Origin of the sequence: Nocardiopsis mangrovi, from assembly GCF_042653925.1 — a bacterium.
Taxonomy (GTDB): Bacteria; Actinomycetota; Actinomycetes; order Streptosporangiales; family Streptosporangiaceae; genus Nocardiopsis_B; species Nocardiopsis_B mangrovi.
This window is the reverse complement of record NZ_JBHSFQ010000017.1, coordinates 1-114,029: the sequence shown is the minus strand read 5'-3', so window position 1 is coordinate 114,029 and position 114,029 is coordinate 1. Positions and strand designations below refer to the sequence as shown.

At 72.3% G+C, this 114,029-nt stretch carries 97 protein-coding genes, 2 tRNA genes, 4 pseudogenes and 1 riboswitch (1 of these 104 running past the window's edge); of the genes and pseudogenes, 54 read left to right on the top strand and 49 right to left on the bottom strand.

Annotated elements, in window-relative coordinates:
* Both ACFO4E_RS17850 and ACFO4E_RS17845 read left to right on the top strand, forming a co-directional pair.
* A protein-coding gene (locus ACFO4E_RS17850) for a L,D-transpeptidase (RefSeq protein WP_378576248.1) crosses the window boundary here: on the top strand, positions 1 to 417 show its 3' portion. The gene continues 348 nt to the left of window position 1, outside the view; the window shows 417 of its 765 coding nt (coding positions 349-765); the start codon falls outside the window, past its left edge; the stop codon is at positions 415 to 417.
* Between the two features lie 157 nt (positions 418 to 574).
* Positions 575 to 889 (top strand): hypothetical protein, encoded by a 315-nt coding sequence (locus ACFO4E_RS17845; RefSeq protein WP_378576247.1) that lies wholly within the window; start codon positions 575 to 577, stop codon positions 887 to 889.
* 281 nt (positions 890 to 1,170) lie between these two features.
* Here the strand turns inward: ACFO4E_RS17845 and ACFO4E_RS17840 are convergent, their stop codons facing one another.
* From ACFO4E_RS17840 to ACFO4E_RS17825, 4 genes are read right to left on the bottom strand one after another with little or no spacing between them, the layout of a single operon-like run.
* On the bottom strand, positions 1,171 to 2,283 hold the full coding sequence (locus ACFO4E_RS17840; protein WP_378576245.1) for a serine hydrolase domain-containing protein: 1,113 nt from the start codon (positions 2,281 to 2,283) through the stop codon (positions 1,171 to 1,173).
* The gene (locus ACFO4E_RS17835) at positions 2,280 to 3,209 is read right to left on the bottom strand and encodes a DUF6895 family protein (protein WP_378576243.1); all 930 of its coding nucleotides are present in this window, start codon (positions 3,207 to 3,209) and stop codon (positions 2,280 to 2,282) included. Before ACFO4E_RS17835 ends, ACFO4E_RS17840 begins: the two co-directional genes overlap by 4 nt.
* On the bottom strand, positions 3,209 to 3,934 hold the full coding sequence (locus ACFO4E_RS17830) for a hypothetical protein (RefSeq protein WP_378576242.1): 726 nt from the start codon (positions 3,932 to 3,934) through the stop codon (positions 3,209 to 3,211). The genes ACFO4E_RS17835 and ACFO4E_RS17830 overlap by 1 nt, the downstream gene beginning before the upstream one ends.
* Positions 3,935 to 3,945: 11 nt before the next feature.
* On the bottom strand, positions 3,946 to 4,134 hold the full coding sequence (locus ACFO4E_RS17825) for a hypothetical protein (RefSeq protein ID WP_378576240.1): 189 nt from the start codon (positions 4,132 to 4,134) through the stop codon (positions 3,946 to 3,948).
* Positions 4,135 to 4,665: 531 nt separating this feature from the next.
* Between ACFO4E_RS17825 and ACFO4E_RS17820 the strand changes: the two genes are divergently transcribed.
* On the top strand, positions 4,666 to 5,433 hold the full coding sequence (locus ACFO4E_RS17820; RefSeq protein ID WP_378576238.1) for a helical backbone metal receptor: 768 nt from the start codon (positions 4,666 to 4,668) through the stop codon (positions 5,431 to 5,433).
* A gap of 206 nt (positions 5,434 to 5,639) precedes the next feature.
* A complete protein-coding gene (locus ACFO4E_RS17815) occupies positions 5,640 to 7,385 on the top strand; it encodes an L-lactate permease (protein WP_378576237.1) in 1,746 nt (581 codons plus the stop codon).
* A gap of 101 nt (positions 7,386 to 7,486) precedes the next feature.
* On the opposite strand, the gene ACFO4E_RS17810 is transcribed toward ACFO4E_RS17815, so the two are convergent.
* Both ACFO4E_RS17810 and ACFO4E_RS17805 read right to left on the bottom strand, forming a co-directional pair.
* Positions 7,487 to 8,842 (bottom strand): MFS transporter, encoded by a 1,356-nt coding sequence (locus tag ACFO4E_RS17810; protein ID WP_378576235.1) that lies wholly within the window; start codon positions 8,840 to 8,842, stop codon positions 7,487 to 7,489.
* Between the two features lie 249 nt (positions 8,843 to 9,091).
* The gene (locus ACFO4E_RS17805) at positions 9,092 to 9,688 is read right to left on the bottom strand and encodes a dihydrofolate reductase family protein (RefSeq protein WP_378576234.1); all 597 of its coding nucleotides are present in this window, start codon (positions 9,686 to 9,688) and stop codon (positions 9,092 to 9,094) included.
* 112 nt (positions 9,689 to 9,800) lie between these two features.
* Here ACFO4E_RS17805 and ACFO4E_RS17800 point away from each other — a divergent pair, with 112 nt between their 5' ends.
* The 3 genes and pseudogenes from ACFO4E_RS17800 to ACFO4E_RS17790 form a co-directional block, all read left to right on the top strand.
* Entirely contained in the window at positions 9,801 to 10,421 is a 621-nt protein-coding gene (locus ACFO4E_RS17800) for a TetR/AcrR family transcriptional regulator (RefSeq protein ID WP_378576232.1), read from the top strand.
* Between the two features lie 335 nt (positions 10,422 to 10,756).
* Complete coding sequence (locus tag ACFO4E_RS17795; protein WP_378576230.1) at positions 10,757 to 11,095, top strand: histone-like nucleoid-structuring protein Lsr2; 339 nt, start codon at positions 10,757 to 10,759, stop codon at positions 11,093 to 11,095.
* 518 nt (positions 11,096 to 11,613) lie between these two features.
* A pseudogene (locus tag ACFO4E_RS17790) lies at positions 11,614 to 12,813 on the top strand (MinD/ParA family ATP-binding protein); the annotation flags it as partial.
* Between the two features lie 109 nt (positions 12,814 to 12,922).
* Here ACFO4E_RS17790 and ACFO4E_RS17785 read toward each other — a convergent pair.
* From ACFO4E_RS17785 to ACFO4E_RS17770, 4 genes and pseudogenes are all read right to left on the bottom strand, one after another.
* Entirely contained in the window at positions 12,923 to 14,155 is a 1,233-nt protein-coding gene (locus ACFO4E_RS17785) for a kynureninase (protein WP_378576229.1), read from the bottom strand.
* A gap of 49 nt (positions 14,156 to 14,204) precedes the next feature.
* Entirely contained in the window at positions 14,205 to 15,059 is an 855-nt protein-coding gene (locus ACFO4E_RS17780) for a tryptophan 2,3-dioxygenase (RefSeq protein WP_378576227.1), read from the bottom strand.
* A 257-nt stretch (positions 15,060 to 15,316) separates the two neighbouring features.
* A pseudogene (locus tag ACFO4E_RS17775) lies at positions 15,317 to 15,601 on the bottom strand (MFS transporter); the annotation flags it as partial.
* Between the two features lie 179 nt (positions 15,602 to 15,780).
* Complete coding sequence (locus ACFO4E_RS17770; RefSeq protein ID WP_378576225.1) at positions 15,781 to 17,175, bottom strand: M20 family metallopeptidase; 1,395 nt, start codon at positions 17,173 to 17,175, stop codon at positions 15,781 to 15,783.
* 378 nt (positions 17,176 to 17,553) lie between these two features.
* Here ACFO4E_RS17770 and ACFO4E_RS17765 point away from each other — a divergent pair, with 378 nt between their 5' ends.
* Positions 17,554 to 18,504, top strand: a complete 951-nt coding sequence (locus ACFO4E_RS17765) for a LysR family transcriptional regulator (protein WP_378576223.1) — start codon at positions 17,554 to 17,556, stop codon at positions 18,502 to 18,504.
* Positions 18,501 to 19,889, top strand: a complete 1,389-nt coding sequence (locus ACFO4E_RS17760; protein WP_378576221.1) for an alpha/beta fold hydrolase — start codon at positions 18,501 to 18,503, stop codon at positions 19,887 to 19,889. The genes ACFO4E_RS17765 and ACFO4E_RS17760 overlap by 4 nt, the downstream gene beginning before the upstream one ends.
* 32 nt (positions 19,890 to 19,921) lie before the next feature.
* Here the strand turns inward: ACFO4E_RS17760 and ACFO4E_RS17755 are convergent, their stop codons facing one another.
* The 5 genes from ACFO4E_RS17755 to ACFO4E_RS17735 form a co-directional block, all read right to left on the bottom strand.
* Positions 19,922 to 20,173 (bottom strand): PLDc N-terminal domain-containing protein, encoded by a 252-nt coding sequence (locus ACFO4E_RS17755; RefSeq protein WP_378576220.1) that lies wholly within the window; start codon positions 20,171 to 20,173, stop codon positions 19,922 to 19,924.
* A gap of 348 nt (positions 20,174 to 20,521) precedes the next feature.
* A complete protein-coding gene (locus ACFO4E_RS17750; RefSeq protein WP_378576218.1) occupies positions 20,522 to 21,181 on the bottom strand; it encodes a response regulator in 660 nt (219 codons plus the stop codon).
* On the bottom strand, positions 21,178 to 22,332 hold the full coding sequence (locus tag ACFO4E_RS17745) for a sensor histidine kinase (RefSeq protein ID WP_378576216.1): 1,155 nt from the start codon (positions 22,330 to 22,332) through the stop codon (positions 21,178 to 21,180). Before ACFO4E_RS17745 ends, ACFO4E_RS17750 begins: the two co-directional genes overlap by 4 nt.
* 235 nt (positions 22,333 to 22,567) lie before the next feature.
* Positions 22,568 to 22,656 (bottom strand) — tRNA-Ser (locus tag ACFO4E_RS17740).
* 62 nt (positions 22,657 to 22,718) lie between these two features.
* Positions 22,719 to 23,237 carry a SigE family RNA polymerase sigma factor gene (locus tag ACFO4E_RS17735; RefSeq protein ID WP_378576215.1) on the bottom strand — a complete coding sequence of 173 codons (519 nt, stop codon included), beginning with the start codon at positions 23,235 to 23,237 and terminating at the stop codon, positions 22,719 to 22,721.
* Positions 23,238 to 23,654: 417 nt separating this feature from the next.
* On the opposite strand from ACFO4E_RS17735, the gene ACFO4E_RS17730 reads away from it, so the two are divergent.
* The gene (locus tag ACFO4E_RS17730) at positions 23,655 to 24,863 is read left to right on the top strand and encodes a hypothetical protein (protein ID WP_378576213.1); all 1,209 of its coding nucleotides are present in this window, start codon (positions 23,655 to 23,657) and stop codon (positions 24,861 to 24,863) included.
* 3 nt (positions 24,864 to 24,866) lie between these two features.
* The gene (locus ACFO4E_RS17725) at positions 24,867 to 25,892 is read left to right on the top strand and encodes a MauE/DoxX family redox-associated membrane protein (RefSeq protein WP_378576212.1); all 1,026 of its coding nucleotides are present in this window, start codon (positions 24,867 to 24,869) and stop codon (positions 25,890 to 25,892) included.
* 172 nt (positions 25,893 to 26,064) lie between these two features.
* Here ACFO4E_RS17725 and ACFO4E_RS17720 read toward each other — a convergent pair whose 3' ends face one another.
* Positions 26,065 to 27,444 (bottom strand): AAA family ATPase, encoded by a 1,380-nt coding sequence (locus ACFO4E_RS17720; RefSeq protein ID WP_378576210.1) that lies wholly within the window; start codon positions 27,442 to 27,444, stop codon positions 26,065 to 26,067.
* A gap of 482 nt (positions 27,445 to 27,926) precedes the next feature.
* Positions 27,927 to 28,655 (bottom strand): hypothetical protein, encoded by a 729-nt coding sequence (locus ACFO4E_RS17715; RefSeq protein ID WP_378576208.1) that lies wholly within the window; start codon positions 28,653 to 28,655, stop codon positions 27,927 to 27,929.
* A gap of 109 nt (positions 28,656 to 28,764) precedes the next feature.
* Between ACFO4E_RS17715 and hisC the strand changes: the two genes are divergently transcribed.
* Entirely contained in the window at positions 28,765 to 29,853 is a 1,089-nt protein-coding gene (gene hisC / locus ACFO4E_RS17710) for a histidinol-phosphate transaminase (protein WP_378576207.1), read from the top strand.
* A 189-nt stretch (positions 29,854 to 30,042) separates the two neighbouring features.
* Here hisC and ACFO4E_RS17705 read toward each other — a convergent pair whose 3' ends face one another.
* The 12 genes from ACFO4E_RS17705 to fbaA all read right to left on the bottom strand — a co-directional run bounded on the left by ACFO4E_RS17705 (position 30,043) and on the right by fbaA (position 44,454).
* Complete coding sequence (locus tag ACFO4E_RS17705; protein WP_378535910.1) at positions 30,043 to 31,308, bottom strand: transcriptional regulator; 1,266 nt, start codon at positions 31,306 to 31,308, stop codon at positions 30,043 to 30,045.
* Between the two features lie 250 nt (positions 31,309 to 31,558).
* Positions 31,559 to 32,866 (bottom strand): UDP-N-acetylglucosamine 1-carboxyvinyltransferase, encoded by a 1,308-nt coding sequence (murA, locus tag ACFO4E_RS17700; protein WP_378576205.1) that lies wholly within the window; start codon positions 32,864 to 32,866, stop codon positions 31,559 to 31,561.
* Between the two features lie 397 nt (positions 32,867 to 33,263).
* Positions 33,264 to 34,157, bottom strand: coding sequence for a phosphoribosylaminoimidazolesuccinocarboxamide synthase (locus ACFO4E_RS17695; RefSeq protein WP_378576204.1), 894 nt, complete (start codon positions 34,155 to 34,157; stop codon positions 33,264 to 33,266).
* A 67-nt stretch (positions 34,158 to 34,224) separates the two neighbouring features.
* The gene (locus tag ACFO4E_RS17690; RefSeq protein ID WP_378576202.1) at positions 34,225 to 34,917 is read right to left on the bottom strand and encodes a hypothetical protein; all 693 of its coding nucleotides are present in this window, start codon (positions 34,915 to 34,917) and stop codon (positions 34,225 to 34,227) included.
* Between the two features lie 22 nt (positions 34,918 to 34,939).
* Positions 34,940 to 36,247 (bottom strand): adenylosuccinate lyase, encoded by a 1,308-nt coding sequence (purB, locus tag ACFO4E_RS17685; RefSeq protein WP_378576200.1) that lies wholly within the window; start codon positions 36,245 to 36,247, stop codon positions 34,940 to 34,942.
* A gap of 162 nt (positions 36,248 to 36,409) precedes the next feature.
* Positions 36,410 to 38,809: an ATP-binding protein gene (locus tag ACFO4E_RS17680; RefSeq protein ID WP_378576198.1), complete on the bottom strand. Its 2,400-nt coding sequence runs from the start codon at positions 38,807 to 38,809 to the stop codon at positions 36,410 to 36,412.
* 89 nt (positions 38,810 to 38,898) lie between these two features.
* Positions 38,899 to 39,528: a DUF6879 family protein gene (locus ACFO4E_RS17675; RefSeq protein WP_378576196.1), complete on the bottom strand. Its 630-nt coding sequence runs from the start codon at positions 39,526 to 39,528 to the stop codon at positions 38,899 to 38,901.
* The gene (locus tag ACFO4E_RS17670; protein WP_378576195.1) at positions 39,521 to 39,790 is read right to left on the bottom strand and encodes a hypothetical protein; all 270 of its coding nucleotides are present in this window, start codon (positions 39,788 to 39,790) and stop codon (positions 39,521 to 39,523) included. The genes ACFO4E_RS17675 and ACFO4E_RS17670 overlap by 8 nt, the downstream gene beginning before the upstream one ends.
* A 254-nt stretch (positions 39,791 to 40,044) precedes the next feature.
* The gene (gene purD, locus ACFO4E_RS17665; protein ID WP_378576193.1) at positions 40,045 to 41,307 is read right to left on the bottom strand and encodes a phosphoribosylamine--glycine ligase; all 1,263 of its coding nucleotides are present in this window, start codon (positions 41,305 to 41,307) and stop codon (positions 40,045 to 40,047) included.
* Positions 41,308 to 41,362: 55 nt separating this feature from the next.
* Entirely contained in the window at positions 41,363 to 42,646 is a 1,284-nt protein-coding gene (locus tag ACFO4E_RS17660; protein ID WP_378576191.1) for an adenylosuccinate synthase, read from the bottom strand.
* 224 nt (positions 42,647 to 42,870) lie between these two features.
* On the bottom strand, positions 42,871 to 43,287 hold the full coding sequence (locus ACFO4E_RS17655) for a DUF3151 domain-containing protein (protein ID WP_378576189.1): 417 nt from the start codon (positions 43,285 to 43,287) through the stop codon (positions 42,871 to 42,873).
* A gap of 144 nt (positions 43,288 to 43,431) precedes the next feature.
* On the bottom strand, positions 43,432 to 44,454 hold the full coding sequence (gene fbaA / locus ACFO4E_RS17650; protein ID WP_378576187.1) for a class II fructose-bisphosphate aldolase: 1,023 nt from the start codon (positions 44,452 to 44,454) through the stop codon (positions 43,432 to 43,434).
* A 452-nt stretch (positions 44,455 to 44,906) separates the two neighbouring features.
* Between fbaA and ACFO4E_RS17645 the strand changes: the two genes are divergently transcribed.
* The gene (locus ACFO4E_RS17645; RefSeq protein ID WP_378576308.1) at positions 44,907 to 45,299 is read left to right on the top strand and encodes a RodZ domain-containing protein; all 393 of its coding nucleotides are present in this window, start codon (positions 44,907 to 44,909) and stop codon (positions 45,297 to 45,299) included.
* 518 nt (positions 45,300 to 45,817) lie between these two features.
* Here ACFO4E_RS17645 and pyrE read toward each other — a convergent pair.
* A complete protein-coding gene (pyrE, locus tag ACFO4E_RS17640; protein WP_378576186.1) occupies positions 45,818 to 46,351 on the bottom strand; it encodes an orotate phosphoribosyltransferase in 534 nt (177 codons plus the stop codon).
* Between the two features lie 54 nt (positions 46,352 to 46,405).
* On the opposite strand from pyrE, the gene cutA reads away from it, so the two are divergent.
* Both cutA and ACFO4E_RS17630 read left to right on the top strand, forming a co-directional pair.
* A complete protein-coding gene (gene cutA, locus ACFO4E_RS17635) occupies positions 46,406 to 46,750 on the top strand; it encodes a divalent-cation tolerance protein CutA (RefSeq protein ID WP_378576184.1) in 345 nt (114 codons plus the stop codon).
* Positions 46,747 to 47,511 (top strand): hypothetical protein, encoded by a 765-nt coding sequence (locus ACFO4E_RS17630; protein ID WP_378576182.1) that lies wholly within the window; start codon positions 46,747 to 46,749, stop codon positions 47,509 to 47,511. The genes cutA and ACFO4E_RS17630 overlap by 4 nt, the downstream gene beginning before the upstream one ends.
* Before the next feature lie 351 nt (positions 47,512 to 47,862).
* On the opposite strand, the gene ACFO4E_RS17625 is transcribed toward ACFO4E_RS17630, so the two are convergent.
* A complete protein-coding gene (locus tag ACFO4E_RS17625; RefSeq protein ID WP_378576180.1) occupies positions 47,863 to 48,615 on the bottom strand; it encodes a hypothetical protein in 753 nt (250 codons plus the stop codon).
* 257 nt (positions 48,616 to 48,872) lie between these two features.
* On the opposite strand from ACFO4E_RS17625, the gene ACFO4E_RS17620 reads away from it, so the two are divergent.
* From ACFO4E_RS17620 to nadE, 9 genes are all read left to right on the top strand, one after another.
* Positions 48,873 to 51,638 (top strand): sigma-70 family RNA polymerase sigma factor, encoded by a 2,766-nt coding sequence (locus ACFO4E_RS17620; protein ID WP_378576178.1) that lies wholly within the window; start codon positions 48,873 to 48,875, stop codon positions 51,636 to 51,638.
* A gap of 351 nt (positions 51,639 to 51,989) precedes the next feature.
* Positions 51,990 to 53,648, top strand: coding sequence for an NYN domain-containing protein (locus ACFO4E_RS17615; RefSeq protein WP_378576176.1), 1,659 nt, complete (start codon positions 51,990 to 51,992; stop codon positions 53,646 to 53,648).
* A gap of 43 nt (positions 53,649 to 53,691) precedes the next feature.
* The gene (locus tag ACFO4E_RS17610) at positions 53,692 to 54,246 is read left to right on the top strand and encodes a hypothetical protein (protein ID WP_378576174.1); all 555 of its coding nucleotides are present in this window, start codon (positions 53,692 to 53,694) and stop codon (positions 54,244 to 54,246) included.
* A gap of 188 nt (positions 54,247 to 54,434) precedes the next feature.
* Positions 54,435 to 54,651, top strand: a riboswitch (cobalamin riboswitch).
* A 141-nt stretch (positions 54,652 to 54,792) separates the two neighbouring features.
* Complete coding sequence (locus ACFO4E_RS17605) at positions 54,793 to 57,261, top strand: ribonucleoside-diphosphate reductase subunit alpha (RefSeq protein WP_378576173.1); 2,469 nt, start codon at positions 54,793 to 54,795, stop codon at positions 57,259 to 57,261.
* A gap of 204 nt (positions 57,262 to 57,465) precedes the next feature.
* Complete coding sequence (locus ACFO4E_RS17600) at positions 57,466 to 58,539, top strand: ribonucleotide-diphosphate reductase subunit beta (RefSeq protein ID WP_378576171.1); 1,074 nt, start codon at positions 57,466 to 57,468, stop codon at positions 58,537 to 58,539.
* Between the two features lie 338 nt (positions 58,540 to 58,877).
* Positions 58,878 to 60,767 carry a S9 family peptidase gene (locus ACFO4E_RS17595; RefSeq protein ID WP_378576169.1) on the top strand — a complete coding sequence of 630 codons (1,890 nt, stop codon included), beginning with the start codon at positions 58,878 to 58,880 and terminating at the stop codon, positions 60,765 to 60,767.
* Complete coding sequence (locus ACFO4E_RS17590; RefSeq protein ID WP_378576167.1) at positions 60,760 to 61,452, top strand: DUF3159 domain-containing protein; 693 nt, start codon at positions 60,760 to 60,762, stop codon at positions 61,450 to 61,452. The genes ACFO4E_RS17595 and ACFO4E_RS17590 overlap by 8 nt, the downstream gene beginning before the upstream one ends.
* Positions 61,453 to 61,683: 231 nt before the next feature.
* Positions 61,684 to 62,256, top strand: a complete 573-nt coding sequence (locus ACFO4E_RS17585) for a putative glycolipid-binding domain-containing protein (protein ID WP_378576166.1) — start codon at positions 61,684 to 61,686, stop codon at positions 62,254 to 62,256.
* An 85-nt stretch (positions 62,257 to 62,341) separates the two neighbouring features.
* On the top strand, positions 62,342 to 63,172 hold the full coding sequence (gene nadE / locus ACFO4E_RS17580; protein WP_378576164.1) for an ammonia-dependent NAD(+) synthetase: 831 nt from the start codon (positions 62,342 to 62,344) through the stop codon (positions 63,170 to 63,172).
* Positions 63,173 to 63,264: 92 nt separating this feature from the next.
* Here the strand turns inward: nadE and ACFO4E_RS17575 are convergent, their stop codons facing one another.
* From ACFO4E_RS17575 to ACFO4E_RS17565, 3 genes are all read right to left on the bottom strand, one after another.
* Complete coding sequence (locus tag ACFO4E_RS17575) at positions 63,265 to 64,251, bottom strand: nucleoside hydrolase (RefSeq protein ID WP_378576162.1); 987 nt, start codon at positions 64,249 to 64,251, stop codon at positions 63,265 to 63,267.
* A 263-nt stretch (positions 64,252 to 64,514) separates the two neighbouring features.
* On the bottom strand, positions 64,515 to 65,279 hold the full coding sequence (locus ACFO4E_RS17570; RefSeq protein WP_378576160.1) for an SGNH/GDSL hydrolase family protein: 765 nt from the start codon (positions 65,277 to 65,279) through the stop codon (positions 64,515 to 64,517).
* Between the two features lie 138 nt (positions 65,280 to 65,417).
* Positions 65,418 to 65,990, bottom strand: coding sequence for a hypothetical protein (locus ACFO4E_RS17565; protein WP_378576158.1), 573 nt, complete (start codon positions 65,988 to 65,990; stop codon positions 65,418 to 65,420).
* Positions 65,991 to 66,913: 923 nt separating this feature from the next.
* Between ACFO4E_RS17565 and ACFO4E_RS17560 the strand changes: the two genes are divergently transcribed.
* Positions 66,914 to 67,462: an ATP-binding protein gene (locus ACFO4E_RS17560; protein WP_378576156.1), complete on the top strand. Its 549-nt coding sequence runs from the start codon at positions 66,914 to 66,916 to the stop codon at positions 67,460 to 67,462.
* Between the two features lie 202 nt (positions 67,463 to 67,664).
* Here ACFO4E_RS17560 and ACFO4E_RS17555 read toward each other — a convergent pair whose 3' ends face one another.
* Positions 67,665 to 68,627: a MerR family transcriptional regulator gene (locus ACFO4E_RS17555; protein WP_378576155.1), complete on the bottom strand. Its 963-nt coding sequence runs from the start codon at positions 68,625 to 68,627 to the stop codon at positions 67,665 to 67,667.
* 202 nt (positions 68,628 to 68,829) lie between these two features.
* On the opposite strand from ACFO4E_RS17555, the pseudogene ACFO4E_RS17550 reads away from it, so the two are divergent.
* From ACFO4E_RS17550 to ACFO4E_RS17540, 3 genes and pseudogenes are all read left to right on the top strand, one after another.
* Positions 68,830 to 69,969, top strand: a pseudogene (locus ACFO4E_RS17550) (family 43 glycosylhydrolase).
* Positions 69,970 to 70,311: 342 nt separating this feature from the next.
* Complete coding sequence (gene rsgA / locus ACFO4E_RS17545) at positions 70,312 to 71,637, top strand: ribosome small subunit-dependent GTPase A (protein WP_378576153.1); 1,326 nt, start codon at positions 70,312 to 70,314, stop codon at positions 71,635 to 71,637.
* A 70-nt stretch (positions 71,638 to 71,707) separates the two neighbouring features.
* Positions 71,708 to 72,502: a class I SAM-dependent methyltransferase gene (locus tag ACFO4E_RS17540; protein WP_378576151.1), complete on the top strand. Its 795-nt coding sequence runs from the start codon at positions 71,708 to 71,710 to the stop codon at positions 72,500 to 72,502.
* Between the two features lie 475 nt (positions 72,503 to 72,977).
* Here ACFO4E_RS17540 and ACFO4E_RS17535 read toward each other — a convergent pair whose 3' ends face one another.
* Complete coding sequence (locus ACFO4E_RS17535; RefSeq protein WP_378576149.1) at positions 72,978 to 73,565, bottom strand: HD domain-containing protein; 588 nt, start codon at positions 73,563 to 73,565, stop codon at positions 72,978 to 72,980.
* Between the two features lie 11 nt (positions 73,566 to 73,576).
* Positions 73,577 to 74,623: a helix-turn-helix domain-containing protein gene (locus ACFO4E_RS17530; RefSeq protein ID WP_378576147.1), complete on the bottom strand. Its 1,047-nt coding sequence runs from the start codon at positions 74,621 to 74,623 to the stop codon at positions 73,577 to 73,579.
* Between the two features lie 336 nt (positions 74,624 to 74,959).
* Here ACFO4E_RS17530 and ACFO4E_RS17525 point away from each other — a divergent pair, with 336 nt between their 5' ends.
* The 10 genes and pseudogenes from ACFO4E_RS17525 to ACFO4E_RS17480 form a co-directional block, all read left to right on the top strand.
* Positions 74,960 to 75,139 (top strand): hypothetical protein, encoded by a 180-nt coding sequence (locus ACFO4E_RS17525; RefSeq protein WP_378576146.1) that lies wholly within the window; start codon positions 74,960 to 74,962, stop codon positions 75,137 to 75,139.
* Between the two features lie 456 nt (positions 75,140 to 75,595).
* A complete protein-coding gene (locus tag ACFO4E_RS17520) occupies positions 75,596 to 75,766 on the top strand; it encodes a lasso RiPP family leader peptide-containing protein (RefSeq protein ID WP_378576144.1) in 171 nt (56 codons plus the stop codon).
* Complete coding sequence (locus ACFO4E_RS17515) at positions 75,760 to 77,547, top strand: asparagine synthase-related protein (protein WP_378576142.1); 1,788 nt, start codon at positions 75,760 to 75,762, stop codon at positions 77,545 to 77,547. Before ACFO4E_RS17520 ends, ACFO4E_RS17515 begins: the two co-directional genes overlap by 7 nt.
* On the top strand, positions 77,544 to 77,807 hold the full coding sequence (locus ACFO4E_RS17510; RefSeq protein WP_378576140.1) for a PqqD family peptide modification chaperone: 264 nt from the start codon (positions 77,544 to 77,546) through the stop codon (positions 77,805 to 77,807). The genes ACFO4E_RS17515 and ACFO4E_RS17510 overlap by 4 nt, the downstream gene beginning before the upstream one ends.
* The gene (locus ACFO4E_RS17505) at positions 77,804 to 78,223 is read left to right on the top strand and encodes a lasso peptide biosynthesis B2 protein (protein ID WP_378576138.1); all 420 of its coding nucleotides are present in this window, start codon (positions 77,804 to 77,806) and stop codon (positions 78,221 to 78,223) included. The genes ACFO4E_RS17510 and ACFO4E_RS17505 overlap by 4 nt, the downstream gene beginning before the upstream one ends.
* 11 nt (positions 78,224 to 78,234) lie before the next feature.
* A complete protein-coding gene (locus ACFO4E_RS17500; protein ID WP_378576136.1) occupies positions 78,235 to 79,347 on the top strand; it encodes a protein-L-isoaspartate O-methyltransferase family protein in 1,113 nt (370 codons plus the stop codon).
* 325 nt (positions 79,348 to 79,672) lie between these two features.
* The gene (locus ACFO4E_RS17495) at positions 79,673 to 80,701 is read left to right on the top strand and encodes an HNH endonuclease signature motif containing protein (RefSeq protein WP_378576135.1); all 1,029 of its coding nucleotides are present in this window, start codon (positions 79,673 to 79,675) and stop codon (positions 80,699 to 80,701) included.
* Positions 80,702 to 80,840: 139 nt separating this feature from the next.
* Positions 80,841 to 81,092: a hypothetical protein gene (locus tag ACFO4E_RS17490; protein ID WP_378576133.1), complete on the top strand. Its 252-nt coding sequence runs from the start codon at positions 80,841 to 80,843 to the stop codon at positions 81,090 to 81,092.
* A 43-nt stretch (positions 81,093 to 81,135) separates the two neighbouring features.
* A complete protein-coding gene (locus ACFO4E_RS17485) occupies positions 81,136 to 81,831 on the top strand; it encodes a protein phosphatase 2C domain-containing protein (RefSeq protein WP_378576131.1) in 696 nt (231 codons plus the stop codon).
* A 126-nt stretch (positions 81,832 to 81,957) separates the two neighbouring features.
* A pseudogene (locus ACFO4E_RS17480) lies at positions 81,958 to 82,320 on the top strand (tyrosine-type recombinase/integrase); the annotation flags it as partial.
* 98 nt (positions 82,321 to 82,418) lie between these two features.
* On the opposite strand, the gene ACFO4E_RS17475 reads toward ACFO4E_RS17480, so the two are convergent.
* Positions 82,419 to 82,492 (bottom strand) — tRNA-Gly (locus ACFO4E_RS17475).
* A gap of 142 nt (positions 82,493 to 82,634) precedes the next feature.
* Between ACFO4E_RS17475 and dcd the strand changes: the two genes are divergently transcribed.
* Positions 82,635 to 83,210 (top strand): dCTP deaminase, encoded by a 576-nt coding sequence (dcd, locus tag ACFO4E_RS17470; protein ID WP_378576130.1) that lies wholly within the window; start codon positions 82,635 to 82,637, stop codon positions 83,208 to 83,210.
* A gap of 239 nt (positions 83,211 to 83,449) precedes the next feature.
* Here the strand turns inward: dcd and ACFO4E_RS17465 are convergent, their stop codons facing one another.
* Positions 83,450 to 84,001 carry a rhomboid family intramembrane serine protease gene (locus ACFO4E_RS17465; protein WP_378576306.1) on the bottom strand — a complete coding sequence of 184 codons (552 nt, stop codon included), beginning with the start codon at positions 83,999 to 84,001 and terminating at the stop codon, positions 83,450 to 83,452.
* Positions 84,002 to 84,553: 552 nt separating this feature from the next.
* On the opposite strand from ACFO4E_RS17465, the gene ACFO4E_RS17460 reads away from it, so the two are divergent.
* From ACFO4E_RS17460 to ACFO4E_RS17450, 3 genes are all read left to right on the top strand, one after another.
* Complete coding sequence (locus ACFO4E_RS17460) at positions 84,554 to 85,915, top strand: quaternary amine ABC transporter ATP-binding protein (protein WP_465263133.1); 1,362 nt, start codon at positions 84,554 to 84,556, stop codon at positions 85,913 to 85,915.
* Complete coding sequence (locus ACFO4E_RS17455; protein ID WP_378576128.1) at positions 85,912 to 87,153, top strand: ABC transporter permease; 1,242 nt, start codon at positions 85,912 to 85,914, stop codon at positions 87,151 to 87,153. Before ACFO4E_RS17460 ends, ACFO4E_RS17455 begins: the two co-directional genes overlap by 4 nt.
* A 111-nt stretch (positions 87,154 to 87,264) precedes the next feature.
* Entirely contained in the window at positions 87,265 to 88,197 is a 933-nt protein-coding gene (locus ACFO4E_RS17450; protein ID WP_378576302.1) for a glycine betaine ABC transporter substrate-binding protein, read from the top strand.
* 128 nt (positions 88,198 to 88,325) lie between these two features.
* Here ACFO4E_RS17450 and ACFO4E_RS17445 read toward each other — a convergent pair whose 3' ends face one another.
* Entirely contained in the window at positions 88,326 to 88,814 is a 489-nt protein-coding gene (locus ACFO4E_RS17445; protein ID WP_378576127.1) for a hypothetical protein, read from the bottom strand.
* A gap of 524 nt (positions 88,815 to 89,338) precedes the next feature.
* Between ACFO4E_RS17445 and corA the strand changes: the two genes are divergently transcribed.
* Positions 89,339 to 90,310: a magnesium/cobalt transporter CorA gene (gene corA / locus ACFO4E_RS17440; protein ID WP_378576126.1), complete on the top strand. Its 972-nt coding sequence runs from the start codon at positions 89,339 to 89,341 to the stop codon at positions 90,308 to 90,310.
* 190 nt (positions 90,311 to 90,500) lie between these two features.
* The gene (locus tag ACFO4E_RS17435; protein ID WP_378576124.1) at positions 90,501 to 90,800 is read left to right on the top strand and encodes a hypothetical protein; all 300 of its coding nucleotides are present in this window, start codon (positions 90,501 to 90,503) and stop codon (positions 90,798 to 90,800) included.
* Positions 90,801 to 90,897: 97 nt separating this feature from the next.
* Here ACFO4E_RS17435 and ACFO4E_RS17430 read toward each other — a convergent pair whose 3' ends face one another.
* Positions 90,898 to 91,371 (bottom strand): hypothetical protein, encoded by a 474-nt coding sequence (locus tag ACFO4E_RS17430; RefSeq protein WP_378576123.1) that lies wholly within the window; start codon positions 91,369 to 91,371, stop codon positions 90,898 to 90,900.
* Positions 91,372 to 91,534: 163 nt separating this feature from the next.
* Between ACFO4E_RS17430 and lysX the strand changes: the two genes are divergently transcribed.
* Positions 91,535 to 95,020, top strand: coding sequence for a bifunctional lysylphosphatidylglycerol synthetase/lysine--tRNA ligase LysX (gene lysX, locus ACFO4E_RS17425; RefSeq protein WP_378576121.1), 3,486 nt, complete (start codon positions 91,535 to 91,537; stop codon positions 95,018 to 95,020).
* A gap of 43 nt (positions 95,021 to 95,063) precedes the next feature.
* Here the strand turns inward: lysX and ACFO4E_RS17420 are convergent, their stop codons facing one another.
* Complete coding sequence (locus ACFO4E_RS17420; protein WP_378576120.1) at positions 95,064 to 95,312, bottom strand: ferredoxin; 249 nt, start codon at positions 95,310 to 95,312, stop codon at positions 95,064 to 95,066.
* On the bottom strand, positions 95,309 to 96,571 hold the full coding sequence (locus ACFO4E_RS17415; protein WP_378576118.1) for a cytochrome P450: 1,263 nt from the start codon (positions 96,569 to 96,571) through the stop codon (positions 95,309 to 95,311). Before ACFO4E_RS17415 ends, ACFO4E_RS17420 begins: the two co-directional genes overlap by 4 nt.
* Positions 96,572 to 97,281: 710 nt before the next feature.
* On the opposite strand from ACFO4E_RS17415, the gene ACFO4E_RS17410 reads away from it, so the two are divergent.
* The 4 genes from ACFO4E_RS17410 (at position 97,282) to ACFO4E_RS17395 (ending at position 102,346) form a co-directional block, all read left to right on the top strand.
* A complete protein-coding gene (locus tag ACFO4E_RS17410; RefSeq protein ID WP_378576116.1) occupies positions 97,282 to 97,890 on the top strand; it encodes a hypothetical protein in 609 nt (202 codons plus the stop codon).
* A 282-nt stretch (positions 97,891 to 98,172) separates the two neighbouring features.
* Positions 98,173 to 98,337, top strand: a complete 165-nt coding sequence (locus tag ACFO4E_RS17405) for a hypothetical protein (RefSeq protein WP_378576115.1) — start codon at positions 98,173 to 98,175, stop codon at positions 98,335 to 98,337.
* A 155-nt stretch (positions 98,338 to 98,492) separates the two neighbouring features.
* Entirely contained in the window at positions 98,493 to 100,097 is a 1,605-nt protein-coding gene (locus tag ACFO4E_RS17400; RefSeq protein ID WP_378576113.1) for a DHA2 family efflux MFS transporter permease subunit, read from the top strand.
* Positions 100,098 to 100,219: 122 nt separating this feature from the next.
* Positions 100,220 to 102,346 carry an SMI1/KNR4 family protein gene (locus ACFO4E_RS17395; protein ID WP_378576112.1) on the top strand — a complete coding sequence of 709 codons (2,127 nt, stop codon included), beginning with the start codon at positions 100,220 to 100,222 and terminating at the stop codon, positions 102,344 to 102,346.
* 214 nt (positions 102,347 to 102,560) lie between these two features.
* Here the strand turns inward: ACFO4E_RS17395 and ACFO4E_RS17390 are convergent, their stop codons facing one another.
* The 3 genes from ACFO4E_RS17390 to ACFO4E_RS17380 form a co-directional block, all read right to left on the bottom strand.
* Positions 102,561 to 103,535, bottom strand: coding sequence for an SRPBCC family protein (locus ACFO4E_RS17390; protein ID WP_378576110.1), 975 nt, complete (start codon positions 103,533 to 103,535; stop codon positions 102,561 to 102,563).
* On the bottom strand, positions 103,535 to 103,777 hold the full coding sequence (locus ACFO4E_RS17385) for a hypothetical protein (protein ID WP_378576109.1): 243 nt from the start codon (positions 103,775 to 103,777) through the stop codon (positions 103,535 to 103,537). The genes ACFO4E_RS17390 and ACFO4E_RS17385 overlap by 1 nt, the downstream gene beginning before the upstream one ends.
* Positions 103,778 to 103,871: 94 nt before the next feature.
* Complete coding sequence (locus tag ACFO4E_RS17380) at positions 103,872 to 104,726, bottom strand: NmrA family NAD(P)-binding protein (protein WP_378576107.1); 855 nt, start codon at positions 104,724 to 104,726, stop codon at positions 103,872 to 103,874.
* Positions 104,727 to 105,050: 324 nt separating this feature from the next.
* Here ACFO4E_RS17380 and ACFO4E_RS17375 point away from each other — a divergent pair, with 324 nt between their 5' ends.
* Positions 105,051 to 105,569: a hypothetical protein gene (locus tag ACFO4E_RS17375; protein WP_378576106.1), complete on the top strand. Its 519-nt coding sequence runs from the start codon at positions 105,051 to 105,053 to the stop codon at positions 105,567 to 105,569.
* A gap of 400 nt (positions 105,570 to 105,969) precedes the next feature.
* Positions 105,970 to 107,175, top strand: a complete 1,206-nt coding sequence (locus ACFO4E_RS17370) for a cytochrome P450 (protein ID WP_378576104.1) — start codon at positions 105,970 to 105,972, stop codon at positions 107,173 to 107,175.
* A 70-nt stretch (positions 107,176 to 107,245) separates the two neighbouring features.
* Here the strand turns inward: ACFO4E_RS17370 and ACFO4E_RS17365 are convergent, their stop codons facing one another.
* Complete coding sequence (locus ACFO4E_RS17365; protein WP_378576103.1) at positions 107,246 to 107,884, bottom strand: hemerythrin domain-containing protein; 639 nt, start codon at positions 107,882 to 107,884, stop codon at positions 107,246 to 107,248.
* Between the two features lie 127 nt (positions 107,885 to 108,011).
* Between ACFO4E_RS17365 and ACFO4E_RS17360 the strand changes: the two genes are divergently transcribed.
* On the top strand, positions 108,012 to 108,359 hold the full coding sequence (locus ACFO4E_RS17360) for a hypothetical protein (RefSeq protein WP_378576101.1): 348 nt from the start codon (positions 108,012 to 108,014) through the stop codon (positions 108,357 to 108,359).
* A 96-nt stretch (positions 108,360 to 108,455) separates the two neighbouring features.
* On the opposite strand, the gene ACFO4E_RS17355 is transcribed toward ACFO4E_RS17360, so the two are convergent.
* Positions 108,456 to 109,118, bottom strand: coding sequence for a hypothetical protein (locus tag ACFO4E_RS17355; RefSeq protein WP_378576100.1), 663 nt, complete (start codon positions 109,116 to 109,118; stop codon positions 108,456 to 108,458).
* Positions 109,119 to 109,368: 250 nt separating this feature from the next.
* Positions 109,369 to 110,880 carry an alpha/beta hydrolase gene (locus ACFO4E_RS17350; protein ID WP_378576301.1) on the bottom strand — a complete coding sequence of 504 codons (1,512 nt, stop codon included), beginning with the start codon at positions 110,878 to 110,880 and terminating at the stop codon, positions 109,369 to 109,371.
* Positions 110,881 to 111,292: 412 nt separating this feature from the next.
* Between ACFO4E_RS17350 and ACFO4E_RS17345 the strand changes: the two genes are divergently transcribed.
* The gene (locus tag ACFO4E_RS17345; RefSeq protein ID WP_378576098.1) at positions 111,293 to 111,592 is read left to right on the top strand and encodes a hypothetical protein; all 300 of its coding nucleotides are present in this window, start codon (positions 111,293 to 111,295) and stop codon (positions 111,590 to 111,592) included.
* 479 nt (positions 111,593 to 112,071) lie between these two features.
* Positions 112,072 to 113,643 carry an alpha/beta hydrolase gene (locus ACFO4E_RS17340; RefSeq protein ID WP_378576097.1) on the top strand — a complete coding sequence of 524 codons (1,572 nt, stop codon included), beginning with the start codon at positions 112,072 to 112,074 and terminating at the stop codon, positions 113,641 to 113,643.
* Positions 113,644 to 114,029: the final 386 nt, after the last annotated feature.

Genomic DNA, 114,029 nt, shown 5'->3' with positions numbered 1-114,029 from the left:
ACCGGCTGGGTGCGCAGCGACGAGGTGGAGCTGTCCACCACCACCCTGGAGGTCCGGATCGACCTGGCGGAGTTCACCTACGCCGTCCACGACGGAGAGGAGGAGGTACGCAGCGGCGAGATCGGCACGGGGGAGAACGAGACGCCCACCCCGCCCGGCCGCTACTACTTCACCGAACTGCTCCGGCCCCCGGACCCCGATGGCGACTACGGCGTCTACGCCTTCGGGCTGAGCGGGTTCTCCGAGACGCTGGAGACGTTCGCCGGGGGACCGGGCCAGCTCGCGGTGCACGGCACCAACGACGAGGACGCGCTGGGCCGCGAGGTCAGCCACGGCTGCATCCGCGTCGCCAACGACGACATCACCTGGATGGCGGAGAACCTGCCGATCGGCACGCCGGTCGAGATCGCCGGCTGACGAACGGCTCCCGGCGGGCGGTGCCGCCCGCCGCAGCGGAGCGGCCACAGCCCTCCGCCGACCCGGCCGCGCCGGCGGCCGCAACGGCACGACGACACACCTTCATCACCGGCACCTACCACGTCCTACGGGACGCCGACCCTCCGAAAGGTCCACCATGCGACTGAAGTCCGCCCTGCTCATCACGGGCATCGCCGCCGCCGCTCTGTTCGGCGCGTCCCCCGTGCTCGCCGACGCCGCCGCTCCCTTGCCGCAAGGGCCGGCGGAGGACGTCGCGACGCCTCCGTTCCCGGAGCCCGACGACCCGTCCGAGGCGCCGGGCGACCCCCAGGCGCCGGGTGATGACGTCCCCCGTCCCGAGCCCACCGAGGACGCCGAAGCCCCGGCCCCGGCTCCCTCCGACGACCCGGCGGCGCCCCCGCAGGCCGTGCCCGCCGACCCGGTGGAGCGCGACCCCGACTACACCGGCTGAGCGGTCGTGCAGCCGTACAGCCGCGTAGCCGCCGGCCGCGAAGGCCGCGGTGCCCCCGGGTGATACGTGGGTGCCGCGGTCCGGCACCCGATGGCGGTCCGGGCCGTGGACGGCGGCCCGGCGGCGTCCGCCGGCGGCGTGCGGAATGTAATCCGGCCTTCCGGAACCGGGTCCGCCGACGGCACCCCCGCCCGCATCGCCCCGCCCGCGTCCAGCGGGCGGGGCGGCCGTGCTCCGCCGGCCGCGGAGGCCGGTCGTCGGCCGGCGGTGGCGGAACGCGCTCACGCGTCGGGGAACACGGCCGCCCGGAACAGCCGCCGCGCCGCCCGCAGGACGGGCTGGCCGCGGACCGGCGTGGCGTTGGCGAGGAGCGCGACGCCCGCGCCGGCGGTCGGGCTGAAGCCCGCGAACGCGGTGAATCCGCCGGTGGCGCCGGTGTGCCAGTACAGGGTGTGCCCGCGGGTGGTCCGCTGGTTCCAGGCCAGGCCGATCGCGGTGCCTTTCGCGCCCGCCTTTCCGCCCAGTGGGTGGTAGGACCGGCGGACGGCGGCGACCGCGTCGGGCAGGACCCCGCCGATGGCGCCGGGGTCGAGGTGGGCGCGCAGGTAGAGAAGCATGTCGGCGGGGGTGCAGCGCACGGCGCCCGCCCCCGCGAGGGCGTCGAAGTGCCACGCCCCCACCGGCCGCCCGCGCCGGTGGCCGGTCGCCTCATCGCGCCCGGAGCCGTCGTGCTCCGCCGGGCGGGAACCGGCCGCGGCGCCGCGTGGTGGTCCAGCGTCGCTGTCGCACATGCCCAAGGGCTCGAAGACGCGTTCGGCCACCAGCGCCGGATAGCCGGTGCCGGCGGAGTCGGCGAGGACCTGGCCGAGCAGGCCGGTGCCGAACGTCGAATACCGCGGCACGGGCGGATCGGACCTCGCCAGCCTGGCGCGCCCGGTGGCGCGGTAGAGGTCGTCGCGGCCGTAGCCGGCGTAGGGATCGGAGATCCAGCGGGCGGCGGCGCGCGGGAACAGGTTCCGGGGCAGCCGCGGGAGCCCGCTGGTGTGCGTGGCGAGGTCGGCCAGTGTGGCCGGCGGGCCGCTCCGGCGCGGTGCCGCGCCGGGCGGCAGGCGGGTGTCGAGCGGGTCCGCGAGCGCGACGTCGCCCTGCGCGGCCATGACCGCGAGCAGCAGCGCCGTGAACGTCTTGGACAGCGAGCCGACCTCGAACACGGTCCGTTCGCCGGCCGGCGGCCCGCCGTCGTCCCCTCCGCACCGGCCGATCGCCAGCACCGCTTCGTCGTCGCCGCGGATCAGGGCGGCGCCGACGGCGGGTGCGACCCCCTCGGTGACGAGGGGGCGCGCGTGCACGTCGATCAGGTCCGACAGGCGATCGGCCGCGGGCGGAGTGGTCACACGGCCTCCGCGGGCACGAGCACCGGCCGGAGCGCGCGCGACACGGTCATGGTGGCGGCGATGACCGCCACCAGGGTCGGGTGGTGGTGGTTGACGAAGGCGCGCTCGACGTCCTCGGACGGCCGGGTGACGCCGTTGGGCACCATGCCGTTGTCCAGCTGGGCCTCCGCCAGGTGCTCCCAGACCTTAGGGAAGAAGATCGGGGTGCGCAGGCAGACGCCCACCAGCAGGAACTCGGCGAGCAGGTCCCAGAACCGGGTCTCGTCGAAGACGTCGACCCACACCGGCAGCCACAGGTGCAGGTAGTCCTCCAGCTCCTGCGGCAGGCCCTCGGGGTCGGCACCCCAGTCGGTCAGGTGGAAGACCGTGTGGGTGACCCCGTAGGCGTTGTTGGCGTCGAGCATCCACGGTTCGGGCGTGCCGCCCAGCCAGGTCTGGCGGGTGATGTCCGCGACGTCCTCGTGCACCGGCAGCCCCGCCCGCCGGGCGGCGGCGACGACCGCCAGCCGCCGGTTGGGGACGTGCTCGGGCACCTGCCAGGAGCGGAGTCCGCTCAAGTGGTGCAGCAGGAGCTCCAGCCGCGGGTGGTGGTAGTCGGCGTCGACGAAGGGCGAGTAGATCTCCAGCGGGTGGGTAGCCGCCGGGGTGTGCTGCTGGAGCCGGTACAGCAGGTCGCCCTCGCGGAACTCCCGCCAGGTGAAATCGAACATGGTGTCGGCGATTTCCGAGGTGCGCGGCCCCGATACCCGTTCGCGCCGGATGAGGCCCAGCGCGAGGGACAGCTCGCTCAGTGACTTGAGCGCGTTGCCGTCGATCTCGTGGTCGGGAGTGTCGCGGTCGAGCGCGAACAGGGAGCGCACACTGCCCAGCCAGTCGAGCGCGGCATCGCTGACCTTGTGGGCCAGCCGGATCGTGCGCGTGTCCATCAGGACTCCCTCTGCATCATGTGGCGCGCGATGGCGAGTTCCAGGCGCGTCCGCGGTTCGTCCATGGCGAGCAGGTCGAGCTGGTCGACCGCCGGCGCGAGCAGAGGCTCGGGCAGCTGTGCGGCGTCCATGGCCAGCCACCGGGCGAGCCGGGCGGCGGTGAGGTGGTCGCGGCGCAGCATCGACCGGCTCAGGCCGCGGACGAGGTCCGTGCGCCGGTTCAGCGCGGTATCGCGCGCGGCGCCGTCGAGGCCGGGCAGGGCCAGCGAGGACAACCGTGCGAGGGTGAGCGCCCACGGCTGCCACGGCTCGGCCGGGCCGAGCGCGGGCAGGCCCGTGACGGGGTCGCCGTCGATGGCGGCGAGGCCGTCCCAGGAAGACGTGTCGACGCCGAAGCGGGCCAGCACGCGGCTGAGCGCCCAGTCGCGCGCCGACCACACGGGGTCGGCGCCCGCGGCGGGCGCCGGCGCGGGGAACACCCGCACCGACGCCTGCACTACGGCGACATCATCGTCGTCGGGAACCCGGCCGGACAGCAGAAAAGGGGCCAGGACGTCCGCGCCGGTGACCCGGACCGCCCCCTGGCCGCTGCCATTGTCGTCGATTTCGGCGACACGTCGCGCCAGCGGAAGCGCGCAGCCGGTTTCTCCCACGGCTCGGGCCAGATCGGCCGCCAGAATTTCGGTGGCCGTTTCGACCCTGGTCGGTGGCGATGAGGTCAGCATTGATGAACTTTCTAGAAGGTCCGTGCAATTGCGAGGCTCTGGACCACGCCACCGTGGGCGTCCTCGATGGGCTCGCCGCCATCGGGGTCGGTGGAGAGCAGCGCGAGAAGGGCGAGGAGGAGCTTGGCCTCACCCCGGGGCGCCGCGTGCGACGGCATTTGCAGCAATTCGTCGCCCGCCACGAGACGGTCGATCGTCATGCGGTCGGTTTCGGTCGCGAGCGCAGTGGCTGACATGGCCATACGGATCACCCCTTGTGATCGGGAATGTGTACTTCCAGGGACAACCATGCGCCAGGCCGGCGAGGTGAGACAAGCCTCCACGGACCCATATATCAAGTTTTGGGTTTCACTTAACGCGAATGCGGAGTGACCGCGATATCCCTTATGTTCGCGCGTTGCCGCGTGGGGCTGGGTTTCCGCAGGCCGCGAGGGGGTGTGTGGAGTGTCCAAGTATACGCAAAAATCCCCTTAAAACATCTTGAATGTACGTCTCGATTCCCCTCCTGCGTCTCTTCTTTTTTCGGCCTGAATACAAGTGTGTATGCCCGTCAGAGTGATTGCCGACACGGAATTCCTTCCCCGGGCGGCCCTCCGGGAATCGGCGCCGTGCCATTGCGGCGGGGCCCGCCCGCTGGCATCGTGGGGCGGTCCGCAACGGTGCCGGCCCGTCCCGCTCGCCCGGCAGCGCCGGGCGGGACGGGCCGCTGCTACGCGTGGGAGGTCCCCGCCATGACCCGACGCAGCCACCCCGACGACCTCGGCCACCCGGTACGCCTTCCGGCGCGCGTCGAACGCGTGGTCTCGCTCGTCCCCTCGCTCACCGAGGCGCTGGCCGCCACGGATCCCGCCCTCGTCGCCGGCTGCACCCGGTGGTGCACCCACCCGCCGGGCTTGCGCGCCGAACGTGTCCGCGGCACCAAGAACCCGCACGTGCGGCGCATCATCGAGATGGCGCCGGACCTCGTCGTCGCCAACCAGGAGGAGAACCGGGAGCGGCACGTCCGGGAGCTGCGCGCGGCGGGGATCCCCGTCTGGGTCACCGTGGTGCGCGACCTGGCGGAGGCGTTCGCGTCGATGCGCAGGCTGATCACCGTCGCCTGCGCCCGCCCCGAACCCGCGTGGCTCGCCGAGGCGGAGGCCGCCTGGCGCGAGCCCGCCCCGTTGCGCGGCGTGCGCGTGGCCGTGCCGATCTGGCGCGACCCGTGGCTGGCGGTCGGCCGCGACACCTTCGCGGGCGACCTCCTCGCCCGGCTCGGCGCGGTCAACGTCTACGCCGATGCCGCCGACCGCTACCCGGCGGCCGACCCGCGGGACATCGCGGCCCGCGCCCCCGACGCCGTCCTGCTGCCGGACGAGCCCTACGCGTTCTCCGCGTCCGACGGTCCAGAGGCGTTCCCCCGGACGCGCACGGTCCTCATCGAGGGCCGCGACCTCACCTGGTACGGTCCATCGCTCGCGGCGGCCCGGGAGCGCCTGGCCGCCGCGTTGCCGGGGTGACCCCGTTCCGCCCGGCGCCGTGGTGCCCCCTCTGGGCCCGATGTGCGCGGGTTGACGTGATCGCGGTCACGTTCTTTAATGTCTTTCGTTGATCGGACCGCATATTCCGCTTTACGGAATGCGGGCTGAGCTCGGGTGCGCAGCCCGCTGACGACGCGCGCCGTCCGGCCGCGCCGCGGTCCGGTGGCCGCGACGAAGGGAACCGCGTGGTGCCCCCAGACCAGCTCGCCGCCTACCGCCCCCAAATCGACCCCGTCGCCGACTCCCTCGCCTGGTCGGCCCTGGTGGCCTCCCTCCCCCTGCTCGTCCTGTTCCTACTGCTCGGGGTCCTGCGGCTGCGTGCTCAATGGGCCGGACTCGGGGCCCTGGCGTGCGCGGTCCTGGTCGCGGTCCTCGCCTACGGGATGCCCGTCCCGCAGGCCGCGCTCGCCGCCACAGAGGGGGCGGCCTTCGGGCTCTTCCCCATCATGTGGATCGTGGTCAACGCGATCTGGGTCTACAACATGACCGTCGCCACCGGCCACTTCACGATCCTGCGCAGGTCGGTCAGCTCCATCTCGCCCGACCTGCGCATCCAGGCCATGATCATCGCCTTCTGCTTCGGCGGCCTGCTCGAAGCGCTCGCCGGTTTCGGCACGCCGGTGGCCATCACCGCGGTCATGCTCATCGGCCTCGGCTTCCGGCCGATGAAGGCGGCGGTGGTGACCCTCGTCGCCAACACCGCGCCGGTCGCCTTCGGGGCGCTGGCCACCCCGATCATCACGCTGTCCAACATCGCCGCGCTGCCCCTCCAGGAGCTGAGCGCGGTGGTGGGCCGGCAGACCCCGATCCTGGCGTGCTTCGTGCCGCTGGTGCTCGTCTACATCGTCGACGGCCGGCGGGGCCTGAAACAGACCTGGCTGCCCGCCGTCGTTGTCGGCGTCGCCTTCGCCGTGGGGCAGTTCGCCGCGGCCAACTACATGTCGGTGCAGCTCACCGACATCGTGGCCGCGTTCGCCGGGACCGGCGCCGCGGTCCTCCTGCTGCGCTGGTGGCGCCCTGCCATGGTGCTCACCGGGGAGCGCGCCGCGCAGGAGGCGCCCGAGGAGGAGCCCGTGCCCGCCGCCGGCGCGTCCGGCCGCGCACCGGCCGCCGGAGCCCCGGCGGCCGCCGGCTCCGGTGCCCCGTCCGGTGCGGGCGCCTCAGGGGATCCCGCCGACGAGGGCCCGCTGCGCCGCGGCGACGTCCTCCTCGCCTACGCGCCCTACGCGGTGATCATCGCCGTGTTCTCGATCGCGCAGTTCGGACCGCTGCGGGACCTGCTGTCCGCCACGACCGTCGTCTTCCCGTGGCCCGGGCTCGACGTCCTGTCACTGAGCGGCGAGCCCGCGACGGCCGCGACGTTCCGGTTCGACTGGCTGGCGTCCGGAGGGACGCTGCTCCTCCTGTCGGGCCTGGTCAGCGCGGCGATCCTGCGGCTCCGCCCGGCGGCGGCACTGCGCGCCTACGCCGACACCCTCCGCCAGCTCTCGGCCCCGATCGTGACCGTGGCGGCGGTCCTGGCGCTCGCCTACGTCATGAACCTCTCCGGCCAGACGATCACGATCGGGCACTGGATCGCGGGGGCGGGAACGCTGTTCGCCTTCTTCTCGCCGATCCTCGGCTGGATCGGCGTCGCGGTGACGGGCTCCGACACCTCGGCCAACGCCCTGTTCGGGACCCTTCAGGTGGCGGCGGCGGAGAACATCGGCCTCGACCCCGTTCTGATGGCCGCCGCCAACTCCTCCGGCGGCGTCCTCGGCAAGATGATCTCGCCGCAGAACCTGGCGATCGCCGCGGCGGCCACCGGCCTGGCCGGCCGTGAAGGAGACCTCTTCCGCAAGGTCTTCGGGTGGGGCCTGATCATGCTCTTGGGCATGTGCCTGCTCGTGTACCTGCAGTCGACCGACGTCCTGGGCTGGATGCTGCCCTGACACCGCCCGGCTCGGGCCCGCGCAGCGGGCGCGGCGGCCGGGGCCGTCCCCGGCCGCCGGGAGGCGCGTCCTCCCAGCGGGCGGGGACGCCGCGCGTTCCCTCAGGGCGGGGTCGGCTTGATCGGCTTGACGGGGCTGACGCCCTTCGCGGGCTTCTCCTTGAGGAGCGGACGCCCCGCGGTCTCCGGCGACAGCAGCACCGGGCCCAGCGAGATCACGGCGGCCGCCATCAGGTAGTAGGCCGGCCACATCTCGTTGCCGGTGCCGGTCACCAGCGCCTGGATGATGAAGGGCGCGGTGCCGCCGAACAGCGCCGTCGAGATGTTGTAGCCGATCGAGAACGCGCCATAGCGCACCGGTGTCGGGAAGAGCGCCGGGAGGGCCGAGGGGATGGTTCCCAGGAGCTGCACCTGGCACAGGGCGAGGAGGGCCAGGCCCGCGATGGTGAACGCCCACGTGCCCTGCTGGATCAGCAGGAACGCGGGCACCGCGAGCACGATGTAGGAGAGGCACGCCGATGCCAGCAGCGGCTTCCGCCCGATGCGGTCGGACAGCGCACCCACCGGCAGGACGATCCCCATCATGGCGAGCATCACCACGACCATCGACATCAGCGCCACGGTCCGCGGTAGCGAGAGCACCTCGGCGAGGTAGGTCTCCATGTAGGTGAGCAGCACGTAGTTGCCGACGTTGAGCACGATCACGATGCCGACGAGCATGAGCAGCATCCGCCAGTGGTGCCGGACCAGCGAGCGCAGGGGCGAATGGACGATCTTCCGCTCGTCGCTGATCTCGCGGAACGCCGGGGTGTCCTCCAGCCTCTTCCGCAGGTACAGACCGATGGCACCGAGAGGGCCGGCGATCAGGAAGGGGATCCGCCAGCCCCACGCGTTCATGGCGTCCTCACCGAGGGTGAGCGTCAGCACGGTGGGGATGCTCGCGCCGAGCGCGAACCCGGCCAGGGTGCCGAACTCCAGCCAGCTGCCGAGGAAACCGCGTCGGCGGTCGGGGGAGTACTCGGCGATGAAGGTCGCGGCGCCGCCGTACTCACCGCCGGTGGCGAACCCCTGGGTCATGCGGGCGATCAGGAAGAGGATCGGCGCCGCGACGCCGATCTGCGCGTAGGTCGGCAGGCAGCCGATGACGAACGTGGCCCCGGCCATCAGGAAGATCGTGACGGCGAGGACACGCTGCCGGCCGATCCGGTCGCCGAGGGGGCCGAAGAACAGGCTGCCGAGGGGGCGCAGCAGGAAGGAGACGGCGAAGACCCCGAACGCCGAAAGGGTCTGGATCGCGGGGTCTCCGGCGGGGAAGAACGCCGCCCCCACCATGGTGGCGACATAGGCGTAGACCCCGAAATCGAACCACTCCGTACAGTTACCGATGGCGGCCGCGGCGATCGCCCGTCTGACCGCCGATCGATTGGGTTCGGGATCTTGCCGGTCAACAGCGGCCATGGGCACCCCTTCCGCTATCGGGTCGATCACTTCCACATCCCATAAGCGGGGTGGAACTACCCGAAAGCAGACATGTGTAATCGGATCCACAGCCAGCAATTATGACTCTGGGTAGTTAGATCCTCATAACAGGTGATAACCGATCTACCACGGGTTATGCGTAAATCCTTGGCCTGTGAGCCTGGTGGGGCCGCCGCCGCGGGGCCCCACTGGCGGCCGCCGGTCCCATGGCGACCGGCGCGGGCGCGCTCACCGGCGCCGGTAGATGCTGACCACGGCCCCGCTGTCGAAGGCCCGGTGCTCGGCCGCCTCGAAGGTGTGCGGCCCGAACCCGCCCGCGATCATCGGGATGCCCGAGCCGATCGCCACCGGGTAGCGCTTCATGGCGATCTCGTCGATCTCGGGGAGCAGCCGGCCCGCGAGGGTGCCGCCGCCGACCAGCCAGATGTCGCCGCCCTCCTCGGCCTTGAGCCGCCGCACCAGGCCGAGCGGGTCGTCGGCGACCAGCTCCACCCCGGGATCGGCGATCGGTGGGAGGGTCGACGACACGACGTATTGGCGCAGGTGCGCGTAGGGGCTGCCGACCCCGATGTCCAGAGCGGGCTGGTAGGTGCCGCGTCCCATCACCGCGGTGTCGAAGCGCTGCCTGGGCGGGTCGATGCCCAGGCGGGCGCGGACGTGTGTGGGGATGGTGTCGGCGAAGCGGGCGTCGGCGAAGTCCCTGAGGCCGTCGCCGGGGGTGTCGTCGCCGGGGGTGTCGTCGCCGGGGAAGAAGTCGAAGGACCCCTCCGGGCCGGCGATGAAGCCGTCGAGGGTGGTCGCGATGTAGTAGACGAGTTCTCGCACCGGTGTTCCTCCTGGCGGCGCCGCCTTCCGGCGCGCATAGTACTCTGTGTGAAGTGATTTGAACGTAGTACTTCATATGTAGTGATGTCAATCGGATGATCAGGAGACCGGCATGCGGCAGAACCCGGAACGGCGAGCGGCGCTCCTCGACGCGGCCATCGAAGTCCTCGCGCGCGAAGGCGCGCGCGGCCTGACCTTCCGCGCCGTCGACGTCGAGGCGGCCGTCCCCAAGGGCACGGCATCGAACTACTTCGCCAACCGCGACGAGCTGTTCACCCAGGTCGGCGGGCGCTTCTACGAGCGGCTCGCCGCGGACCCCGGGGCCGCCCCGCCCGGCCCCGAAGGGCCCCGCGACCGGCGCCGGATGGCCGCTGTCATGCGCGCCATGGTCGACCGGATCACCGAGTTCCGCTCGGGCTACCTCGCGCTGCTCGAACTCCGCCTGGAGGCCGTCCGCCGCCCCGAACTGCGCGCCGTCCTCACCCGCGCGATCCGCGCGGACATCGACGCCAACGTCGACTCCCACCTGGCGTCCGGGTTCCCGGGCGACGCCACGACGGTGGTCTCCCTCCACCTCGCCCTGAACTGGCTGATCACCGAGCGGCTCACCCTGCCCGGTGTCTTCTCCCAGGAGCAGGCCGACGCGATCGTGGACGAGCTCGTCGACCGCCTCGTCCCGCCGGCCGCCGCCGACGGCACGGGCCCCGCCCCCGGCGCCGTCCCGCCCGCCTAACCCGAATGCGCCGCCCGCGGGGTCTTCGCGCACTCCGCCGGGGCGACTCCGCGCGGCTGCGCGAATTCCCCGCCGGATCCGTCTCCCGAATGAACGGATGCCCCTCGCCGCGTTACCGGACGGCGGCAGGCGGCGGGATTCTCCGGTGCGTTGGACGGTGCAATGCGGAGAACACGGGTAGGGCCTTACCTGAACGGCGCCGCCGACACGCATCGACGCGCATCAGTGAGATGAAACACCGCCGCCGGGCCGTGTGTGCACCGTGCCATCACCAAAGTGTTATGGATTAATGTGCATCTGCATGGCATTCTCGTGAGGAGAAGGAGGTCCGCATTATGGCGCAAAAAGTTCAGGTGCTACTCGTCGACGATGTCGACGGTGGCGAGGCCGAGGAAACCGTGTCGTTCTCGGTCGATGGAATCAACTATGAGATCGACTTGAGCGGGGTGCACGCCAAGCAGTTGCGCGAGGCGGTCGCGCCTTTCCTTCAGGCCGCGCGCAAGGCCCCGTCGAGGCCGGGGCGCGGGACCCGGGGCCCGAAGCAGCGCACCGCCCCCAACCGCGAGCGCAGCGCCGAGATCCGCGCGTGGGCGAAGGAACACGGTAAGGACGTCAGCGAGCGCGGGCGTATCCCGCAGGCGATCGTCGACGAGTTCTACGCCCGCAAGGGCTGACGGCCCGCTGGATCCGGCCGAGAGAGGCAGCGGCCTTCGGGCCACTGCCTCCTCGTATTCTTTTCGGCGCGGTGACCGATAGTGCCGCTAATGCGGCGGATACCCGGCCGCGGCCCCTGCGCCCGCGCCACCCCTATGCCGTATGCGGCCCCCAATCGCGAACCGCGGTCCCGGTCCCGCTCCCGTTTTCCCGGAAAACGCGGACATTGCCGCATGGCGCCCGGGGCGGCAATCCCCCGGTGCCCCGGGGCATTACCGGGGGCCTCCGCCCGCGCCTCGCCGAGGCCGCGGACACGCGCGGCGCTGCTGTGGAAAACGGGTCGCACCGTGGAGCGCCGCGTGCCGGAGATGTACGTTTGGGGAAACGCACACGCGTGCGGGCGATACGGCCCGTGTGGCGCGGGCTCCGGGCTCAGCGGCGGCCATGGATCCGGGGCTCACCGGGCGACGCTCCGTTACCCCCTGAGTGAAAGTGGACGTCAATGGCTGAAGGCGCAACGCGGGCAAGGGACGACGACCGGCCGGAGCCGTCCGCGGCCGACACCGCAGGCGCGGCCGACCTGACCGCGACCTTCGAACGGGCCATGAGCGCCGACCCCGCCCCGCGGCAGGTGGAGCCGCTGGACGAACCCGGCGAACCCGAGCCGCTGCCCGACCTCGTGCCGCCCCACGCGGCCGGGGCCCTCCCGCAGCCCGGGCCCGCGCCGGGCGGTCCGGTCGGGCCGGGCGGCGGCCATCCGCACCCGCAGCCCCCGCTGCCCCTGGGGGCCGACGCCTTGGTGCGGTCGAAGCGCAAGCCGCCCTCGGGCGGGTGGCGGCGGGCGGTGCACGCCGCCACGTTCGGACTGGTGCACCCGGGGGAGTCTCCCGCGGAGCTGCGCCGCCGCGACCTCGTGGCCACGGTGAAGATGCCGCTGGCCGGCGGGCACCACCGGGTGGCGGTGCTCAGCCTCAAGGGCGGGGTCGGCAAGACCACCACCACCGTCGCGCTGGGCGCCACCCTGGCGTCGCTGCGGGGCGACCGCGTACTGGCGGTCGACGCCAACCCCGACCGCGGCACGCTCTCCGACAAGGTCCACCAGGAGACCGCGGCCACCATCCGCGACCTCCTCAACGAGAAGGACCTCATCCGGCGCTACGCCGACATCCGCGGCTTCACCTCCCAGGCCGCGTCGCGGCTGGAGGTGCTGGCCTCCGACCGCGACCCCGCGGTGTCCGAGGCGTTCAGCGAGACCGACTACCGCGAGGTCGCGCGGCTGCTGGAGCACTTCTACTCCATCACCCTCACCGACTGCGGTACCGGCATGCTGCACTCGGCCATGAACGGCGTGCTCGGCCTGGCCGACCAGATCGTGCTGGTGTCCACCCCCTCGGTCGACGGCGCCCGCAGCGCCTCGGCCACCCTGGACTGGCTGGAGGCCCACGACTTCGGGCACCTCGCGCGGCGCGCGGTGGTGGTGCTGTCTATGGTCCAGACCAAGGGCAAGAGCGCGGTCAACGTCGAGCGCCTGGAGCAGCACTTCGCGGGCCGCTGCCGCGCCGTGGTGCGGGTCCCGTGGGACCCGCACCTGGAAGAGGGCGCCGAGGTCGAACTCGACCAACTGGCCCCCGCGACCCGCCAGGCCTACCTGGAACTCGCCGCCACGGTCGCCGGCGCCTTCGCCGACCCCCGCCGGCCGGCCCCGCGGCCGTCGGAGCAGGGGGAGGCGCACGCCTGATCCGTCCGCCGCTCGCGGGCCGGGGCGGGGGAGCGACCACGCGTCCCCGGCCGGCTCCGGCCCCCGGCCGCCGGAGACCGCGTCCTGCGGCTCCGGGCGGCCCTGGCGGTCAGAGGCCGCGCAGTTCGTCGCGGATCGCCGCGACGCCGATGCGGACCTCGTCGAAGGAGGTGCTCAACGGGCTCAGGCCCAGGCGCAGGCCCTCCGGGGGGCGGAAGTCGGGGATGACCCCGCGCGCCCACAGGCGCTGCGTCATGTCCCGGAACGCCGGGTGGTCGATCGTGACATGGCCGCCGCGGCGCTCGGCCTCCGCCGGCGAGCCGAGCACCACCCCGTGCCTCAGCAGCCACGCGTCGGCCAGCTCGACGGCGAACCCGGTGAGCGCCACCGACTTCGCCCGGATCGCCGCCATCCCCACCTGCTCGATGAGCGCGACGGTGTCCTGCACCGCGGCCATCCCCAGCACCGTGGGCGTACCGCTGATCAGCCGGCGGACGCCCCGCGCGGGCGTGAACCCCTGGGCCATCGCGAACGCGTCGTCGCCGCCCATCCACCCCCAGATGGGCTGGCGGAAGGCGCCCAGGTGCCGGGCGCCCACGTACCCGAACGCCGGCGAGCCGGGGCCGCCGTTGAGGTACTTGTAGGTGCATCCGGCCGCGAGGTCGACGCCCCACCCGTCGAGGTCGACCGGCACCGCCCCGGCCGAGTGGCAGAGGTCGAGCAGCAGCAGCGCGTCCGCCTCGTGCACCGCCGCCGCGATCGCGGGCGCGTCGAGCAGGTGCCCGGACCGGTAGGCCACATGGCTCAGCACCACGACCGCTGTGCGCTCCGACACCGCCGCGCGCACGTCGTCCGCAGTGACGCCGCCGCGGGGGGCGGCCTCGATCCAGCGCAGGGTCAGTCCCAGTTCGGCGGCGACGCCCTCGACCACATAGCGGTCCGTCGGGAAGTTGTCGCGGTCGATGACGATCTCGGTCCGCCCGGGGCGCAGCGCGGCCGCGCCGCGCACGAGCTTGTACAGCAGCACGGTCGTGGAGTCGCCGATGACCGTCTGGCCGGGCGCCGCGCCCAGCGCGGCGGCGCCCAGCCGGTCGCCGATGGTGAGCGGGAGGTCGAACCACCCCTCGTCCCAGGAGCGGATGAGGCGCGATCCCCAGGCGTCGCGGACGAGTCCGCCGATGCGCTCGGCGCTCGCCTTGAGGGGGCGCCCGAGGGAGTTGCCGTCGAGGTAGGCGACCACGCCGGGGTCGTCCGCCCCGATGAACAGGTCGCGGTGGGCGCGCAGGGGATCGGCGCGGTCCAGCTCGGCGGCGCGGGCGGCGAACTCTGCGTCGGACGTCATGATGCCGGTGCCCCTTCCTCCGGGGTGCGCGCCGGGACCGTGTGGGCCGTCATGTGCCGATCACCGTGCGGACCTCCAGGAGCTCGGGGAAGAACGTCAGGTCGAGGGCGCGGCGCAGGAACCCGACCCCGCTGGAGCCGCCGGTCCCCGTCTTCGCACCGATCGTACGGGCGACGGTGCGCATGTGCCGGAACCGCCAGAACCGGAAGTTCTCCTCCAGGTCGACGAGCTCCTCGAACGCCTCGTAGGCGGCCCAGTTCTCCGCGGAGTTGCGGTAGACGTGGGCGATGAGGCCGATGAGCTCCGGGTTGGCCGCGTAGGCCCGGGTGACGTCGCGCTCCAGCGCCGAAGCCGGCACGTCGTAGCCGCGGCGCGCCAGGCAGCGCCAGAACGCGTCGTACAGGCTCGGCTCGCCGAGCAGCGTCCCCAGGAGGTCCCGCGCCGCGGGGTCGGCGTCGAAGACCCGCAGCATGTCCGCGTTCTTGTTGCCGAGCAGGAACTCCACCGCCCGGTACTGGTAGGACTGGAACCCCGAGGAGTTGCCGAGGAACCCGCGGAACTCCGCGTACTCGGCGGGGGTCAGCGTCGCCAGAACGGACCACTGCTCGGTCAGGGTCTTCTGGATGTGCTTGACGCGCGCGAGGCACTTGAGCGCCTTGCCCATGTCGTCGTCGGCGAAGGCGGCGCGGGCGGCGAGGGTCTCGTGCAGGACCAGCTTGAGCCAGAGCTCCGTGGTCTGGTGCTGGACGATGAACAGCATCTCGTCGTGGTGCTCCGGGCTGCTGACGGGCTTCTGGCACTCCAGTAGCGCGTCCAGCTCCAGGTAGGAGCCGTAGCTCTGGCGCGAGCGGAAGTCGGTGACGATCTCCTTCTCCAGCGGCCGGCTGTTCGCCTCCACGTCCATGGGCGTCTCCTCTCCTGCGGTCGTGTCCGTTGGCGGGGGGTGGTCGGGTGAGCGAACGCCACCGCACGGCGCCCAGCAGCGCGGCGATGCTCACGAACGAGACGGCGAACAGGTAGTAGCCCGGCGAGACCTGCTGCCCGGTCGAGGCGACGAGTGCGGCGGCGATCGTCGGGGTGAATCCGCCGAAGAGCGCCACCGTCGTGTTGTGGCTGAACGACAGGCCGGTGGCCCGCGAGGCCGATGGTGTCGTAGCCGGGCATGAAGGCGATCATGGCCGGGCCGGCCACCATCAGCCGGACCGTCAGGACCAGCCCGTTCTTGCGCCCCTTGCGGTCGGCGTAGGAGCCCAGCACCAGCCCGCCGAGCGGGCGGATGAGGTAGGAGACGCCGAAGACGCCGAAGGCCTGCACCAGTTCCACGCCGGGGTCGTCGGCGGGGAAGAAGGCGTGCCCGATGTAGATGGCGAACAGCGCGTAGATCGCGATGTCGAACCATTCCAGGGTGTTGCCGATGGTGGCCGCAACGATGAGCCGTGCGCGCATCGCCTTCGGGGCACCGGGGGCCGGGCCGCCGGGCGGCGGCGCGGAATCGGTGTGCGGGGTGGCCGGCATGGGGTTCTCCGGTCTGGCGGTCCGTACGCGTCGGCGACGGGGCGGTGGGCACCCGGGTGGCGCGGCCCGGGTCGGGCGGCCGCTCTCGGAGCGGGCCGCGGCGGCGGGCGTCAGCGCAACGGGTGCGGGTGGGTGTCGGGGGAGCCCAGGTCGTGGAAGAGGCCGGCGGCGATCTCCAGGCCCTGCCGGGCGACCCCCGCGTGCAGGTGCTCATCGGGGGCGTGCTGGAGGCAGCCGGGGTAGGAGTGCGGCAGCCAGACGGTGGGCAGGCCGAGGACGCCGGTGAAGACGTGGTTGGGCAGCGAGCCCCCGATGTTGGGGAGCACGGCGATCCCGTCGCCGACGGTGCGTTTCAGGGAGGTGGTCGCCCAGCCGACCCACGGGTGGTCCGGGTCGGTGCGGCTCGCCGGGAAGGACTGGGTGATCCGCGCGTCGACCATGGGGTACCCGGCGGCGTCGAGGTGGGCGCGCAGGGCGCCGGCGAGCCCGCCGAGGTCCGTGCCGACGACGAACCGCAGCTGCACGACCGCGCGGGCGCGGCCCGGGATCGCGTTGACCGGGTTGTCGGCGTCGCCGGCGTCCAGCGCGAGGACCTCCAGCGTGTTCCAGCCGAATACGCGCTCGGCCGCGCTGAGGGTGGTGTCGCCCCAGCCGGCGTCGGGTACGGGATCGCCCGCCGACCCGGCGACGCGCACGTCCGCGAGGGCGGCGCGGACGGGGCCGGGCAGCTCCGCGGGCAGCAGAGCGGGGCAGGTGATGGCGCCGTGACCGTCGACGAGGGTGCCGATGGCGCCGGCCAGGGTGGTGGCGGGGTTGCGCAGCAGCCCGCCCCAGTTGCCCGAGTGGTAGGCGGAGGGGCGGAGGTCTGCCTCCAGTTCGATGGTGGCGCCGCCGCGTGCGCCGAGGAACAGCGTGGGCGTCGACGCGTCGAGCCGCGGGCCGTCGGACGCGATGAGCACGTCGGCGCGCAGCTCCTCGCGGTGCGCGCGGGCGAACTCCGCGAGCCCGGGGGAGCCGGTCTCCTCGCCCGTCTCGATCAGGACCTTCAGGTTGAAGCCGAGCCGTCCGCGTTCGGCGAGGACGATGCGCAGCGCGGCGAGGTTCACGAGGTGCTGGCCCTTGTTGTCGGCCGCGCCCCGCCCGTACCAGCGGTCGCCGTCGGCCGTCAGCTTCCAGGGACCGCGCCCCTCGCTCCACCGGCCCTCGTGGCCGTCGACGACGTCGGCGTGGCCGTAGAGCAGGACGGTCGGCAGATCCGCCCCCTCGGTCCGGGTGGCGAGGAGGAACGGGCCGCCCCCGGCGACCGGGTTCGGGGTGATCGCGACCGAGCAGCCGAGCTCGTCGAGCACGGGGGCGAGCGCGTCGGTCAGATATGCCGTGAGCGCAACGCTCCGCTCCGGCCGTTGACTCTCGGTCGGGTGAGCGACTAGCTCCGACAGCTCCGCGAAGAACCGGCCCGAATCGAAGAATTCCCTGGCCTTGGCGATGACGCTGCTGCGATCCATGGGGGCTGCTCTCGGTTGCGGCTACATTTGCCGCATGAGACTAACCCCGTGGGCCTCTCGGGTACCAATGCCGATTTTCGTCGATGGCGTTGCCGAAAAGGCATGTCGACCTCGTGTGTCGTTTGGCGGGTATCGGCCATGCGGGGCCGGGCCCGCATCGGTGCCGTCATCCGGGGGGTGCCGATCGGGCCGGGGACGGCCCGAGCCCGCGCCGTCATCCGGGGGCCGTCGGGCATGCGGGGTCGGGCCGGCGTCCGTGCCGACGTCCGGGGGCCGTCGGCCATGCGGCGGCCGGGTCGCCTCCGGGCCGTCGCGCGAGGGACGCCGATCGGGCCGGGCCGGGCCCGCACCCGCGGCGCCGCAGAAGAGGTGTCGTCCATGCCGCTGACGCCTCCGGCCCTGACCTACTTCCGGGAGGTCGCCCGCACCGGGTCGATCACCGAGGCCGCCGCCGCCCACCTCATCGCCCCCTCCGCCATCAGCCGGCAGATCGCGAAGCTGGAGGCCGAGATCGGCGTCGCCCTGTTCGAGCGGCACACCCGCGGCATGACGCTCACCGAGGCGGGCCACCGGCTGCTCGTGCACGTCCGGCGCAACGAGATGGAGACGTCGGTGCTGCTCGCCGAGATGCGCGGCATCGACACCGCGGAACCGCGCACCATCACCGTTGCGTGCACCGAGGGGTTCGCCTACCGCGTGGTCCCGCACGCGATGGCCAAGCTGCGCGGGACGCACAGCACGATCGGCTTCCGGCTGGACGTGGTGGGCCGCGAGGAGGCGACGCGCCGCGTGGCCGAGGGGTCGGCCGACATCGGCGCCACCTACGCGATCGGCGACCAGTCGACGGTCCGGGTCGAGTATTCGGCGGTCATGCCGGTGTACGCGGTGGTGCCGCCCGGGCACCCGCTGGCGGAGCGTCCGCACGTCGGCCTCGCCGAACTCTGCGGGTACCCGCTCGCGCTCTCCGCCGAGGGGGCGAGCCAGCGCGAGCTGTTCGACGCCGCCACGCGGATCGAGCGGCTCGACTTCCACACCGTCCTCGAATGCGACCGCGCCGCGGCGGTCTACGAGTTCGCCAGGTCCGGCGGCGGGGTCGCGATCACCAGCGAGCTCGGTGCCCGCAACCGGCCGATCGAGGGCGTCGTGCACGTCCGGCTGGACCACCCCATCTTCGAGCAGCGCCGCGCCCAGATCCAGACCATGATCGGCCGCCGCCACGATCCGCGGATCCCCGATTTCGTCAACGCCCTCATCGCCGAGCTGCCCCCGGCCCACAGCCCGTCCACCGCGTCCACCCCGCGCCTTCAAAGACAGGAGCCCCGGCCGTGAACCCCACCCCTGAGTGCGGCCGCGGGCCGCTCATCGTCATCGCACCGGGCGCGCTCACGCACGAGCAGACCGCGCGTGAGATCACCGAACGCGCCCTGCGCGCCAGGGGCCTGGCCGGTGAGCCGGTCTTCCCCGCCTCCGCCGACGAGATGCACCGCCTCATCCGGTCGGCCGGGGCCGCCACGGGATCGGGTGCGCACACGGAGGCGGCCCCGGCCGCGACCGCGGAGACTGGCGCGAACACGACCGCGGGGGCGAAGCCGGGAACGGACGCGGGAACGCGCGCGGAGGTGGAAGCGGCAACGGGCGCGGCAGTGGAACAGGACGCGAACGCGGTGGCCATGGTGGCCATCGTGGTTCCCGGACCGGAAGGCGCGCCCCCGCACTGGGGAGCCGGTGTGATCCGGGTCGACTTCGGCCCGTGCCCGCCCGATCCGTCCCCCGAGGTCGTGGCGCACATTCGCGGGCGCGGGCTCGACGGCCTGCGCTTCGCCGTCGAGAGCTGGTACCACCGCCGCTTCCACCCCGCTGCGACGCACGCCTACGGCGACCACCCGGAGCAACGCGCGGAGCTGCGCATGCCGGAGGGCGACGGACCGTTCCCCGTCGCGGTGCTCGTCCACGGCGGGTACTGGCGTTCGCGGTGGGCGGCCGACCTCATGGACGCCGCGGCGACCGACCTCACGGCCCGGGGCCATGCGACGTGGAACATCGAGTACCGCCGACCCGACGAGCACGGGTGGGCCGCCACGACGGCCGACGTCGCCACGGCGCTGTCCGCCGTCGCGACGATCCCGGAGGTACGCCGGCTCGACCTGGAGCGCGTGGTCGTCCTCGGCCATTCGGCAGGCGCCCAACTGGCCCTCCGCGCGGCAGCGGACGCGGCGACCGACCCGCGCGCAGGCGCCGCACCGGCCCCCGGCCCCGCCCTCACGGCCGCGCCGCACCCCGGATCCCCGGCTGTGGCGCCGACCCCTACACCGGCACCGGCACGGGCTCGGGCGGCGGCACGGGTGCGTCCGGCGCTCGCCGTCGCTCTCGCCGGCGTCCTCGATCTGCCACTGGGCGACCGGCGGTGGCTCAGCGAGGGCGCGGTGTCGAGCGCACTCGGCGGCCGTCACGACGCCCTCCCGGACGTCTACGCCGCCGCCTCACCCACCCACCGGCTGCCGCTCGGCGTCCCGCAGCTGGTGGTCTGCTGCACGGGCGACGACCCCGACCTCTTGGAGATGAGCCGGGCCCACGCCGCACGCGCATCGGCCACGGCCGACCACGTGACCGTCATCGAAGGCCCCGGAGACCACTTCGACGTGATCGACCCGGCCACCCCCGTCTGGCGACGGATCTGCGCCTCCATCACCCTGCCCCCGGCGCCGGCTCGGTGACGGTTCCGGGCGGCCGAGCCGCTCGGGCGGCGTCACCACCGCGCCGTGACGGCCGCGTTCCTCTTTCCGATCAGGAACCAGCACAGGGCGCCGAGGAACGGCGCGCAGATGATGAACAGCGCCCACACCAGCTTCATACCGAACTCGAGTTCGGAGGTCAGGCTGCTGATGAACGCGGCGATGATGAAGATGAAGTACGCGACGACGAACAGGCCGGCCGTGATCAGTGCGGCCCCGCCCAGGAACATGCCGGGGTCGTCGAGCAGGGATTCGAAGGCGATCATGGTGTGGAGTTCCCTCCGTTCGGGTTCAGCGTCGCTTTCAACGCTAGGGAATCGCCCCTGCTCGGCGCGTCGGCCCGCGGAACCACTTCCCACTACGACGGAAGTCGGTGGTCCGGCCCTGAACGCATCCGATCGTCGGCGCGTGCGCAGGCGGAGGAGCGGTGGGGCCGACCGCGGCACCCGGCACCGGCACCGGGGTCGGGCCGTGCCGACGCCGGCGCCGGCGGCCGGGCGGCCGAACCACGTTGCCCGCGAAGCGAACGGCGATTTCCGCGGCCGGCCCGAGCGGCGGGCCGGCCGCCCCCGGGAGCCCGCCTCCCGTGGGCCGGTCCCCGCGGTCGTCGCGGGTCAGGTCACCAGGCCCCGGCGGTAGGCGTAGACGACCGCCTGGACGCGGTCGCGGAGGCCCAGCTTGGTCAGGATGCGCGACACGAAGGTCTTGACGGTCTCCTGGCTGATCACGAGGGAGGCGGCGATCTCGCTGTTGGACCGGCCGTCCGCGATGAGGCGCAGGACCTCGAGTTCCCGGGGGGTCAGCGGGCTCTCGTGCGGGGCGTCCTCGGTGGGCCGGATCCGGGCGGCGTACTTGCCGACGAGCTGACGCGTGACCTCGGGGTCCAGCAGCGCCGCGCCCGTGGACACCGTCCGGATGCCGTGCAGCAGCTGGGCCGGCGGCGCGTCCTTCAGCAGGAACCCGCTCGCCCCCGCGCGCAGCGCCTCGTAGACGTACTCGTCCAGGTTGAACGTCGTCACCACGAGCACCTTGACCGGCTGCTCCACCCCGGCACCGGCCAGCAGGCGGGTGGCCTCAAGGCCGTCGAGCACCGGCATGCGGATGTCCATCACCACGACGTCCGGGTGCAGCCGGCCGGCGAGGTCGACCGCGGTCCGCCCGTCACCGCACTCGCCCGCGACCTCCAGGTCGGGCTGGGCATCGATGATCGTCACCAGCCCGGTGCGGATCAGCACCTGGTCGTCGCAGACCAGGACCCGGATCGGCGCGGTCATGAGGGGTTCCCCGCGGGTATGCGCGCCCGCACGGTGAAGCCGCCGCCCCCCTCCCGGCCGGCGCTGAAGTCGCCGCCCAGGATGTCGACCCGTTCGCGGAGGCCGGCGAGCCCCCGCCCGCTCCCGCCGGGGGACGCCGTCTTCGATCCGGAGCCGTCGGTGCGGACCTCCACGGTGATCTCCTGTTCGCTGTGGTGCACCCGGACCGCGGTGCGGCTGCCGTTGGCGTACTTGAGGGCGTTGGTCAGGGCCTCCTGCACGACCCGGTAGGCCACGAGTTCCGCGCTGCCGCCGGACTGCGCCGCCGTGCCCTCTTCGGCGAACTCCACCGGCTGCCCGGCCTGGCGCGTCTGCTCCACGAGGGTGCTGACCTCGCCGCGCGACGGTGTCCTCGCCTCGGTGCCGTGGTCGGGGTTGAGCAGGTCCAGCAGGTGGCGCAGGTCGGTGATGGCCCGCCGCCCGGTGTCGGTGACCGCGGTCAGGGTCTGGTCGAGGCGATCGGGCGAAGCGGTGAGATAGCGTGCCGCCTCCGTCTGAACGACCATCGCGGTCACGTGGTGGGTCACGACGTCGTGGAGTTCGCGGGCGATGCGGGTGCGTTCGGCGGCCCGGGTCTCGGCGGCGACGCGGCGGCGGTGCTCGGCCTCCGCGAGCCGGGTGGAGCGCAGCCACGACCCGATCCCCCACACGAAGGCCAGCGCCAGGTAGAAGATCACGAACTCGGCCGGCGGGTAACCGGGTTCGAGCAGCCAGATCACGACCGCCAGCGGCACGAAGGCCACGGAGAACACCACCGCGGTGGTACGCCGGTACCGTTCCAGGTGGGCCGCCGTGCTCAGCAGCGCGATGGGCAGCGTGGTGCCCGCGAACAGGTGGTAGCCGCGCAGCTGGTCGAGGGAGAAGCCCAGGAACACCACGGTGAGGCAGACGATCGGCCACCGCCGGCGCAGGGCGAGCGGGAGGCATTGCATGGCGGCCGCGACGACGGCCAGCGAGTCGAGCGGCCGCGTCGGCAGCGCGCCGAGCTGGGTTCCGGTCCCGTAGGGCTCCATCAGGAGTGACGCGGCGAGGATCACCAACCCCAGCGGGAGATCCCTGAGCGTGACGTCGATCCTGTGCCACAGCTCGGTGATTCGCCGGAAATCGTCCACCGGGGAAGTGTAGTGGTCGCGGAATCGCGGTCCGCGCGCCGATGGCGGCGGCCGCCAGGCGGTCCGGCGGAGCAGGGCCGCCCGGCGCCGCCCCGGGGTCACCCCGCGTAGGCCCGCCTGCCGGCCGCCCCCGGGACGGGCGGAACGGCGCGGTCGCGGAGGCGAGGGCGACCGGAGATGCGACCACGGCACGCAGAAGGGGCCCCGCGCGATGCACGGAACCCCTTCTGACCTGCGGAGGATCGGGGATTTGAACCCCGGATCGAGTTGCCCCGAAACCGCATTAGCAGTGCGGCGCCATAGACCGGACTAGGCGAATCCTCCTGGCTGGGATAAGAGTACCCAGCCCGGGGGTGCGCGTGCAAAACGGAGGCGGGTCGGGGGAGTCAGGAGGTGGTGCGTTCGATGGTGAGGTCGGCGTCGAGGCGGAGTTTGGCGACCGCTCGGGAGAGGGTGCTCTTCACCGTGCCGATCGTGACGCCCATGCGGTCGGCGATCTGGGCCTCGGTCATGTCCTCGTAGTAGCGCAGCAGGACGGTGGCGCGCTGGCGTTCGGGGAGCCGGTCGACGGCGCGGTGGACGACGTCGGCGAGGTCGCTCTTCCAGGTGGGGTCGTCCACGCGCTGCTCGGGGATGTCGTCGGTGGGGTGGACGGTGAGCCGCTGCCGGCGCCACTCGGAGATCTGGGTGTTGACCATCGCGCGCCGCACGTAGCCGTCACGCGCCTTGGGGTTGGCGATGCGGTCCCAGGCGAAGAACGTCTTGATCAGTGCGGCTTGGAGGAGGTCTTCGGCGTCGGAGCGGTTGCCCGTGATGCCCTGGGCCATGCGCAGCAGCGCCGGGCCGCGTGCGGCGACGTAGGTCGAGAACTCCTCGTGCCTGGGGCCTCCGATTGTGTCCGCCACATGATCACCGACCCGGATGCGTCCGCGCGGCGGCGCGGACTGCGGAACGTGCCCTCGATCACAGCCGTATCTGGGTTCTCACTGTTGCACGCGGGGTGTAATCGTGAGGGCTGCCCCGGGCCACGGTCCGACAAACCCGGCGATCGGCAGTAATCCGAACATCAGTGGCCACAGGCGATTTCGGGTGATCTTCGGTGTGGGCGTGGTATTTCGCTCCTGTCCGCTCCCGGGTGTTTCGTCCGTTCTTTTCGGTCGGCATTTTTCCCAGGGCCGCTCCGCCCGCATCCCGCGGGCGGCCGTGGGGGACGGGCCCGGCGTAGCGCGGGCCGACAAGATTCCCGGCCGCGCGGCGTGTGGCGAGCGAGCGGGCGCCGGCGGCGTGAGAATGGATGGGGACACAGGGGCGGAGGTTGTGTGATGTCGGCAGATGTGGGGGACCGCTGGAGGTTCACCGCGGCCCTGCTCGGCGACGCCGCCGCCCCCGAACCCGATGACGCCTGGGCGCGCACCGCGCGCGGCGCGGTCGTCGACGCCACCCCCGGCCTTCTGTGCGTGGCCACGCCGCACGGCGAGGAGCGGTTCCTGATCGACGCCTCCACCACGTTCTGGTGCGGACGCGAGGCGGGCGTCGCCGACCTGCGCGCGGGCGACGACGTCATCGTCCGGCTGCGCCCCGGCGGGCGCTGGGTCGCCGAACGCGTCTGGGCCCGGATCGCCCGGGTCACCGGCGTGATCGCCGCACGTTCCGGCGACACGACGCTCGACATCGACCCCGGTCACGGCCGCCCGCACCGCGGCGTCGAGATCCCCTACCGGGCCTCCGGCCGCATCGGCGTGCGCCACCCCGTGCTGGAACCCGGCTACCTGTTCGACGCCGTGGGCGTGTGGGACGACGGCGCGCTGCGGGCGCTCGTCCCCGCGACCACCCAGCCGCCCTTCCCCGTGTGGGACGCGCCCCCGCGCCCCCGCGGCCGGCGCCGCGGCGCCCACACGCCGTCCGGCGCGGCCCTCCCCGACCCTGTGGGGCCCGTCGACCCCGCAGATCCGGCCACCGCGGCGTCGCCCGATCCTTCCCCGCCCGCCGGTCCGCCGGCCGAACCCGGGCGGTCGGGTCCCGTTGCGGGCATGCGCGCCGTCCGGCTGGAACGGGCCGGGGACCCCCGGCCCGACCGCCGCCCCTGGTGGCGGCGGCTGCAACCGCTCCCCCCGGCAGCGGCGGTCTCCACCCGCCGCATATCCGGGCCGGTCGGCTGGTACGACCCCGTCGACGGGGCGGCCACCCACGAGGACCCCCGTGCGCGGCTCTCCGGCGCCGCCTACCCCGCTCTGGAGCCGGGCGCCTGTGGCGAGCCCCGCTGCGACGACACCGACCCCTGCCTCGCCCTCCCCCTGATGTCGCGCGGGACCTCCTTCGCCCTGCGCAACGACTGCACCGGGGAATCGGGTGCGCTGGCCGTGGTGGACTGCGCCGCGGCCACCGGTCACTTCTGCGACCGCTGCGCCGCCTGCGAAACCGGCGGGAACGGTGAGAGCGGACGGATCGCGATGCTGACCCTGTCCAGCTTCATCGCTCTGGGAGGGCATCCCGAGACGGGATGCTTCAACGCGACGATGACCGTGGGGTGACCGGTGACCGACCTGCTCCGAGAGATCCAACTGCCCGTCCTTGTGGCGGCGCTCCTGCTGGGGGCGGTCGCCAAGCTCGCGGACCGATCGTCCCGCGGCCAGGGACCGGCGTCTCTGCTCCCCCTCGGCCTGCGCCGCCCCGTCACCGCCGCCAATGGTGTGCTGGAGGTGCTGCTGGGGGTGGCGCTGCTGGTGGTCGCCGGGCCGCTGGGCGACATCGCCCGCGCGGCCGCCGCCGCGCTGTTCGCGGTCGGCCTGGTGGTCGTCGTGGCCGCCGCCCGGCGCCACCCGGAGCTGGGCTGCGGCTGCTTCGGCGGGTTGAGCACGACGCCCGTGGGGTGGCGCACCATCACCCGGACCGTGTTGTTCGGTGCCGCCGCGGCGGTCACTCTGGGGCTCGGGGTCTCGGGCATCGACGTGCTGGCCGCGTTCACCCCGGCGCACGGCGGGCTGCTGGCCGCCGAGGTGCTGGCCTTCGCGCTGCTGTCGCCGGAGCTGACCGGCCCGGCGTGGGGGGCGGTGCGCGGGCGGCCGTGCGAGCTGCGCGAGGTCCCGCTCGCCCGCTCGCTCTCCCGGCTGCGGGCGAGCGACGTGTGGCAGGCCAACGCGTGGATGCTCGGCTCCAATGAGCCCGACGACGCGTGGCGGCAGGGGTGCTGGCGGATGCTCCGGTTCACCGGGCGCCGCGACGGGCGCCCGGTGGACATGGTGTTCGGGGTGCCCGTCCAGGGGCGCAGGCCGGCGATCCGCGCGGTGATAAGCGACGCCGTCACGGGGTCCACGCTGGCGGTCCTGGGCGAGGTCGCCGGGGGGCCGGCCCTTCCGTCGTCCCGTGACCCGGTGCCGCCGCGCCCGACCCGCACGGTCATCCCGGTGGTCCCCGCCGCGGGGCCGTCGGGTCCGGCGCCGGCGCCCGAGCCGGAACCCGTCGAAGAGCCGGTCGGGGAGTCGGTCGGGGAGCCCGTCCGGATCGACGTCCCGCAGCAGGAGCGGGTGCAACTCCCCGAGGAGGAGAGCGTCCAGGGCTGACAGGGATGATGTTCCGGGGGACCGGGCCGGTCCGCGCACAGAGGCGCCGGCCGGGCCGGCCGGAAACGGGTGCGCCGAGCCCGGTCGGTCGCGCGGGCCGTCAGTGGACCGCCGAATGCCGTGGTCCGGGATCGAGGACGGTGGCCTTGGCGCGTCTCCCGTGGGGGATCGCCTACGAGTGGCGCCTCAGGCGCAGGTAGCGGCCGAAGTGGGGGACGGTGAACGCGATGGTGTCGCGTGTCGCGCTGTGCACGAGCCCCTTGCGGATCAGGGAGTCGAGAGCGGGGCAGGGGGCCGCGAGCGGTCGGCCCAGCGCGGTGGCGACCTCGGCGGCGCGCACCGGGCGGTCGCCCATGGCCGCCATGGCCCGCATGTAGGAGCGCTCGGCCGGGGTGGCGCGCTCATAGCGGCCGCCGAAGAAGCCCGCCGCCAGCTCGTCGTCGGCGTCGGGCACCGCCGCCGCGACGTCACCGGCCGAGATGGGGCTGCGCAGCGCGACGTCCCAGGTGGCCCTGGCGTAGGTCTGGACGAAGAACGGGTACCCGCCGGAGACCTCGTAGAGCGAGTCGAGCGCGCCGGGCTCGAAGGCGACGCCTTCGAGCCGCGCCGGGACGACCAGGGCGTCGATGGCGGCCGCCCGGCCCAGCGGGCCGACGCGCGCATAGCGGAACAGCCGCTCGGCGTAGCTCCGGGAGTCGGCGAGCAGCGCGGGCAGGTGCGGCAGCCCGGCGCCCACGACGATCAGCGGCCCGCCGGTCTGCGCGAGTTCGTGGCACGCGGTGCACAGCGCCGCGAGGTCGTCGGCGGAGAGGTCGTGCATCTCGTCGATGAACAGCGCGATGCCCGTGCCGAGGTCGGCGGCGATGGCGGCGGACTCGGCGAACAGATCCGTGAGGTCGCTCCCGGGGCCGACGGAGCCGGCCCGGCCGCGGACGGGGGCGGGGGGCTCCGGGCCGGCTCCGGTCGGTCGGCCCCGGTCATCCGTGCCGGGGCGGTCTGCGGGGGCGCCCGCGAACGCCGCGAGCGCGCTCATGGCGCGGTCGACGCGTTCCGGCGCCCGGTGGCGCTGGGCGAGGTCGCGCAGGGCGCCGCCCAAGGCGGCCGCGAGCTGCGGGCGGATGGGCCGGCCGGGCCGGGCCTCGACCTTGCCGGTGCCCCACCGGCGCCGGGCGGCCATGGTCCGGAAGGCGCTGAGCAGCGCGGTCTTGCCCACGCCGCGCATGCCCGTGAGGACCACGCCGCGTTCGGGGCGTCCGCGCGCCACGCGTTCGAGTACCACCCCGAACCGCTGGAGCTCGCGTTCGCGCCCGGCGAGTTCGGGCGGGCGCTGTCCCGCCCCCGGGGCGAAGGGGTTGCGTACGGGGTCGAGGCCCGCGGGTTCGCCGACGGGCTCCAGCGCGGCTTCGAGGGAGCGGTAGAACGCGGCCGTGGTCGGTGCGGCCCAGTCGACGCGCCGCAGGGCGTGGCGGTCGTCGGAGGAGGAGTGGGGGGCGCGCCCGGCCCCGCCGGGCCGGGTCGCCGTCCGACCAGGGACGTGCGCTGCCGTGGTCATGCCCCCCACCCCCTTCATCATCGAACGCATGTTCGATATGAAGATTTTAGTGGATCCCCCGATCCGGCGCCACCCGGCCGCTCCCCGACATGCGGCGCCGGTGCGGTCGCCGGCCCGCGGGTACCCGCCGTGGACGCCGGCCGGCGCAGGTGGCGGCGGCGTCCGCCACTCAGGCGCGAGGGTCCGCCCCCGCCGTACGCGTTCCGTGGGACGCCGTCGCGGAGCGCAAAGGGCGCGGAGGCGGCCTCTCGGCGTCCCGGGCGGGGGACCGGCCGGCCGGCGGCCTCCGGGAGCGCGGTCCTCCGCGGCCCCGGTCCCCGGGCGCCGGCCGCCGCGCAGGCCGCGTCGGCGCGGTCGCCCCGCGGTCCCGTGCGGCGGCCGGACGCCGCCCCTTCGCCCCGGCAGGGGTGCCGCGCGCGGGGAGCGCGCGGGGAGGGCACGGTGCGGTCCCCGCCGCCGCGCCCGTGTCCCGCGGGCGCGGCTCAGCGGTCGAGGATCTCCCGTTCCCGCTCCAGGGCGGCGTTGGTGAAGTCGGTGAGCAGGGTCTCGAAGTCGTTGTCCCCGCTCGCGCCGAGTACGGACGTCGTGCCCAGGACGTCGCCGTTGCGGTAGACCAGGGTGTAGAGCGAGATCGAGTCGCCGCCCACCTCGGTGTCCACGACGAAGGCGCGCGAGGCGTCGCCGACCTGCTCCAGGTCGATGCCGGTCACCCGGTACGACGAGGTCGTCCCGTCCTGCATCGTGGCGGTGTAGGAGTCGCACTCGGCCGGCGGTGCGGTGTCGACGGCCTCCTGGGCGGTCCCGGCGGGCGCGTCGATCAGCAGGTGCGAGATGGTGTCGCCGCCGCGGGCGAAGGTGGCCAGCGACGCCGCCGCCTCGCGCACCTCGGGCAGCCGCCCCCACTGGTTGATGGAGTCGAGGCAGCCGGGCTTGTCCAGCTCGGTGACCTCGCGCAGCTTGTCGGTCTGGCGCACGGTCGCCAGCTCGCCGTAGACGCCCTGCTCGCTGCGCTCGGGGACCACCTTCGCCTCGCCGAACTGGACGAGCTGGGCGGTGGACAGAGCGGAGGCCGCGTCGGCGCCGGAACCGGACTCCTGATCGGCGGTGTCCCCGCCCCCGCCCGCGGTGCCGCAGGCGGTGGCGGCGGCGAGCAGCCAGGCGCAGGCGAGTGCCGATGCCGCGGCCGGGCGCGGTCGCAGGGGATGCTCCATGGTGGTATTTCCTGTTCTGTGCGATATTGCCGCTGAGGTGACAGGCACGTTTCCGAAACCTCGTCGCCGAACGTAGCCTTGGGTTTGCACAGAGTATCGAGGAAGGACAATGGTGTCGGAGCGGAATTCGGCGTATCTCCGGGCGGTGCTCGGTTCCATCCCGCCCTACAAGCCGGGGCGCAGCGTCGCCGGGCCCGGCGGGCGGTCCGTCAAGCTCTCGTCCAACGAGAGCCCCTACGGCCCGCTGCCCTCGGTGCTCGACGCGGTCGCGGCGGCGGCCACCGAGCTCAACCGGTACCCCGACTCAGGCGCTGCCGAGCTGACCGCCGCGCTCGCCGACCGCTTCCGCGTCCCCGCCGACCACGTCGCGGTCGGCGCGGGGTCCGTGGGCATCCTCCAGCAGCTCCTGGAGGCCACCGCCGAGCCCGGCGCCGAGGTGGCCTACGCCTGGCGCTCCTTCGAGGCCTACCCGCTGCTCGCGGAGCTCTCCGGGGCCACGTCGGTCACGGCGCCGCTCGCCGATGAGACCCACGACCTCGACGCGCTCGCCGCCGCCATCACCGACCGCACGCGCCTGGTCTTCGTGTGCAATCCCAACAACCCCACCGGCACGGTCGTCCACGAGGCGGAGCTGACCGCGTTCCTGGACCGGGTGCCCGATCACGTCCTGGTGGTCCTCGACGAGGCGTACCGCGAATACGTCCGCGACCCCGCCGTGCCCGATGGCGTCGACCTCTACCGCGACCGCCCCAACGTCGCCGTGCTGCGGACGTTCTCCAAGGCATACGGGCTGGCCGCCCTGCGGGTCGGGTTCCTCATCGGCCACCCGCACGTGGCCACCGCGGTGCGCAAGACCATGGTCCCTTTCGCGGTCAACCACGTCGCCCAGGCGGCCGCCCTGGCGTCGCTGGACGCCGAGGCCGAGCTGCTGGAGCGCGTGGCAGCCACGGTCGCGGAGCGCGACCGGGTCCGCGACGCCCTGCTGGCCGACGGCTGGACCGTGCCGCCCACCGAGGCGAACTTCGTCTGGCTGCGGCTGGGCCCCGACACCCTCGACTTCGCCGGCTCCTGCGAGGCCGCCGGGGTGGCCGTGCGCCCGTTCGCGGGCGAGGGGCTGCGCGTGAGCATCGGCACCCCTGAGGACAACGACGCCTTCCTGGCCGTCGCCCGCGCCTACCCGGAGCGCAACGGCGGCTGACGCCGCCCCGGAACGCCGGAGGCGGGGAGAGGGCACCGCTCCTCCCCGCCGGTGGTCCGCGCGCGGCCGGCGGGGCGCTGGAAGGTACCTGCCGCCCTCGTCGCGGCGCCCCTGCGGGCACGCTCGACGGGGGTTCCGCCCGACTCGCGGGTCGCCTTCACGCCGATGGCTTCCCTCGTCGCCGGGCGGCTACTTTCCGGCCTTGTCCTTGTCGAGCTTCTCGATGATCAGCCGGTAGAGCTGCCGGGGGCGCCCCGGCTGGAGCGTGCGGTTGGGCGGCAGCGGCCAGGCCAGCCCCTCTTCGACGAGGGTGCGCAGCAGCCGGCGCGCCGTACGCGGGGTCACCCCGAGCATGCGCCCGGCGTTCTCCGCGTCGACCACCAGCGGCCCGTCCTCCTCGGCGATCTTCTCCGACAGCCGCATCAGGGTCTCGCGGCCCTTGGTGCGCAGCGGCTCGGGAGACTGGCGCTGGGGTGCCCGCTGCGCCGGAACCAGCGACCGGCCCTCGCGGTCGACCGCGAAGCTCTGACGCGTGGCCTGGGCGCGGCTCAGGGCGGCGCGTGCGTGGGTCTCGGCGTCCTGGGTGGTGCGGCCCATGCCGATCCCCACCTCGATCGCGATCCCGAGCTCCGCCTTGATCCGCTCGACGAACGGCGGCTGGCGGAACCCCTCGGTCGCCGTGACGAGCGACCCGCGCGTCGCGGTGATCATGAAGGTGTGGTCGTCGACCGGGTGCGCCGTGGCGTTGATGCGGTGGGCTTCCTGCAGCAGCAGCCGGTGCAGGGCCAGCCGCAGCTCATCGCGCCAGTAGCGGGGCGTGGAGCGCCGGGTGGAGTCGCGCAGGGTGGGGACGTCGACCACCACCACCCCGAGCTGGGCCTCCTCCAGGCGGTGGTGGGCGCCGAGCAGGCCCGCGGTCTGGAGCGCGCTGCGGACACCGGCGTTGGTCGGGCGCAGGCGCATCACCGGCACGCCGATGGCCTCCAGGCGCTCGGCCACCCCGCGAACGCAGGTGATGGCCATACGGGTCACCTTGCGCCGCCACAGGCCCTCGTGGAACGAGGTGAGCTGTGCCGTGCTCGTCAGCTCCTCGTGCACATGGATTCCGTCGACGGGAAGGTCGACCTCGGAATATGCCTCGACGACGTCGGTCCTGCTCAGGACGTCGAGACTGGCCCGCGTGGGGTCGAATCTCTCGTCGAGTGTGGCCCGCAGGAGGGCCTCGTGCAGGCTGGCCCCGCCGAGCGGGACGTAGGTCGCGGGCATCGTCAGGACCCCGGCCTTACGCGCGAACTCGTAGGGGACCGGGCTCGCGAAGAGATACGCGTCGATCGCGGACCCCAGGCGCAGCACCTTGTCGGTCGCCTCTTGCTCGTCTCGATAAGCGGCGGCGATGAGTCTGGCGTTGAGCGGCCCTGTGGAGCCGGGGCCCATGAGCATGACCCGTTCGACCACCTCGTGGGGCCCGATGACACCAATAGTCAAATCGCCAGTACGCTGCGCACTCACCTCGGGCTGCTCCCCGCTACCATTCCACGCTCTTCACTATGTGCGCCCACTGGTTCCCGAACCTGTTTTCTGTCACGGCATGATTGCCGAGATCGTACCCATTGTGCGGGGCCAATGAAGATCGTTTCACACAGAACGCCGAAAGCCCGGGTGAGAGGTCTCCCTCCCACCCCGGCCCCGACCGGGAAACCGGTGGTTAAGCGGTCACCTCACGATGGACATCGGCGCCCAAAGCCGCCAGACGCGATGCGAACTGGGAGTGACCGCGGTCGACCAGGTAGCCCGGTGCCACGATGGTCTCGCCTTCGGCCACCAGGCCCGCGAGCACCAGCGCGGCGCCGGTCCGCAGGTCGTGCGCCACCACGTCGGTGCCGCGCAGCGCGGTCTCGGCGGTGCCGTGCACGATCGCCCGGGTGCCGTCGACCTCGATCTTGGCGCCCATCTTGTTCAGCTCGTCGGCCAGGGCGAAGCGGCCGTCGTAGATGGCCTCGTGGAGGTAGCTCTCACCCGCGGCCAGGGTCGCCAGCGCCATCAGCGGCGACTGGAGGTCGGTGGCGAAGCCCGGGTAGGGCGAGGTGACGGCGTTGATCGGGCGCAGCGGGGAGTCGGGGTCGCGGCGTACGTGCAGGACGGCGCCCTGCTGGGCGAACTCCACGCCCATCTGCTCCAGTTTCCAGCGCGCGACGCCCAGGTGCTCCAGGTGCGCCCCGACGAGGCTGACCTCGCCGCCGGTGGCGGCGGCCATCATCGCGAACACGCCGGCGTCGATCCGGTCGCTCATGATGGTGTGCTCGACCGCCGTGAGCTCCTTGACGCCCTCGACCGTGATGAAGCCCGTGCCGCCGCCGGAGATCCTGGCGCCCATGCGGGTGAGGAACTCGATCACGTCGAGGACCTCGGGCTCCAGGGCCGCGTGCTCGATGACGGTGGTGCCCGGGGCCAGCACCGCGGCCATGATCAGGTTCTCGGTGCCGGTGTGCGACGGGGTGTCGAGGTAGAGGTGGCCGCCCTTGAGGTTGCCGGCCTTGACGCTGATGTGGTTGCGCTCTTCGTCCTCGGTCACCTCGGCGCCGAGGCGGGCGAACCCGCGGTAGTGGAAGTCGAGCTTGCGGCTGCCGAGGTTGCAGCCGCCGACACCCTCGATCCGCGCCTGGCCCATGCGGTGCATGAGGGCGGGCACGAACAGCACCGAACCGCGGAAGCGGGCGGCGATGTCGGCCGGCAGAACGGCGCGCGCGGGGTCGTTGATCTGGGAGGCGTCGATCACGACGGTGCGTTCGGTCTCGTGGAACTCGACCTTCGCGCCGATGTGCTCGGCCAGCTCCAGAGCGCGGTGGACGTCCTCGATGATCGGGACGTTCCGCAGCACCGTGCGTCCCTTGGCCGCGAGCAGGGCGGCGCCGATCATCGGCAGGACGGCGTTCTTCGCACCCTGGATGAACGCCGTCCCGTTGAGGGGACGGCCGCCACGGACGCGGTAACGAACCTCCTGGCCCATGCTCATGTGCTCCTTCGTGAGGCGGATGTAAGGGTCGTGCTCGACAAATCGGTCAGACCGGTCTGCATGTGTTCGGACGCGCACACCGCGTCCAGCGTTCCGCCGGACCGGGGATCGGCCCGATACCGCGTCCGCGGTCGGCGTCACCCTCTTGGCACTACACGTCGTGTGCCCGCTGATGCCATTGTCATGCGGCCGACGGGGGAGGCGATCACGCTCAGATGCCACGCTTGACCGACTGATGGGGGTTTGTGTGAACGTCCTTTGTGATTCAGCGAAGGCGGGACCGACCGGCAAAGGACGAATACAACTGTATGTCCTACAGGTTGCGCTCGGGCCCATCGTGGCGGGGATCACCGGGGACCTCCGGCCCCGGAGCCGGGCTGGTGCGGCACGGCGGGCGCTAGGCGGTGGTGAGGCGCGTGTAGACCTCGTCGTAGCGCGACCGGGTGCGCTCCACGACCGCCTCGGGCAGGGGCGGGGGAGGGGTGTCGGCCGCGCGGTCCCAGCCCGACTCCGGCGAGATGAGCCAGTCGCGGATGATCTGCTTGTCGAAGGAGGGCTGCGGCCGCCCCGGGTTCCACTCCTCGGCCGGCCAGAACCGCGAGGAGTCGGGGGTGAAGACCTCGTCGGCGAGGACGAGCCCGCCGTCGGCACCGCGGCCGAACTCGAACTTGGTGTCGGCGAGCAGGATCCCCCCGGCCTCGGCGAGGGCGCGGCCCCGCTCGTAGAGCTCCAGCGTGCGGTCGCGCAGCTCCGCGGCGAGCGCGTCGCCGTGCTCGGCCGCCACCGTCTCGTAGGAGATGTTCTCGTCGTGCTCGCCGACCCGCGCCTTGGCCGCGGGGGTGAAGATCGGCCGGTCGAGCCGGGAGCCGTCGACCAGCCCGGCGGGCAGCGGGATGCCGCACACGGCACCGGAGTCGCGGTACTCGGCCAGTCCCGATCCGGTGAGGAAGCCGCGCGCCACGCACTCGACCGGAACCATGTCCAGGTTGCGGCAGATGAGGGTGCGCCCGGCCCAGTCGGCGGGTGCGCCGGGCGGCGGGGTGTCGGAGACGACGTGCGCGGGCACCAGGTCGGCCAGGCGCTCGAACCACCACAGGGACAGCCGGGTGAGCAGCCTCCCCTTGCCGGGGATCTCGGTGGGCAGCACCCAGTCGAAGGCCGAGACCCGGTCGCTGGCCACCATCACGAGGTCGCCCGACGCCGTGGCGTAGAGGTCGCGGACCTTCCCGGTGTGCAGGTGGGTTAGGCCCGGGACGTCAGCGGGCACGGGCGTGTCGACGAAGCCGCTCATGGACTCTTCTTTCGCGAATCGGGCGGAGGCGGTGCGGACCGCCCCTCTCTGCGGGCCGCAGGGCGCTTCAGTACGGCCGGTAGGGGCCCGGGGGCGGTGGGCCCTGGGGCGGCCCGCCCGGCCCTCCATAGGGCGCCCGCTGCTGCCCGGGCGGGCCGTAGGGGTGCTGCGGCCCGGCGGGCGGATACCCGCCCTGCTGCGGCGCGGGCGGCGGGGGCGGCGGGGGAGCCGGACGGCCGTGGGGGGCGGGCGGCGGCCCGCCGATCTCGGCGCGCGCATCGGCGGGGAGCGGGAAGTGCGAGCGGACGTTGGTGTTGACGGTGCTCATGGCGAGCGCGCCGACGAACTGGTTGCCCAGCCAGCACACGACGTTGCCGGTGCCCAGGTCGACCAGGACCGGGCGCAGCGTGGTCCCCCACCCGACCTGGGTCTGCTGCCCGGCGAACGCCTGGGCCTCCGGGTCGGAGCCGCCGGCGACGACGGCGGCGATGGTGCTCGCGGCGCTCACCCAGCCGACCCCGCCGCCCGCCATGCGCTTGGCGTAGGCGTCGGCGTGCCGGCAGAAGTCGCGCACCATCGCGCCGTGGGCGAAGTCGGCCTGGATGACCACGATGTAGATGTTCATCGGCGTCAGGGCGACGTTCTCCGAGCGGACACCGACCAGCGCGGTGCCCGGCCCGACCTGCTGGTCCTCCAGAACCCGCGCCCGGGTGGAGTGGAGGCGCCTGCGCACCACGTCGGTGTACTGGTCGGTTCTCACGGAAGGACTCCCTTCGCCGGTGTCAGCCGAGCTTCTCCAGGCGGGTGAACACCCGGTCGAGCCGCTGCACGAACCGCTCCGGGCGGCAGACCTCGTCGAGCCGGGCCTCGTCCAGCCCGACCCCCCGCTCCGCGGCCTCGTCGCGCAGCGTCTCGCGGAACGGCGTGCCGGTCTCCCAGGTGCGCATGGCCGCGGTCTGCACGAGAGCATAGACGTCCTCGCGGGAGGCCCCGGTTTCGATGAGTTCCGACACCACGGTGGAGGAGTAGATGAGGCCGTGGGTGGAGTCGAGGTTGGCGCGCATCCGCTCGGTGTCGACCACCAGGCCGGTCACCAGCCGGGTGGTGAGGTCGAGCAGGTAGTCGGTCGCGATGGCGGCGTCGGGCAGCGAGATCCGCTCGGTGGAGGAGTGCGAGATGTCGCGCTCGTGCCACAGCGGGATGCCCTCCATCACCGGCACGATCTGCGCCCGCACGTTGCGCGCCATGCCGCAGATGCGCTCGGACATGATCGGGTTCTTCTTGTGGGGCATGGCGCTGGAGCCCTTCTGCCCCTTGCCGAACGGCTCCCACAGCTCGCGGACCTCGGTGCGCTGCCCGTGCCGCACCTCAAGGGCGATGGCCTCGCAGACGGTCGCGATGATCGCCAGGGACGACACCCACTCCGAGATGCCGTCGCGCAGCACCACCTGGGTGGAGACGTCGGCGGCCTTCAGCCCGAGCGCGTCGGCGACGTGCGCCTCGATCGCGGGGTCGATGTTGGAGTAGGTGCCCACGGGGCCCGAGATCGCCATCACGCCGACGGCCTCGCGCGCCCGGCGCAGCCGGTCGCGGGAGCGGGCCATGCCGAACGCGAAGTCGGCGACGCGGTGGCCCCACACGTCGGGCTCGCCGTGGATGCCGTGCGTGCGGCCCACCCGCAGCGTGTCGCGGTGGCGCAGCGCGTGGTCGCGCAGCTCGGCGACCAGCGTGTCGGTCTTGGCGAGCAGGATGTCGGTGGCCTCGACGAGCTGCGCCGCCAGAGCGGTGTCGAGCAGGTCGGAGGAGGTCATGCCGAGGTGGACCCAGGCGGCGGCCTCACGGGGCTCGGTGTTGTCGGCCCAGGCGGTCAGGAACGCGATGACGTCGTGCTGGGTCACCGCCTCGATCTCGGCCACCCGCTCCGGGGTGGGCGGCGGTGCCGTGCGCACCGGCTCCACGGCGTCGGCGGGGACGGTGCCCGCGTCCGCGTGGGCCTCCAGGACCAGGGTCTCGACCTGGCACCAGAGCTCGTATTTGTGGGCGTCGCTGAAGACGCGGCCCATGTCCGGGAGGGTGTAGCGCTCGATCACCCCCCCATTTTCGCAGGTGCCGGGGGTCCGTCCGCACCCGGAGGGGGCGGGAGGCCGAATCGGTGCGCGCTCGCGGCCGGCGGGGTCGGGCGCAGGGGGAATCGGCGCCCGTGCCGTTCGGAGGGGCGACCAGGCCCAAAGCCTTCGACCGGCCGATCGTCGTCAGCCGATCGCCGCGATCCGCCCCTCGACGCGTTCGCGTGTCCACACCGCCCGCGGGTCGTCGTATCCGGCCAGGAGCCGCAGCGCCTCGGCCCAATGGCGACGGGCTTCATCGGGGCGGTCGGGCACCAGCGCCTCAGCCAGCCCATCGAGAGTGACGGCTTCGTTCCAGGGGTCCCCGAGTTCCCGGTGGACGGCGGCGGCACGCCGGTGGAAATCGGCGGCCTCGTCGTGGCGGCCCATGCGCCGGTAGGTCTCGCCCGCTCCGTGCCAGGCGTGTGCTTCGCGGCTGCGGGAGCCCTGGCGGCGATGGAGCGTCGCGGAGCGCTGGTAGGAGGTCAGGGCGTCACCGAAGTGTCCGAGCGCCTGCTGAGCGTCGCCGAGGCCAAGGAGGAAGTAGCCCTCCTCCACGTGGTCGCGGAGTTCCAAAGCGATCTCGACCGCCTCGGCCGCCGAGCGCAACGCGTCGCCCTGTTCCCCAAGAGCAAGTTGCACCGCGCCGAGGATGTGTAGTGCGTTGGCCACGGATTGCGGGTCGTCCAGCCGCCGATGCGCGGCAAGGCTCTGGCGGACCTCCTCGTGGGCCTCGTTGAGTTTTCCCTGCCCATGATGGACTTCGGCGAGGTTGGACTGGGATATCGCGAGCCAATAGGACTCCTCGAGCTCACCGAAGACGGCGACGGCCTGCGCGAGGTGGGCTTCGGCATCGTCGAGCCGCCGCTGTCGCAGTTGGGTCAGGCCCAGAGCGTTATGTGAAATCGCTTCGCCCCGGCGGTCTCCCGACTCACGCCGGATCGCCAACGCCGCCGACTGACTTTCCAGGCTTTCGGTCAAACGGTGGAAGTGGGTGTGCGCGTACCCGAGGTTGTCCAGCAATGCTGCTTCCGCGGCCCGATCGCCGAGCCGACGAGCGGCCATGATGCCGATCTCTCCCATGACCGGCCAGTCGTTGACCATGGTGGACGGCACCTGGGCGTTCCACAGCACGGCGGGCAACTGCCACGCGTGACGATCGAACCCGCCTTGCTCAGCGGCACGGACGGCAGGGAGAAAGTTGACGTGTTCACGCTCGGACCAGTCGACCGCTTGGTCGTAGTCGGCGAACGTCAACGGTGTGACGCCTTCACCGGGTGGGTCGGGCCGCACCAGTTCCTCTGCGGGGCCGATGTGGCTCTGTGCGGCGTCGGCGGTATGCAGGTACCAATCGAGGAGGCGACGCAACGCCTCCTTCTGCTCCTCGACTGCCTCGTCATGCCGGGCTTGGCCGGCGGCGTAGGCGCGGAGAAGGTCGTGGAACTCGAACCGATCGGGAGCGGTCTGCTCCACCAGATGAGCCCCGGTCAGGACGTCGAGCAGGTGGCGCGCGCGGCGGACCGTGAGATCGGCGAGGGTCGCCGCCGCCGGGATGCCGAATTCGGGGCCCGGGTGGAGGCCGAGGAGCCTGAACAGGCGGGCCGCGTCCGGGGGCAGGGCCCGGTAGGACCAGGAGAAAACCGAGCGCACCGCACCGGCCTCCTCCTCGTCGCCTATGTCGAGGGCGTCCCAGAGGGCGGATTCATCGCGCAGATCGCCGATGAGCTCGTCCAGCCCCATCAGCGGGTGGGTGGCGGCGCGTTCGGCAGCGATGCGCAGGGCCAGCGGCAGGCGGGCGCACAGCCGGGCGAGTTCGGCGAGTTTGGCGTCGTCGTCGTCGGGGCGGAAACCCGCTGTCACCGCGCGCAGCAGGGCCACTGCCTCAGGCTCGGGCAGGGTCCCGAGGGTGATGCGGTGTGCGCTGTCGTGGACGGCCAGGCCGGACAACCGTCCTCGGCTGGTGACGACGACGAGGCAGCGGGAGTTGCCGGGCAGCAGCGGTCGCACCTGAGCGACCGAGCCGGCGTTGTCGAGCAGGACCAGCATGCGCCGGTCGGCGAGGAGGGAACGGAACAGCGCCGCGGCGTCGTCGGTGTCGGCCGGGACCCTTTCCGGGGCGACACCGAGGGCGGCTAGGAATCGGCGCAGGGCATCGTGCGCGGTGACCGGTTCGCCCGGGTCGTAGCCGCGCAGATTGATGTAGAGCTGGCCGTCGGGGAAACGGTCGTCCACCTCGTGGGCCCAGCGAAGGGCCAGGGACGTCTTTCCCGATCCGGCGGTGCCGGCGATGACGCATACGCTGATGACGCGGTGGTCGCCGTCGTCGCCGGTGAGAATGGCGTTGAGCTCACTCAGTTCCGCTGTGCGATTGACGAAGGTGCGGATGTCACCAGGGAGCTGCCGAGGCCGTGGCCCGTCGCCGGAGCGACCGGGGTCGCCGTGGAAGTGAACCCCTCCGCTGACACTGCCGGCCTGCACGATGTCACGTGCCGACCCGGACATATCCGAATGCGGTCCGCTGGGGCGATCGTCATCGGGGCCTTTCACCGGTGGCGATCGCCTTGTTCAGACCACCGCCGCTCGCGGGGGAGGCAGCTGGAACACATAATCGTCAGTGTAGGACACCGCCCCCTCCTTCAGTCGACCGCGGCCCGCGGGGGAGGCAAGTGGGACACATACCGATCGGTGTAGGAGATCACGTCCTCCCCGCCCTTGTAGAGCTTTTCGATGAACGCCTCCCAGCGCTGTACGATCTCGGGATCGGTGAACCGGACCGCCCCGTCGAGAAGTGCGGATTCGGAATAGACGACCTCATAGAGGGTCTGCCCGCCGAGGACGACCACCTCGGGAAGCAACCGTTCGTTCTCCAAAGGGCGGATCACGTCGTCCCGGATGACCCGGGTCGGGCGGCCGCACTCGGCCTGCAACCGGAGGCCGTGCAGCTCCCATTGAAGGTACGGCGTAAGCGGTTCCGTGACGACGCGCACACGGTAGAAAGGGTTGCCGCGGGATTTCTCCGCGTCTATGACCTCCGACAGCCCGTCGCGCATCTCTTCCATGAGGCGGAGGGATTCGTCCCAGTCGCCTCGGTCGAAGGCATCCCAGCTTTCGTTGTCGAGTTCGCGAAAGTGCTGAAGGCGCTCGAACTTCCAGGATGCGCGGCCCGTGACCGCGCTGTCGCGCCGATCGAAGTCGACGTCGTAGTCGTCGAGTGGGAGACGTTCACCGATCGAGTGATCGAGTTCGAGAGCGCGGGGATCATTCATCGGCGATATCGGGCTTCGCCGCGATGAGCATGTTTCCGGGGATGACGACCAGGCGCTCATCGGGCGCGAGTGCGACGCCGCCCGGGAGGCGGGATGCATATGCTGAGGTGAGATCGCGTCCGATCACGGCGACATCGCCGTTGGTCAGCTTCCAGATGTCGGGGCATCCCTTGGTCCCGAAGGAGTTTCCGCTCTCCTCGGCCGACTTGCCCAGCCGCTGGACGAATTCCGCCGACGGATCGGCTTCCCATGGGCGTGCCATGCGTGCCTCCACCTATATGCCGGACCGCATCTTTCTCGAAGCATAGAAGCATTTACCGTGCGTAGCAATGTCCCGCGTCGCGATATTGAATGCAGTTCCGAAATGAGGGTTTCGGATCGTCCAAAATAAAAGATCGATCGAAGTGATCTCCACACCGCATATCGCGGTTGCGGGGCACTTTATAACGCCGAAGGCGGCGGTGCCGGACATCGGCTCCGCCGCCCCCTTGCGGGCCGTACGGCCCGTACCGCGGGTCAGCCCGCGTCCGTCTGCTCCTTGGCGGCCTTCTCGGCGATGTCCGTGCGGTGGAACGAGCCCCGGAGTTCGATCCTGCCCGCCGCCTCGTAGGCGCGCTTGCGCGCCTGGGCCAGGGTGTCGCCCGTGCCGACGACGTTCAGCACGCGGCCGCCGCTGGAGACGATGTCGCGCGCCCCGCTCCACGCCGTGCCCGCTTGGAGGACGTAGGCGCCGTCGACCGCGCCCGCCCGGTCCAGCCCCGTGATGAGGTCGCCCTTGAGGGGATCGCCGGGGTAGTTCGCGGCGGCCACGACCACCGTGACGGCCGCCCCCGGGCGCCAGTCGAGGGAGTCGATGCCGCCGAGCCCCCCGGTGTCGGCGGCCTGGAGCAGCGACCCGATGGGCGTGGCCAGGCGGTCCAGGACCACCTGCGCCTCGGGGTCGCCGAAGCGCGCGTTGAACTCGACCACGCGCGGCCCTTTGGCGGTCAGGGCCAGACCGACGTACAGCAGCCCCTGGTAGTGCATGTCGCGCCGCGCCATCTCGGCGATCGTGGGCCGCACGACCGACGCCATGACGTCGTCGACCAGGCCGGGCGGCGCCCACGGCAGCGGGGTGTAGGCGCCCATGCCCCCGGTGTTGGGGCCCTCGTCGCCGTCGAAGGCGCGCTTGAAGTCCTGCGCCGGAAGCAGCGGCACCGCGTGCGAGCCGTCGCTGAGCACGAACAGCGACACCTCGGGTCCGTCGAGGTACTCCTCGATCACCACCCGCCCGCACTCGCGCGCGTGCAGCTCCGCCGCCGCGCGGTCGGTCGTGACGACGACACCCTTGCCCGCCGCCAGGCCGTCGTTCTTCACGACATAGGGCGGGCCGAACAGGTCCAGGGCCTCGCCGACCTGCGCGGGCGACCGGCACACCCGGGCGCGCGCGGTGGGCACCCCGGCGGCCTCCATGACCTCCTTGGCGAACGCCTTGGAGCCCTCCAGGCGCGCGGCGTCGCGGTCGGGCCCGAACACCGGGATGCCGCGCTCGCGCAGCGCGTCGGCGACGCCGGCGACCAGCGGCGCCTCGGGCCCGATGACCACCAGCTCGGCGCGGATGCGCGCCGTGAGCTCGGTGACGGCGAGGCCGTCGAGCACGTTGATGACGTGGTTGTCGGCGAGCTCCGACGTGCCCGGGTTCCCGGGAGCACAGTGGAGGTCGGTCACCCCGGGGTCGAGGGACAGGGCGCGGACAAGGGCGTGCTCGCGGCCACCGCCGCCGAGGACAAGGGCTTTCACTTCGGGGACCCTTTGTGTGTTGTGGGGAGGTCGGGAGAGGAGGCCGGGAGGCCGGTCACACCAGCGAGCGGAGTTCCAGGGTCTGGTCGCGCCCCGGGCCGACGCCGATGGCGGAAATGGGCGCCCCGGCCATCTCCTCCAGGGTACGCACGTAGGTCTGTGCGTTCTTGGGGAGTTCGTCGAAGGACCGCGCGTGCGAGATGTCCTCGTTCCAGCCGTCGAGGTACTCGTAGACCGGCACCGCGTGGTGGAAGTCGGTCTGGGTCATGGGGATCTCGTCGTGGCGCGTGCCGCCGGCGTCGTAGCCCACGCAGACGGGGATGCGGTCGAGCCCCGAGAGGACGTCGAGCTTGGTCAGGAAGAAGTCGGTGATCCCGTTGACCCGGGTGGCGTAGCGGGCGATGGGGGCGTCGAACCAGCCGCAGCGGCGGTTGCGCCCGGTGGTCACGCCGTACTCGCCGCCCTGGCGGCGCAGCCACTCGCCCTGCTCGTCGTGCAGCTCCGTGGGGAAGGGGCCCGACCCCACGCGCGTGGTGTAGGCCTTGAGGATCCCGACGACCTTGGTGATGCGGGTGGGCCCGATGCCCGCTCCCGCGCACGCCCCGCCGGACGTGGGCGAGGAGGAGGTGACGAACGGGTAGGTGCCGTGGTCGATGTCCAGGAGGGTGCCCTGCGAGCCCTCCAGGTAGACGGTCTTGCCGTCGTCGAGGGCCTTGTTCAGGATCAGCGAGGTGTCGGCGACGAAGGGGCGCAGCTGCTCGGCGTAGCCCAGGTACTCCTCGTAGATCTGCTCCAGCTCCAGTCCGCGCCGGTTGTAGACCTTGGTGAGGATCTGGTTCTTGTCGTGCAGCGCCAGCTCGATCTTCTGGCGCAGGATCTTGGGGTCGAACATGTCCTGCACGCGGACGCCCGCCCGGGAGATCTTGTCGGCGTAGGTGGGGCCGATGCCGCGCCCGGTGGTGCCGATGCGGCCCTTGCCGAGGAAGCGCTCGCTGACCTTGTCGAGTGCCCGGTGGTAGGGCATGATCAGGTGCGCGTTGGCCGAGATCAGCAGGTTCCCGGTGTCGACGCCGCGCTCGTTCAGGCCGCGCAGCTCCTCGAACAGCACCCCCGGGTCGATGACCACGCCGTTGGCGATGACCGGCACGACGTCCGGCGAGAGGATGCCGGAGGGCAGCAGGTGCAGCGCGTACTTCTGGTCGCCGATGACCACGGTGTGGCCGGCGTTGTTGCCGCCCTGGTACCGCACCACGTAGTCCACGCGGTTGCCGACAAGGTCGGTGGCCTTGCCCTTGCCCTCGTCGCCCCACTGGGCCCCAACGAGCGTGATCGCCGGCATCCGCGTCTACCTCTTCATCCGTGCTCGGTACCGTGGCCGTCCCGCGCGGTTCGCCCCGCACATGGAACAAGCCCCTGGCGCAAGACAGCGACAGGGGCCCTTGCGTATTGAGCGTACACGACGGCCACTTGCGGGTTAAGGGAGGAATGCCCGGTGGGCGGCGCGGTCCCGGAGCGTCCGGCCGGGGCCGCCGGACGGACGCTCCGGGAGGCTCGGGGCCGCCCTCAGCCCTGGAGCTGGTCGGCGGCGGTGGCGCTGCTGTCGCGCAGGAACGTCGAGCAGCGCTCGGCCTCGTCGGTCTCGCCGATCGCGCCGGCGGCCGTGGCCAGCATGTGCAGCGCGCGCAGGAACCCCCTGTTGGGCTCGTGCTCCCAGGGGACGGGGCCGTGGCCCTTCCAGCCGGCGCGGCGGAGCTGGTCGAGCCCGCGGTGGTACCCGGTGCGGGCGTAGGCGTAGGTGGCGACCGGGTCGCCGGCGGCGAAGGCGCGCTCGGCGAGGCCGGCCCACGCGGCGGAGGAGGCGGGGAAGCGCGCCGCCACCTCGGCGGGGTCGGTGCCGGCGGCGAGGGCCTCGTGCGCCTCGGGCAGGTCGGGCAGGCGGGTCGCGGGCGGCTCGCCCAGCAGGTTCTGGTGCAGGTCCATGACCCCATCCTGCCAGCGCGCCCGCAGGCGGGGGAATGCCGGTGGAATGCGTGCCCGGCCACCCGCGTCCGCCCAAGGAGGTTGGCGGCCGGGCACGCGGAGGCCCCCGGTCCGGCTGAACCGGGGGCCGGCCTGTGAGCGGGCCTACTTCATCTTCTGGCCCGCGGACTTCAGGTGCTGGGCGGCCTGGACCACGCGCGCGGCCATGCCGGCCTCGCCGGCCTTGCCGTAGGAGCGCGGGTCGTACGCCTTCTTGTCGCCGACCTCGCCGTCGATCTTGAGCACGCCGTCGTAGTTCTTCATGACGTGGTCCACGATCGGACGGGTGTAGGCGTACTGGGTGTCGGTGTCGATGTTCATCTTCACGACGCCGTACTCGATCGCCTCGTGGATCTCCTCCAGGGTCGAGCCGGAGCCGCCGTGGAACACGAAGTCGAACGGGCTGCTCTTACCGTACTGCGCGCTGACGGCGTCCTGTGCGTCCTTGAGGACCGAGGGGCGCAGCTTCACGTGGCCCGGCTTGTAGACGCCGTGCACGTTGCCGAAGGTCAGCGCGGTCATGTAGTAGCCCTTGTCGCCGAGGCCGAGGACCTCGGCGGTGCGCAGCGCGTCGCCCGGGGTGGTGTAGAGCTTCTCGTTGATCTCGCCGACGACGCCGTCCTCCTCGCCGCCGACCACGCCGACCTCGATCTCCAGGATCGTGCGGGCCGCGGTCGAGGACGCGAGCAGCTCCTCGGCGATCTGGAGGTTCTCCTCCAGCTCCACGGCGGAGCCGTCCCACATGTGCGACTGGAACAGCGGCTGCCGGCCCTTGGCGACGCGCTCCTTGGAGATCTCCAGGAGGGGGCGCACGAAGCCGTCGAGCTTGTTCTTGGGGCAGTGGTCGGTGTGCAGGGCGATGTTGACCGGGTACTTGTCGGCGACGATGCGCGCGTACTCGGCGAACGCGACGGAGCCGGTGACCATGTCCTTGACCGTCGCGCCCGACAGGAACTCCGCACCGCCGGTCGAGACCTGGACGATGCCGTCGCTCTCGGCCTCCGCGAAACCGCGCAGGGCGGCGTGGAGGGTCTGGCTGGAGGTCACGTTGATGGCGGGGTAGGCGAAGCCCTGCGACTTCGCGCGGCCCAGCATCTCGGTGTAGACCTCTGGGGTGGCGATGGGCATGGTGATGTTCTCCCTGGATTGGCCTGGAGTCGGTGACCGAGGTCGTCCCGCCGGTCCCCACGGGACGTGTCCCTCACTGGATACCCTCTCGGGTCGTGGGACCAAGTATCGCGAAGTCCGGAGCGCGACGAAAGGTCTAGACCAAACTGCGGCATCGGCCCCTTGTGTCCGATCCGCCTGTTCCGCGCCGGCGCCGGGTCGATCGGGCGGTGGTTTCGAGCCGCATGGGTGGATTGGGTTGAATGTCCAAGAGGTCCTGATCGTTGTGTCACGGGTGATTCGGATGGAATCTCCGATCTCAGTCGCGAACGCCGTCGATTAGCCTGAAGGACCGTGAAATTCCGGTTGATTCGTGTCTGTGACCGCTTCAACATCGATTGTCGCGGGTGATACGCGCTACATTCAGCTCCGTGGGACGACATCGCAATGATCCGCGAGGCGTTGGCCAGGTTCTGGCCATCGTCGGTGCGGTCGTGCTGCTCATCACCCTCGTGGCACTGGGCGGGTACTTCCTGTACCGCTCACTCCCGGGGAACAGCGCCGCCGCGGTGCCAAGTGATGTGGGCACGTCCGCCGATGCCCAGTCCGAATCCACTGAGATGGAGACCCTCTACATCAAGGTCATCGGCGACTCCAGCGACGTGCTCGTGCGCGTCCCCGGCGGGGACGTCGTCACCGACACCACCATGAGCCAAGGCCAGTTCGTGAGCTTCGACCACCCGCAGTTGGACGTCACCATAGGGGATCCGGACGCCGTCGAGGTCTACGTCAACGGCGAGTACCAGGACGTCACCGGCAAGGCCGCGGGCTACAGCTTCTCCGCGAACGCCCCGCAGCAGCCCTGACCGGCGCCGGCGCGCCGGCACCGGCCCGCGGCGCGGCCCCGACGGGCCGTGCCGTCCCGGCCCGTGCCCGCCGGCAGGAGCCGTGCGGCTCGCCGTAGGTGTCGTCCGGTCACGCTCGCCTCCTCGCTCGCTCCACCGGCTCCGCGAGGGGGCCTTCGGCCCGGGGCGGGGCCGCCTGCGCTCGCTGGTGGGCTCGCCGTGGTGGTGTTTCCTGGTCACGCTCGCCTTCTCGCTCGCTCCACCGGCTCCGCGGGGGGCCTTCGGCCCGGGGCGGGGCCGCTTGCGCTCGCTGGTGGGCTCGCCGTGGTGGTGTTTCCTGGTCACGCTCGCCTTCTCGCTCGCTCCACCGGCTCCGCGGGGGGCCTTCGGCCCGGGGCGGGGCCGCTTGCGCTCGCTGGTGGGCTCGCCGTGGTGGTGTTTCCTGGTCACGCTCGCCTTCTCGCTCGCTCCACCGGCTCCGCGGGGGGCCTTCGGCCCGGGGCGGGGCCGCCTCCGCTCGCTCGTCGGCTCGCCGTGACTCAGACCGCCAGGTCCGACAGTTCGAACGCCGCGCGGTAGTCGAAGCCCGCGTCCTCGACCGCGGCGCGCGCACCCCGGTCCACGATGACCGCCACCCCGACGACCTCGGCGCCCGCCTCGCGCAGCGCCTCGACCGCGGTCAGCACCGAACCGCCGGTGGTCGAGGTGTCCTCGACAGCCAGCACCCGCCGCCCCGCGACATCGGGACCCTCGATCCGCCGCTGGAGCCCGTGCGCCTTGCCCGCCTTGCGCACCACGAACGCGTCGAGCCGCCGCCCGTGCGCCCCCGCCGCGTGCAGCATCGCGGCCGCCACGGGGTCGGCGCCCAGGGTCAGGCCGCCCACCGCGTCGTAGTCCAGGCCGGCGGTGGCGTCGAGCATCACCCGCCCGATCAGCGGGGCGCTCTCGCCGTCCAGGGTGACCCGGCGCAGGTCCACGTAGTAGTCGGCCTCCCGGCCCGATGACAGGGTGACCTTGCCGTGCACCACGGCTTTATCGTTGATGTGTCGAAGGAGATCCTCGCGGTCGCTCATGGACCCTGAGCCTAGAACGTGCGGATCACCACCCTGAGCAGCGGAAGGGCGGATATGGCAGACCCCGGCGGCCCCGCGGCGGGCGTCCGCGTCGAGACCACCACCGACGGCCGGGCCGCGGCCGAGGCCATCGCCCGCGCGGTGGTCGACCGCCGCCTCGCCGCGTGTGCCCAGGTCGGCGGCCCCATCACGAGCTTCTACCGGTGGCAGGGCGAGGTCCAGGCCGACGAGGAGTGGACCGTCGTCATGAAGACCGCCGCGGACCGCCTCCCCGACCTCATCGCGCACGTCCGCGACCTGCACTCCTACGATGTGCCGGAGATCATCGCCGTGCCCGTCGTGGGCGGCGACCCCGAATACCTCGCCTGGCTGGCCGACGAGACCCGGCCCGCCGGGTGAGCACCGCCGTCGTCCTGCTGCACAGCCCGCTGTTCACGGCCGCCCAGTGGGGCGGCCTCCCCGGCGACCTGCGGGCGCTCGGCGCGCACGTCACCGTCCCCGAGATCACCGATGACGACCGGCCGCCCTACGCCGCCCGCTACATCGCCCGCGCCAGCCTGGAGATCGCCGAGCACGCGCCCGGCGGTCCGCTGCTGCTCGTGGCGGCCGGCGCGGCCGGGCCCCTCCTGCCCGGGATCGGAGCGGCCCGGCGGGCCGCCCACCGCCCGCCGGCGGGCTACGTGCTGATCGACGCGCTGCTCCCCCAGCCCGGCGCCGCCACCCGCGAAGCCCTGCACGCCGCCCAGGCCGCCCCCCATGCGCCGTCCGCCCCGGCGGACGCCGCCGTGCCCGCCCCCGGCCACCCGGCCGGCGCCGCGGCGACCGCTCCGCGCCCGCGGCCCGCGGGCTTCTACACGGAGCAGCTGCCGTCGGTGGCCGACTGGCCCGACGCCCCGTGCGGCTACCTGTACGCCGGCGTGTACGGATCCGACGGCGGGCCGGCGGCCGGGCGCGATCGGTGCTGCTCCGCTCCGGAGCCCTCCCCCGGGTGGCCGGCGGAGCGCGGCGGCGAGGTCGGCGCCGGCGGCGCACCCTACGGACCTGGGGGCGAGCGGGGCGCCCGGCTGGCCGCGCTGCGCGGCTGGCCGGTGGAGCACGCGCCCGGCGCCACCGGTGCCGACCTGGCCCGCGCCCTGCTCGGCCTCGCCTCCCGGATGTAGCCCGCCGGCCGCTTTCCGCGGCCGGAGCCCGCTGCCGCCCACCACGTGATCCGTTGGCGTGGTGAGGCGCGCCCGCCTCCCCTTGCGGACGCGCCTCGGGAGCCGCCGCTCGGCGGCGCTCCCCGGATCGCGAGCCGGTGCCGGCGGCCGCCCGTCCTACGGGCCAGAAGGCCGCCGGCGCACCGCTGCGCGATCCCGTCGCCGGAGTCCGGGGCAGGACTCCGGCGGTGCCGGCCCGCGCGCGCTCGCCCCCTCTGCGAGTCGCGCCGGACCGGCCGGCCGCCGGCACCGGGCCCCGCCCCCTCGACGGGGCCACGCGGTGCCGGCGGCGTTCGGGGGGACCGGGCCCGATCACCCGTCCACGGGACGCCCCACGTCGCTCAGGAAGGCCAGCGCGGCGCGGTGGGAGCCGGGCAGGAGCGCGCTCCACAGCTCCGCGGCGTGCTCGCGGGCCAGGCTGGTGCGCAGCCGCCGCAGGCGCCCGTCGAGGCCGGTCGCGACCGGCGCCAGCACCGCCACCCTGCTGCGGGTGAGCCGCGCGATCGTCTCCCCGCGGTGGAAGAACCGGCGCAGTTCGTGGCCGAGCACGATCATCCGCGCCGTGCGCCGCCAAGGGTCGAGCCGCCGGTCCAGGGCGACCAGGACCAGCCGGTGGGTCGCCGACGGCGGCAGCGCCGGCCCCGCCGCCTGGTACAGCTCGCCCAACCGGGCCCGCAGGTAGGCGGCGGTGGACAGGCCCGTCAGCGGGTCCTGGCAGTCGTCGCGCGCGTGCTGGGCCTCGACCCAGCCCTCGGCGAGGGCCTTCACCAGCGGCATGGGCGGCGAGGGCCAGTGGAGCACATCGGAGAGCGCGGCGAAGTCGTCCAGCGCCGCTCCGATGCCCACCCCTGAGCGCGCCCGCGACCGGCCGAAGCGCGCGCACATCGGCGACATGTCCGCACCCGAGACGGCCGCCGCGCACACGGCGTCGATGGCGGGGGCCCACCAGTCGTCCGGGGGATCCCAGCCGGTGGCGCGGCTCCGGCGGCACCACGCCTCGCGCAGCCGGCGGCCGGCCCATGCTCCGTTCAGCAGCTCCGCACCGCCCGCCTCATATCCGCCCATCGCCTCGCTCCCTCCGTTGCCGAGCCCGCGCCCCTGCGAAGCGGGCACGTTTCCGGCGCCGTCACCCATTCACGGACTTCGGTGGCGGCTATGACACGAGTGCGAGATATTTTTTTTCGGGATGTTCCCGGAGTGAGACAGGGACCGGCCGGACGGCCGCGCCCACCAGGGCCGGGACACCGCCGAGGGCCTCGCCGACAGTCGGCGGGGTGCGCAGCGAGGGGACGGGAGCCGGTATCAGCGGGGGAGGACAGGGGATGAGTGATCTCCAGAACGAGCACATAGAGCTACTGATCGGTGACGACGAGCTGCTGAGCGCGGTCCGGGCCGGGGAGACCGGGGCGTTCGCCACCCTCTACGAGCGGCACGACGCCGCGGCGCGCGGACTCGCCCGCCAGCTGGTGCGCGGCGACAGCGAGGTCGACGACGTCGTCGCCGAGGCGTTCACCCGCGTCCTGAGCGTCGTCATGCGCGGCGGCGGCCCCCGCGACGGGTTCCGCCCCTACCTGCTGACCGCACTCCGGCACGTGGCCTATGACCGCGCCCGCGGCGAGAAGCGCCAGGTCGCCACCGACGACATGGAGCGCTTCGACTCCGGGGAACCCTACGTCGATCCCGCTCTCGAGGGCCTGGAGCGGTCGCTGATCGCCCAGGCGTTCCTCTCCCTGCCCGAGCGCTGGCAGGCGGTCCTGTGGCACACCGAGATCGAGGGCGTGCGCCCCGCCGACGTCGCGCCGCTGCTGGGCATGAGCGCCAACGGCGTGGCCGCGCTCGCCTATCGCGCACGCGAGGGCCTGCGCCAGGCCTACCTCCAGATGCACCTGTCGGGGGGCGCCCCCGAGGGCTGCCGCCCGGCCCTGCGGCTGCTGGGCGCCTTCGTGCGCGGTGGCCTGGCCAAGCGCGACACCGCGGTCGTCGACACCCACCTCGACGGGTGCTCCGACTGCCGCGAGGTCTGCGCCGAGCTCATGGACGTCAACGTCGGCCTGCGCGGGATCATCCTGCCGCTGGTCGCCGGCCCCGCTGCCGCCGCCTACCTCGCCGGCCTGCCCTCGGGGGCGCTGGCGGGCGGCTGGTGGGGGCGCATGTCCAAGGGCCGGCAGCAGGCCACAGCGGCGGGTACGGCCGCCGCCGTGGTCGCCGCGGCGGTCGCGCTGGCGCTCGTCAGCGAGGAGGAGGCGCTGCGGCCGCCGCTCGGCGACCCGCCCCCGGCCGCCGCTCCGCCGCAGGACCCCGTGCCGCCCGGCGGCCCGGGCGCCGCGCAGCCGCCACCCGGCGAGCAGGACCCGGCCCGGCCGCCGTTCGTCCCGGCACCCGACGGGCCGGCGGTCATCCCGCCGCCCCAGGACCCCGACGACCCGGCGGCGCCGGTGGTCCCCGGCGTCCCCGCCTTCGCGGCGCACATCGACCCCGTGGGGGCGCTCGTGCCGGGGCGGCCCGGCATCGTCGTCCTCACCGTCGAGAACCGCGGCGACTCCGCCCCGGGCGACGTCGTCGCCGACATCACCCTGCCGAACGGCGTCCACCTCGACCAGGCCGGACAGGCCGGGAACGCGGCGCCCGCCCGGCCGGCCGGCGGCGGCTGGAGCTGCGCGGCCACCGGCGGCGGCGGAGAATGCGTCCGCACCGGGATGGACGCCGGGACGAACGTCACCGAGTACCTCGACGTCACCGTCGCCTCCCGCGCCGCAGCGGGCGACCCGCCCAGCGTGCGGGTCACGTCCGGCGACACCGCGGCGTCGGCGTCGGGCAGCCGCGGGGTCGATCCCGACGGCACCCCGGCGCGTTACGCCACCGCCGGGCCCGTGCGCGTCGAGACCGCGGGCAACGCCCTGCTGACGTGCGTCGACCCCGGCCACCCCGACCCCCGCCCGGAGTGGCCCTGGTGGCCCGCGCACGGGGCGCACGGCGCCGCGCCGTCCGTCCCCGATGCGGCCCCCGTGTCCGCCGCGCCGCGGCCTGCGGCGGCCGGTGCCGCCCACGACCCGCGGGCCCCCGCCGCGGCGGCCGCCCTGCCGGACGTCCCGTCGCCGTCCCCCGGCGGGGAGGGCGCACCGCCCTCGCCCCCCACTCCTCCCGCCCCGCCCACTCCGCCCGCGCCCTCTGTGCCGCCGGTCCCGGAGGAGCCGTCCGCCCCGGCCGAGCCCGAGCAGGAGACCGGGGCCCCCTCGGCGCCCGCACCCGCCCCCTCCGACGAACCGGACCCACCGGGCGACGGCGGCGGGTGCGCCGAGGCGCAGCAGCGCGCGGGCGACCACCGCGACAACGACTTCTGGGATATGCGGCCCATCGACCTCGACGACGACCCCGGCACCGCCATGTCGAGCTCGGCGGTGTGGAACCTGCCCGAGGGCGGCGGTGTGCGCTGGGCGGGCCTCTACTTCTCCGGGGCCGGCGATCCCGGCGCGGCCTCGGCGCTGCTGCGGGGCCCGGGGGCGGCGGGCTACACCGAGGTTGCCGCCGATGAGGTCGGCACCGTCGACCTGCCCGGGTACCCCGCGTACCAGGCGTTCGCCGACGTCACCGACCTCGTCCGGGCCCACGGCGGCGGCGAGTGGTGGGCCGCCGACATCCCCGCCGAGACCGGGGTCGGCACCTACGCCGGCTGGAGCCTCGTGGCGGTCGTTGAGGACGCCGGCGCGTCCTACAGCCAGGCGATGGTGCTCGACACCACCGCGAGCGTCTTCCACGACCGGCGCGGCCTGCGGCTGCCGCTGGCCGGGCTGCTCCCGGCATCGGTGCCCGCCACGGTCGACGCGGTCGCCTGGGAGGGCGACGCCGATCTGAGCGGCGACCGGGTGGAGCTGAACGGTGCGCCCCTCACTCCCGAGGGCGGCGACCGCGACCCCGACAACGCCTTCGCGGGGTCGGCCCGCGGAGCGGTGGGGCCCCCGATGGCGTTCGGCACCGATGTGGTCCGCTTCGCGGCCGTGCTGCCGCGCGACCCCGAACTGCGGCTCACATCGCGGGGTGACGCGTATCTCGCCGGAGTGGTCGCGGTGACCGCCCCGATGCGGACCTGACATTGTGGCGACCATCCGCCGGGACGTCCCGGCGGATGGTCCCGGGACCATCCGTCCGGCCAGGCCGGACGGGCCGGACCGGGCCGCGGCCGGGCCCGCGGAAACGGAATGGGGCGCCGACGGTGTCCGACTGGGGGGCGAATACCCCCAGCGGAACGGGTTTCGGTCCTCTGACCGGCGGCAATTCGTAGTCGTCTCCCGACCCTGCGTATCGGGAGCGGCACGCAAACCGCCACAGACTTGGCTAGGCTGTGGCGCGGCCTGTCTATATGGCCGAGTGCCGATCGCTGGAAAGTCCCGGTGCGAAACCCCCGGCCGGGCCACCTGGAAAATGGGAAGGGGCGGTGTCGCGTGGATCGCTGCGCGCTGTTCGTAGACGCCGGCTACCTCCTCGCCGACGGCGCGATGGCAGTGCACGGAACCCGCAATCGCGATTCCGTGTCATGGGATTACGCGGGACTCCTACAGCTCCTCAACGAAGTCGCACGCGACCGCACGGGGCTCCCGTTGCTGCGGTGCTACTGGTACGAGGCGACGGCCGACGGCCGCCGCACGCAGGAGCAGGACGGCATAGCCGACATCCCCGGCATCAAATTCCGAGCCGCGCGTATCCGTCCGGGCAGACGGGAGGGCGTCGAGAGCTACGTCCAACGGGACCTCACCACGCTCGCGGGCACCGGAGTGCTCTGCGAGGCCGTCCTCGTCAGCGGTGACGAGGACATGGCCCAGGTCGTGGCCGACGTACAGGACCTCGGGGTCCGCGTTACCGTCGTGCACATCTCGGTCGAGGGCAACTGGACCATCTCGCGTTCGCTGCGCCGCGAATGCGACGACCTCATCGAGATCGGGGCGGGTCACCTGCGCCCCTACGTCAACCTCCTCTCCGGGGCCGGCGGCTCGTCCGACGACACCGGAGAGACCACCACCCCGCTCGGCAACGGCCGGGCGCGCACGGGTCCCGATGTCCCCCGGCAGCCGGTGACCGCCCACCCCGCGTCCCCGCGGGTGGAGCCCGCCGGGCCGTCGTCGGGCGGGCTGGAGGCCATGTTCGCCGGGACCGGCGCCCAGCCGGCCATGACCGGCAGCGCCATGGACCAGCTCCGCGCCATGCGGCAGACCCTGGCCCAGCAGCGCGGGGGCGACCACCTGGCGCCGCAGGGCGCGGGCGGGGTCGACACCCCGCGTTCCGGCAACAGCGGACCCATCGACGTCAACGGGTTCCCGGCGGTCGGCCCCGCGCCGCCACCGGCGCCCGCCACCGGCGCGCACCCGAGCATGGCGGGCAACCCGCCCAACGGCGCCAACGCGGGCTACGCCCCGCCCGGCGCGGGCCCGGACCCGAGCATGATGGGCCAGCAGGGGGGCTACGGCGGGCCGCCACCGCAACAGCAGGCGCGGCCGCCACAGCCACCGCCGCCGCACCAGCAGCCGGCGCTGCCGGCCGCCGGATCGCACCGCGACCCGATGATGGGCGGCAACCAGTACGAGCGCGAGGCGCCACCCGCCCGGAGCGCTCCACCTCCGGCACCCGAACCCCGCTACGGCGGCAACACGGGAGGCAACCCCGGGTTCGGAGGTAACACCGGCCCAAACCCTATTTTTGGGGTCAGTACGGGAACTGAGTCCCGCTTCGGCGGCCCCGCCGAAGCACCCGCGGACTCAAGACCCGATACTGGCCCCCGCCCCGAACAACGGGTCCAGCACGGGCCCTACACCAACCCCTCCCGCACCGTCGGGTACGTCCCTCCCGGATCGTCGGGCGCGCGCACGATCGAGGACGCCGTGAATGTCGCGCGCCAGGAAGGGAACGACTTCGCGGAGTCCATCGCTCGCGATGCTCCGGCCCTGTGGCTGGAGGCGGTGCTCGTGCGCCGGCCCCGCATGCCCTCCGACCTGGAGGCGCGCCTGCTCCAGGGGTCGGCGCTGCCGATCGACTTCCTGCTGCGCGACGAAGTCCGCGACGCGCTGCGGCAGGGCTTCTGGAACGCGCTCGAACGCGCGCGGAGCTGATGACCGGGTGTGGCGGAGCGATGAGGACCTAGGGAGGGTGCCGGTGACCCGCGTGACGACGGCCGATCTCGACCGGCTGGAATTCCGGGCGGTGCAGTCCGGTGACCATGTCGAGGTCGCCGCGGAACTCCTCAGCCTGGCCAACCGGGTCGACTCCGACAGCGAGATCTCGCGCGCCGAGCTGTTCGTGCGCGCCGGCGAGCAGTGGGAGATGGCCCAGGAGTTCGAGCGCGCGTCGGCCGCCTACCAGCGGGCGATCGACGACGGCGGCGTGACCATCATCGACGCCCGCGCCCTCCAGGCGGGCGCGCTGTTCGAGCTCGACCTCGTCGACACCGCCTACGCCCAGCTGGAGCGGTTGCGCTCGGAAGGCCCGCGCAACCTGCCCACCTACATTCACATCGCCGAGACCCTCCAGGCGCACGACGACCTCAAGGGCGCCCACGCGTGGGCCACCCTGGGGGTCGAGCGGTTCCGCCACCAGGACGTCTCGCCGTATGTGCACGACCTCCTCATGGAACTGCTGCGCACCCGCTACCGGATCCGCGTCGACCTCGGTCTCGAGGAGGACGCCCTGGACCGCCTGATCGACGGCTGACCGCCGGCCGTGCCGACCGCCGCGCCCCGGTAACGGGGTGGCGGAGGACGGATCGCCGCCGCGCCCGCACACCGGTCGAGCGGGTACCCGCGCGCACCCGTTAGCACGGAACGGGTCGTCCTGTCATCCGCTGAGCAGCGTGACACGCGCTCATCTTGCGGTGTTCGCCGTTGGCTGCCCCTAGATGTAGTATCGCTCGCGCTGGTGGTTCACCGGGGCGCCTCCCCGGTGAGGCAAGAGGGAACCCGGTGCGAATCCGGGACTGCCCCGCAGCGGTGAGCGGGAACGACCGCCGTCAACGAGCACTGGGCGCACGGCGCCCGGGAAGCGACGGCCAGTAGGACCGGGCCGGATCCGGCCCCGGCGCCCGCGAGTCCGAAGACCTGCCACCGGTGTGCGCGCACGTCGCGCACTCGCAACGGGGCCTCGAGGGTGGGCCGCCGCGGATCAGGGGACGCCCGCCACGGGACCGACGTGGCCGCCCCTTGCCTGCGTGCCTCCCCGACAGGACCCGACCGGTCCACGTCTACCTGGTTGGAGCCACGCATGACCCTCGACACCGACACCGCCCCGGCGGGCGCGGCGCCCGCGCCGCCCGCGACCGACCCCCTGACGAGGGCCGCGTCGGTGGTGCACGAGGCGTGCGCCGGGCTCGCGGGCGTTTCGGCCGAGGCGATCCTCACCGAGGCCAGGCGCAGCCTCTACCCGGGCATCCGCCCCGACGAGCTGGAACTCGCGCTGGTCATGGCCGCCCGCGCCTTCGTCGAGGCCGACCCGGACCACTCGCACGTCGCCGCCCGGCTGCTGCTGGACAAGCTCCGCCGCGAAGCCCTGAGCTTCCTCGCGGGGCGGCCCGACGAGGCCGGCCAGTCGGAGATGGCGGGCCGCTACGCCGGCTACCTCGCCGACTACGTCGCGCGCGGCATCCGGCTGGACCAGCTCGACCCCGAACTGGCGTCCTTCGACCTCGGCCGCCTGGGCGCCGCCCTGCGGCCCGAGCGCGACCTGCACTTCACCTTCCTCGGCCTGCAGACCCTCTATGACCGGTACTTCCTGCACAGCGACGGCACCCGCTACGAGCTGCCGCAGGCGTTCTTCATGCGCGTGGCCATGGGCCTGGCCCTGCGCGAGGACGACCGCGAGGCGCGCGCCATCGAGTTCTATGAACTGCTGTCCTCGTTCGACTTCATGTGCTCCACGCCCACCCTCTTCAACTCCGGCACCCGCCGCGCCCAGCTGTCGTCCTGCTTCCTGACCACCGTCGGCGACGACCTCCAGTCGATCTTCCACGGGATCAGCAACAACGCCCTCCTGTCGAAGTACTCCGGCGGACTGGGCAACGACTGGACCCCGGTCCGCGGCATCGGCGCCCACATCAAGGGCACCAACGGCCAAAGCCAGGGCGTCGTCCCGTTCCTCAAGATCGCCAACGACACGGCGGTGGCCGTGAACCAAGGGGGAAAGAGGAAGGGGGCGGTCTGCGCCTATCTGGAGACCTGGCACATCGACATCGAGGAGTTCCTCGACCTGCGCAAGAACACCGGTGACGACCGGCGGCGCACCCATGACATGAACACCGCCAACTGGGTGCCGGACCTGTTCCTGCAGCGGGTCGAGAACGGGGGCGAGTGGACGCTGTTCTCGCCCGACGAGGTCCCCGATCTGCACGACCTCTACGGCGCGGAGTTCGCCGCCGCCTACACCGCCTACGAGCGGGCCGCCGACGCCGGTGGGATCAAGGTGTGGCGCCGGGTGCCAGCCGTCGATCTGTGGCGGCGCATGCTCACCATGCTCTTCGAGACCGGCCACCCGTGGATCACCTTCAAGGACCCCTGCAACCTGCGCTCCCCGCAGCAGCACGCCGGCGTGGTGCACTCGTCCAACCTGTGCACCGAGATCACCCTCAACACCAGCGCCGACGAGGTGGCGGTGTGCAACCTGGGCTCGGTCAACCTCGCCAACCACACCGGCCCGGACGGGCTGGACGCCGAGCGGCTGCGCCGCACGGTGCGCACGGCGGTGCGGATGCTCGACAACGTCATCGACGTGAACTACTACACGATCCCCGAGGCCGAGCGCGCCAACATGCGCCACCGCCCCGTGGGCCTGGGCCTCATGGGCTTCCAGGACGCGCTGTTCCGGCTGCGGCTGCCCATGGCCTCGCAGGGCGCCGTGGAGTTCGCCGACGAGAGCATGGAGCTGATCTCCTACCACGCCATCGAGGCGTCGGCCGAGCTCGCGGCGGAACGGGGAGCCTACGCGTCGTTCGCGGGATCGCTGTGGAGCCGGGGCGTGCTGCCCATCGACTCCCTGGACCGGCTGGCGGCGGCGCGCGGCGGCGACCTCGACGTCGACACCACGGAACGGCTGGACTGGGCGGGCCTGCGCGAGCGCGTGCGCACCCTGGGGATGCGCAACTCCAACGTCATGGCGATCGCGCCGACCGCCACCATCGCCAACATCACCGGTGTCGGGCAGTCGATCGAGCCGATCTACCGCAACCTCTACGTCAAGTCGAACATGTCGGGCGACTTCACCGTGGTCAACCCCTACCTCGTCCGCGACCTCAAGGAACGGGGGCTGTGGGACGACGACATGGTGACCCGGCTCAAGCTGCACGACGGCAGCCTGGGCGCCATCGAGCGGGTACCGGCCGAGCTGCGCGAGCTGTACGCGACCGCGTTCGAGATCGATTCGGCGTGGCTGGTCGACGCGGGCGCGCGGCGGCAGAAGTGGATCGACCAGGCGCAGTCGCTGAACCTGTACATGGCGGCGCCGAGCGGCCGCAAGCTCGACGAGCTGTACCGCCGCGCCTGGCGCAAGGGCCTCAAGACCACGTACTACCTGCGCTCGCAGAGCGCCACGCACGTGGAGAAGAGCACCTTGAAGGGGACCGACGGCCGGCTGAACGCGGTCTCGGCGGCTCCGGCGGTTCCGGCTCCCGCTCCGGCGCCGGTCCAGGACGCGGGGGCGGTCTGCTCCATCGAGGATCCCGACTGCGAGGCCTGCCAGTAGCGGCGCCCGCGCCGTGCCCCCGGCGGGTGCGCCCCGCGCCCCTCGTGCGCCCGCGGGACGCGCCGGCGGCGACGGCTCCGCCCCGCCGCACGGCGCGCCCAGCGCTCCGGCCGCACCCCGTCCCCCGTCCCCTGTACCCGCCGAGCCGGCGCTTCTCCGGCTCGCGCATCGAACCGCACACCCGACTAGACCGGACCCGAAGCCATGACCAGTGTTCTCGAACCCGCCACCGGCGGCCTCGGCGCGATCGAGCGCGACGCCGCCCGCGTCAGCGTCGACGACAAGGCGATGATCAACGCGCGCGCCGACGTCAACCAGCTGCTCCCCCTCAAGTACCGGTGGGCGTGGGACAAGTACCTCGCCGGCTGCAACAACCACTGGATGCCCACCGAGGTCGCCATGCAGGCCGACATCGCGCTGTGGAAGTCCCGCGACGGTCTCACCGACGACGAGCGCCTGATGCTCAAGCGCAACCTCGGCTTCTTCGCCACAGCGGAGTCGCTGGTGGCGAACAACATCGTGCTGGCGGTCTACCGGCAGCTCACCAACCCCGAGTGCCGCCAGTACCTGCTGCGCCAGGCGTTCGAGGAGGCGGTGCACACGCACACCTTCCAGTACATCTGCGAGAGCCTCGGCCTGGACGAGGGCGAGCTGTTCAACATGTACCGGGAGGTCCCCTCCATCACGGAGAAGGACGCCTGGGCGCTGAAGTACACCCGCAACCTCGAAGACCCCGGGTTCACCACCGGCACCCCGGAGGCCGACCAGGCGTTCCTGCGCGACCTCGTGGCGTTCTACGTGGTGTTCGAGGGCATGTGGTTCTACACCGGGTTCGCGCAGATCCTCTCGCTGGGCCGGCGCAACAAGATGGTCGGCATCGCCGAGCAGTACCAGTACATCCTGCGCGACGAGTCGATCCACCTGAACTTCGGGATCGACGTCATCAACCAGATCAAGATCGAGAACCCGCACCTGTGGAGCGACGCGTTCCAGGCCGAGGTGCGGACCATGCTCACCGAGGCGTGCGCGCTGGAGGTGGCCTACGGCCGCGAGACCATGCCGCGCGGCATCCTCGGGCTCAACGGCGAGCTGTGCGAGCAGTACATGCGCTTCATCACCGACCGCCGCGCCGAGCAGATCGGCCTGGCACCGATCTTCGGCGAGACCGAGAATCCGTTCCCGTGGATGTCGGAGATGATGGATCTGAAGAAGGAGAAGAACTTCTTCGAGACGAGAGTCATCGAGTACCAGTCGGGGTCAGGACTGGACTGGGACTGACCCGCAGCAATCTGTTCCTCTCCCGGTTCGCGCAGGGGTGTTCCCGCCTGATGGCGGAATCGGGAGACGGTCTCGCTCTGACCGCCGGTGCCTCCCGTGGAAGGCGCCGGCGGTTGTGCGGTCCCGGGTCGCCCCCGCCGGCCACCAACGGGCGGTGCACCGTCACGACGCCATCGGGTCCGATCCCGGCGCGTCCGGGGCCGCCCCCGGATCGGCGCCGCCCTCACCCGCGCGTTGATGTGTCCCACATCACTTTTATGTGAGTTGAGTGTGCCGTTTGCGGCACCCCCTTGACTGATGCCCGTCGCCCAACCCCGATGACGAAGGAGAGCGACGACATGGCACAGCCCGCACTGATATCGGTCAAGGACTTTTTCCGTACACCGGAACGTACCGCTGCGACGATCTCACCGGATGGCGCCAGGATCGCCTATCTGGCGCCGTGGAAGAACCGGCTCAACGTCTGGATCCAGGACCTCGATTCCGGTGCCGGACCCCGGTGCGTGACCGCCGACGAGACCCGCACCGTGCTGCGGTACACGTGGACCGACGACCCGCGCTGGCTGCTCTACCTCCAGGACACCGGAGGCGATGAGAACTGGCACGTCTTCCGCATCGATCTGGACGACCCGCAGGCGCCGGCCGTCGACCTTACCCCGTTCCCCGGCGCGACGACTCCCGGCCTCGAGTTGGCCGCCGCGCGTCCAGGTAAGGCGATCGTCCAGCTCAACGCGCGTAACGTCGCCGAATTCGACCTGTACGAGATCGACATCGCCAGCGGCGAACTCACGCTGCTGGCCGAGAACCCGGGCCCTGTCACCGGCTGGCTGTACGCCGGTGAGGGGCGTCTGTTCGCCCAGACCCTGGAGGACGACGGCACCTACGTGTTCGCGCGGCGGGACGGCGAGACCGGCGAGCTGCACCGCGTCGCGACCTTCGACGGCGCCGACTATCCGATCAGCGCTTACCCGCTCGAGGCCACACCCGACGGGACGGGTGCCTGGATCGGCTCCAACCGCGGCACCGACCACACCCGCCTGGTCCGGCTCGACCTGGCCACCGGTGAGGAGACCGAGGTCGACAGCCACCCGGACTACGACCTCGACACCCGGGCACAGGTCTTCCCGACCTTTCCGCATCCGCTGATCCGGGACCGGCGCGGCGAGCTGCTCGGCGTCCGCTACCAGGGCGAACGGCAGGTGATCCGCGCACTGGACCCCGACTTCGCCGAGGTCCTGGCCAACCTCGAACGGCTGTCGGAGGGCGACCTGGGCGCGGTGTCGTGCGACGACAGCGGCCGGCGGTGGGTGGCGAGCTTCGTCCACGACCGCGACGCCAGAGTCACGTGGTTCTACGACCACGACGCCGGTGAGGTGCGGCTGCTGTTCCGGTCCTCCCCCCACCTGGACCCCGACGCGATGGCGCCGATGACGCCGGTGACCATCACCGCCCGCGACGGACTGGCGCTGCCCTCCTACCTCACCCTGCCCGTGGGGGTCGATCCCACGGGGCTGCCGCTGGTGCTGCTGGTGCACGGCGGCCCCTGGACCCGCGACAGTTGGGGCTTCGACCCGAGCGTGCAGTTGCTGGCCAACCGCGGCTACGCGGTGCTGCAGGTGAACTTCCGCGGTTCGGGCGGGTTCGGCAAGGCCCACATGCAGGCCGCGATCGGCGAGTTCGCCGGCAAGATGCACGACGACCTGATCGACGCCGTGGACTGGGCGGTGGCGCAGGGCTACGCCGACCCCGACCGGGTGGCGATCTTCGGCGGCTCCTACGGCGGCTACGCCACGCTGGTGGGCGCCGCCTTCACCCCCGACCGCTTCGCCGCCGCGTTCGCATACGTCGGCATCTCGAACCTGGCGAGCTTCATGCGGACCGTTCCGGAGCACGCCAAATCCAGTCTGGTCAACAACTGGTACCGCTATGTCGGCGACCCCGACGACCCGGAGCAGGAAGCGGACGTGCTCGCCCGCTCCCCGATCAGCCGGGTGGATGAGATCCGCACGCCATTGATGATCGTCCAGGGCGCCAACGACGTCCGCGTCGTGCGAGCCGAGTCTGACAACATCGTCGCGGCGCTGCGCGAGCGCGGGGTCGAGGTCGAGTACCTCGTCTTCGACGACGAGGGTCACATGTTCGTCAACCCGGAGAACCTGATCGCCATGTTCAGCGCCGCTGAACGCTTCCTCGCCCACCACCTCGAAGAGCGGAACGGTCATGACTGACCACAATCCCACCCCCCTCCACGTCGGCTACGCCGGGGGCGCCCGGCCCGAGCCGGCCGCGGGCCCCAAACAGCCCGGGATCGACAAGGGCACCCTGTCGTCGATGCTCTATGCGGCCGTGCCCGTCGTGGTCTTCGCCACCGTCGTCGGCTTCGTGCCACTGCCGATCGCGATCGGGCTCTCGATCGTCGTCGCGCTGGGCATCATGGTGTTCCAGATGATGCGCGGGCAGAAGTTCACCAACGCCATCGGCGGCGTCATCGCCGTCTCGCTGGCCGGGGGCGTCTCCGCCTACACCGGATCGGCCAACGACTTCTTCCTGATCGGCATCTGGGCGGCGCTCGCGGGCGGCGTCGTCTCCCTCGCCTCGCTCGTCGTGCGCCGGCCTCTGACCGGGCTCATCTGGAACGCCGTGCACGGCAACGACAAGCCCTGGCGCCAGGACCGGCCCACCCTGCTCGCCCACGACCTCGCCACCCTCGCGGTCACGCTCATGTTCGCCGCGCGGTTCGCCTTCCAGCAGTGGGCCTACCTCGCGGACTCCACCGCCTGGCTGGCCACCACCGACGTCGTGACCGGCACCCCGCTGACCGTCCTGGCCGGGATCGCGGTCTTCTGGGCTTTCCGCCGCTCCACCAAGAGACTCATCAACAAGACCGACGAGACGGTCCCGAGGCAGCCCTGACCACCCCATCCGACACCGGCCCACGGGGCACCGCCCCGCTGGGCCCGGTTCCTCCCCGGCCCCGGAGGAATCCCCCGGCCCGGGTTTCAGGGGGCCGCCGGGCCACACGCCGCCGAGACGGACGGCACCATACGGCCGGCGGGTGTCCGATCGGTTGCGACTGTCTATCGTGTCGTTCCGGTGATCGGTGCGCTCTGGCGCGTGACCGGAGCGACCGGTAGAACGGATGTCATGTCGGCGTATAGAAAACATCCCGCCGCCTGGACCCGGATCGATGGTGCGGAAGGGCTCGGAGTCGGTGCGCTCATCGCGGAGACCGACGGGTACCGGCTGGAGGCGAGCGAAACCGTCGCCGACCCCCGAGATCGGTTCGCCTGCCGCTTCACCGTCCGTACCGACCTCGCGTGGACGACCCGCTGCACGCGGGTCGAGACCGTGTCCGAGCGGGGTGTGCACACCCTGGAGCTGGCGGCCGCGGGCGGCAAGTGGACCATGGACGGCAAGCGCGTCCACGACCTCGACGGCTGCGTGGACGTCGACGTCGCCGCCACCCCGCTGACCAACACCCTGCCGATCCGGCGCCTGGGCCTGCGCCCGGGGGAGTTCCGCGACATCGCGGTGGCCTGGATCGACGTGCCCAGCCTGCGGGTGAGCCGGGTCGTGCAGCGCTACACGCGGCTGTCGTCGGCCGAAGGCCGCGAGCGCTACGAGTACCGCGACCCCACCTATGGCGCGTTCGAGCTGACCGTCGACCGCGAGGGCGTGGTCGTGGACTATGAAGGGCTCGCCCGGCGGGTCCGCTGACCCGGGCTGCGGTGCCCCGGTCGCGGCACGCGGCGGGGCGGGCGCGATAATCCCAGACGTCCGCGAGACGTAAGGGGAACACGTGATGGCCGGAGACGACCCGCAGGCCGCCCGCCGCGAGATCATCCGCGAACTGGAGGTGCCCCCCGCCTTCGATGCGCGCGCCGAGATCGACCGGCGGACCGCCTTCCTGGCCGACCGCCTCAGGGAGAGCGGGGCGACCGCCCTGATCCTCGGCATCAGCGGCGGGGTGGACTCGATGACCGCGGGCCGGCTGTGCCGGCTGGCCGCCGACCGCGTGCGGGCCGGCGGCGGAACCGCGGAGTACATCGCCATGCGGCTGCCCTACCGGGTGCAGCGCGACGAGGACGACGCCGCCCGCGCGGCCGGGTTCACCGCCCCCGACCGCATTCTGACGGTCGACGTGGCCCCCGCCGCGGATGCGGCGGCCGGTGCCCTGGCGGCCGCCGGGATGACGTACGCGAGCGCGGAGTCGCAGGACTTCGTCCTCGGCAACGTCAAGGCGCGGCAGCGCATGATCGCCCAGTACGCGGTGGCCGGCGGCGTGCGCGGCCTGGTGGTGGGCACCGACCACGCGGCCGAGGCGGTGACGGGGTTCTTCACGAAGTTCGGCGACGGCGCCGCCGACCTGGTGCCGCTGACGGGGCTGACCAAGCGGCGGGTGCGTGCGATCGCCCGCGAGCTCGGCGCCCCCGATGACCTGGTGCGCAAGACCCCGACCGCGGACCTGGAGAGCCTGGCACCGGGCAAGCCCGACGAGGCCGCGCTCGGGGTCACCTACGAGGAGATCGACGACTTCCTCGAAGGGCTGCCGGTCGAGGAGCGCGTGCTGACCGCCCTGGTGGACCGCTACCGTGCCACGGCCCACAAGAGGGCGCTGCCGATCGCACCGTGAGCCGGATGGCGGAGGCCGGTCCCGGAGCCTGTGCGGTGCAGGGCGGTGGCCGACTCCGTGCGCGGGCGGCGCCGGACCCTGCGGCGGCGGGCTCAGCCGGCCCAGAGGGGGCCGTCGGGGCCGCTGACCGGACGGTCCGGGGTGGTCGGGGTCGATAGGAGACCGCGGATGTAGTCGGCGAAGCCGTCGGGATCGACCTCCTCGATCACGGTGGCGTTGGCGGCCAGGCCGTGGACGCCCCAGGACATGGCGGAGTAGCCGCGGGTGAGTTCGCCGGCGGTCTCGATGTCGACGTTGTAGCGCCCGCTGCGCCGGACCAGCCCGGGATGGAGCAGCACGGCGGCGGTCAGGGAGTCGGGGTGGGTGGTGCCGTGGATGCCCACGCCGCGGTCGAACTCCAGGGTGGCCGCGCACACCCGGGTGAAGAACTCCGCGAGGGGTGTGCCGATGGCGGCGATGTCGGCCAGGAGGGGCGGGCCGAAGACGGCGTCACGCAGGGTGAGCGGGTGCCAGGGGACGACGGTGACCGCGAATCCGGCGGCGAAGACGGCCTTGGCCGCCTCGGGGTCGACGTAGAAGTTGTACTCGGCGGCCGCGGTGATGTTGCCGCGCCCGTTGTTGGAGCCGCCCATCACGTAGAGCGCCTTGACGTTGCCCGGGAACCCGGGGTCCTTGGCCGCGGCGGCGGCGATGTTGGTGAGCGGGCCGATGGCCACGATCGAGAGTTCGCCGGGGTGCTCGGCGGCCATCCGCACCAGCGCGTCGACGGCGTGCTCGGGATCGGGGGCGTACCCGGCGTGGTCGACGGAGAGCCCGCCGGCGCCGTCGCCGTGGACGTTCTCGGCGCTCACCCACGGCCGGACCAGGGGGCGGGCGCAGCCCGTGTGGACGGGCACGTGGCCGAGCCGCCCGGCGACGTTGAGGGTGAGGAAGGCGTTGCGCACCTGCTGTGCGAAGCCGACGTTGCCCGCGACCATGGTGATGGCCCGGAGGTCGGCGGCGGGGTCGAGGAGCCCGGCGAGCAGGGCGACGCAGTCGTCCTGGGCGGTGTCGGTGTCGATGATCAGGGGGACGGGCACGGGGCTCCTCCTGCGCGGTCGGGCTCCCGGGCCCGGCCCGGTGGCGCCGCGGGGTCGCGGATGGCGGTCTGCACACCATCATGCCGGGACGCGCCACGGGTGCGCCGCGACGGGGACGAACCTGTGGATAAGCGGAACGGACGCCGCACCGCCCGGAACCCGCCGGCGCTCTCCGCGGGTCCGTCCCGCGGGTCCGGCGGGGCCGCACGGGGATGCGGCCGCCGCCGGTACGGCGAGGGCGGGCGCCCGCCCATCGGCCGGGGTCAGGCCGCGGTGTCGAGCAGCCCGTCGATCACGGGGAGCCAGGTGTCGGCGATCTTGCGGTCGCCCGCGGCGTTGGGGTGCACGCCGTCGTAGGTGTCGGTATCGGTGTCGAAGCCGGTCCACTGGTCGGCGACCACGACGGGGGACCGGTCGGTGCTCTGCTCCGCGGCCCAGGCGGGGATCGCGGCGTTCAGGTTCGCGACGCTCTGCGCACACGTGGCGCAGCTGCGCGCGGAGTCCATCCGGATGATCTGCGCGACGGCGATGCGCATGTCGGGGTTGGCCGCGCGCATCTGGCCGACGAGGGTGCTGTAGGCGTCCAGGATCGTCGCGGTGGGAACGCTGCTCCAGACGTCGTTGGTGCCGAAGTGCATCAGGACGACATCGGGGTCGGTCGCCTGCAGCCAGCCGACGAGCAGGCCCTGCCGGGCGACGTTGGTGGCGAGGAGGCCGGGGTGCCCCTCGTTGTCGCCGTCGTGGTCGACCCCGCAGCCCTGGGGGCCCTGGGTGCCGACGAAGTCGATGGAGGTGCGGCCCGCCTCCTGGAGGTCGTTCCAGAGCAGGGCGCGCCAGCAGCCCGGCGACCCGGTGATCGAGTCCCCCAGCGGCATGATGCGCGTCGCCTCAGCGGCGGCGGGGGCCGGAGCGGGCGTGGTCGGTGCCGCGGAGGCGGGGGCGGGGGCGGCGAGCACGCCGGTCAGGGCCGCGCAGAGGGCGGCGGGCGCGGCCAGGGAGCGGAGGGCGTGGCGGGGGGAAGCGGGCATGGGCATGGCTCCTCACGGTGCGGAGCCGTTCCCGGCGGGGGCGGGCGGGAACGGCTGTGGGAGCGCTCCCATTGCGTGACCGTAACCCGCGCGGAACCCGTTGTAAAGGCGCGCGTTGCCCGCGGTGCCGGTGCGCGCTCAGGCGTGGGGGAGCCGGCGCCGGTCGGCGGGGTGCTCCCCAGAGGCCGGCGGCGGGCACGCCGCACCGCACCCGTCGTCGCGCCGGTGCATGCGGCGCAGTTCGACCAGGGCGGCCAGCGGGCCGGGGCCGGCCGGCCGCTCCGCTGATTCGGGCCGGCCGCCCTGCCCGTCGAGGACGGCCTCGGCGGTGTCGAGGACCGCGTGCACGAAGCGCCCGCGCGCCTGGCGCGACCGCCACACCAGGAGCCCGGCGGAATCGGGTAGGCCCAGGCCGCCGCGGACATCGGGGAACAGGTAGATCGAGATGTCGACGTCCGTGCCCTGCCGGTCGAGGACCCAGCGGAACTCCACGGGCTCGCTGCGGAAGAAGAACCGCTCGGCGGGCAGGGGACCGTAGAGCCCGCAGAGGCCGTGCAGGATGTCGGTGATGGCGTCGGTCGGGCGGTCGGCGACGAACGCCGCGTCGGCCGCGGCGTCGCCGACGGTGCAGACGGCACCGGCCTGTTCCCGGAGTTCCCAGCCGAACGAGAAGCCGTCGGCCGCGCCCGCCGTCTGCTCGGCGAAGTCCACGTTCGAACCTCCCGGGGCAAGGGAATGGTCACGGAGTGCTAGTGCGAGCATGACGGACCGCGCTGGAGCGAACAAGAGGCGGCCGCGCATCGGTTGCACGGGCGACCCGTGGTGCGCGGGGGGCGTGCCCGCCCCGTGCGCGGGCGGGGCGGGCACGGATCACCGCCGGGCCGGGCGCTTCCGGGTATCGCCGCGACGCCGTGCGGCGGGGCGGGCAATGGCGGATCACGGTCCCCGTTCAGGTGAAAGCGGGCCTTCCGGTCCTTCGCGAACGGCCCCGGCGGCCGGTGCCGCCGTGCCCGGCTCGGCCCGGGCCGCGGCGCATCGCCGCTTCGGCGCGCGAGCGCCGGCCGGCTCCGGATGTGCTCCGTTCCACAACAAGGAGTGACGCCCCCGCTCCGGCCGGACCCGCGGCCGGGCCGCCCCGCTTGAACCGGGTGAGCCGATCCGGCGGCCGGCCCGTACGGACGCGGTGCACCACGCCGCGCATCGGGCTGCCGGAGCCCCGTGAGCAGCAGGGATCCCAGGAGCGGGAATGAGGTCCCGCATACCCGGCACGGCGTCCGTGATCCGATCGGGCGCGCGCCGTGGCCACTTCCGGCACCCTCCGTAGCGTGTCGGCACCGGGCGTCCGCCCCCATGCTGGGGAAGGACGGCGCCCTCCGCGGGCGAAAGGGACTTCGCGCTCCGGTCGGTCGCCATTCGGCTCTACAAGATCGGCCCTTCTGCCCGTAGGGTGGCCGTCGTGGCGGCTTTCTCCTGTGACGGCTGGTGGTTTCCGTGGGGCAGAACGGACCGGATCGCCGCCCACACGCCCGAGACCGGTACCCGGACGAGCGGGACACCGGGCTCGGTGACCGTCCGGATCCTCCCTCCCCGCCGTACAGCGGTGGAGAGCGAGCGCGTGAAGGTGGTGGCCCGGAATGGGTGACCGGCAGGAGCACGTCGAGTACGCCGACAGCGGCATCTACACCGTCAAATCCGGCCGCGCCTTCCCCGGGGTGGCCACCGAATGCCGGGAGGCGCGGCTATGGGCCCGCGACCTTCTCCGGCCCTTTCCCGATGTGGCCGACGCCGTGGAACTGGTCGTGAGCGAGTTCTTCGGCAACGCCGTCGTCCACTCGGCGTCGGGCGAGGCCGGCGGCGAGGTCTTCGTCAGCATCGTCGGCCTCATCGGCGGGCCGCTCCACCTGGAGGTCATCGACCAGGGGCCGCGCCGGGACCGGCCGCGCAGCACCGCCCGGGTGCTCTCGCCCGACCTCCGCCGCCGCGACGGACGCGGGCTCTTCCTGGCGGCCGCGCTCACCAAGGAGTGGGGGCGCCTGCCCGCCGAAGGCGGGCCGGGCTATGAGCTGCGCGGCTACGCCAGCATCTTCACCGCGGGCCCCGAACAGCCCCAGGGCGACTACATGGGTCCCATGATCACCTGGGCCGACTTCGTGACCGTCCACAACCGCCGCCGCCGCGACTGAGCCCCCGGGCCGCGGCGATCGCACGGCCGCGGGAGCGCGGGCACCGGTGCGGAGCCCGCGCCGACCGGGAGCGCCGGGACCGCCCGGTGATCGGTGCCGTGGGGAGGCCGCCGCGACCGCGGCCCGGCTCGCAGCGGTCGCGTGGCGGCGCAGCCTCCGGGGCCGAGGCCGGGCGGACCGGGGAACAGCCGCGAACGCCCGTTCACCGCCGCTGCCAGGACGCCGCGCTGTGAGGCGTGAGCAGGGAGATCGCCTGGGGGAGCGAGGCCAGGTGGCCGACCCCGGTGCGCGCCCGGACCGAACCCCAGCCAGGGCCGGCCGTGAGCAGCCGGCTCCGCTGGCGCGCGGCGGTCTGCGCGCGGTGCGCCGCGGCCAGGCAGGACAGGTCGGCGGTCTCGGCCGTCTGGCTCCAGACCACCACCGCCGACGGCGCCGTCCGCTCGATGGTCGCGACGGTCGCGGCGACCGGGGTGGCCGCGCCGAGCATGCGCCAGTGGACCGCCTTCTCGCCGAGCGCCGCCGCCAGCGCCTCCAGGGCCAGCGTGTGCAATTCGTCCGGCGCGCAGACGAGCAGCACCGAGCGCTGCATCGGCTCGTGGTCGTGCGACGCGCGCGGCCGCAGGGACCGCCGCAGCACCGAGGACACGCTCCACGTCAGCAGGTGCTCCACTTCGACATTGCGCCGGGTGGCCTCCCATTTCAGCCCCATCCCCACGAGCAGCGGCATGGCGAGGTCCTGCCAGGCGGCGATCGCGCCGCGGGTCCGGAACGCCTCCTCCAGCAGGACCTCGACGGTGTCGACGTCCATCCGCACGGCGGCGCGCGCGATCCCTTGCAGAGTGGGGCCGGACCGGCCCAAGGGGAGGGTGTTGCCGCCGCCGGGGTTGGTGGCGCGCGACGACGGGCGCGCCTGGGGGACGCGCGAGCCCGCTGAGCGGCTTCCGGCCAAGGCGTGCTCGGCGGCGTCGGCGGGGGCGACGCCCTCGGCCACCAGCCGGCACATCACCCGGAGCCGGTCCAGGGAGGCGGCGGAGTAGCGGCGGTGGCCGCCTCGGGTGCGTTCATCGGGGCCGATGCCGTAGCGCCGGTCCCAGCTTCGCAGTGTCGTCGGGGCGACCCCGAGGAGGTGGGCGACGGCGGAGGGCGGCAAGAGTGGTTCGTCCATCGCTCCCCAATCGGTGCGGCACCGGTGCGACTCGTGCCGCACTTCCGGCCGCAGGAAGGTGGTGGTCCTCCTCATCGGGTGCGGAGGACGCCGAGCGGTCCGGCACCGCGGGTGCCGGCGGGCGCGGGGATCGCCCTGTCGTCCGGGCGCGCACCGGCCCCGGCCGCGCGGTCGCGCGGGGTGGGCGGGCGTCTCGCCGCCGATGCGGACCCCGGACCCGGTGTGGCCGTCGGCCGCACCGGGCCGCCCCACCGCGCCGTTCCGACGCCGCCGGACGGTCCCGCCTCGACACCCAGAAGTGTCCCCGGAGCGGGCCGCCGGTGTCAGCGGTTTCGCCGAATCGGTGGGGCATGCGCCGGTCCGGGCCCGATTCCCGGGGACGCGGCGCAGCCGCCGAGCAGGGCGTTCCCGCCCCGTGATCGGACGCCCGGAACAAGGATCGCGAACTCGGCCGACACCGGCGAAGCCGACGAAGCCGTCCTTTCCCGACGCACATCGACATGCCGCGCACACGATTCGTATGTCGACGATCACGACCACCGACGGCTTCCCCGGCTGGAGCGGCACGCGGTTCAGCGCGTGGTCGTCGACCGACCTCATCGACTGGACCGATCGCGGGGTGATCCTCGATCTCGGCCCGGATGTCGCCTGGACCGACGATCGCGCCTGGGCTCCGGCGATGATCGAAAAAGACGGCCGCTACTACCTGTACTTCTCATCCGATACCAACATCGGCGTCGCGGTGGCGGACTCGCCCACCGGGCCCTTCGAGGACAAGGGCGAGCCGCTCGTGCCCGCCGGCGCCTACCCGGGCAGATGATCGACCCCCGCGGTGTTCACCGACACCGACGGCACGTCCTACCTGTACTGGGGCAACGGCGCCTATGCCGTGCCGCCGGCCGAGGACGTGATGTCCTTCGACCTCGCCGACGTGCGCTCGATCAGCGGGCTGGACGACTTCCGTGAGGGCCTGTTCATGAGCGTCCGAAACGGCACCTACTACCTGACCTGGTCGATCGACGACACCCGCAGCGAGGACTACCGCGTCGGCCACGCCACGGCCGCCAGCCCCACCGGGCCGTTCACCCACGGGGTGATCCTCCGCAAGGACCTCTCCCTGGGGATCAAAGGACGTCTTCCTGGGGATCAAGGGCACGGGACATCGGTCCTCCGCGTGCCCGGCACCGACGACTGGAACATCGCCTACCACCGCTTCACGGTCCCCGACGGCGACGGCACCCACCGCGAGACCGCCATCGACCGGCTGGAGTTCAACGACGACGGCACCATTTCGCCCGACGTCCCCACCCTGGAGAGCACCACCCCGCACGAGGTGCCCTGACCGAACCGACTGCGGTCAGCCGGCGTCGGCCGACCTCAGTCGGGTGCGGGCCGGGTGCAGTCGGGGTTGGGGGCACGGATCGCCCGGACACGGCTCCGCCGGGACCCGGAAAAACCGCTCGCCGCCCCGTCAGCACCGTGCTACGTTATGCGCCGTCGGCATTGGACGACCGGATGAGACAGGGAGGTGAGGTTGATGACCGCGGTGAAGGCCGCTGCCGTGCGCGGCTCCCGGACCGACCTCACGTCCCGGACCCCGGTCTGACCCCCGAGTTCTCCCGCTCGCGATAGGGCGGAGGACACCCGTGTCCTGCCGGGGCCCCTTCCCACAAGGTGTCTCACGTTGCGACCACGATCCGATGACCCTTCCCGTCCGTCCGATGGGAACCCGTCCCACAACAGGCGGACGCCCGAGCTCGGCGCCGCCTCCACCCCGGGGAACCTGTCCGCCTACGGGTGGACCCCTGAACTCGGCGCCGCTTTCACCCCGTATCACGAGGCCGGCCTGATCCCGGCCCGCATCGTGCGGGTCGACCGCGGCCGATGCGACGTAGTGACCGAACACGGCCCGGCGCGCGCCGCGACCTCGGCACTACACCCCTCCGACCCGTCACTCGCCCCCTGCACCGGCGACTGGGCCGCCCTCCGCCCGTCCCTGGCCCCGACTCCGGAGCCGGGGCCGAACCCGAACGCGGAGTCGAACCCCGAGCCGCCCCCGCCTTGGGCATCGGCCCAGCCCTCGGTATCGGCCCTGCCCCCGCTCCCGGCATCGGCCCGGCACTCGCCTCCGGCATCGGCCCAGCCCGCGGATCCGGAGTCGGCCCCCGTCCCGGCCCTGGAACTCGCCGCGCTGCTGCCGCGGCACAGCGCGATCGTGCGGTCCTCCGCCTCGCGCTCGTCGCACGGGCAGGTGCTGGCGGCCAACGTCGACACCGTCGTCATCGCCGTCTCCCTCGCCGCTCCGTTGGACCCGGGGCGGTTCGAACGGCTCCTGGCATTGGCCTGGGACAGCGGAGCCCGTCCGGTGGCGGTGCTGACCAAAGCGGACCTCGCCGCCGATGACGACGCCGACGCCGTCCGCACCGAGGTACGGCTCCTGGCACCCGGCGTCGAGACCGTCACCACGAGCGGGGTCGACGGCCAAGGGCTGGCCGACCTGGCCGCGCTGATCAGCGGCACCACGGTGCTGATCGGGCCGTCCGGCACGGGGAAGTCAACGCTCGCCAACGCGCTGCTCGGCGAGGACCTGCTCGCCACCGGCGCGGTACGCGCGCAGGACGGCAAGGGCCGCCACACCACCGTCCGCCGCGAGCTGCTGCCCCTGCCGGGCGGCGGCGTGCTCATCGACACCCCCGGCCTGCGGGGCATCGGCCTCCACGACGCCGCCGATGGCCTGGAGCAGGTCTTCGGCGAGATCGAGGAACTCGCCCGGGACTGCCGGTTCGGCGACTGCGCCCACGACAGCGAGCCGGGCTGCGCCGTCCAGGCGGCCATCCTGGCAGGAGACCTACCCCGGCGCCGGCTGGACAGCTACCGCAAGCTCCAACGCGAGAACGAATGGGCGACCTCACGCAACGACGCCCGCCGTCGCTCAGAACGGGCCGACAAACAGAAGGCCATCACCCGCCACCTGCGGGCGACCTACAAGTTCCGCGACCAGCGACCATGAGCGCCGTCGCCTACTGCCCGGCCCTCTGCCATCGGCCCGCCGACCGCTCCCGGAAGGAGCATCCGCCAGCGTGAGCGCCGCACCGGACGAAGCATTCACCGACCCCCTCTCCGCGGCCTTCCTGACCTTGGCCCACGGCCTGCCCCGGCAGGGGCCCGGCTCCGACGCCACCACCCGCCGCCTGCTCGCCATGGCGGGACCATTGCCGGTCCGTCCCCGCGTCCTGGACATCGGCTGCGGTCCTGGGCGTTCCGCACTGCTCCTCGCAGAGGAGGCCGGAGCGGAGGTCACCGCCCTCGACCTGCATCAGCCGTTCCTCGACGAGCTCGACCGCGCCGCCGCCGACCGAGGTCTGGACCACGCCATCCGCACGGTCCGGGCATCAATGGCCGAGCTGCCCTTCGCCGATGACGGCTTCGACCTCGTGTGGGCGGAAGGCTCGGTCTACCGCATGGGTTTCGACGCCGCGCTGACCTCGTGGCGTCGACTGCTCGCCCCCGGCGGAGTCCTGGTCGTCACCGAGTGCGAATGGACGACCGCCTCCCCCTCCGCGGAGGCGCAATCCTTCTGGGACGGGCTCTACCGGCTCCGAACAGGGGAGGAGAACACCGCCGCGGCCCACGAGGCCGGGTTCACCGTCACCGGACGCTACCCACTCCCGGACGACGACTGGTTCGACGAGTACTACACACCACTCGCCGAACGCGCCGACGCGGCCGACCTGACGACCCCATCCATGCCCGAAGCGATCGCCGCCACCCGCCGAGAGATAGCAATGCGCCGCGACCACGGCGCCGACTACCAGTACACCGGCTACATCCTCCGCCCACACCTGGGAGGAGAATCGCAACCACCGACCGCCTGACCACCCCGTGCACCCTCCGGTGCACCCCGCGTAACGAAGGCCCTGGCCTCGCGGTAATGCTCCGCAGGTCAGGGCCTATCCATACGTGGAGCGGATGACGGGAATCGAACCACCCAGCGAATAGCGCGCTGACCTGCGAATTTGTGGGAATCGCTGACGGCGTCGGCAGAGTCGTCTCCGGGGTGTAGCGGGTTACGTGGGCTTGCGGCAGAGCCCGTGCACCATGCGGGTGCACGCGTAGCAGGTGCTTTGTGTGGGATGACCGATTTCAGGAACGAGTCGGGATTCCCGGGGGACACACATCGGGCAGGTCCCCGTCTCGACGGCCGCCCGTTGCGCCTGAGCCTTGGGCGAGGGAACATCCGGGAATCGGCCCCGTTGTCCGGCTCCAGTCCCGCCACCTTGTGTCCGTCCCAGCGGCAACTTGACCCTGGGCGTGTGGGGCGCCGTCAATCCCGATCGACGTCTCACACGGTTACAGGGCCGGTTTCTCGTCGCGGGCGCGGTGCATCCACTCCAGCGGTCCCCGGGCCACCGCGGAGGCGGCCAACCGCTTGGCGGACGCCGTCGCCAGTGACGCGATCGATGTATCGATCCACGCCTGGGTGTGCTGGTTACCCTGCTCGCGGTACTCGACCGCCTGGAGCAGGCATTCCAGCTTGTCGGCGTCCCGGGCGCATGTGGCCTCGGCGGATTCTCGGCCCTCGTACTCGGCGACCGCTCCGCTGATCACCTCGGCCACGCCGGTAGGCAGGGTGGCGACCTGGTCGGCGGTCACCTCGATGTTCGGGACGGCCTTCAAGTACCGCTTGCTCAGGTGCGGGATGTCGGTCGTCCGGCTCTCCTGCGTGTCGTGGAACAGGGCCAGGAACGCCGCGCGCTGAGGATCCGCGCCCTCCATCGAGGCGATGACGGCCGCGGTGATCGCCGTGCGGTGGGAGTGGTCGGCGATGCTCTCCGGGTCGGCGACGCCGGCGATGACCCACCCGGTGCGAGGAAGCCGCTTCAACAACCCGATCTCGTAGAGGAAGTCCACGGTGCGGGCGTCCTGGTCGTCAGCCATGAGGTTCCTTCTCAACGCCGGTGGATGATCCGTAGAGCGTAAAGCACTTCCTCCAACTCCCGGCGGGACTGCGGTGAAACCGCCCCTTCGTCAAGGAGCCGCCGGGCGGCGGTGGAGACCGTGTCACTTCGGTCCGGGTCGAGGATCTCCGGTTTTCGGTTGATCAGTGACCACATCGTGTGGGCCACCACGTCGACATAGGGGTTTCCCGCGTGGAGCTTGGTGGCGAGGTGGTCGAGGAGGCGGGTGCCACGCCAGGCGTCCAAGTCCGTCTCGGTCATGAACGTGTCACTGACTTGTGGGTCCCCGAGCTCTCCCAGCCAGTACGCCCAGTAGTTGAGGTTCGCGATCTCCGTCTCATCGGCTTCGATGTGCACCTGGATGAACCGGGAGAGCGCTTCACCATCGCCCGTGCGAGCGAGCGTGTGGGCACCAGAGCGCACCACCGCCCATGAAGGCGACCACTCGTCGGTCCGGAGCAGACGCTGCTCACGGCGCTGCATCACCGCCAGCCACTCCACCGTCTCGCTACTGGAGTCGAACCCCACAACGTAGTGCGCTTGGCGTCGGAGAAGGGCTCCGTCGACGGTATCCGGCGCTTGCTCGGCAGCCGAACGCAGGTGTGTGACGACGTGGCGTTGCTCGTCCGACGCCAGCTGCGGCCCTGTCGCTGAAGGGCCTCGACGAGAGACTTGGGGTGTCGACGCGAAGATCCCCGGCACGGTTCCGGCGAAGACCCATCCGATCAGGTCCGTGAACGGCCGAGTGATGACCCATGTGGCGAGCGGATGCCCGTCCAACTCCAGAGCTCCGTCGGCGCCGAGCACGTAGCCGACGAACCGGTCCGCTTCCATGGCGACGTCGAGCTGTTCCAGGAGGCGGACGGACGCCCCCATCCGGAGCAGTGTGTGGCGCAGGCGCAGATACGTCCCGGCGGAGACCGCCATGAGAGGCCGGCGTCCGCTTTCCCACCCTTGGACGGTCGTCACGTCGACCTGGAAGCGCTCGGCCAGGTCTTCCTGGGTGAGCCCGATCGAGCCGCGGATGGTCTTCAGCACGTACCCGGAGATCCGTCCTTCGCGGTCTCCGTCGGCTCTCGGGGAGAAACCCCGACCGACAGTCAGAGTTCGTCGGCTCCGGGCGGCCATTCCGCCCCCCTCCGCGCTGGTTGACGTGCCTGAACATTCGTACTGGCAGTCAGTTCAGCGTAAGCGGTCGATTCCGTAGTGTCGGGACCACGATAAACCCCCGCGACCTGGCGTCCGGTGCGCCGGATGCCGTCGCCCCGTGGGTATGGGCGACCAGTCGTAACCGACGTAAACCCCGAAGACAGGCCGCCCCGGCGTCGTCCTACCGACCCGGGGCGCGGCCACCGATCGCGCATGGAGCGAACGATGACGGAGAACAGCGTACCGGCCCGCCGGAGGCGGGTACGGCCATACCGGATCGAATGGGAGATGATGACGGCGCGCGCCCTGCGTCTCGACGTAGCCGCGTGGCACACCCGCCGCACGCGTGACGCGCTGGCCGACGCCCGCGATGAGCGCTTGGAGTGGGAGGGGCGGGCCGCGTGAAGACCGTGAATGTTCAGCGGGTCAGCATGTCGGACCTGCGCGTGTGTGGGCCGCAGAACGCGGGGTGGGCATTGAGGAGTGCCCGTCTTCGGATCTCGCGGGCAACAGAATCTTCACTGCCTCCCACGGGGACGAGAGCCGGGTCGCCACAGTGCCGCCGGATGAGCCCTTGACGGTACGTCAGGCATGGGACGAGAAGCTCTTCCGTGCTCTCCACAACATGAGTGACGAGTCCTTGCGCTGCTACGTATTCCAGCGCCTCACCTACGGCTGGCCCGGTTCGAAGACCTAGACCGCGTGCCACTCCGCTACTCAGCCGGAGCGCACACCCGCCGAACGCCGCCGTTCCCCTGCACACGGCGTCCGGCCATCCATCTCGGCCAGGTACAGGCCGACCCCGGTGACGGAACAGGACCCTCCTGCCCGCCCACTCTTCTTCCAACAGGAAGGCAACTGATGAACGACAACGAGCCGATCCACGCCCCTTACGAGCCGCCGAAGGTGATCGAGGTCGGCGACTTCTGCGAGATGACCCGTGGCCAGTACGCGTCCGAGCACGCCGACGACGGCAGCGGCGCGGGCTACTGGTCGCAGCCGGTGAAGAAGGGGCCGTCCAAGCTGTGGTGACCCCTTCGCTCGGCGGCGCCTGGTGGCTCATGCTTCCGGGCGCCGCCCCCGAACCCCCGCCCGACTGGCCAGTCATCGCCCGGCACTCCTCGGGGCGGGCGTGGCTGGTCGGTGAACCGGGTCCTGTTCTCACGGCGAAGGTCGGCGAGGTAAAGGCCGCGGCGATCGGAGATGTCCTCGCCGAACCCGGGGAGTTCGCCGACGCGCTACACCGCGCCGTCGCGCACCGGGATTACGACGCACTGACGGGCTTCGCTGGAAGCTACCAGCTCCTCGTGAGCGAGCCCGGCCGCATGCTCGCCTACAGCGACGCTGCCGGGCTGCGCCGCGTCTACACCGCCCGTTATGGCCGCGCCGTCGTTGCTGGAGACCGGGCCAGGGTGCTCGCTGCGGTGCGCGGCGCCGGCCCCGATCCGGAGTGGACGGCCGGACGGATGTGTGCCCCGGCGGTGCCCGGACCAGTGCGCGAGACCCGCAGTCCCTATGAAGGGGTCACCCCGGTGCCTGCTGGCTGCCGCGCCGAACTCGCAGGGGAACAACCTGCGGGGATCACCCGATACTGGCATCCGCCTTCCGCTGAGGCCCCTTTGCGGGACGGGGCCGTTCGGTTACGGGAGGCGCTGGAGAACGCCATCGCCGGGCGTGTGCGCCACGTGGGCGGGCCGGTCACGGTCGAGCTGTCGGGCGGTCTGGATTCCGCGGCGCTCGCGGCACTGGCCGTGCGCGCGGTCGGCGCCGAGCAAGTCCGCCTGGTGACGACGCCGTCTAGGACCAGCGGAGACCTTCCTTGGGCACGCCTGATCGCCGAGCACCTCGGAGCGTGCCACGAGGTGCTCGACGACTCTCCGGAGCTCTTCGCCGACCTGCCCAACGCCGTCCCTTCCCACACCGACGAACCGCCCGCGGCCGTGGGGGCAGCCCGCCTCGCCCACACCGTCAGTGCCCTTGCGAGGGCCGGGAGCAGGGTGCATCTGAACGGGCAGGGGGGCGATGAGGTGCTCGGCGCCCCGCTTTCCCACCTGGGCCTGTTGCTGCGCCAGCGGCACCATGGAGCGGTGCGGCTCCTGCGGGGGCACGCTGCGTTGCACGCCACCTCGGCGGTCGAACTTGCCCGGCACGCCCTGTCCTCTCAGCCCCACTGGCAGTGGCTGCGCGAAGCGGCCGAGTGCCTCGACGGCGACGTCGATCCGATCCGCGACGCGGTTGCCTGGGAGGCGTACCCGCGGATGGCGCCGTGGGCGAGCCCGCACGCCCGGCGCCTGGTCACCGACGCTCTCGCGGTGAGTGAAGTCGAGCCGTGGGGGGAGCGGACCGTGCACGCCGCCCTCGCTCGCGTGCGAACGTCGGCCGCTGCGGCTGCCACCTACGGCCAGGCCATGACCGCACTCGGCGGGCCGCCGGTGGTGTTCCCCTTCTTCGACCGGCCGGTCGTCGAGGCGTGCCTGACCGTCCGGCCCGAGGCGCGAAGCGACCCCTGGGTATTCAAACCCCTGCTGGCCGAGGCGATGCGCGACGTCCTGCCCGAGGCGTTGCTCGCGCGTACCACCAAGGGGAGTTACACCCCCGATATTCACCGAGGCTGGGCGCGACACCGGGCACGGGTGCTCGACCTGGTGCGCTCGCCGGCCCTGGCCGAACTCGGCTTGGTCGAACCCGACCGCTTGCACCGGGCGCTCGTCGGATGGGGCGCCGCCGGTCTGCCCCCGGCATACGTGACCGACCTGCTCACCCTCGAACTCTGGACGCGCACCACCGACGTCGTTCGACAGGAAGCGTTGTGACCGGACTCGCCCCCCACATCACCCTCACCTCCACCGACGACGGCACGATGGTGCTCAACGAGCGCACCGGCCGCATGTTCCACCTCAACGACTCCGGGCGCGAGGCGTTGCTCGCGGCGCTGGCCGGTGGCACCAGCGCGGCGGCCGAGCGCTTACGCCACCGGTACGGCATCGACGACGCTCGCGCCCGCCACGATGCCGAGGCCGCGCTCGCCGTCCTGGCCGCGCACGGCCTCATCATGGAAGACGGGAACCGATGAGCCCGCAGGTCGTCCTGCGACGCCCCCACCCGCTGAGAGCGTGGGATCGTGTGCTCGCGCTCTCAGCGGTTGCCGCAGCCCGGCTGCTCGTGGCCGTCTCACGGGGGCGGCCCGCGCGGGTCCGTCGCGCCCTGCGCCGACTGCTCGCAGGAGCGTCTCCGGCCTCAACTCAGCAGGCGATGGCCGCGCATGATGCCGTGGTCACGGTCAGTCTGCGGTGCGCGAGTCCGCACGGGTGCCTGCTGCGGTCGATCTCGGTGGCGCTGCTCTGCCGTGCCCAGGGCGGCCGGGTGCGGTGGGTGGCCGGATTCTCCTCACCTCCGCCCGCCTCGCACGCATGGATCGAAACCATTGAGGGGCCCGTCGCCGAACCCGACGACCCCCGAATCACTTACAGGCCGGCCATCACCATCTAGGAGACCAGCACGTGGCCACAGCACCCGACCAGATGACCCGCCGTCTCGACCGCTACGCCAACGCGTTGCGCGACCAGGGCACCATCACCAGCAACACGGTGCAGGAGGCGTTCGCGACCATCGAGCGCCATAAGTGCGTGACCGGTTTCTACTACCGCGGCGAGCACTACGACGTGCCCCAGGACGCGACGCCGGGCGAGGACGTCCTCGACATCATCTACAGCGACGCGTCCCTGATGACGATCATGCCCAGCGACCGCAGTATGCCGGCCTCGTCATCGAGCGCCCCGACGATCATGGGCCCCATGATCGAAGCCCTCGACCTCACACCCGGCATGCGGGTCCTGGAGATCGGAGCGGGGACCGGATACAACGCCGCGCTGATCGCCACCATCACCGGGGCCGAGGTCGTCACCATCGAAGCCGGATCGGCCGCCGCCGCAGGCGCCGCCGCGTCGATCAGCCGTCTGGGCATGGGCGACCTGGTCCGCGTCGTCCACACCGACGGATACGACGGACCGGGCACGGAGCCCGGGGGTTTCGACCGGATCATCGTCACCGTCGGCATCGCCGGCGTCCCCCCGGCGTGGCTCGACCAGCTCGCCGAGGGCGGGTTCGTGCTCGCCCCCACAGCACACGGCGGGATGCACCCCACCATGGAACTCCACCACGACCGGTCGGTGCGCCCGCGGCTGTGGTCGGACTTCATGACCGCCGTCGGCCCGCTGCGCCCCGCCGAGGTCATCGGCCGCGAACCCGGCGCCACCCTTCCCGGCACCCCCGGCAGCATCCCCAATGTGCTCGCCCCGCTGGAGACCGACGCCTACAACGACTGCTGGTTCCACCTCGCCGCCCACGACCCGCGCACCACCCGCGCCTACCTCGAAGGAACCGACCCCTGGGGCGGGATGTGCGCCATCGTCGCCGACGACACCCGGGCGGCATGGCTGCGCACCAACGGATCGGTCATGCACACCGACCCTGCCCTCGGCGCCAAGCTCGCCCACCTTGTTCGAGGATGGGACGACGCCGGCCGTCCGCCGCTCACTCAATGGTCGGGCACGCTTACCCAGGCCGAGTACGCCCCGCGCCCGCTGCTGATCCCCTCCGCCTGGTCCATCTGACCCCCGTGCGCCGCGGGGCTGTGATCGGGCCCGTGCACCCTCGACGCAAAAATGGCCCTGCATGTTCGAAGTGTTTCCTTAGGTCAGAGCCATTTTTCGTACAGGGCGGATGATGGGAACCGAACCCGCGCTATCGGTTTGGGAACCCGAGAACACCTCTGACGGCTGGTCTCACGTTTCGTCAAACTGCGCTGATCTGGCTCGTGTCCTGGTGGTTTCGGGCGTTCCGACGTCTTCCCAAGTCGTTGGCTGCTTCAGGATGCTGTCCGAGCTTCCCCCTCCTGCTGGAGTAGAGAATGTCTGACCTCAGCCTTACTGTGTCCTTGTGCCCAAGAAAAAGAAGAAAAACAATAATAAAATAAGTATGAATGTGACGCCAGAGAGGCGAAAGTCGATTCTCCTCTATCACGACATGAGAGTGGAAGAAGACTTTGAACTGTGTGCTCAGCGGATATTTGAAGTGGTGAAATCAGCTGCGAAAAAATATCCGGGAAAGCCCAGATTTCTCTGGTTGTCAGTTCAGGGGCATCTGAATGATCTCGGGGGATTTGATCACGATTCATTTGAGATCATATCCAATTTTATACCCGAATATCTCTTCCCATATTTAACGGAGGTTAAAACTCCACTCATGCATGTCAGGAACCCGCACCCTCAGCGTGAAGATATACCTGGCCTGCTTATAATCAATCCTCCGGAAGATGGGAGTGAAGACAAATTTGATCACCACTCTTTTGCTCGACGCCAGCGAGAGTATCTGTCCGATTCCAGGTCATCGAAGCCCTCTGTCAGATCCATTGCGGGATATCTGGGTCGAGATGGTAGTTGTCAGATCTGTTGGGAGAGTACCGTTGAACGCGCCCACGCACTCCCTGAAGCGCTAGGTGGGTCTAACGATGTCAGAAATTTTGCGCTCCTCTGTCCTTATCACCACCAGATGGCCCCTGATGTAGCGGACGCAGAGGCGTTTTGGAAGTGGATCGATTATTCCTATGATCGAGATTCTCACATGCGAGAGATGGGTGAAAATGTTCAGCAACTCCTTCGCAAATATATTCACGAGGCAGTGCCAAATAACTCAAATAGGAACAATGATTACGAAAAAGCCAAGGAAGGTGGATTTGACCAAGAATTGATCTTTGAGCTGAAGAATTTGTATGGCTGGACGCAGGAAGAGCTAGGGGGATTGCTGGAACGCAGGCTAGTTCAGGAATTCAATCGTGTTCGTAGGGCGGCGACCACAAATCACAGAGGTGTTGGGCGAAAAGTATCGACGTATGCATGGGCCTACAACGTCGCCCTCAGGAGGGTGAAGGATGAGGAGAAAATTAGATCCGAAAGGATCATTAAATAAATCAATTCTCTAGATAATTTGTGTGGCGCGCCCGTTCGATCCTGATCTTGATGAAACCCGCCAGACGGTCAGCCCAGAGCTTTGGCTCCAGCACGCAAGCCCACCGACGTCGCCAATCTGGGATGCTTGCCGCGTCCGGATGGCAAAGGTACATTCCTCGCGCTGGTCGGAATCCACGCCCCCGGCTGACGGGGGCGTCCATCTGGTCACCCGCGACTTGTCGACGCTATGGGGCCAGATCGGGACACATCCGTTCTCCACTCTGGTGGGTACCGAGTACGACCCCGAGACCGAGGAGCCCGTGATGCCGAAGCTGCTGACGCCGCTGTGCCGCCACGACGAGGCCTGGACCATGGCCTTCCGCACCGCCCACCTCGCCCGCCTTCCCTGATCGCGCCAACGAGGATTTCGCCGCGATCACCACCGATGCCGCCGTGCTCCTGGACGGGGCCAGCACTCCGGCCGGTGTCGAGACCGGATGCGTACACGGGGTGGCCTGGTATACCCGCCGCCTGGGCGGGCTACTGCTGGCCCACATGACCCCCGGAACGACCCTCGCCGATGCCCTGGGTGCAGCGATCGAGGCGGCGACGTCGCTGCACTCCGCCACCTGTGACCTGTCCAACCAGGAAAGTCCACCGGCGACCGTGGTCGCCGTTCGGTTCACCGGCGAGCGGCTCGACTACCTTGTGCTCTCGGACTCGGTCCTGGTGCTCGACCATGCCGACGGACGCGCCGAAGCGGTGATCGACACCCGGTTGGACGAGCTGAAAGACCGGTTGGGTCGTGAGAGTCAGGTCAAGGGCGCCGCTCGCGCTTACCGCAACATTCCGGACGGGTTTTGGACGGCGGGCGCCGATCCTCGGGCGGCGCGTGAGGCCATCACCGGGACGGTTCCTGGGGGCGACCTTGCAAGATTCGCGATGCTCACCGACGGCGCGAGCCGCATCGTCGACCTCTTCGGGCAACTGACCTGGCGCGACGCGCTGCGGCTCGGCGTTGAACGCGGTCCTCAAGAGCTGATCCGGCGCGTGCGCGAGACCGAGGGCACCGACCCTGAACAGCGCCGTTATCCACGCGGCAAGCATCACGACGACGCGACCGTTGTGGTCTGGCGGCCCTCTGTCTGAGTATCCCCTAGACAATCGATCAAGTCGCCTGTACCTATCTGCCCGTACCCCTAGATACTCCATTGATCGCGGACGCTCGCGACTGTCTAGGGGGTAAATGAGAGGTGGTCATGATGGCGATTCAGGCCGAACGGGTTCGTCTTCGTCGGGGTCAATGGCAACCAGCTCCGGCGGTCGAACTTCTCGAAGTACTGGGCGGACGCCTGCGCGGCCGTGGGCCTGGAGGACGTTCACCTCCACGATCTTCGGCACACCGGCAACACCTACGCGGCCGAAGTCGGCGCGTCCCTCCGGGAGCTGATGAACCGCATGGGGCACTCCAGCCCACGGGCCGCGATGGTCTATCTCCACGCACGCGACGATCGGGCCCGGCAGTTGGCCGACCTGCTGGGGGAGAGGGCCACCGAGGAACTGAGGAAGGCGCGTGCGAACGAAGAAGACGATCCGGATGACGACGACGGTCCGCCCCTGATCGGTGCTCGTGTCTGAGCATCGGGCACGTAGCGGGCACGCGGCCCCGTGAGAGGTCCGTGAACGACTAAGGCCAGGTCCCCGGGATGTTCGGGTTGACCTGGCCTTGTGCTGTGTGGAGCGGATGACGGGAATCGAACCCGCGCTATCAGCTTGGGAAGCTGAAGTTCTGCCATTGAACTACATCCGCGTGGTGGGCCGTTGTGGTGGCCACCGGTGGGGACAGTCTAGCGGAAGGCTTGGGTGGTCGCTAACCGGTTGCAAGTGGGGCCGGTGGGCGGAGGGTGGGTGGGGGGCGTGGGGGTGAGGTTCTAGCAGGTAGGTTCTTGACCGTGCTGCTCTCTGATCGCGATATCAGGTCCGAAATCGAGTCCGGGCGGGTCAGGATCGACCCCTATGATCCCGGGCTGATCCAGCCGTCGAGTATCGACGTGCGGCTGGACCGGTACTTCCGGGTGTTCGAGAACCACAAGTACCCGCACATCGATCCCGCGGTCGAGCAGCCCGATCTCACGCGGCTGGTCGAGGGTGACGGGGACGAGCCCTTCATCCTGCACCCGGGCGAGTTCGTGCTGGCGTCCACCTACGAGGTGGTGACGCTGCCCGACGACATCGCGAGCCGGCTGGAGGGCAAGAGCTCGCTGGGGCGCCTAGGGCTGCTCACGCACTCCACCGCCGGGTTCATCGACCCCGGGTTCTCCGGGCACGTGACGCTGGAGCTGTCGAACGTCGCGACGCTGCCGATGAAGCTGTACCCCGGGATGAAGATCGGCCAGCTGTGCATGTTCCGGCTGACCTCGCCGACCGAGACGCCCTACGGGTCGTCGCGGTACGGCTCGCGCTACCAGGACCAGCGCGGCCCCACGCCTTCGCGGTCGTACCTGAACTTCTCCCGCACCGAGCTGTGAGGGACCGGGCGCCGTCCCCCGGGCCGAGTTGTGCGGCGACCGGGTCCCGTTGTGAGGGACTGGGCGGGGTCCCGTCCCCACGGGCCCCGTCGTGAGGCGACCGGGTTCCGATGGCCCCGCACCGAGTTGTGCGGCGATCGGGTCCGGTTGTGAGGGACCGGGGACCGTTGTCCCCGGGCCCCGGTGTGAGGCGACCGGGCCGCGTCGTCGGCCTTTGGTGAGACCCCCTCGGGGCCTCTTCAGCCGTAGTGGCCCTGGGTGCCGGCGATGGGGCGGGGTTTTTCGCGGCGGGGGAGGATCCAGGCGGCTGCGAGGCCGCCGATGAAGCCGAAGAGGTGGGCCTGCCAGGAGATCCCGGCCTGCTGCGGCAGTACGCCCCAGATGAGGGTGCCGTAGAAGAGGATCACGCAGATCATGATCACGATGTCGACGGTCTTGCGCTCGACGATCCCGCGCAGCACGGTGTAGCCGAAGTAACCGAAGATCAGCCCGCTCGCCCCGACCGTGAGGGTGCCCGGGCCGGAGAAGAGCCAGACGCCGACTCCGCTGACCACCATGACGATCGCGTTCGTCCAGACGAACCGGCTCAGGCCGCTGAACGCCACCAGGCAGCCCAGGACCAGGAACGGGACCGAGTTGCCGATCAGGTGGTTGAAGTCGGCGTGCATGAACGGGGCGGTGGCGACGCTCCACAGGTTGTCCGTGGTCCACGAGCGCAGGCCGAAGGTCATGTCGAGGGCCCCGGCGAGCACGGTGTCGACGATCTCGAACACCCACATCGCGACCAGCATCGCGGCGACCGTGAAGAAGCCGACCATCCGTGAATGTGTCACGCCTCCGACTCTAGGCGAGCGGCCGAAGGCCGAGATAAAGCGCCCCCGGCCCCTCCGAGAGGTGGTCACGCTACTCGCATGATGATCTTCGCTGCGTAGCCATCGTGAGCTGGAAGATTGCGAAATCAGTGACACAGGTCACATTTTCAAAGTCCGTGATGTAAATCACAAATGCTTGCGCGCGAGGACTGGATGTGCGGGTCACACGTTCGCTTTCGGATTTTGGGATGTTTAAACGCGTTATCTCACCGTGACATCTTCACGGTGATCGTCCAGGTTTCCTCGATAAGGTTCCTATCGCGACAAATAGGACTAAACGACCAGAGTGGTCATGGATCGCGCGGCCGCCGCCTCCGCGCCTCGCGCGGGCGCGCATGACGCCGCGCGGCCCGGGCCGCTCGCCGGTTCCGTTCGTGTTCCGCGCAAGCGGGGATCGGGGGAGGCCGCCTCGCACCAGGGGCCGGCCGCAGAGCCCAGCGCGTCGGGATGGACAGAACTGAAGAGGAGACCGTGCCAGCAGTACGCGCAGACAAGCTTTACAAGGTGTTCGGCAAGAGAGCCGCCAAAGCGGTGGACCTGCTCTCCGACGGTCGGCACCGCGATGAGATCCGGCAGCTGAACGTCACCGCCGCCGTCATCGACGTCTCCTTCGAGGTGCGGCCGGGCGAGATCTTCGTCGTCATGGGCCTTTCCGGTTCGGGCAAGTCGACGCTCATCCGCATGCTCAACGGGCTGCTCGCCCCGACATCGGGCCGCGTCGAGATCGACGGGACCGACATCACCGGGCTGTCCAAGTCGGGCCTGCGGGGCCTCCGCAGCCGCAAGATCAGCATGGTCTTCCAGCACTTCGCGCTGTTCCCGCACCGCACGGTGCTGGACAACGCCGCCTACGGCCTGGAGGTCCGCGGCGTGCCGCGGGAGGAGCGGCTGGAGAAGGCCCGCCACTCGCTGAGCCTGGTGGGGCTGGAGGGCTGGGAGACGAAGGTCCCCGGCCAGCTCTCGGGCGGAATGCAGCAGCGCGTCGGCCTCGCCCGGGCGCTCGCCGCCGACACCGACATCATCCTGATGGACGAGGCGTTCAGCGCGCTCGACCCGCTGATCCGACGCGACATGCAGTCCCAGCTCCTGGAGCTTCAGGAGACGCTGGGCAAGACCATCATCTTCATCACGCACGACCTCAACGAGGCCATGCGGCTGGGCGACCGGATCTGCGTGCTGCGCGACGGCCGCGTCGCGCAGATCGGCACCGCCGAGGAGATCCTGAACGACCCCGCCAACGACTACGTCGCCCAGTTCGTGGAGGACGTCGACCGCACGCGGGTGCTCACCGCGTCCTCGGTCATGGAGCCGCCCATCCCGGTGATCGACCCGTCGCACGGGCCGCGCACCGCGCTGCGCACGATGCGGGAGAACCAGACGCCGTCGGCGTTCGTGGTCCGCCGCAACCGCAGGCTCGTGGGCGCCGTCCGCGAGGGCGCCATCGGGCAGGCGGTGCGCAACGGGGTCACGGAACTCGATGGGCTGATCGACGCCGACATCGAGCGGGTCCACCCCGACACCGCGGTGGCCGACCTCTTCGCCCAGGCGGCCGAGAGCCCGTACCCGCTGGCGGTCGTGGACGACGATGAGCGCCTGGTCGGGGTCATCCCCCGGGTGACGCTGCTGGCGGCCCTCGCCCCCGGCAACAACGGCAATGGCAACGGCAACGGCGACAACGGCACTGCCGATTCCGCCGGTTCCGCCGAACCCGTCGACGCCGCGGACGCCTCCGACGCCTCCGACGCCTCCGACACCGCCGATACGACCGCCCCCGACGCCGCCGGCGGCGATGCCGCGCCCGTCGCGGCCGACGACGAAGGGGGACGGCGATGAACCCCGCGCTCTTCACGATCACCGTGCCCCGCATCCCCGTGGGCACCGCCTTCGACGCCGCGATCGAGTGGCTGCGCAGCAACATGCAGCCCGTCTTCGCCTTCATCGGCATGATCATCGACGCCTGTGTCGAGTCCCTGTCGGGCCTGTTCAGCATGCCCTCCGCCACCCAGTTCACCCTGGTCGCCGCGGTGATCGTGGGCGGCGGCCTGGTCGCCCGCGGGGTCCGCCGTCCCGTCTACATCGCGGCCGGCGCCTGGGCGGTCCTCTACATCGCCGAGCTGGCCGGCGGCGCGGCCGCGGCCGTGATCGGCTCGCTGCCCGCCCCGCTGTTCCTCTGGGCGATGAACCTGTTCGGCTCGGAGTACGTCTACCCGCCGCTGGTCCTGGCCCTGCTGCTGTTCGCCGCGCTGGTGGGCATCGGCGCCGCGACGGTCCGCGACCGGCGCCAATGGGCGCTGTCCGGCGGCACGGCGGCGATCCTGTTGTTCGTCCTCGTGGCGCACTTCATCGCCGGCGTGCAGCTGTCGCTGCTCGTCGCCCCGCTCCTGTCGATCCTGGCGCTGGTGGTGGCGGGCTGGCGGGTCTCCCTGTTCAGCCTGCTGGGCTTCCTGCTCATCATCAGCATGGACAAGTGGGACAACGCGATGAGCAGCCTCGCGCTGATCCTCGTCGCGACGGCGGTGGCCGTGCTGATCTCGCTGCCGATCGGCGTGCTGGCCGCGTACAACGACCGGGTCAGCGCCGTGCTCAAGCCGGTGCTGGACTTCATGCAGACGCTCCCGGCGTTCGTCTACCTGCTGCCCGCGATCGCGTTCTTCAGCATCGGCGCGGTCCCGGGCGTGATCGCCACGGTCATCTTCGCGATGCCGCCCGGCGTGCGCCTGACCGAGCTGGGCATCCGCCAGGTCGACAAGGAGCTCGTGGAGGCGGGGGAGGCGTTCGGCGCCCCCGATCTCCAGATCCTGCGGCGCATCCAGCTGCCGCTGGCGCTGGCCACGATCATGGCCGGCATCAACCAGGTGATCATGCTCAGCCTGTCCATGGTCGTCATCGCCGGCATGGTCGGCGCGGGTGGCCTGGGCAACGACGTCTACATCGGCATCGCCCAGGGCAACGTCCCCGTCGGCTTCGAGGGCGGGGTGGCCGTGGTCATCCTGGCGATCTTCCTGGACCGGCTCACCGGTGCCGTCACGCGGTTCTCCCCCGCTGCCCGGGCGCAGCGCACCGCCGCCTGACCGCCGCCCGACCGCACCCCAACCCCCTGTGTATCCCCGGCCGGTCCAGCACCGGCCGGGGAACGGAATTTCACCCGCACGAACAAGGAGGAGTCGGACGTGAGCGACAGCATGCGTTCCACGCGGATCTTCGGAATCGGGGCCGCCGCGGTGTCCCTGACCCTGCTCGCCGGTGCCTGTGGCAGCGGCGGGGGCGTCGCAACGGGCCCCGAGGAGGGCGAGGGCGAGGGCCAGGAGATCACCATCGGCCTCATCCCCTGGGAAGAGGACATCGCCGTCACCCACCTGTGGAAGGCGGTGCTGGAGGAGAAGGGCTACACGGTCAACATCGAGAACGTCGACGTGGCCCCGATGTACGAGGGCACCGCCAATGGCGACATCGACCTCTTCCTCGACACCTGGCTGCCGATCACCCACGCCGACTACTGGGAGGAGTACGGCGACCGCCTGGAGGACCTCGGCACCTGGAACGACAACGCCAGCCTCCAGATCACGGTGCCCTCCTACGTCGAGGACATCAACAGCATCGCGGACCTCAAGGGCAACGCCGACATGTTCGACGGCCGGATCGTCGGCATCGAGTCGGGTTCGGGCCTGGTGCAGACCACCAAGGACTCCGCCATCCCCGCCTACGACCTGGGCGACGAGTACGAGCTCGTCGAGTCCTCGACGCCGGCGATGCTCCAGGAGCTGGAGACCGCCATCGCCGACGAGGAGCCGATCGTCGTCACCCTGTGGCGCCCGCACATCGAGTACTCCAAGTACGACCTCAAGGACCTCGAGGACCCCGAGGGCGCCATGGGCGAGGCCGAGAGCATCCACATGGTGGGCCGCGAGGGCTTCGGCGCGGACTACGAGGAGCTGAACGGCTGGCTGTCGAACTTCACGCTCGACGACGACCAGCTCCAGGCGCTGGAGACCGCGGTCCTCATCGACCACGAGGGCGACGAGGAGGCCGGGGCCCGCGCGTGGCTGGCCGACAACCCCGACTTCCTCCCGGAGGTCATGGGCGACGACGCCGAAGGGCTGGACTTCTCCTCCTGACGCGCGCCGGCCCCGGGCGTCGCGACCCGGGCCCGGCCCACTGACGGCGATGGCCCCCGTGCACCTGCACGGGGGCCATCGCCGTCAGTGCCGCCGACCGCCTCAGGGCGGCCCGGCGCGGGTAGGGATCAGGCCGGGCCGGAGCCCGATGTCAGCGAGCGGTCGCGCGGCGGGATGCCCGCGGCGCTCATGAAGGCGTCGACCTTGGCGGGCGAGGTGCGCCGGGTCAGCGGAAGGTAGGGGCGGTTGGCCCGGCGACCCTCCACCGAGGGGAAGATCCGCGGGCGGCCGGTGGTGTCGCACAGCCCCAGCGACCGCGTGCGCCCGGGGAGCACGTAGTAGGAACCGACGTCGGCGAACGGGATGCGCACGATGTAGCGTCCGCGCGTGTAGCGGAACTCGTCGTCCTCGACCTCCAGGACGGGTACGGCGATCCGGTACCCGTGCCAGGCCAGTGCCGCCCCGCCGAGGACGAGGACGGCACCGAGCAGCAGGCTCCCCCAGAAGGCCGGGGCCGCCGCGACCACCGCGATGCCCGCAACGGCGAGAACCCCTCCGGCCCACAGTTCCCCCTGTTTACGGCCCATCGGGCAGATCAAGCGAACCGTTTCGGACACGGGTATGCCTCTCTCACGGAGCATTACGGGGGGTGTGGCTATCGCCGATCGAACCCTATCGTTTCGGAAGGGGCCCCAACGGCCGAACCGGTCAGGATTCGGCGTCCGATCCGCATTCTTTTCGGAGCGCGCAATCCCTTGCCCTGGAGGCGATTCGGGCCCCCGAGGCACCCGCTGCGGACGCTCCCGCCGGCCCCGTGCGCCCACCGCCCGACGGCGGCCGGAGAGCGCCGCCGCGGCGGTCCGCGCCGAGCCGGTCCGGGACCGCGTCCGGTCCGCCGCGCCGGCCGAAAACGGCGGGCGGGTTCCCGGATCCCCACGCGATTCCGGCGCCGCCCGCGGCGCGCGTCCCAGGATCAGCGATCGTCGCCACGGCCCTCACGGAGGGCGCCGTCCCGAGCTGCGGCGACCCCCTCCGATGGACGATGGAGGCGGGGGTGGCCGCATCCGGCCACGGTTCGACGGTTTTGTCGGGCTCTGAACGGACCGGGCGGTTTGCGGGCGCCGCATAATGATCCGTTGTGATGACCGAGTGCGCGATCTACAGCGCGGAACGACGCGACCCGGTCGAGGGCGACATCAGCGACTCCCTCGACGCGGCTCTGCTCCAGGACGACAACGCCTTCTGCTGGATCGACCTCCACGAGCCCACCGGCGCCGAGTTCGAGCTGGCGACCCGCGAACTGGACCTGCACCCCTTGGCGGTCGAGGACGCCCTCACACCGCACCAGCGCCCGAAGCTGGAGCGCTACGGCAAGGTCGTGCTGGTGGTGCTCAAGGCCCTCACCTACGACCCCGAGGTACGGGACGTCACGAGCGGGGAGGTCCTGGTCTTCCTGGGCCGCAGCTTCGTGGTCACCGTCCGGCACGGGGAGGTCGACCCCCTCACGCCCGTGCGCCGCAAGTTCGAGGCCGACCCCGAGATGCGGGCGTTCGGCGCGTCGGTCGTGCTGTACGGCATCCTCGACGCGGTGGTGGACGAGTACATCGAGATCGCCGACCAGGTCCAGAGCGCGATCACGGAGTTGGAGGAGCAGGTCTTCCTCTCCGGCGGCGCCTCTCCGGGCGAGATCTACGCGCTCAAGCGCGAGGTGCTGGAGATGCACAACGCGGCCGAGCCGCTGATCCCGGTGGTGCGCGCGGTGGCCGCGGGCGACATCGTGCGGCTCAGCGCGGAGTCGGCCCCGTTCTTCCGCGACGTCCAGGACCACGCCATCCAGGTCAGCGGCAAGATCGCGGCGATGAACGAACTGCTCCCGCAGGTGATGTCGGCCTACCTGGCGCAGGTCGGCGTGCAGCAGGCCGAGGACTCCCGCAAGATCGCCGCCTGGGCGGCGATCATCATGGGCCCGACGCTCATCGCCGGGATCTACGGCATGAACTTCGAGATCATGCCCGAACTCCAGGCGTACTGGGGCTACCCGACCGCCCTGGCCATGATGGCCCTCGTGTGCGTCGCGCTCTTCGTGGTGTTCAAGCGCACCAAGTGGCTGTAGCGGGGGCTCCCGGTCCGTACCGCCACCGGCCGAGTCCGCTCGCTGCCGGGGGCGGTCCGGCGAGCCGCCGGGGCGTCGCTCCCGCCACCCGCGCGCGTCGGCGGACCCGCCGGGGTGGTGTCCGCACCACGGCCGAAGCACAGCCGCGGACCATGGCGGCGGCTCCGCGCTCCTCCGTACCGTCATCGCCATGGAGAACGCGCAGCCGCCCCGCCCCCGCTCTCCCGGCACGGGTGCCTCCCGCGTCCTGTGCTTCGCCGCCGTCCTGGCGGCATCGGGCGCACTCGCGTCCGCGTTCGTCGTCGCCGCGGAGTCCGTCTGCATCGGCCGCGGCACGCCCCTGTCGGCGGCCCCGGCGGACGGGTACACCGCCGAACGGTTCGCCGGCTCCCCGGTGGAGGAGGGGCGGTCGCGCTCGGGGACCCGCGTGCTGCCGCGGGACGAACCCGCGACGCCGCCCCGTTGCCGCGGCTGCCCGGTGCCCGGCTGACGCCCCGGCGCGCACATACCCGGCTCCGGCCGGCGGTCCGGGACGTGCGGGCGCCCGGCCGCCACACGCTCGCGGCCGGGCGCCCGTGCCTCGCCGGTCAGGGCCCCTCCGCGGCCGGACCCGCGGCGGGCCGGCGGCCGAGGGCGCGCAGGCAGGCCGTGCCCGCCATGGTGGCCACGAGCATCGGGAGGGCCCCCTCCAGCACCGCGTACGCCACCATCGCGGCCAGCGGGTTCTCGAGCGCCAAGGGCAGGGCGGAGCCCAGTTCGGACGTCATCACCGTCAAGAGGAAGACCGCGTAGAAGAGCATGGCGACCAGCGCCGACCATCCGGCCGAGGGGACACCGAGCAGCCGCAGCCCGGCCCAGGCCAGCAGGGAGCTTACGACCGGCTGCGCGGCCAGCGCCGCCATGCCCAGCCCGATGTTGGCGCCGATCACGCCCGGAGCGGGGGGTAGCAGCCACACGACGGCCTGCACGGCCAGCAGCGCGAGCAGTCCCGCGGCGGCGCCGCACGCCGCGGCGTACGTGAGCAGGCGGCCGAGGGAGGGGGATCCGTTGCGATTCGTCATGCCACGATCCTCGCCCGGCCGCCGCCCGGGCGCCTGAGCACGCGTACTCACTTCCACCCGGGTATCCGGCGGGGCCGCCGCCCCGATGCGACACCCCGCCACGCAAGCGGCACCCCGGCACATCCGTGGCATAGAGTCATCTTCGAACCACGGAGGGTGTGTTTTGGGTGTCACGGGGAGCGCCTCCGCGGCCGAGCGGCCCGGCGGACACTCCGAACCTGCCGCGGGCCCCGAACACCCGGAGCGCCGCCGCTCCCGGCTGCGCCGTGCGGTCCCGCCCCTGCTGACCTGGGCCCTCTGCGGCCTCGCGGTGCTGTGTGCGCTGCGCGCGCTCCTCCCCGGGCTGCGCGCCGCGACCCTGCCCCTGGCCACCGGCGTCGAGCTCGTCCTCGTTCCGGTGCCCGCCAACCTCGCCTACGCGCTGTTCCTCGCGCTGCTCGCCGGGGCGCTCGCCCGGCGCAAGCGCCCGGCGTTCTGGATCGTGGCCGCCTACCTCGCCGTCAACATCCTGGCCGACCTGCTGTACATGGTCGGGGTGCTCACGGTGCCGCACCTCGCGCCGCACGCGTCGTGGGGGGACGTGCTGCTGTGGACGGTGCCCGGCATGGCGGGCGCCGGCCTCCTCCTCGCCGCGCTGCTGCTGGCCCGCGACGAGTTCCGCGCCCGCGTCCAGCCGGGCTCGGCCCGCCGGGCTCTGGGTGTGCTCGTGCTCGGGCTGGCCGCCGGGGTCGGCCTCGGCTACGCGCTCGTCGCGGTCTTCCACGGCACCCTCGCGCCCGGCCCCGACCAGTTCACCTGGGCCGTCGAACGGGTTCTCGGCGGCGCGTTCCGGCTCTCCATCCGGCGGACCGGCAGCGCGCCCGGCTGGGTGAACCTCGCGCTCGGCCTGTTCGGCGCGCTCGCCCTGTTCGCCGCCGTCGTCACGCTGTTCCTGTCCCAGCGCCGCCGCGCCGCCATGTCCGCCGAGGACGAAGCGCGCGTCCGGGCGCTGCTGGACCGCCACGGGGAACGCGACTCGCTCGGCTACTTCGCCACCCGCCGCGACAAGTCCGTCCGGTTCTCGCCCAGCGGCAAGGCCGCGGTGGCCTACCGGGTCGTGGCCGGAACCAGCCTGGCCGGCGGCGACCCGATCGGCGACCCGGAGGCGTGGCCCGGCGCGGTCCGGGTCTGGCTGGACGAGGCACGGGCCCACGCGTGGACGCCCGCCGTGATGGGCGCGAGTGAGGCCGGCGCCCGCTGCTACGCCCGCGCCGGGCTCCGGGCGCTGCACCTCGGCGACGAGGCCGTGCTGCGCGTCGCCGACTTCACCCTGGAGGGCCGCGCCATGCGCGTGGTGCGCCAGGCGGCGCACCGGGTGGAGCGCGCCGGGTACACGGCGCGCGTGCGCCGGCACGGGGACATCGCGCCCGAGGAGATGCGCCACATCACGGACCGGGCCGCCGCCTGGCGCGACACCGAGACCGAGCGCGGGTTCTCCATGGCCCTGGGCCGCCTCGGCGACCCCGGCGACGGCGGGTGCGTTCTGGTGGAGGCGCTGGCCGCCGACGGCCGGCTCGCCGGCTTCCTGTCCTTCGTGCCCTGGGGCGACTCGGGGATCTCGCTCGACCTGATGCGCCGCGACCGCACCGCCGACAACGGGCTGGTGGAGTTCATGGTGGCCCACCTGATGCGTGCCGCGCCCCGGTTCGGCGTGCGCCGGGTCTCGCTCAACTTCGCGGTGTTCCGGGCCGCGTTCGAGGAGGGTGCGCGCATCGGTGCCGGCCCGGTGCTGCGCGCCTGGCGGCGCCTGCTGCTCTTCCTGTCCCGGTGGTGGCAGCTGGAGGCGATGTACCGGTCCAATGTGAAGTACCGGCCGGAGTGGGTGCCGCGCTTCGTCTGCTTCGGCGAGGCCCGCGACCTCGCCAACGTCGCCCTGGCCTCCGGGATCGCCGAGGGGTTCGTGCCGAGCCCGGGGTACCTGCTGCGCCGCGGGCGGACGCCGCCCGCCCCGGCCGACCGCGAGCGCGCCACCGGGCGGGAGGCGGAGCGCCCCGCCCCCGCCCGGGACGAGGCGGTGCCCGCCGCGCCCGATGCGGCGGAGCGGGAGCCGATGCGGGTCCCGGAACAGACCCGGGTACGGCTGGCCAAGGCCGACGCGATGCGCGCGGCCGGCCTCGACCCCTACCCGGTCGGGTTCGCGCGCACCGCCACCTGCGCCGGCGTGCGGGAACGGCACGCCGGACCCGGACCCGGCGGACGCACCGGCGACGAGGTGGCGGTCGCCGGCCGGGTCACCCTCATCCGGGACCACGGCGGGGTCTGCTTCGCCACGCTCACCGATGGCAGTGGCGACCTCCAGCTCCTGCTCACCGCGGCGGACCTGGGGGTCGACGAGATGCGCCGGTGGCGCGGCGAGGTGGACATCGGCGACCACGTCGGTGTGCGCGGCCCGGTGGCCGCCAGCCGGCACGGCGAACCGTCGGTCCGCGCGCGCACGTGGACCCTGACCGCCAAATGCCTGCGCCCATTGCCCGGCAAACGGCGTGCGGGGCGCGGCCCCTGGGCGCACGGCCACCGGCCCATCGACCTCGCGCTCACCCCCGAGACGGCGGCGCTGCTTCGCGCGCGCAGCGCCGTGACCGCCGCCGTGCGCTCCTCGCTGGCGGCGCGCGGCTTCCTGGAAGTGGAGACGCCCGTCCTCCACCCCGTGCACGGCGGTGCCGAAGCGCGCCCGTTCACCACCCACCTCAACGCCTACGACCTCGACGTGTACCTGCGCATCGCACCCGAGCTGTACCTCAAGCGCCTGTGCGTGGGCGGGCTGGAGCGGATCTTCGAGGTCGGCCGCTGCTTCCGCAACGAGGGGGTCTCGCCGCGCCACCACCCCGAGTTCACCATGCTGGAGGCCTACCAGGCATACGCCGACCACGGGGACGTGCGCCGGCTCGCGGCCGACCTCGTACGGGAGGCGGCCGCCGCCGTCCACGGCGCCCCTGTGCTGCTGCGGCGCCGTCCGGACGGATCGGCGACGGAGGTCGACATCAGCGGCGCGTGGCCGGTCACCGGCGTGCACGCCGCGGTGTCGGCGGCGGTGGACGAGCAGGTCACCCCGGACACGCCCCTGCGGCGGCTGCGCGAGCTCGCCGGACGCCACGGGGTGGCCCTGCCCCCTGCGCCCGGCGGCGGGGAGGGGGCGGGGGGCGCGGACGGCGGCCGCGGCGTGCCCGGCGCGGGCGGGGAGACGGAGCCGGGCCGTGACGGCGCGCTGGTCGCGCTCTACGAGCGGCTGGTCGAGGCGCGCACCACGGCGCCGGCGTTCTACACCGACTTCCCGGCCGCGGCGTCCCCGCTGGCCCGGCGGCACCGTTCCGATCCGCGGCTGGCCGAGCGCTGGGACCTCGTGGTGTTCGGGATGGAGATCGGCACCGGCTACTCGGAGCAGAACGACCCCGTGGAGCAGCGCCGCCGGCTCACCGCCCAGTCGCTCGCGGCGGCGGCCGGGGACCCCGAGGCGATGGAGCTGGACGAGGACTTCCTGTCCGACCTGGAGTACGCGATGCCCCCGACCGGCGGGCTCGGGCTGGGGGTGGACCGGCTGGTCATGGCGGTCACCGGCCGCACCATCCGCGAGACGCTGCCGTTCGCGCCGGCCCGGCCGGGCGCGACGTGACAGCGTCGCCGCCGGTGCCCGAAGGACCGGCCCCCGCCGGTGGTCAGCCGGCGGCCGCTCCGCCGGCGGTGTCCGGCCCGGCGGCGGGCGGCCCGCCGTCCGGGGCGACGGCGATCGCGCCCGACGGGCACAGGTGGGCGGCACGGCGCGCCGCCGCGCCGGACCGCGGCGGCGGCGCGGGATCCAGCAGCACCACCGTTCCGGCCTCGTCGTCCTGGTCGAACACCTCGGGGGCGGTCAGGACGCACATCCCGGCGCCGATACAGCGCCGCCCGTCCACGGTGAGCTTCACCGGTCGCCCCCGTCCCAGGCGACCGGGAGCCGGCGCACGCCGTAGATGTCGGAATCGGTTCGCAGCGGCACGTCCTCGGGCGCCACGGCCAGGCGGAGGGCCGGGAACCGGGCGGCCAGCGCGGGGAACGCGACCCGCATCTCCACCCGCGCGAGCTGCTGGCCGAGGCACTGGTGGATGCCGTGCCCGAAGGCGACGTGCCCGCTCGCGTTGCGACGCAGGTCGAGGATGTCGGGGTCGGGGAACTTCGCCGGGTCGCGGTTGGCGGCCAGGACCGAGATGGCGACGGATTCACCGGCCTTGACCGGTCGGCCGCCCAGCTCGACGTCCTCCAGCGCCACCCGCACCCCGGTGTGGGGGATGCTCAGGTAGCGCAGCAGCTCCTCGACGGCCGTGTCGGCGATGCCGGGGCCGGCGCTCAGGGCCGCGAACGCGCCGGGGTGGTGCAGCAGGGCGAACGTGCCGAGCGCGATCATGTTGGCGGTGGTGTCGAGCCCGGCTCCCAGCAGGAGGAGCCCGATGTTGGTGAGCTCCTCGTCGGTGAGGTCGGCGGCGGTCAGCTCGCTGAGCAGGTCGTCGGTGGGCGCGGCGCGCTTGGCCGGCACCAGTTCGCCCAGGTAGGTGTAGATGCCCGTGTAGGCGGCGCTGACCTCCTCCGGTGTCGCGTCGTGGTCGTTCAGCGTCGTCGCCTGGCGCTGGAAGGACGCGCGGTCGGCATAGGGCACGCCGAGCAGTTCGCAGATCAGCAGGGCGGGGATGGGCTGCGCGTACGCCTCCACGAGGTCCGCCGACGGGCCCCGCCGCTCCATGGCGTCCAGGTGCTCGGCGGCGACCTCCTCGACCCGCGCGGTGAGCCGGCGCATCCGGCGGACGGTGAACGCGCCGGTGAGCAGGCGCCGGTAGCGGGTGTGGTCCGGGGCGTCCATGTTGATGAACATGCCGGGCGGCGCCGGCGGGAACGGCCACTCGTTCATCGGCGAGGGCAGCGGATTGTGCATCAGGTCCTGCCGCGCGCTGAACCGGGGGTCGGCCAGCACCGCGCGGACCAGGGCGTGGCCGGTCGCCAGCCACCCCACGTGGCCGTCGGGGAAGGCCAGGCGGCTCAGCGGCCGTTGCCCGCGCAGCCGCGCCAGCTCCTCGGGCGGGTCGAAGGGCCGCCCGGCGGGACGCGCCGTGGGCAGGGGCGCCGCCTGCTCGGGGAGCGGCGCGGCTGCGCCGGCGGGCCGTTCGGGCGTGTTCGCGGCCGGTCGGTCGGACATGGTGTCCTCCTGTGAGGGGGCGAGGGGTCTGTTCAAGGGGGGCGGCCACCGTTCCGCGGCGCGGCCGAAGGCGGCGCGCGACCACGGGCGGCCGGGCCGGCCGGGCCGGGCGGGCCGACGCGCCGGGCGACGGCGGGGGTGCTGTTCGCCGCCGATCCCGGCGCGCGTCAGCGACCCGCGGGGTCGCGATGATCGGGATGAAGGGCGCGGCAGCCCGGCGAACCGGCGCGGCCGGTCGGGCGACGCACCGCGGAGCCGCACATCGACCGGGCCCGGCGCCGAGCCGTGTGACGCCACCCATGGCGTCACAGACGGCGTCGGACCACGCGCCCGTCAGGGCGGGCCGGGTGGCGGACTCCGGCGGTGCGGCGAGGCGTCCGGGCGGGTCAAGGGGCTGTGGCCGCCTGGGGACAGGGCGGAGACCGCGGGCTCGCGCGGAGACGGTCGGCGCCGGAAGCGAAGGACATGGCGTCATAATGACATCATTATGGCGCCATATCAAGAAGGGATGGCGTCAAGATGGCGCCCTTGGGTTTCCCATGGCATCGGCCGGCGGTCGGCGGCCGGTGGGCACCTGCGTCGACCGGTGGCGCCGCCGGCCCCTGGCCGGGGGAGGCCGGTCCCTCCGTGGGGTGATCCGCGCCGGTCGGGCGGCTGCCATCGTGGTCCCGGCCACGCGGGGCCGTCCCCGCCGGACCGGAGGAGCGGGTATGGATGTCACCGCGGACCGGCCGTCGCCACGGGCGGCGCGCGGACGGCTGCGCGGCGCCTGGACCGCCGCGCACACCCCGGTGGACGGAGTGCCCCGGTGGGCCCGGATCGCGGCCTACGCCGTCCCGCTGACGGTGCTGCCGTCGAGCGTCGGGCGCATCGCGGTGGTGTTCCTCGACGAGGCGAGCGCGGCGAAGGCGGGCGACGCCCGATTGTGGCTGCCCATAAAGGCGTATGTGGTCGTCCTGTCGGTCCTCTCCGAGCTGTTGGCGTTCACCGCGGTCGGGCTGGTGGCCGCCTGGGGTGAGGTGGTCCCGCGCCGGGTCCCGCTCCTGCGCGGCCGCCGGGTGCCGGCTCCCGCCGTCGCGATCCCGGCGGCTCTGGGAGCCGTGGCGCTGACGGTCCTGTGGACCGCCGCCGCCGTGGGGGTGATCGCGGGGGTCACTCTCACGGGCGATCCCCTTCCGCCCGACTTCCCATCGGCGGCGGGCGGCTGGGAGGCCGCCGTGTTCTCCCTGGCCTACGCGCCGCTGCTCCTGTGGGGCCCGCTCCTGGGGGCGGCCACCGTCGCCTACTGGGCGCGGCGGCGGGGCGGTGCCCGGCGGTGAACGCGGTGGGGCCCGCCATCGTCGGCGGCGTCGACGCCCCTGCGTCCGCCCGCCCCGGGCGCCGTCGGGCATCGAGGGCGGGCCGCCGCTCCGGCCACGGACTGTAACGATTCGGTAGCGCACCGCGCATCGGGCCGCTAGGGTGTGACCGGGAAACGCCGTCCGTCGCCTGCCTTCCGTCGCGCGATCCACGACCTGACTCGTCCCAGCGTCAGCCCGTGCGTCGGCCTCGCATACGCGGCACGGACGTCGCTCCGTCTCCTGTGAAAGCTCGCGGCGTCGGTGGCGCGCGGTGCCGAGGAGCCGAACTTCGCGTGGGTACTTCCGGGCCACGGCGGCCTGCACCGACTCCCGGCGGGTGAGATGCGGGAGCGGATGCGCGGGCTCGCCCGCCGCAGCGCGACCTACCCCGAGCACGAGATCGACCGCGGCGCGGTCGGCTTCTGATGGGCTGAACGCGCACCGTCCGCCACCGGTCCCAGGGGCGGCCGCGGGGACCCGCCCCTGGGACCGGCCGGCCCGGCCGCGTCCTCCGGGGCGCCGTGCGCGCCGTGCGCGCCGTGCCCCGTCCGTCCCGCCACACCCAGGAGGCCGGCCGAGCAATGACCGACACATCCACCAGCCGACCGGCGACCCGGGGCACCGGCCCCTGGGCCGCGCTGGCCGCCCTGTCCATGGGCCTGTTCATGATCGTGGTGGACACCTCGATCGTGTCCGTGGCCGTGCCGGCCATGGTCAGCGGCCTGAACACCGGGCTGAACGCGGTCGTCTGGGTGACCAGCGCCTACCTGCTCACCTATGCCGTGCTCATGCTGCTGACCAGCCGCCTGGGCGACCGCTACGGCCCCAAGCGCGTGTTCGTCGCCGGGCTCGCGGTCTTCACGGCGGCCTCCCTGGCCTGCGCGCTCTCCGCGACCGTCGAGGCGCTGATCGCCGCCCGCGTCGCGCAGGGCGTGGGCGCGGCCCTGCTGACACCGCAGACCCTGACCCTCATCGGCCACCTGTTCCCGGCGAACGACCGCGGCCGGGCGATGGGCGTCCTCGGTGCGGCCTCCGGCCTGGCGACGGTCACCGGACCCCTCCTCGGCGGGATCCTGGTGGACACCCTCGCGTGGCAGTGGATCTTCTACGTCGACGTCCTCTTCGGCCTCGCCACGCTCGCCCTGAGCGTGCGGGTGATCCCGGACTGGCGGCCGGGGCACGCGCGGCGCCTCGACGCCTTCGGCATCCTGCTCTCCGGAACCGGGCTGCTCCTGATCGTGTTCGGCGTCCAGAACGGGGAGCGGTACGACTGGGGGGAGGTCCTCGGCCCGGTCACGGTGGTGGACGCCATCGGGGCGGGGGCCGCGCTGCTCGTCGCGTTCGTGGTCTGGCAGCGCGTCAACCGGAACGAGCCGCTGGTGCCCCTGCGGGTCTTCGGCGACCGGAACTTCTCCGCGGGCACGCTCACCACCGCGGCGCTGGGCTTCGCACTGACCGGCCTGTTCCTGCCGATGGTCATCTACCTCCAGTCCGCTCTGGGCCTGTCGCCCACCCAGACCGGTCTGCTCACCGCGCCGATGGCGCTGGTGTCCGGCCTGATGGGGCCGTTCATCGGCCGCCTCTCGGACCGGGTGAACGGCAAGTACCTGGTGATGTCCGGCCTGCTCGGCATGGCGCTCGGCCTGGGCATCATCGATCTGCAGGCCCGCGCGGACCTCCCGCCCGCGCAGCTCGTCCCGGGGCTGCTGGTGGTCGGGGCCGGCATGGGCCTCGTGCTCGTCTCCGTGAACAACGTCGCCATGGGGTCGGTCCGGCCCGAGCTGCGGGGGGCCGCGTCCGGCGTCTTCTTCACCGCCCGCCAGATGGGCGCGGTCGTGGGCAGCGCGGCCATCGGCGTCCTGCTCCAGGCGCGGATCGCGGCGTCGGTCGCCGACGCGGCGGAGACCGCGGCCGGCCGCCTGCCGGCCGCCCACCGGCAGGACTTCGCCGCGCACGTGCTGCGGGTCGCCGAGGCCGACCCGGGCGGAGTCGGCAGCGCCGCCACCCCGCCCGGCCTGCCCGCGCACCTGGCCCACCAGGGGCGGTACCTCGCGGAACAGGCGATCCGGAGCGGCCTCACCCAGGCGGTGCGGGAGACCCTCATCGCCCTGATCGCCATCCTGCTCCTGGGACTCCTGGCCGCCGCCGCGATGCGCCGCACGAATCCGCGTCCGACGCGTCCGTAGCGGGGCGACGCCGGCCGGGCGGGGATTGTCCGATCGCGCGCGTAGCCTTTCCGCGCATCCAGGGGCGATCGGCGTCCCCACCGCCGGCCCCTGTCCCGGACCCCCTCACAGGTTGGAGCCCCATGGAAGACAACGCCCCTGCTCTCGCCTTCGTCACCGAGCTGCGGCGAGCCGGAGCGGGAGAGTGGCGGCCGCACCGCCGGCTGGTGGTCAGGTTCGAGCCGGGGGCGGCCGTGACGCTCGCCCAGCTCGGCTGGCGCGACCTCGACGGCGCCGAATCCGTCATCGGGTTCGACCCCGGCATGACCACCTTCACCGGAACGCGGATCGGCCCCGACGGCACCTCCCACGAGTGGCGGGGCCGGCTGGCGGAGCGGCTCACCGACCGCGCCGGCCACCGGTTCCGGGTCGAGGGCGCGGACGGAGACCAGGACCTGCGGCTGCTCATCGAGGACGGCGGCGCACCGGTCGCGCGGGCGGCCTGGGCCGACCGGGACGGCGGCGGCGGAGCGGTGGTCCTGCGCACGACCGACCTGGAACAGGCCGCGGACGCGGGCGAGGTCACCGGCATGGTGCGCGAGGTCCGGGCGGGCAACGAGCACGCGCGTGCCGGTGAGGTCGCCGTCAACCTGCTCGACGACAGCTACGCCAAGTGGCTCTCGTTTCGCGACGAGGACTGGCTGGAGTTCGCCATGGCCGAACCCGTCCTCGTCCGGCACTACACGCTCGTCTCCGCCAACGACTTCGCCGACCGCGACCCCCGCGACTGGGAGCTCAAGGGGTCGGTGGACGGACGGGCGTGGGTCACGCTCGACACGCGCTCCGACGCGTCCTTCCCCGAGCGCCACCTCGCCCGCGGCTTCCACGTCACCGGTCCCGCGGCGGACACGCCCTACCGGTACCTGCGGCTGGAGTTCACCCGCAACTGCGGCGGCTCCGAGATCCAGCTCAACAGCGTCCGGTTCTTCTCCGAAGGGCACACCTACGAGGGGTTCACCGGGCACCGCTATGCGGCGGGGACGGCGTCGTCGCCGTACGCGGGGGTCGCCGGCGGACCGGCGGCCGCCGCGCCGGACACCCCCGACCTCTGGCGCGCCTTCCTAGCCGAGTACAGCGCCGACATGCTGCGCGTCGGTGACGAACGCGAGCTCTTCGGTGTCGGCCAGGAGCAGCGCTCCGCGTCCTGGCTGGGCTACGAGGGCGCCACCGAGGAGCAGATCACCGACCTGGAGGCCCGGCTCGGCACCCGGCTGCCGCCCGGCTACCGGTCCTTCCTCGCCGCGTCCGACGGCTGGACGACCATCAGCGCCTTCATGTACGGGCTGCGCTCCACCGCCACGGTCGGCTGGCTGAGCGACCTCCAGGACCAGAACACGCTCGAAGAGGAGTACCTGGAGGGTGCGGGGCCGGTCGGACCGCTGCTGCTGGTCTCCGGCGACGGCGACGCCCAGTACTGGCTGCTGGACGCGGGGGACGTCGGTGCCGACGGCGAGTGGGCCGCCTACGTGTGGGCGAGCTGGTACCCGGGCCTGGGCGAGCGCCATCGGTCCTTCGGCGACCTCGTCGTCGCCGAGCGCGCCGCGTTCGAGCAATTGAGAAGTGATGAGGGGCGCCCGGTGCACCCGGAGAGCGCTGAGGACATCCTGGCCCAGGGGCGCTGGGCGGCGCTGGGCGGCCGTGTGGACGACGCGCTCGACGCCTTCCGGCGCGCCGAGGAGAAGGGCTCCGGCGCCGCCGCGTACCTGAAGGTGGTGCTCTCGGCCTTCCTCGACGTCCGCAGGACCCACCACCGGCTGCGCGGCGTGCTGCACCATCCCCACGTGCTGGCCGAGGTCGGCATGGAGCAGGTCAATTCCGAGGCGGTCCCGCTCTTCCTGCGCAGCGCCGGACTGGACGCACCGGGCGGCACGGCGCACGCGGTCCGCGGCCTGGCCGCGACCGTTCCCGGCCTATCGGGGGCGTTCACCGGCCGGGAGCGGGACACCTGGCTCGCCGACCACCGGGTACCGGAGTCGCCCGCCTTCGAACGCGCCCTCGACGCGGCGCGGGAACTCGCGGCAAAGGGGGCCACCGATGACGCCTGGGCCGTGATCGAGGAGGCCCTGCCGTCCTGGTACCCGCTGTCGCCGAACCGGATCGCACCGGTGGTGCTGCTCACCGACCCCGCCCTGCGTGACGTGGTCACCCCCCGCCGGGCACGCGAGGTGGTCTTCACCCCGCGGGGCGCGGACATCTCAGACCGGGGGTGAGCCGGGGCGGGCCGGCACCGGGGCTCCGCGGTCCTACCGCGCGGGCGGCGCACCGGCATCGCGGCGTCCTGCCCCGGCATGACCGCCCGTGTAGGGGCGGCGCCTCCGGCGGACGGGCCGCACGACCGGGCGGGCCGTGCCCGCCCGAGGCGTCGCGTGGCCTCCGGATCGGGGGAGTGGTGGCCCCGTCCTGGGGGCGGCGGCGCGGGAACCGCTACGACGCGGCGGCCTGTGCGATGGTGTGGGCCTGGACGCGGAGGTTCTGCCGCATGAACCACCGCAGCATGCGGTTGCCGAGGCGCCCCCGCGCTCCCCGCAGGGCGCTGGTCCAGGACATGCGCAGGTGCAGCCGGGAGTGGTCCCCGAGCGGCTCGATGGTGATCCGGAACGCGCGGGGCGGGATGTCGCTGCGCGGGGGCTCCTGCTCCCAGGTGACCTCGCGGCCCGGGACGCTGTGCGCGATCCACTCCCGGACCTTCTCCTCGTCGAACTGACGGGTCAGCTCCACGACACCGCCGTCGAGCAGCCGTGACGATACGGCGGACTTGTCCCACTCGGCCCGGCGCCGCGGATCGCCGACCAGGTCCCAGATCCGTTCGGCCGGCACGGGAACGTCGAGCTCGTGGGTGGCGTACTGCCTCCCCTCGTCCGTCTGGCCGGAGTCATCGGAGGGGCCATCGCCCTCAGCAGGTGCCGCCGAGTCCTCCGGTGTCTCGATCGGCTCGCCGAGATCGTGGCGGATCCGGTCGGTGTCCACCCCGAGCCTGTCCAGCAGCCGGCGGATCCGGCCGCCCTCATCGTCGAGCAGCGCGACGAGCAGCGCCTGGTCGCCGCCGGCGTGCGGGCAGTCGTCCGCGAGTTCGCGCAAGCGGGGGCCGAAGGGGAGCATCGAGGGTGCCGCCGCCTCGGATTCGCCGGCCGCCGCCGGAAGGGGGGCGTCGATCCCCAGCAGGGCGAGATCCTCTTGGAGGAGCTCGTCGATCGCCGAGCGCGCCTCGGCCAGACCCACCCCGGCGTCCATGAGCAGCCGGGCGGCCGGCCCTCCGGTGGTCAGCACCCCGAGGAACAGGTGCTCGAAGCCGACCTCCGAATGGGCCGTGCGGGCCGCTTCGCCGCTCGCGGCCCCCTCGATCAGGGCGCGGGCGAAGAACCCGCGGTGGGAGGCCGGTCTCGTCGAAGAGTCCGTCATCACTGACCTCTTTCGGTCGCGCCTATGTGGCTCAGTCGTCTCGCGTACTTCTTGTGGACGGCCTGCCGGGTCACTCCGAGCGCGGCGGCGATGGCGGACCACGACTCGCCCGACCGCAGCGCCTGCTCCACCTGCCGCAGCTCCAACGAGTCGACCAGCGCGCGCAAGGAGGCGACGGCGCGCAGACCGTCGACGGGGGTCGACGTATCCGAGGCCGTTGCCGCCAACCGGACCGCATCCATGGTGTCAACCTAGGTTGCGCGCGGCCATCGTGTCAACCTGGGTTGCGCGGGTATCGCCGTTGCCGCGGGCGGGTGCGGCCGGTGGCGGGCCCGGTCACTCCGGGGCGAAAGCGGTGGCGTAGTCGCGGGCGAAGTCGGTGATGTCGCGCGCGGGGTGCCCGGTGAGGTCGGCGACGGACGTGTGCACCTCGGCGGCCTCGCCCCTGGCGTAGTGGGCGTAGTCCTCGACGAGGCCGTCGAGCCGCCGGCGCGGGAGGACGCCGGCCAGGGCGGCGGTGAACCGCTCGGCGGACGCGTCGCGGAAGGCGATCTCCCGCCCGGTGGCGGCGGAGAGCGCCTGGGCGATCTCGTCGTGGGTCACGGCGCGGGGACCGGTGAGGGTGTAGGTCCGGCCGGTGTGTCCCTCGCCGGTCAGCACGGCCGCGGCGGAGCCCGCGATGTCGCGGGTATCGACGGCGCTGACGGCGGCGTCGCCGATGGGCGCGGCGAAGAAGCCCCGGGCGATGGTGCCGGCGAAGGCGAGCAGCGACTGGAAGTACAGGTTGGGGCGCAGGACGGTGTGGTCGAGGCCGAGGGCCCTGACGTGCGCTTCGACCTCGGCGTGCCGGCGCGGGACCCGCACCGGGGGGTCGGGGTTCGCCGCGTACCGCGACAGCAGCACGAACCGGTCCACGCCGGCGTCGCGGGCGAGGTCGGCGAACGCGATCTGGAGATCGGCGGCACCCGGCTCCGAGGGGCTGGTGAGGAAGGCCCGGTCGACGCCGTCGAGCGCTGCGGCGATCGATCCCGGGTCGCGCAGGTCGGCGACGACGTTGTCGACGCCGGGGAGGGGGCGGCCGGGGGGCCGGGTCATCGCGCGGACGGCCGCGCCGCGGGCGTGCAGGGCGGGGATCAGGTCCGATCCCACGGCTGCGGTCGCGCCGGTCACGAGCACGGTGGGGCTGTCCATCGTCGGGTGTCCTTCCCAGGTGTCGCCGGGTGCGCCGGCTCGACGCCGGCCTCCCGGAGCGGCCCCCGTTCGCCTGACAACGGCCTTCGCCGACCCGCGCGAGCGGATCGCGGGCGCCGGGGTCCTCGCCGGTCGCCTACCCCGGAAGGGGGGAGCATCGATGTCGCGATGCCAAATGTCCGATATGCAAAAATCCCGATCATGCATGTTAATTTGCCCGATGATGCCCGATATCAGCCTCCGGGCGGCATCCCCCGGGCCCGGAGCGATGAACCGCTCGTCCTGCGGCCCAGCCCGAAGCAGCGACGGAATCGGCTGATCCTGGTGGGCGTTCTCAGCGCCGTCCTGCTGGCGTCCATGGCATTCAGGGCGGCCTGGGCGCTGGCGTTCTTCGCCCCCGTCCTAGGGGCGATCTTCGCTCTCGGCTGGTGGTACATGGCGCGCTCCCGCGTCATCGTCACGCCCGACGAGATCACGGTCATCGGACTGCGGCGACGCAGCCGCCCCCGGTCGGGCGCCGTGAGCGTCGTGCGCGCGGACCTGATCCAACCGCGGGGGCCTAACGCGGAGTCGGTGTTCGTCCTCGACGGCTACGGCAGGGTGCTGCTCAGGATCTGGGTCCACATCTACGCGCGCGAGGACGTCGACCGGCTGGTCGACCACGTCGGAATCGCGTGGAGCGGACCGGGCCGCCCGGTCACCGCGCGGCAGCTGGCGAACGCCTACCCGGGCATCGTGTCCCCGCTCGAGCAGCGGCCGTACCTCTTCGGGTTCGCCGCGGCGGGCGTCCTCACGGTCCTTCTCGCCGCGATCGTCGGGACCGCGATCCTGCTGTCGCTCTGACCAGAGGGTTCTCCGGGCGGCCTGCGGCCACGGCTCTCTCCCCCCGCACGGCCGGCTGGGGTGCGCCCCAGGTCCCGAGGGCGCGCCCGCGGCGGAAACAGGGCACGCGTGAAGGTCCGGCCGTGCGCCGGCGCCCTCGTGCCCGGCGCCTCTATGGCGTCATTTCGATGTCATGAGATGTCATTAGGGCTTTGATTGACGTCATATGTGTGTCATTATGGCGTCATGCCTGCCGGTGGCAGGGCCCGATCGCCGCGGGTCCTCCGGCGCGGGGAGCGACGGCGCCGGCCGTCGCGCCGCACGCCGGGGTGGCCTCGCGGCCGGCACAGCCCTGCCGAAGGCCGCCGCCCGGCCGGGCGGCCCCGCCGGATTCGCGTCCCTTAGCGAGAGAGACATGGCCATGGGTGAATCCCTCCACACCGTCACGACGATGCCGACGACGCGTCGGCCCGGCTGCCCCTTCGACCCGCCGGCGGAGCTGACCGACGCCCGGCGGCACGGCCCCATCAGCCGCTACACCTTCCCCGGCGGAGAGCCCGGGTGGCTGATCACCGGATACGACCTGGCCAGATCCGTCCTGGCCGACCCGCGGTTCAGCTCCCGCAAGGAGCTCATGCGCCACCCGTTCTTCGACTCCACCGGCATGGAGCTCCCGCCGGCGCCGCCCGGCGAGTTCCTCCTCATGGACGAGCCGCGGCACGGTCGCTATAGGAAGCCGCTGGTGGGCAAGTTCACCGTCCGGCGGATGCGGCAGCTCACCGAGCGCGTCGAGCGGATCACCGCCGACCACCTGGACGCCATGGAGAAGGCCGGGCCGCCGGCGGACCTGGTGACCGCGTTCGCCCACCCCATCCCCGCCGTCGTGATGTGTGAGCTGCTGGGGGTGCCGTACGAGGACCGCGGCTCCTTCCAGGAACAGATCGGGGCGTTCCACAACGGGGAGTCGAGCGACGAGGAGCAGATAGCGGCCTACACCGCGGTCCAGGGCTACCTCGCGGAGCTGGTGGCCGCCAAGCGCGCGAACCCCACCGACGACGTGCTCAGCGACCTCACCGACGGCGATCTGACCGATGAGGAGCTGAGGGGGGTCGCCCTGGTCCTGCTGGTGGCCGGGTTCGACACCACCGCGAACATGCTGGGGCTGGGTACGTTCGCGCTGCTGCGCAACCCGGCGCAGCTGGCCGCGCTGCGCGCCGATCCCGCGCTCGCCGACCGGGCGGTGGAGGAGCTGCTGCGATACCTGAGCGTCGCCAAGATGTTCATGAGGACGGCGCTGGAGGACATCGAGCTGGGCGGTCAGGCCATCGAGGCCGGAACGACGGTCGTCGTGTCGTACCACACCGCCAACCGCGACCCCGAGCGCTTCGCCGACCCCCATGTGCTCGACTTCCAGCGCCGGGACGGTGGGCACCTGGCCTTCGGCCACGGCATCCACCAGTGCCTGGGCCAGCAGCTGGCCCGCGTCGAGATGCGGGTCGCGTTCCCCGCGCTGGTGAACCGCTTCCCCACGCTGCGCCTGGCCGTGCCGGCCGACGAGGTCGGCCTGCGCCCGGAGACCGCGGACATCTACGGGGTGAAGAGCCTCCCGGTCACCTGGGACGTGTGACCGCGAGCCCCTGGCGAGTGGGGGCGCTCCGCATGGGGCTCCGGCCTCGTCCGTCCGGCCGGCGGAGGGCTCAGGAGCCGGTTCCCCGAAGGGCGCGGAGGTCCTCCGCCGCCTGGTGGCGCAGGGCGGGCAGATGCGGGCGCACGGGCTCCGGCAGGCCGGCGAGGACCACTTCGACGTCCTCGGGCGTGCCGATCTCGTCCAAGAACCCGATCATCAGGTGCGCGGCCGCCGGCGGTGTGGTCGCGACGACCCGCCGGGCGAAGTCGTCCCACTCCGCGGGGTCAAGGTGGTCCTGGAGGGCGGGGAGCAGGATCGGCTCCTCGTGGCGCAGGTGGTCGTGCACGGTCTCGCGGACCGCCATGGCCGCCGTGTGCAGCGCGGCCCGGATCTCGTCCTCGGCGCCGCCGTCCACGGGGACGGCGGCGAGCCGGTCCAGCGCCGCGTCCAGTCGCTCGTGTTCCTCGCTCAACGCGTCGAGTTCGCGCGCGGCGGCCGGTGCCACCGCGAGGAGGCGCGGCCACAGGTCGTGGTCCTCGGTCTCGTGGTGGTGGCGCAGGTTGACGACGAGGAAGTCCCGCAACCGCGCCAGTGCGGCGAGAGGCGTGGAGGGGCGAACGGCCGCTTCGGCCAGCAGGGTGGTCGCCACGCGGTGGACCTCGTGGGTGAGCCGGGTCTCAACGACCGCTTTGGAATCCTGAGTTTGCATATATGGAAACGTATTCGATATCGAACTCTATAGGCAAATGCTGCGATCGTCGAGGTCAAGGGTGAGGCGCCGATGGCCACCCGGAAATACACGTCGCCCCGCCGTACCGAATCGGCCGCCGCGTGCCGTGATCGAGCTCGTGGCCGACGGCACCCGGCGCACGCACGAACGCCACTGGGACCTCGCCTACGGCCTCTTCTACCGGCACCCGCCGGGCGAACCCTCCGTCAAGGCGGTTCTCGACAGAGGGGGCGACGACTACGTCCACGCCCTCGCCCGCGTGGCCGATCGCCTGGCGGAACTCGACGCCCTCCGTGCCGGGGCAGGTCGAGCGGAGGCCGTCGACGTCCTCCTGTTCTACCTGGGCCCGCATGCCTGGCTGACGCTCGTCGGCGAACGCGGCTGGTCGTTCGACCGCGCCCAAGCCTGGATAGGCCGGTCCGCCTGCCGGGCGCTCTTGAAGGACGCACGGTGAGTCCACCGAGACGCGCGCCGAGCGTCGTGCGGCTTCGAACGGTGGGCGGGCGGGGGCCGGGAGCCGGTCAGCGGGTTCGTCCCATGGAGCCGCCGGTCATCCCTGCGCCGCGGTGTCCAGCAGCCAGTTGTACCGCAGGCGCAGTGCGCGCTCCGTGCTGGCCGCCGCGGCACCGAGCGTGAGCGCGATGTTGAGCCACACCGGCAGAGTGACGGGCGAGGTGAAGGCCCCGAAGCGCTGCGTTACGGGAGGGACCTGAAAGACCACTTCGATGAGCTGCGGGATGAGGAGGAGGGCGGGGATGACGAGCAGGACCAGCGAGCAGAAACCGATGCAGCGGCTCAGTGCGGGGTGCTCGCGGTCGAGGCGCGCGCGGTGCCCCTCGGCGGAGCGGCGATCCGGGATGAGCCGCCGCTCGGCCCCCTCGTCGGTGATGTAGTGGCAGCGCTTGAGGCCGAAGGCCGTCGGCGCTACCTCGATCGTGCCGCCCTGGACGGGGAAGGCGGCGGGGAGACTGGACTCGGCGTGGTGCCTGCCGTCGAGGTACAGGTGGGCTTTGCCTTTCCCGTCTTCGGAGAAGAACCGCTGCAAAGAGTGGACGTCGACGGCGTAGACCGCACGCCGGCCGTCCTCCTTCTCCAGCGGAAGATGGAAGAGGTGACGGGACATCGGCTGCCACCAGCGGAACGGTTTCAGTGAACGCCCATTCCCGGGCTGGACCCGCTGCGCGGCTCGGCGGCGCCGCCACTCATCGAACATCTCAGGCTCCATATCATCGTGCGGAAAGGCGTGGGCGGCACGGGACCGGCCCTGCCGGGGCGGGTTCCCCGGCCGGCGAGCCCCATCACGGAGAACGGGTGGGTGGGGCGGTCCCGCTCGCCCCACCCACCCGTTGCTCAGGAACGACGCCCTCCGGCCGACCGCGATTCAGGCCGTGTGCGCTCGCCGGCCGAAGGGTGCGGCCCCCGTCACCGGCGGGCGCCGCCGCCCGGTCCCGGCCGGAAGCCGGTCAGGCCGCGCAGGACATGTCCTGTTCCGGGAACTCGCCGTCGACCAGGAAGGCCGTGGCCACATCCTGGGCGCAGGGGTTGTCGCCGTAGACGTAGGCGCCGTGCCCGCTGCCGTCGACGCTCACCAGCCGGGACCGCTGCCCGAACTCCTCGCGGAGCATCTCCCCGCCGAGGTGCGGCGTGACCGGGTCGCGCTGGTTCTGCACGATCAGGACGTTGCCCGGCCCGTCGTCGGTGATCTCCACCGGCGGCTCGTCCGGCTCGTAGTCCCAGTAGGCGCAGGGCATGATGTTGGCACCCGCGGCGCCGTACACGGGGTAGCGCTCCCGGTCTTCGGCGACGCTGCGCTGATAGGTGCCGACGCCTTCGGGCCATTCGACGTCGTTGCAGGTCACGGCGAGGAATGCCGACCACGAGTTGTCGAACGGCGACGGCTCGGCCCGCGTCGCCAGTGCGGCGCCGACGGCCGGCATGCCGACAGGCGGAGTCAGGTCCAGCTGCTCCCGCACCGCGGCCCCGTCGGAGGTGAGCACCGACTGCCAGAGCTCCGCCGTCCGGGGGTACGCCAACTCGCTGTAGAGCCCCGCGAAGGTCGCCAGCCGGAAAAGGGCGCCGTCGATGGGGCCCTCGCCGGTGTCCACCGGATTCTCGTCGAGCCGCTCGGCGAGCTCGAAGTAGGTCGCGCGCACCTCCTCCGGTGAGTCGCCCAGCCCGTACTCGTCGTGGCGCTCGGCGGCCCATCGCGCGAAGTCCGGGAAGGTCTGCTCGGCGCCCAGGCCGTACCTGCGCATTCCCTCGTGGTCGAGGTGGGTGTCGCCGATGTTGCTGTCCAGGACGATCCGGTCGGAGCGCTCGGGGAACATCGACGTGTAGGCGGCGCCCAGCGCCGTCCCGTAGGACAGCCCGAAGTAGTTGATCTTCTCCTCGCCGAGCGCGGCCCTGATCCGGTCCAGGTCGCGGGCCATGTTGGCCGTCGACACGTGGCGCAGCAGCCCGTCGTCGTCGTTGTCCGTGCACTGGTCGGCGGCGGCTTCGGCCACCGCGGCGTGCTCGGCGACCGCCGCCTCGTCGACCGCGTAGGGCGGGATGTTGCCGCGGTAGTCGGTGGTGAAGCCGCAGCTCACCGGGGACGAGTGCCCGACTCCCCGAGTGTCCATGCCGATCAGGTCGTAACTGTCCAGGGCCTCGGCGGGCATTCCCAGCGAGGCCAGGTCGGCGGGCATCGACAGCCCGGACCCGCCCGGACCGCCCGGGTTGAGCAGCAGCACACCGCGCCTCTTGTCCGGGTCCGCGCTGGCCAGCCGCGACACCATGATCTCGATCCCGGCGCCCTCGGGATCGTCGTAGTCCACCGGCACCGGCACAGTGCCGCACTCCAGCTGCGGCGCCTCGGCCGCCACGTCCTCAGGGCAGGTGCCCCAGTCCACCTGCACCGCCGGCTCATCGCCCCGGTCATCGGCCACGGCGGGTACCGCGACCAACGGCCCGGCCAGGCCGATCGCCGCCACCACGGTCAATCGTCGACCTGCGCTACGCCTTCGCTCCATGTCCGCCCTTCCCCATTTCGGTCTCAACAGCGCTCCTGCTCACCCGCGTCGTCGGGGTCTGTGCTTCGAACCTAATTCGGAGTCGGATCGTGACAGAGTGTCGCGAATCATGGGTTTTCTCCGCGCGCTGCACGGGTCGGGCGTGACAGATGTCATCCATCGACGGGGCCCTCGCAGGGGAAGCGGCCATAGCGGGCGACGCGCTCATCGCAGAGGAGGCCCTGAAGCGCGTGGGGCGGGATATGGCCGGCATATGAAGATCACCAGACGTCGGCGATAGCCGCGATATGGCTGGATAGGTCCCGGTCGCAGCCCGTTGCTGTGGCCCCCGGCGGAGTGACCGCCGGGGCGAGCCACCCGAGGAAGGGAACCCCCCATGTCACGGTCTTTGCGCAGGATCGCCACGGTCGTCGTCGGCCTGGGCATCATGTTCGGCGCCGGCGGCGCCGCCGCATTCGCCGACCCCGGCGACGTGCCGGACTGCCCGCCGGGCGTGCCGAGCGGCGTGCCCGGCGTGCCGGCGATCCCGGGCGGCGATCCACTGCCGACCGACCCCGCCGAGCCCGTGGAGCCGGCGCCGGGCGACTGCGAGCTTCCGTCGCCGACCGAGCCCGTCGAGCCGGGTCAGCCCGTCGAGCCGATCGAGCCCGGCCAGCCCGTCGAGCCCATCGGGTAGCGCGGTACGGCGACCGCCCGGGCTGACGCCGTGAGCATCCGCCACCCGCGCGTCGCGTACCGGCCCGCCGTTGCCGGAGCCCGCCACGGGCCGGCGGAACGCCCGGCGGGGCCGTTTCGCGGTGCAAGGGAACGCGATCCCTTTCGCGGACCCCGGCCACCATCGGGCGACTGATCCGCCCTGATCCACGGAAACGGGCCCCGGTACCTCCACCGCCGGGGCCCGTTCGCGCCGGTGGGGAAGGCGGCCGGGCACCCGCTACGCGGCACCCATGACGTTTTCGAGGGGAAACTCATGACGCGGTGTAACTGGTGGGCCCGGCGAGGCGAGAAGCAGTCTGGGGACGTACTTCCCGGCGGTGGCGACCGCCCCCCGGACGGAGAACGGCGGGGCGGCGGGCCGGCGGGAGCCACGGTGAAACGGATATCCGGAGGCTGGACGTGGGACGAGGGCTGAGCATAGGCCGAAGTTTGCCCCCGATGGCGGTGATCCTCCTTGCCGGCTCGCTGGTCGCGGCGGCACCGGCCGCGGCCGGCGACCGGGGCGAGGGGGCGGTGACGGGGGTGGAGTGGGGCCCCTGCCCCGAGGATGTTCCCGCCGGGCCGCATCCGTTGGAGTGCGGCACTGTGCCGGTGCCGGTGGACTACGACGATCCCGAGGGCGCCGAGGTCGAGATCATGGTGTCGCGGCTGGCCAGCGCGGACCCGGACAAGAGGCGCGGTGTGCTGCTGCTCAACCCGGGCGGTCCGGGCGGGTCCGGGCTGTCGATGCCCGCCGACCTGGCTTCCCTGGGCATGCCCGCCAGCGTTATGAACACCTACGACCTGATCGGCATGGATCCCCGAGGAGTCGGCCACTCGTCCCCGGTGAGCTGCGGCTTCACCACCGATCAGGAGTATTACGGGAACATTCCGCCCTACGCGGTCGACGACGCCGCGGTCGTCGAGCAGGCCGAGGCCGCCGCGGCGGTCGCCGACCAGTGCGCGCAGAACGACGACGACGGGCTGCTGCGCCACGTGTCGACGGCTAATACGGCCCGCGACCTCGACCGGATCCGGGCCGCCCTCGGCGAGGAGAAGGCCAGCTTCTTCGGGGTCTCCTACGGATCGGCGCTGGGCGCCGCCTACACCTCGATGTTCCCGGAGCGCTCCGACCGGATCGTCCTGGACAGCAACATCGGCGACACCCACCTCGACTACGACGGCGTGCGCAGGTTCGCCCAGGGTTTCGAGGAGACGTTCCCCGACTTCGCCGCATGGGCGGCGGCGCGCGACGCCAGCTACGGCTTGGGGAGCTCGCCGGACGAGGTGCGGGATACCTACTTCGAGATCGCCGAGCGGCTCGACGAGGAACCGGTGGCCGGATTCCATGGCAGCCTCTTCCGGCTCGGTACCTTCGTGGGGCTGTACAGCGAGTCGAGCTACCCGGAGACGGCGCAGGTGTGGCAGGCACTGCGCGACTCCGACGAGGCGGCCGTCCAGCGGTACCTGGACGGGAACGGGCCGGTCGGCGGCCTGGGAACGACGACGGCCGAGCCGGCGCCCGCGGACAACGCCTGGTCGGCGTTCCTCGCGGTGAACTGCAACGACGTCGACTGGTCCGAGGACCTCGCCACCTACCGGAACGGCGTGGCGGAGGACCGCGAGCGGTATCCGATGTACGGAGCGGCCACGGCCAACGTCACGCCCTGCGCCTACTGGAACTACGAGCCGGCCGAGCCGCCCGTGGAGATCACGGGTGAGGGTCCGCGCAACGTCCTGATCGTGCAGAACCTGCGCGACCCGGGTACACCGCACAGCGGCGGGGTGATGGCGGACGAGAAGTTCGGGCAGCGGTCCCGGCTGGTGAGCGTCGACGGCAGTGGGCACGGCGCCTACATCTACGGCGACAACGCCTGCGCCTGGAACGTCACCACGAGGTATTTGGTCGACGGCGAGTTCCCTGAGCAGGACGTCTCCTGCGGGGCGTCCCCGGGCTCCGGACTGGAACTCGACAGCGAGGCGGAGCGGTTGCGAGCCGAGACCCTCGGCCGGCTGGGTGACGCCGCCTGAACACGGTCGAGGCAGGCCGCCACTCCTAGACGCTGACGGACCCCGGTCCGGCATTCCACGCATTCGGGGTGCCGTGGCCGGGTGGGCGGTGGTGGGATCGGTGGGGCGGGGCGCCATGGGTGGCGCCCCGCCCCACCGGCGTCGTGTCGGCCTCGCGGATGAGGTGTTCGTCCGCGAGGGCCGGCGTATGGGCGCTGGGGCCGGCCGCGGGGGCGGCGGCTGGTGTTCCGGTCCGCCGCCGCGTTCGGAAAAAAGTTCGGCCGTGATGTCGATCGGGTCGTGTGCCGTTCGACGTCTGATCGAGAGGCGCCGAACACGGCGCCGTTGCACGGAGGAGAGCGACCCATGCCGAAGTACATGCTCATCATGCGCGCCGGTGACGAGGC

What these genes read in the sequence shown, in the direction of transcription:
- murA (WP_378576205.1), bottom strand. Translation starts at nt 32,866, where the DNA reads ATGAGCATGGGCCAGGAGGTTCGTTACCGCGTCCGTGGCGGCCGTCCC.
- ACFO4E_RS17525 (WP_378576146.1), top strand. Translation starts at nt 74,960, where the DNA reads ATGACGGAGAACAGCGTACCGGCCCGCCGGAGGCGGGTACGGCCATAC.
- ACFO4E_RS17750 (WP_378576218.1), bottom strand. Translation starts at nt 21,181, where the DNA reads ATGACCGCGCCGATCCGGGTCCTGGTCTGCGACGACCAGGTGCTGATC.
- ACFO4E_RS17430 (WP_378576123.1), bottom strand. Translation starts at nt 91,371, where the DNA reads ATGACGAATCGCAACGGATCCCCCTCCCTCGGCCGCCTGCTCACGTAC.
- ACFO4E_RS17570 (WP_378576160.1), bottom strand. Translation starts at nt 65,279, where the DNA reads ATGCCCGCTTCCCCCCGCCACGCCCTCCGCTCCCTGGCCGCGCCCGCC.
- ACFO4E_RS17435 (WP_378576124.1), top strand. Translation starts at nt 90,501, where the DNA reads ATGGAGAACGCGCAGCCGCCCCGCCCCCGCTCTCCCGGCACGGGTGCC.
- ACFO4E_RS17820 (WP_378576238.1), top strand. Translation starts at nt 4,666, where the DNA reads ATGACCCGACGCAGCCACCCCGACGACCTCGGCCACCCGGTACGCCTT.
- ACFO4E_RS17730 (WP_378576213.1), top strand. Translation starts at nt 23,655, where the DNA reads ATGTCGGCAGATGTGGGGGACCGCTGGAGGTTCACCGCGGCCCTGCTC.
- ACFO4E_RS17695 (WP_378576204.1), bottom strand. Translation starts at nt 34,157, where the DNA reads ATGAGCGGCTTCGTCGACACGCCCGTGCCCGCTGACGTCCCGGGCCTA.
- ACFO4E_RS17845 (WP_378576247.1), top strand. Translation starts at nt 575, where the DNA reads ATGCGACTGAAGTCCGCCCTGCTCATCACGGGCATCGCCGCCGCCGCT.
- ACFO4E_RS17520 (WP_378576144.1), top strand. Translation starts at nt 75,596, where the DNA reads ATGAACGACAACGAGCCGATCCACGCCCCTTACGAGCCGCCGAAGGTG.
- ACFO4E_RS17355 (WP_378576100.1), bottom strand. Translation starts at nt 109,118, where the DNA reads ATGTTCGATGAGTGGCGGCGCCGCCGAGCCGCGCAGCGGGTCCAGCCC.
- ACFO4E_RS17345 (WP_378576098.1), top strand. Translation starts at nt 111,293, where the DNA reads ATGTCACGGTCTTTGCGCAGGATCGCCACGGTCGTCGTCGGCCTGGGC.
- ACFO4E_RS17795 (WP_378576230.1), top strand. Translation starts at nt 10,757, where the DNA reads ATGGCGCAAAAAGTTCAGGTGCTACTCGTCGACGATGTCGACGGTGGC.
- ACFO4E_RS17715 (WP_378576208.1), bottom strand. Translation starts at nt 28,655, where the DNA reads ATGGAGCATCCCCTGCGACCGCGCCCGGCCGCGGCATCGGCACTCGCC.
- ACFO4E_RS17560 (WP_378576156.1), top strand. Translation starts at nt 66,914, where the DNA reads ATGGGTGACCGGCAGGAGCACGTCGAGTACGCCGACAGCGGCATCTAC.
- ACFO4E_RS17720 (WP_378576210.1), bottom strand. Translation starts at nt 27,444, where the DNA reads ATGACCACGGCAGCGCACGTCCCTGGTCGGACGGCGACCCGGCCCGGC.
- ACFO4E_RS17825 (WP_378576240.1), bottom strand. Translation starts at nt 4,134, where the DNA reads ATGACGATCGACCGTCTCGTGGCGGGCGACGAATTGCTGCAAATGCCG.
- cutA (WP_378576184.1), top strand. Translation starts at nt 46,406, where the DNA reads ATGGCAGACCCCGGCGGCCCCGCGGCGGGCGTCCGCGTCGAGACCACC.
- ACFO4E_RS17340 (WP_378576097.1), top strand. Translation starts at nt 112,072, where the DNA reads ATGGCGGTGATCCTCCTTGCCGGCTCGCTGGTCGCGGCGGCACCGGCC.
- pyrE (WP_378576186.1), bottom strand. Translation starts at nt 46,351, where the DNA reads ATGAGCGACCGCGAGGATCTCCTTCGACACATCAACGATAAAGCCGTG.
- ACFO4E_RS17400 (WP_378576113.1), top strand. Translation starts at nt 98,493, where the DNA reads ATGACCGACACATCCACCAGCCGACCGGCGACCCGGGGCACCGGCCCC.
- ACFO4E_RS17835 (WP_378576243.1), bottom strand. Translation starts at nt 3,209, where the DNA reads ATGGACACGCGCACGATCCGGCTGGCCCACAAGGTCAGCGATGCCGCG.
- ACFO4E_RS17415 (WP_378576118.1), bottom strand. Translation starts at nt 96,571, where the DNA reads ATGTCCGACCGACCGGCCGCGAACACGCCCGAACGGCCCGCCGGCGCA.
- ACFO4E_RS17395 (WP_378576112.1), top strand. Translation starts at nt 100,220, where the DNA reads ATGGAAGACAACGCCCCTGCTCTCGCCTTCGTCACCGAGCTGCGGCGA.
- fbaA (WP_378576187.1), bottom strand. Translation starts at nt 44,454, where the DNA reads ATGCCCATCGCCACCCCAGAGGTCTACACCGAGATGCTGGGCCGCGCG.
- ACFO4E_RS17505 (WP_378576138.1), top strand. Translation starts at nt 77,804, where the DNA reads ATGAGCCCGCAGGTCGTCCTGCGACGCCCCCACCCGCTGAGAGCGTGG.
- nadE (WP_378576164.1), top strand. Translation starts at nt 62,342, where the DNA reads ATGGCCGGAGACGACCCGCAGGCCGCCCGCCGCGAGATCATCCGCGAA.
- ACFO4E_RS17625 (WP_378576180.1), bottom strand. Translation starts at nt 48,615, where the DNA reads ATGGGCGGATATGAGGCGGGCGGTGCGGAGCTGCTGAACGGAGCATGG.
- ACFO4E_RS17490 (WP_378576133.1), top strand. Translation starts at nt 80,841, where the DNA reads ATGGCAAAGGTACATTCCTCGCGCTGGTCGGAATCCACGCCCCCGGCT.
- corA (WP_378576126.1), top strand. Translation starts at nt 89,339, where the DNA reads ATGACCGAGTGCGCGATCTACAGCGCGGAACGACGCGACCCGGTCGAG.
- hisC (WP_378576207.1), top strand. Translation starts at nt 28,765, where the DNA reads ATGGTGTCGGAGCGGAATTCGGCGTATCTCCGGGCGGTGCTCGGTTCC.
- ACFO4E_RS17585 (WP_378576166.1), top strand. Translation starts at nt 61,684, where the DNA reads ATGTCGGCGTATAGAAAACATCCCGCCGCCTGGACCCGGATCGATGGT.
- ACFO4E_RS17810 (WP_378576235.1), bottom strand. Translation starts at nt 8,842, where the DNA reads ATGGCCGCTGTTGACCGGCAAGATCCCGAACCCAATCGATCGGCGGTC.
- ACFO4E_RS17830 (WP_378576242.1), bottom strand. Translation starts at nt 3,934, where the DNA reads ATGCTGACCTCATCGCCACCGACCAGGGTCGAAACGGCCACCGAAATT.
- ACFO4E_RS17765 (WP_378576223.1), top strand. Translation starts at nt 17,554, where the DNA reads ATGCCGCTGACGCCTCCGGCCCTGACCTACTTCCGGGAGGTCGCCCGC.
- ACFO4E_RS17660 (WP_378576191.1), bottom strand. Translation starts at nt 42,646, where the DNA reads ATGCCGGCGATCACGCTCGTTGGGGCCCAGTGGGGCGACGAGGGCAAG.
- ACFO4E_RS17365 (WP_378576103.1), bottom strand. Translation starts at nt 107,884, where the DNA reads ATGCAAACTCAGGATTCCAAAGCGGTCGTTGAGACCCGGCTCACCCAC.
- ACFO4E_RS17535 (WP_378576149.1), bottom strand. Translation starts at nt 73,565, where the DNA reads ATGGCTGACGACCAGGACGCCCGCACCGTGGACTTCCTCTACGAGATC.
- ACFO4E_RS17455 (WP_378576128.1), top strand. Translation starts at nt 85,912, where the DNA reads ATGAACCCCGCGCTCTTCACGATCACCGTGCCCCGCATCCCCGTGGGC.
- ACFO4E_RS17370 (WP_378576104.1), top strand. Translation starts at nt 105,970, where the DNA reads ATGGGTGAATCCCTCCACACCGTCACGACGATGCCGACGACGCGTCGG.
- ACFO4E_RS17385 (WP_378576109.1), bottom strand. Translation starts at nt 103,777, where the DNA reads ATGGATGCGGTCCGGTTGGCGGCAACGGCCTCGGATACGTCGACCCCC.
- ACFO4E_RS17595 (WP_378576169.1), top strand. Translation starts at nt 58,878, where the DNA reads ATGGCACAGCCCGCACTGATATCGGTCAAGGACTTTTTCCGTACACCG.
- ACFO4E_RS17555 (WP_378576155.1), bottom strand. Translation starts at nt 68,627, where the DNA reads ATGGACGAACCACTCTTGCCGCCCTCCGCCGTCGCCCACCTCCTCGGG.
- ACFO4E_RS17590 (WP_378576167.1), top strand. Translation starts at nt 60,760, where the DNA reads ATGACTGACCACAATCCCACCCCCCTCCACGTCGGCTACGCCGGGGGC.
- ACFO4E_RS17755 (WP_378576220.1), bottom strand. Translation starts at nt 20,173, where the DNA reads ATGATCGCCTTCGAATCCCTGCTCGACGACCCCGGCATGTTCCTGGGC.
- ACFO4E_RS17620 (WP_378576178.1), top strand. Translation starts at nt 48,873, where the DNA reads ATGAGTGATCTCCAGAACGAGCACATAGAGCTACTGATCGGTGACGAC.
- ACFO4E_RS17380 (WP_378576107.1), bottom strand. Translation starts at nt 104,726, where the DNA reads ATGGACAGCCCCACCGTGCTCGTGACCGGCGCGACCGCAGCCGTGGGA.
- ACFO4E_RS17605 (WP_378576173.1), top strand. Translation starts at nt 54,793, where the DNA reads ATGACCCTCGACACCGACACCGCCCCGGCGGGCGCGGCGCCCGCGCCG.
- ACFO4E_RS17675 (WP_378576196.1), bottom strand. Translation starts at nt 39,528, where the DNA reads ATGAATGATCCCCGCGCTCTCGAACTCGATCACTCGATCGGTGAACGT.
- ACFO4E_RS17600 (WP_378576171.1), top strand. Translation starts at nt 57,466, where the DNA reads ATGACCAGTGTTCTCGAACCCGCCACCGGCGGCCTCGGCGCGATCGAG.
- ACFO4E_RS17770 (WP_378576225.1), bottom strand. Translation starts at nt 17,175, where the DNA reads ATGGATCGCAGCAGCGTCATCGCCAAGGCCAGGGAATTCTTCGATTCG.
- ACFO4E_RS17450 (WP_378576302.1), top strand. Translation starts at nt 87,265, where the DNA reads ATGCGTTCCACGCGGATCTTCGGAATCGGGGCCGCCGCGGTGTCCCTG.
- ACFO4E_RS17780 (WP_378576227.1), bottom strand. Translation starts at nt 15,059, where the DNA reads ATGGACGTGGAGGCGAACAGCCGGCCGCTGGAGAAGGAGATCGTCACC.
- ACFO4E_RS17390 (WP_378576110.1), bottom strand. Translation starts at nt 103,535, where the DNA reads ATGACGGACTCTTCGACGAGACCGGCCTCCCACCGCGGGTTCTTCGCC.
- ACFO4E_RS17800 (WP_378576232.1), top strand. Translation starts at nt 9,801, where the DNA reads ATGCGGCAGAACCCGGAACGGCGAGCGGCGCTCCTCGACGCGGCCATC.
- ACFO4E_RS17785 (WP_378576229.1), bottom strand. Translation starts at nt 14,155, where the DNA reads ATGACGTCCGACGCAGAGTTCGCCGCCCGCGCCGCCGAGCTGGACCGC.
- ACFO4E_RS17410 (WP_378576116.1), top strand. Translation starts at nt 97,282, where the DNA reads ATGGATGTCACCGCGGACCGGCCGTCGCCACGGGCGGCGCGCGGACGG.
- ACFO4E_RS17670 (WP_378576195.1), bottom strand. Translation starts at nt 39,790, where the DNA reads ATGGCACGCCCATGGGAAGCCGATCCGTCGGCGGAATTCGTCCAGCGG.
- ACFO4E_RS17655 (WP_378576189.1), bottom strand. Translation starts at nt 43,287, where the DNA reads ATGGACCTGCACCAGAACCTGCTGGGCGAGCCGCCCGCGACCCGCCTG.
- ACFO4E_RS17465 (WP_378576306.1), bottom strand. Translation starts at nt 84,001, where the DNA reads ATGCTGGTCGCGATGTGGGTGTTCGAGATCGTCGACACCGTGCTCGCC.